At 69.2% G+C, this 86,214-nt stretch carries 72 protein-coding genes, 2 tRNA genes and 1 riboswitch (1 of these 75 cut by a window edge); of the genes, 43 read left to right on the top strand and 31 right to left on the bottom strand.

The features are described from left to right. Positions 1–264 precede the first annotated feature (264 nt). Positions 265–645 carry a hypothetical protein gene (locus AB0I83_RS13360; RefSeq protein ID WP_363304626.1) on the top strand — a complete coding sequence of 127 codons (381 nt, stop codon included), beginning with the start codon at positions 265–267 and terminating at the stop codon, positions 643–645. A gap of 128 nt (positions 646–773) precedes the next feature. Here the strand turns inward: AB0I83_RS13360 and AB0I83_RS13355 are convergent, their stop codons facing one another. The 3 genes from AB0I83_RS13355 to AB0I83_RS13345 all read right to left on the bottom strand — a co-directional run bounded on the left by AB0I83_RS13355 (position 774) and on the right by AB0I83_RS13345 (position 3,180). Continuing rightward, positions 774–1,202, bottom strand: coding sequence for a hypothetical protein (locus AB0I83_RS13355; protein ID WP_363304625.1), 429 nt, complete (start codon positions 1,200–1,202; stop codon positions 774–776). Positions 1,203–1,539: 337 nt separating this feature from the next. Beyond that, positions 1,540–1,626, bottom strand: a tRNA-Ser gene (locus AB0I83_RS13350). 60 nt (positions 1,627–1,686) lie between these two features. Continuing rightward, positions 1,687–3,180, bottom strand: a complete 1,494-nt coding sequence (locus AB0I83_RS13345; RefSeq protein ID WP_356841088.1) for a trypsin-like peptidase domain-containing protein — start codon at positions 3,178–3,180, stop codon at positions 1,687–1,689. Positions 3,181–3,377: 197 nt separating this feature from the next. Between AB0I83_RS13345 and AB0I83_RS13340 the strand changes: the two genes are divergently transcribed. The 3 genes from AB0I83_RS13340 (at position 3,378) to AB0I83_RS13330 (ending at position 6,179) form a co-directional block, all read left to right on the top strand. Continuing rightward, positions 3,378–4,205, top strand: a complete 828-nt coding sequence (locus AB0I83_RS13340; protein ID WP_356535449.1) for a glycerophosphodiester phosphodiesterase — start codon at positions 3,378–3,380, stop codon at positions 4,203–4,205. A 53-nt stretch (positions 4,206–4,258) separates the two neighbouring features. Continuing rightward, positions 4,259–4,966, top strand: a complete 708-nt coding sequence (locus AB0I83_RS13335) for an ATP-binding protein (RefSeq protein WP_363304624.1) — start codon at positions 4,259–4,261, stop codon at positions 4,964–4,966. A 247-nt stretch (positions 4,967–5,213) separates the two neighbouring features. Next, complete coding sequence (locus tag AB0I83_RS13330) at positions 5,214–6,179, top strand: DUF5926 family protein (RefSeq protein WP_363304623.1); 966 nt, start codon at positions 5,214–5,216, stop codon at positions 6,177–6,179. Between the two features lie 519 nt (positions 6,180–6,698). Here the strand turns inward: AB0I83_RS13330 and AB0I83_RS13325 are convergent. Continuing rightward, a complete protein-coding gene (locus tag AB0I83_RS13325; RefSeq protein WP_363304622.1) occupies positions 6,699–7,382 on the bottom strand; it encodes a bifunctional DNA primase/polymerase in 684 nt (227 codons plus the stop codon). A 655-nt stretch (positions 7,383–8,037) separates the two neighbouring features. Between AB0I83_RS13325 and AB0I83_RS13320 the strand changes: the two genes are divergently transcribed. After that, positions 8,038–9,405 (top strand): PP2C family protein-serine/threonine phosphatase, encoded by a 1,368-nt coding sequence (locus tag AB0I83_RS13320; RefSeq protein ID WP_363304621.1) that lies wholly within the window; start codon positions 8,038–8,040, stop codon positions 9,403–9,405. 98 nt (positions 9,406–9,503) lie between these two features. After that, on the top strand, positions 9,504–10,967 hold the full coding sequence (locus tag AB0I83_RS13315; RefSeq protein WP_363304620.1) for an aminopeptidase P family protein: 1,464 nt from the start codon (positions 9,504–9,506) through the stop codon (positions 10,965–10,967). Between the two features lie 48 nt (positions 10,968–11,015). On the opposite strand, the gene AB0I83_RS13310 is transcribed toward AB0I83_RS13315, so the two are convergent. Beyond that, positions 11,016–11,576 carry an ATP-binding protein gene (locus AB0I83_RS13310; RefSeq protein WP_363304619.1) on the bottom strand — a complete coding sequence of 187 codons (561 nt, stop codon included), beginning with the start codon at positions 11,574–11,576 and terminating at the stop codon, positions 11,016–11,018. Positions 11,577–11,836: 260 nt separating this feature from the next. Here AB0I83_RS13310 and AB0I83_RS13305 point away from each other — a divergent pair, with 260 nt between their 5' ends. From AB0I83_RS13305 to AB0I83_RS13265, 9 genes are all read left to right on the top strand, one after another. Further along, positions 11,837–12,652: a hypothetical protein gene (locus AB0I83_RS13305; protein ID WP_363304618.1), complete on the top strand. Its 816-nt coding sequence runs from the start codon at positions 11,837–11,839 to the stop codon at positions 12,650–12,652. A 102-nt stretch (positions 12,653–12,754) separates the two neighbouring features. After that, on the top strand, positions 12,755–13,492 hold the full coding sequence (locus AB0I83_RS13300) for a YcnI family protein (RefSeq protein ID WP_363304617.1): 738 nt from the start codon (positions 12,755–12,757) through the stop codon (positions 13,490–13,492). A 59-nt stretch (positions 13,493–13,551) separates the two neighbouring features. Further along, entirely contained in the window at positions 13,552–14,208 is a 657-nt protein-coding gene (locus AB0I83_RS13295) for an SCO family protein (protein ID WP_356535440.1), read from the top strand. Next, positions 14,205–14,651 (top strand): copper chaperone PCu(A)C, encoded by a 447-nt coding sequence (locus AB0I83_RS13290; RefSeq protein ID WP_356535439.1) that lies wholly within the window; start codon positions 14,205–14,207, stop codon positions 14,649–14,651. The genes AB0I83_RS13295 and AB0I83_RS13290 overlap by 4 nt, the downstream gene beginning before the upstream one ends. Positions 14,652–14,664: 13 nt before the next feature. Further along, complete coding sequence (locus tag AB0I83_RS13285; protein ID WP_363304616.1) at positions 14,665–16,644, top strand: copper resistance protein CopC; 1,980 nt, start codon at positions 14,665–14,667, stop codon at positions 16,642–16,644. 77 nt (positions 16,645–16,721) lie between these two features. Further along, positions 16,722–17,954 carry an iron uptake transporter deferrochelatase/peroxidase subunit gene (efeB, locus tag AB0I83_RS13280; protein WP_363304645.1) on the top strand — a complete coding sequence of 411 codons (1,233 nt, stop codon included), beginning with the start codon at positions 16,722–16,724 and terminating at the stop codon, positions 17,952–17,954. Positions 17,955–17,993: 39 nt separating this feature from the next. Beyond that, positions 17,994–18,929 (top strand): prephenate dehydratase, encoded by a 936-nt coding sequence (gene pheA, locus AB0I83_RS13275; RefSeq protein WP_356535437.1) that lies wholly within the window; start codon positions 17,994–17,996, stop codon positions 18,927–18,929. A gap of 704 nt (positions 18,930–19,633) precedes the next feature. Then, a complete protein-coding gene (serS, locus tag AB0I83_RS13270; RefSeq protein ID WP_356841096.1) occupies positions 19,634–20,911 on the top strand; it encodes a serine--tRNA ligase in 1,278 nt (425 codons plus the stop codon). Further along, positions 20,908–21,723: an HAD family hydrolase gene (locus AB0I83_RS13265; RefSeq protein ID WP_363304615.1), complete on the top strand. Its 816-nt coding sequence runs from the start codon at positions 20,908–20,910 to the stop codon at positions 21,721–21,723. The genes serS and AB0I83_RS13265 overlap by 4 nt, the downstream gene beginning before the upstream one ends. Positions 21,724–21,834: 111 nt before the next feature. On the opposite strand, the gene AB0I83_RS13260 is transcribed toward AB0I83_RS13265, so the two are convergent. From AB0I83_RS13260 to AB0I83_RS13240, 5 genes are all read right to left on the bottom strand, one after another. Further along, positions 21,835–21,920: transfer RNA gene (locus AB0I83_RS13260), tRNA-Ser, on the bottom strand. A gap of 348 nt (positions 21,921–22,268) precedes the next feature. After that, positions 22,269–22,988, bottom strand: a complete 720-nt coding sequence (locus AB0I83_RS13255; protein ID WP_363304614.1) for an ABC transporter permease — start codon at positions 22,986–22,988, stop codon at positions 22,269–22,271. A gap of 30 nt (positions 22,989–23,018) precedes the next feature. After that, entirely contained in the window at positions 23,019–23,930 is a 912-nt protein-coding gene (locus AB0I83_RS13250) for an ABC transporter ATP-binding protein (RefSeq protein WP_356535433.1), read from the bottom strand. Continuing rightward, entirely contained in the window at positions 23,927–24,835 is a 909-nt protein-coding gene (locus AB0I83_RS13245) for an ABC transporter permease (RefSeq protein ID WP_356535432.1), read from the bottom strand. The genes AB0I83_RS13250 and AB0I83_RS13245 overlap by 4 nt, the downstream gene beginning before the upstream one ends. Further along, positions 24,825–25,799: an ABC transporter ATP-binding protein gene (locus tag AB0I83_RS13240; RefSeq protein WP_356535476.1), complete on the bottom strand. Its 975-nt coding sequence runs from the start codon at positions 25,797–25,799 to the stop codon at positions 24,825–24,827. The genes AB0I83_RS13245 and AB0I83_RS13240 overlap by 11 nt, the downstream gene beginning before the upstream one ends. Positions 25,800–26,068: 269 nt before the next feature. Between AB0I83_RS13240 and AB0I83_RS13235 the strand changes: the two genes are divergently transcribed. The 4 genes from AB0I83_RS13235 (at position 26,069) to AB0I83_RS13220 (ending at position 30,698) form a co-directional block, all read left to right on the top strand. Next, the gene (locus AB0I83_RS13235) at positions 26,069–27,850 is read left to right on the top strand and encodes an SDR family oxidoreductase (RefSeq protein ID WP_363304613.1); all 1,782 of its coding nucleotides are present in this window, start codon (positions 26,069–26,071) and stop codon (positions 27,848–27,850) included. Between the two features lie 341 nt (positions 27,851–28,191). Continuing rightward, on the top strand, positions 28,192–28,734 hold the full coding sequence (locus AB0I83_RS13230) for an RNA 2'-phosphotransferase (RefSeq protein ID WP_363304612.1): 543 nt from the start codon (positions 28,192–28,194) through the stop codon (positions 28,732–28,734). 55 nt (positions 28,735–28,789) lie between these two features. Continuing rightward, positions 28,790–29,701: an LLM class flavin-dependent oxidoreductase gene (locus AB0I83_RS13225; RefSeq protein ID WP_363304611.1), complete on the top strand. Its 912-nt coding sequence runs from the start codon at positions 28,790–28,792 to the stop codon at positions 29,699–29,701. Positions 29,702–29,855: 154 nt separating this feature from the next. Then, the gene (locus tag AB0I83_RS13220) at positions 29,856–30,698 is read left to right on the top strand and encodes a Cof-type HAD-IIB family hydrolase (protein WP_356535428.1); all 843 of its coding nucleotides are present in this window, start codon (positions 29,856–29,858) and stop codon (positions 30,696–30,698) included. Positions 30,699–30,704: 6 nt separating this feature from the next. Here the strand turns inward: AB0I83_RS13220 and AB0I83_RS13215 are convergent, their stop codons facing one another. From AB0I83_RS13215 to hisC, 5 genes are all read right to left on the bottom strand, one after another. Next, positions 30,705–32,411 (bottom strand): GAF domain-containing protein, encoded by a 1,707-nt coding sequence (locus AB0I83_RS13215; RefSeq protein ID WP_363304610.1) that lies wholly within the window; start codon positions 32,409–32,411, stop codon positions 30,705–30,707. Between the two features lie 237 nt (positions 32,412–32,648). After that, a complete protein-coding gene (gene cydD, locus AB0I83_RS13210; protein WP_363304609.1) occupies positions 32,649–36,254 on the bottom strand; it encodes a thiol reductant ABC exporter subunit CydD in 3,606 nt (1,201 codons plus the stop codon). Between the two features lie 37 nt (positions 36,255–36,291). Continuing rightward, positions 36,292–37,293, bottom strand: coding sequence for a cytochrome d ubiquinol oxidase subunit II (gene cydB, locus AB0I83_RS13205; RefSeq protein ID WP_363304608.1), 1,002 nt, complete (start codon positions 37,291–37,293; stop codon positions 36,292–36,294). 19 nt (positions 37,294–37,312) lie between these two features. Next, the gene (locus tag AB0I83_RS13200; RefSeq protein ID WP_363304607.1) at positions 37,313–38,821 is read right to left on the bottom strand and encodes a cytochrome ubiquinol oxidase subunit I; all 1,509 of its coding nucleotides are present in this window, start codon (positions 38,819–38,821) and stop codon (positions 37,313–37,315) included. Positions 38,822–39,122: 301 nt separating this feature from the next. After that, positions 39,123–40,199, bottom strand: a complete 1,077-nt coding sequence (gene hisC, locus AB0I83_RS13195; protein ID WP_356841108.1) for a histidinol-phosphate transaminase — start codon at positions 40,197–40,199, stop codon at positions 39,123–39,125. 404 nt (positions 40,200–40,603) lie between these two features. Here hisC and AB0I83_RS13190 point away from each other — a divergent pair, with 404 nt between their 5' ends. From AB0I83_RS13190 to AB0I83_RS13180, 3 genes are all read left to right on the top strand, one after another. Next, positions 40,604–41,716, top strand: coding sequence for a LacI family DNA-binding transcriptional regulator (locus tag AB0I83_RS13190; RefSeq protein WP_363304606.1), 1,113 nt, complete (start codon positions 40,604–40,606; stop codon positions 41,714–41,716). Positions 41,717–41,890: 174 nt separating this feature from the next. Continuing rightward, positions 41,891–42,940, top strand: a complete 1,050-nt coding sequence (locus tag AB0I83_RS13185) for a metallophosphoesterase (protein ID WP_356535421.1) — start codon at positions 41,891–41,893, stop codon at positions 42,938–42,940. Between the two features lie 178 nt (positions 42,941–43,118). Then, the gene (locus AB0I83_RS13180) at positions 43,119–43,943 is read left to right on the top strand and encodes a hypothetical protein (RefSeq protein ID WP_363304605.1); all 825 of its coding nucleotides are present in this window, start codon (positions 43,119–43,121) and stop codon (positions 43,941–43,943) included. 151 nt (positions 43,944–44,094) lie between these two features. Here AB0I83_RS13180 and AB0I83_RS13175 read toward each other — a convergent pair whose 3' ends face one another. Further along, a complete protein-coding gene (locus AB0I83_RS13175) occupies positions 44,095–44,451 on the bottom strand; it encodes a DUF805 domain-containing protein (protein ID WP_356535419.1) in 357 nt (118 codons plus the stop codon). 349 nt (positions 44,452–44,800) lie between these two features. Then, complete coding sequence (gene thiC / locus AB0I83_RS13170; RefSeq protein ID WP_363304604.1) at positions 44,801–46,642, bottom strand: phosphomethylpyrimidine synthase ThiC; 1,842 nt, start codon at positions 46,640–46,642, stop codon at positions 44,801–44,803. Next, positions 46,635–46,768, bottom strand: a riboswitch (TPP riboswitch). (Overlaps the previous gene by 8 nt.) A 71-nt stretch (positions 46,769–46,839) precedes the next feature. Between thiC and AB0I83_RS13165 the strand changes: the two genes are divergently transcribed. Beyond that, entirely contained in the window at positions 46,840–48,195 is a 1,356-nt protein-coding gene (locus AB0I83_RS13165; protein WP_363304603.1) for a YibE/F family protein, read from the top strand. Between the two features lie 53 nt (positions 48,196–48,248). On the opposite strand, the gene AB0I83_RS13160 is transcribed toward AB0I83_RS13165, so the two are convergent. The 4 genes from AB0I83_RS13160 to AB0I83_RS13145 form a co-directional block, all read right to left on the bottom strand. Then, entirely contained in the window at positions 48,249–48,686 is a 438-nt protein-coding gene (locus AB0I83_RS13160) for an SsgA family sporulation/cell division regulator (protein WP_356535416.1), read from the bottom strand. Positions 48,687–48,787: 101 nt separating this feature from the next. Then, a complete protein-coding gene (locus AB0I83_RS13155; protein ID WP_356535415.1) occupies positions 48,788–49,555 on the bottom strand; it encodes a helix-turn-helix domain-containing protein in 768 nt (255 codons plus the stop codon). A gap of 328 nt (positions 49,556–49,883) precedes the next feature. Further along, complete coding sequence (locus tag AB0I83_RS13150; protein ID WP_356535475.1) at positions 49,884–50,093, bottom strand: DUF5326 family protein; 210 nt, start codon at positions 50,091–50,093, stop codon at positions 49,884–49,886. A gap of 177 nt (positions 50,094–50,270) precedes the next feature. After that, complete coding sequence (locus AB0I83_RS13145; protein ID WP_363304602.1) at positions 50,271–50,588, bottom strand: cupin domain-containing protein; 318 nt, start codon at positions 50,586–50,588, stop codon at positions 50,271–50,273. A gap of 78 nt (positions 50,589–50,666) precedes the next feature. Between AB0I83_RS13145 and AB0I83_RS13140 the strand changes: the two genes are divergently transcribed. The 4 genes from AB0I83_RS13140 (at position 50,667) to AB0I83_RS13125 (ending at position 53,919) form a co-directional block, all read left to right on the top strand. Beyond that, positions 50,667–51,044, top strand: a complete 378-nt coding sequence (locus AB0I83_RS13140) for a phage holin family protein (protein ID WP_356535413.1) — start codon at positions 50,667–50,669, stop codon at positions 51,042–51,044. 64 nt (positions 51,045–51,108) lie between these two features. Beyond that, positions 51,109–52,233: a cystathionine gamma-lyase gene (locus AB0I83_RS13135; protein WP_363304601.1), complete on the top strand. Its 1,125-nt coding sequence runs from the start codon at positions 51,109–51,111 to the stop codon at positions 52,231–52,233. A gap of 257 nt (positions 52,234–52,490) precedes the next feature. After that, a complete protein-coding gene (locus AB0I83_RS13130) occupies positions 52,491–53,387 on the top strand; it encodes a LysR family transcriptional regulator (RefSeq protein ID WP_363304600.1) in 897 nt (298 codons plus the stop codon). Positions 53,388–53,439: 52 nt separating this feature from the next. Then, positions 53,440–53,919 carry an NUDIX hydrolase gene (locus AB0I83_RS13125; protein WP_363304599.1) on the top strand — a complete coding sequence of 160 codons (480 nt, stop codon included), beginning with the start codon at positions 53,440–53,442 and terminating at the stop codon, positions 53,917–53,919. A gap of 138 nt (positions 53,920–54,057) precedes the next feature. Here AB0I83_RS13125 and AB0I83_RS13120 read toward each other — a convergent pair whose 3' ends face one another. Continuing rightward, complete coding sequence (locus AB0I83_RS13120; RefSeq protein ID WP_363304598.1) at positions 54,058–55,320, bottom strand: MFS transporter; 1,263 nt, start codon at positions 55,318–55,320, stop codon at positions 54,058–54,060. A 138-nt stretch (positions 55,321–55,458) separates the two neighbouring features. On the opposite strand from AB0I83_RS13120, the gene AB0I83_RS13115 reads away from it, so the two are divergent. The 3 genes from AB0I83_RS13115 to AB0I83_RS13105 are packed head-to-tail and all read left to right on the top strand — an operon-like array spanning position 55,459 to position 57,632. Further along, entirely contained in the window at positions 55,459–55,917 is a 459-nt protein-coding gene (locus AB0I83_RS13115; protein ID WP_356535408.1) for a MarR family transcriptional regulator, read from the top strand. Between the two features lie 56 nt (positions 55,918–55,973). Then, the gene (locus tag AB0I83_RS13110; RefSeq protein WP_363304597.1) at positions 55,974–56,426 is read left to right on the top strand and encodes a GNAT family N-acetyltransferase; all 453 of its coding nucleotides are present in this window, start codon (positions 55,974–55,976) and stop codon (positions 56,424–56,426) included. 42 nt (positions 56,427–56,468) lie between these two features. Further along, entirely contained in the window at positions 56,469–57,632 is a 1,164-nt protein-coding gene (locus tag AB0I83_RS13105) for a winged helix DNA-binding domain-containing protein (protein ID WP_363304596.1), read from the top strand. 115 nt (positions 57,633–57,747) lie between these two features. On the opposite strand, the gene AB0I83_RS13100 is transcribed toward AB0I83_RS13105, so the two are convergent. Beyond that, a complete protein-coding gene (locus AB0I83_RS13100; RefSeq protein ID WP_363304595.1) occupies positions 57,748–59,127 on the bottom strand; it encodes a serine hydrolase domain-containing protein in 1,380 nt (459 codons plus the stop codon). A 107-nt stretch (positions 59,128–59,234) separates the two neighbouring features. Continuing rightward, complete coding sequence (gene dnaB / locus AB0I83_RS13095; protein WP_356535404.1) at positions 59,235–60,710, bottom strand: replicative DNA helicase; 1,476 nt, start codon at positions 60,708–60,710, stop codon at positions 59,235–59,237. 458 nt (positions 60,711–61,168) lie between these two features. Between dnaB and AB0I83_RS13090 the strand changes: the two genes are divergently transcribed. Next, on the top strand, positions 61,169–62,506 hold the full coding sequence (locus AB0I83_RS13090; RefSeq protein ID WP_363304594.1) for an MATE family efflux transporter: 1,338 nt from the start codon (positions 61,169–61,171) through the stop codon (positions 62,504–62,506). A 120-nt stretch (positions 62,507–62,626) separates the two neighbouring features. Here AB0I83_RS13090 and rplI read toward each other — a convergent pair whose 3' ends face one another. From rplI to rpsF, 4 genes are all read right to left on the bottom strand, one after another. Then, the gene (gene rplI, locus AB0I83_RS13085; protein WP_014155197.1) at positions 62,627–63,073 is read right to left on the bottom strand and encodes a 50S ribosomal protein L9; all 447 of its coding nucleotides are present in this window, start codon (positions 63,071–63,073) and stop codon (positions 62,627–62,629) included. An 18-nt stretch (positions 63,074–63,091) separates the two neighbouring features. Continuing rightward, complete coding sequence (gene rpsR, locus AB0I83_RS13080) at positions 63,092–63,328, bottom strand: 30S ribosomal protein S18 (protein ID WP_003967857.1); 237 nt, start codon at positions 63,326–63,328, stop codon at positions 63,092–63,094. A gap of 43 nt (positions 63,329–63,371) precedes the next feature. After that, on the bottom strand, positions 63,372–64,001 hold the full coding sequence (locus AB0I83_RS13075) for a single-stranded DNA-binding protein (RefSeq protein WP_356535402.1): 630 nt from the start codon (positions 63,999–64,001) through the stop codon (positions 63,372–63,374). A 71-nt stretch (positions 64,002–64,072) separates the two neighbouring features. Continuing rightward, positions 64,073–64,363, bottom strand: coding sequence for a 30S ribosomal protein S6 (gene rpsF, locus AB0I83_RS13070; RefSeq protein WP_028441690.1), 291 nt, complete (start codon positions 64,361–64,363; stop codon positions 64,073–64,075). Positions 64,364–64,648: 285 nt separating this feature from the next. On the opposite strand from rpsF, the gene AB0I83_RS13065 reads away from it, so the two are divergent. From AB0I83_RS13065 to AB0I83_RS13055, 3 genes are all read left to right on the top strand, one after another. Further along, positions 64,649–65,005 (top strand): hypothetical protein, encoded by a 357-nt coding sequence (locus tag AB0I83_RS13065; protein WP_356535401.1) that lies wholly within the window; start codon positions 64,649–64,651, stop codon positions 65,003–65,005. A 185-nt stretch (positions 65,006–65,190) separates the two neighbouring features. Continuing rightward, a complete protein-coding gene (locus AB0I83_RS13060; protein WP_329039144.1) occupies positions 65,191–66,309 on the top strand; it encodes a peptidoglycan bridge formation glycyltransferase FemA/FemB family protein in 1,119 nt (372 codons plus the stop codon). Between the two features lie 85 nt (positions 66,310–66,394). Then, a complete protein-coding gene (locus AB0I83_RS13055) occupies positions 66,395–67,426 on the top strand; it encodes an alanine racemase (protein ID WP_356535400.1) in 1,032 nt (343 codons plus the stop codon). A 9-nt stretch (positions 67,427–67,435) separates the two neighbouring features. On the opposite strand, the gene AB0I83_RS13050 is transcribed toward AB0I83_RS13055, so the two are convergent. Both AB0I83_RS13050 and AB0I83_RS13045 read right to left on the bottom strand, forming a co-directional pair. Then, positions 67,436–68,944: a glycosyltransferase 87 family protein gene (locus AB0I83_RS13050; RefSeq protein WP_363304593.1), complete on the bottom strand. Its 1,509-nt coding sequence runs from the start codon at positions 68,942–68,944 to the stop codon at positions 67,436–67,438. A gap of 165 nt (positions 68,945–69,109) precedes the next feature. Next, positions 69,110–71,797, bottom strand: a complete 2,688-nt coding sequence (locus AB0I83_RS13045) for a transglycosylase domain-containing protein (protein WP_363304592.1) — start codon at positions 71,795–71,797, stop codon at positions 69,110–69,112. 386 nt (positions 71,798–72,183) lie between these two features. Between AB0I83_RS13045 and AB0I83_RS13040 the strand changes: the two genes are divergently transcribed. The 3 genes from AB0I83_RS13040 to AB0I83_RS13030 all read left to right on the top strand — a co-directional run bounded on the left by AB0I83_RS13040 (position 72,184) and on the right by AB0I83_RS13030 (position 75,411). Next, positions 72,184–72,891: a helix-turn-helix transcriptional regulator gene (locus tag AB0I83_RS13040; RefSeq protein ID WP_356534490.1), complete on the top strand. Its 708-nt coding sequence runs from the start codon at positions 72,184–72,186 to the stop codon at positions 72,889–72,891. Positions 72,892–72,952: 61 nt separating this feature from the next. Next, positions 72,953–74,035, top strand: a complete 1,083-nt coding sequence (locus AB0I83_RS13035) for an inositol-3-phosphate synthase (protein ID WP_356534492.1) — start codon at positions 72,953–72,955, stop codon at positions 74,033–74,035. 86 nt (positions 74,036–74,121) lie between these two features. Further along, positions 74,122–75,411 carry an MFS transporter gene (locus AB0I83_RS13030; protein WP_356534494.1) on the top strand — a complete coding sequence of 430 codons (1,290 nt, stop codon included), beginning with the start codon at positions 74,122–74,124 and terminating at the stop codon, positions 75,409–75,411. A 143-nt stretch (positions 75,412–75,554) separates the two neighbouring features. Here AB0I83_RS13030 and AB0I83_RS13025 read toward each other — a convergent pair whose 3' ends face one another. Next, the gene (locus AB0I83_RS13025; RefSeq protein ID WP_356534496.1) at positions 75,555–77,000 is read right to left on the bottom strand and encodes a CCA tRNA nucleotidyltransferase; all 1,446 of its coding nucleotides are present in this window, start codon (positions 76,998–77,000) and stop codon (positions 75,555–75,557) included. A 181-nt stretch (positions 77,001–77,181) separates the two neighbouring features. On the opposite strand from AB0I83_RS13025, the gene AB0I83_RS13020 reads away from it, so the two are divergent. The 6 genes from AB0I83_RS13020 to trxB all read left to right on the top strand — a co-directional run. Next, complete coding sequence (locus tag AB0I83_RS13020) at positions 77,182–79,479, top strand: DUF6049 family protein (protein ID WP_356534497.1); 2,298 nt, start codon at positions 77,182–77,184, stop codon at positions 79,477–79,479. A gap of 49 nt (positions 79,480–79,528) precedes the next feature. Beyond that, positions 79,529–81,688, top strand: coding sequence for a murein biosynthesis integral membrane protein MurJ (murJ, locus tag AB0I83_RS13015; RefSeq protein ID WP_363304591.1), 2,160 nt, complete (start codon positions 79,529–79,531; stop codon positions 81,686–81,688). 129 nt (positions 81,689–81,817) lie between these two features. Then, the gene (locus AB0I83_RS13010; RefSeq protein ID WP_363304590.1) at positions 81,818–83,506 is read left to right on the top strand and encodes a serine/threonine protein kinase; all 1,689 of its coding nucleotides are present in this window, start codon (positions 81,818–81,820) and stop codon (positions 83,504–83,506) included. Positions 83,507–83,531: 25 nt separating this feature from the next. Then, positions 83,532–84,236: an RNA polymerase sigma factor SigM gene (sigM, locus tag AB0I83_RS13005; protein WP_356534503.1), complete on the top strand. Its 705-nt coding sequence runs from the start codon at positions 83,532–83,534 to the stop codon at positions 84,234–84,236. Positions 84,237–84,667: 431 nt separating this feature from the next. Beyond that, positions 84,668–85,153, top strand: a complete 486-nt coding sequence (locus AB0I83_RS13000) for a hypothetical protein (RefSeq protein WP_363304589.1) — start codon at positions 84,668–84,670, stop codon at positions 85,151–85,153. Between the two features lie 126 nt (positions 85,154–85,279). Beyond that, a protein-coding gene (gene trxB / locus AB0I83_RS12995) for a thioredoxin-disulfide reductase (RefSeq protein WP_363304588.1) crosses the window boundary here: on the top strand, positions 85,280–86,214 show its 5' portion. Its footprint extends 37 nt past the window's final position; only the first 935 of its 972 coding nucleotides appear in the window; the start codon lies at positions 85,280–85,282; its stop codon lies beyond the right edge, outside the window.

The raw sequence follows: 86,214 nt of genomic DNA, 5'->3' as shown, positions 1-86,214 counted from the left end.
CGCCGGCGTCAGAGACGCCTGGCCCGATTGACCCCCGTCGAGTACGAGACCATCATGATCCCAGCCGCAGCCCTGGCTGCATAAACCCCGCTGTCACCCAACCCTGCAGCAGTCCCGACCACTGACTGCCGACTGCCCGAGACCGGCTGGGGTGAGCTGACACTGGGCGGCAGTCGTCCAGAGGTGGGTTCAGGGTGGACCGACGACGGAGCGTCGTTCGAGCAGCGCGGCCTCAAGCGCAGAGCTCGCCGCGCTACTCGACCGGTGCCGATCCCACCTGTGCTCGTGGCGCTGCTGCGCGAGCACATTGAGCAGTACGGAGCGGGGCCGGACGGCCACATCTTCCGTGCGGCGCGTGGGGGACGGGTCCGTTCCACCGAGTACTGCGCACTCTGGGAGGTCGCGCGAACCGCGGTCCTGTCCCAGCCCGAAGCGGCGTCCCCTCTCGCTGCCGTCCCGTACTCGCTCCGGCATGCCGGCGTATCGCTTTGGATCAACGCCGGAGTCGACCCCGTCGAAGTGGCGCGACGGGCAGGACACAGCATCGCAGTGCTCTTCCGGTTCTACGCGAAGATCCTGCGTGGCCAGCAGGACCGAGCCAATCAGCTCATCGACGTTGGCCTTAGTAGTGACGACGGGTACTGATGGTCGCCCAGCCTCAGCTCGGACACGCATCTGACGCAGCCTAAAAGCAGCAGGGGTGCCCCTCTCGAGAGGCACCCCTGCGAACTGTGTGGCTGCAACCCACCTTGATAGCTAGGCCGCGACGGTAATCAGGCCGCCCAACGCGTGCAGGAGTTCAGCAGCGTGTCTCCCTCAAAGCGGGCTATCTGCACGCCCTTTTCGTAGATTCCGTTGCTGCTCTGAGCTGTGGTCTCCCACACCTTCGTAACTCCGCTGCCCTCGGTGTTGGAACGCCACGGCCAGGTAAGAGTGGAACCACCGTCAGTCTTCGTGAGGTAACGCACTCGCACGTGATGCCCGTCAGCTGAGGTGTCCTTCACGCTCAGAGTGACTGCAACCTCACCGCGCGGATCCGAGCCGTTCACAGAGACTGACGAGCCAGACGCCCCCGTGGTGGAACAGCTCGCTGTCTTCGTGACGGATGCCGCAGCACTCGCCGTAGACGCAGCGCCAACCGTCAAAGCCCCCGCCGCCAGCAGCACGCCGAAGGTGCTTCCGACGCTCTTTGCGTTGAACATGCCACTCCCCTTGGATTGATCTTCGCAACCCTTAGATCAAATCAGGGATGGAGCTCAAAACAAGGCGTCTTTCGGACGCTTTGGGAGTCGTCAAGGGCGCAAAGCATCGCGACTGGGGCCCCGAAAACACGCACCGTTCGACCCGCCCGCCACAAGCGATACCCCATCGACAACTGTTTGAGCAGCGCAAATGAGGGGTCATCCTGGCCCGCACATGGCCCACACGGGCTGATCAACCGTGGGATCCAGGCGCTCGGAGTGAGACAGGGTGGAACGCGGAAGGGGTGCCTCTCAGCGAGAGACACCCCTTCTGACCAGCGCCTACGCTGACCTGCTGCGGTGGGTGTGGGATTTGAACCCACGGTGACATCGCTGCCACGACGGTTTTCAAGACCGTTCCCTTAGGCCGCTCGGGCAACCCACCCCGCATCGTGGCCGGTCCCCCTGAGCGGGGGCGGCTTGATGCGTGGCACAGCCTAGCCGGTCAGCTGTCGCCCTTGCGCTCGCCCAGGGTGACTTCGGCCGTTGCCGTCCTGCCGTCGCGCTTGTAGGTGAGCGTCACCTTGTCGCCCGCCTTGTGGGTCCAGATCTCGCCGATCAGGGTCGGGCCGCTGTCGACCGCCGTGTCGTCGAACTTGGTGATCACGTCACCGGCCTTCAGCCCCGCCTGGGCCGCCGGACCGTTCGGTGTGACGGCCGGGGTGCCGCCCGCGCCCTCCTCCGAGATGACCGCGCCGCCGGTCTTCTCGTCCATCGTGACGGTCGCGCCGATCACCGGGTAGACGGGCTGACCGGTCTCGATCAGCTGCTCCGCGACGTTCTTCGCCTGGTTGACCGGGATGGCGAAGCCGAGGCCGATGGAACCGGCCTGCGACTGACCGGCGCCGCCACCGCTGGTGGACTGGATGGCCGAGTTGATGCCGATGACAGCCCCGCCGGCGTCGAGGAGCGGTCCGCCGGAGTTGCCCGGGTTGATCGAGGCGTCGGTCTGCAGGGCGCTCATGTACGAGTTCTTGTTGCTGGAACCGTCACCGGATGCGACCGGACGGTCCTTCGCGCTGATGATGCCGGTGGTCACCGTGTTGGACAGACCGAACGGTGCGCCGATCGCGATGGTGGAGTCGCCCACCGCGACCTTGTCCGAGTCGCCCAGGGGCAGCGGGGTCAGCCCGTCCGGGGCCTTCTTCAGCTTCAGTACGGCCACGTCGTAGCCCTGGGCCCGGCCGACCACCTCGGCGTCGTACTTCTTGCCGTCGGAGAACGTGGCGGTCAGCTGGCCGCTGTCGGCCGCGGAGGCGACCACGTGGTTGTTCGTGAGGATGTGGCCCTCCTTGTCGTACACGAAGCCGGTGCCCGTGCCGCCCTCGCCGTCGCCGGACTTCGCGTCGATGGTGACCACGCTGGGCAGCGCGTTCGCAGCGACGCCGGCGACCGTGCCGGCCTCGCGCTTGAAGTCCTTCGGGCTGTTGGAGGCCGCGACCGTGGTCGAGCCGGAGGAGGAACCGGAGTCGCTGCTGTCCGCGGCCCAGTAGCCGAGGGCTCCGCCCACTCCGCCCGCGACGAGAGCCGCCACCGCGACGGCGGCGACCAGGCCGCCGGCACGGCGCTTGCGCGGGTGCCCGGGTTCCGAGTGGGTGGGAGCGCCCCAGGCCGGCGGGCTGCCGCCGTCGGCGTACGAAGGGATGGCGGGAGGGGGCGGGGGCCAGGCCGCCGAACCGGACGGGGGCTGCCCCGGCGACGGAGGCTGCTGCGGGGCCGGCGGGCCGTACGCGTACGGATCGTGCCCGGCGGCCTGGCCGGCGCCGTCCTGGTGCGCGGTCGGCACCTGTGCGGTCGGCGCGTCCGCCGGGGCGGGCGGGCCCGCCGGTGCGGACGGACCGCCCTGCGGGGTGCCCTCAGGAGCGGCGGCCGGCACAGGAGGTACGGACGGTACGGACGGAACCGTGGTGCCCTCGTTGCCCTCGTTCTCGGTGCTCACAGCTCTTTACTCCTCGGTTCCACTCGGCATTCGGCAAGAGATCCGCTGTGCACGTGTCTGCGGTCAGCTTTTCCCACAGCACGTCAGGCCACTGTAAGCAGGACCTGTGCATCCGCACACCAATCTTTACATCAGGCAAAACGGTCTTACGCAACAAGGTGTCAGCAGCCGACGCGTCTCGGTGACACGATGGCGCCGTGACCCACGCGCGCCTACCCTCCGGACAGCCTCCCATCCAGGTCATCGCCCATCGCGGCGCCTCGGACGACGCCCCGGAGCACACTCTGGCCGCGTACCGGAAGGCCGTCGAGGACGGGGCGGACGCCCTGGAGTGCGATGTACGCCTCACGGCCGACGGCCAGCTCGTCTGCGTGCACGACCGCAGGGTGAACCGCACGTCGAACGGCAGGGGGGCCGTCTCGGCCCTGGAACTGGCCGATCTCGCCGCCCTCGACTTCGGCTCCTGGAAGGACCACGAGGAGTCCCCCGACTGGGACCCGGTGCCAGGTGAGCTCACGTCCGTACTCACACTCGAACGGCTTCTCGAACTGGTCCACGACGTCCGGGCGGCGGGCCGGCCGCTCCAGCTGGCGGTCGAGACCAAGCACCCGACGCGCTGGGCCGGCCAGGTCGAGGAACGGCTGATCCACCTGCTCAAGCGGTTCGGCCTGGACGAGCCTCCGGCCGACGAACCGTCCCCCGTGCGCGTCATGAGCTTCTCCGCGCGGTCCCTGTACCGCGTGCGCGCCGCCGCGCCCGCCCTGCCGACGGTCTTCCTGATGCAGTTCGTCTCACCGCGGCTGCGCGACGGCCGGCTCCCCGCGGGGGCACGGATCGCGGGCCCCGGGATGCGGATCGTACGCAATCACCCCGGGTACATCGAGCGGTTGCACCGGGCGGGCCACCGGGTGCACGTGTGGACCGTGAACGAGCCGGAGGACGTGGAGCTCTGCGTGCGCCTCGGTGTCGAAGCGATCATCACGAACCGCCCGAAACAGGTCAGATCGCAACTTGGCCGCTCTTAGTATCAGTTACAAGGTGTGCACCGGCGCATTCGCTCCGCATTCGATCGTTACGAGTGCGTCACCGGCAGGGCTTTGGCCGGTTTCCGGCACAGTCCAGGAGGGCATCCAATCCGTGGCGTGGGGCAAAGGAGGTCTCGGGGGTGGCGTTTGTGGTGGCACAGGAAGTGCCTACGTCGTCGAGCATGGCCGTTCCCCATGGACCCTCGGGTGTGGGGCAGGCGCGGCACAGCATGCGTGAGCAGCTGCGCAGCAACGGGGTCTCGGACACCGTGGTCGACGACGCCGTACTGATCCTTTCCGAACTCCTCAGCAACGCCTGCCGGCACGGCAGACCGCTGGGGAAGCACACAGAGATGGGCGACGGCGACATCCGCGCCGCGTGGCACGTGGACGGAAGAGGGGGCCTCACCGTCGAGGTCACGGACGGCGGCGGACCCACCAGGCCCGCTCCGGCCACACCCTCGGTCACCGCGCGCGGTGGCCGTGGCCTCAACATCATCAGCGCCCTGGCCCAGGAATGGGGCGTACGGGACGACGCGGCGGGCGAGGTCACCGTCTGGGCCCTGGTCTCCTGCGGCCACGGGCACGGGCACAACGGGTTCGCCACGGCCGGCCCCGGGCGCGTGCCGGACACGCGCCGGGAACGGCCGGGCGCGGGCGGGCTCGACGGCTTGGCCCCGATCGCACGGCTGGGCGGACTCGGCTCACTGGACGGACTGGAGCTCGCCGACGCCCTCGACGCCTTCGACGACGCGGGCTGACGGCCGCACGGGCGGTCCCGGGCCGACGTGGTCCGAGAGCAGCACAGGCCGCGGGCCGGCACGAACGCCCGCGGGTGGGCGACCTGGCACAGCACGGTCAGGCACAGGGCGGTCCGAGACAACGCGACCCGGCACAACGCGTCCCGGACAGAGCGGTCCGGGACAGCTGCGTGTGTGCCCCGGCGGCGACGGGGACGACTAGGCTCGCGCCCGAGACCGCACTGTCGCAATCGGGAGAACGCCCACCATGGCCAAGAAGCGCCCTCAGTCCAAGACCGGGAAGCCGCAGCTCAAGGATGGTGAGATCCCGGTCGTCGGGGCCCGTGAGCCCTGCCCGTGCGGTTCGGGACGCCGCTACAAGGCGTGTCACGGACGCGCCGCGGCCCACGCCGTGACCGAGCTGGTCCAGCGCCCCTTCGAGGGACTCGCCGGCGAGGGCGACTGGGTCGCCCTGCGCGAGCTGGTACCCGCCGCGACCGTCGACCTGACCCTGAAGGGCGGGCTCCCCGAGGGCGTGCCCTCCGTGGCGCTCGCGACCGTGCTGCCGATGGCCTGGCCGGCACTGCGCCGTGACGACGGCTCCGTCCTGCTGGCACTGCAGAACGACACCTCGTCCGGTGACCTCAGCCGCGATCTCGCGGACACCCTCCAGCGCGCGCTGGAGGCCGAGCCCGGTTCGCCGGTCGCCGCCCGCCGGGTGCCGGCCGACGGCCCGCGGCTGCAGGACGTCCTCGACCCCGACGCGGCGTTCGAGCCCGTCGTGCACTCCGGGTTCGAGTTCTGGGTGCCCGACGCGGAGAACGCCACGGCGGAGGTGTCGGCCTCGCTGGAGCGCGCCAACGCGGCGGCGATCCCCACCACCCGGCTGACCGGGGTGGACGCGTCGTACTGGTGCGAGACGCCGGAGAAGAACCACCTGCGCTGGGTCATGCCGCACCCCGAGGACCGACTCCTCGACGCCCTCGCACGACTGCACGCGGCGGGCACCTCATCGCTGGGCGAGGGAACCCGCCTGGTGGGCTCGTTCCGTGCCCATGGACTCATGGTGCCGGTCTGGGACCTGCCGAGCGCGATGGGCGCGGAGGAGTGCGAGAAGCCCGCGGCACAGTTCGCGGAGCGGCTGGCGGAAGCCCTCGCCTCGGACGCCCCTCTCACCGCCGACGAGCGCCGGGCACGCGGTGGGCTCACCAACCGCCAGGTGACGCTCAGCTGAGAGTGACGAAGGGCGGTACGCGGCGGTGACTCCCGTCACAACTCCCCGTACCCGTCGGTAAATAGCTGACCGAATCGACGAGATCGAATTTGCTCACGGCAGATCTCTTGTTACGGTTCTGGAAGCCCGGTCGCTGGTGCATCCCCCGTCGCCAGCGGCCGGGCGTTCTCGTTTCCGGCGTCGGACGCCCGGGGCGCACGCCGGGGCGTCTCGCGGACAGCGGGCCTGCGGCAACCACCCGGCCCAGCGCCCGACTTCACCCTCCCGCATCCGTCACCACGGACCGACGTGCCGTCAGCCCCACTGTGTGCAGGGCCAGTTGCTCTCCGGTCCGGTCCGGTGCGCCCCCGGACCCCGGTCGGAGCCGGGCCGTTGCCTTTCGGACAGAGTTCGGAGGCGACCGCGACCACCGGGCGGCGGCACCGCCCCGAGGCCGGCGCCCCGGCGCGGGAGCCGGCAGAAGGCCCACGGCAGACGGCAGACGGCAGACGGCAGACGGGGCGTTGTGCCGGGCTCCGGTCAGTAGGTGAGCCGACTGCCGCCGTCCGGAGCACTGTTGCTCGCCTCGACAAGGGCGTCCAGGACGGTCTCCACGTCGGGGAGCCACGGCGCCGCGTCTCCCGCTTCCGGAGCGCGCTCCCAGCGCACCTGCCCCGTACCCACCTCGGACGGAGGCAGGATCAGGTAGCCGCCTTCTCCGTGGAACCGGAGGGAGCTCGGCACCCGGTCCTTGGCGTGCAGCAACTCCCCGAGGCGCTCGAGCGTGTAGGGGGACACCAGCAGCGACCACCTGGTGGGCGTCGCCACCACGGGGCCGAGCCGCAGCCCCATGCCGTCGAGCGCGGTGAGGGCGCGGGCTCCGGCCACGGCCGGCAGGCTCAGTGCGCAGGGCGCTCCGCCGCCTGTCGCCAGGACGAGGGGGGCTGTCGGCCGGTTGGTCCACCACCAGCGCACCATGCGCTCGTCGGTGGTGGCCGCGAGAAGGCCTGGATCGAAGGGGTGCGCGCCGGGCACGGCGCACTCGGGGTCGGGACAGGAGCAGCCGCGGCCGCGTTCGCCCGTCGCAGCTCCCGCCGCCGGTGTCGCACCGGGCAGCACAGGCCACTTCCAGACCGCGGCGCAGATCAGTGCCGCGTCGAGCTGGGCGGAACTCTTCTTGCGCCGGGGCCGGTGCCTGCGTCGCCTTCCGAGGATCTCGCGCATGAGCGCTCGTTCCTTTCCGTTGAACGCCGAGGTCCACATCGCACCACGTGCCCGTTACGCCACGCGTGCGTCTCTTCGCTTTGTGTGCTTGCTCATCGAGCCTGCGGTACGGACGATCAGTCGGTGCCGAGCGTGAGCCGAGCAGAGCAGAGTGGAACCGAACAGAATGGGGCTGAGCCGAGTCGAGCCGGGTTGAGCCGAGCCGAGTCCAGTCAAAACTTCGCGCGGTCGGCGTGCGCATCGCGCGTGCCGTCCCTTGTGCAACCCCGCCACTCGGGGGTGGGCGGGCGGCCGTCACCGGTGAGGACGCCCGGGCTCGCTGTCGGGTTCCGGGGCGGTCGCAACTGCCCCTGGCCATCCACGACTACGTACCCAGCATGTCCGGGATGACGCTCCCTCCGGCACTTCACCCCGAGGGTTCCCGCTGTCGAGCCCGCCCAGTCGATCGCAAATGGCCGCCTGGGGGTGCATTTTCTGGCCAAGTTGACAGGCAACCTGGACACCGCAAATGCCGTGAGGACAATGCTGGACATCACCTCACTTGTGCGTGTAGATGTGGGTGCGTGTACATGCGGATGCACTGATAGCGGCGCAGAACGAGATGGGGGTTTGCGATGCTATTCGACAGAACGCACAGGTCGGAAAGCCGACGTCCATGAGCGCCCCCCATCTGCCGAAAGTGGCTGGAATCGATCCTATGGTTCCCGTTTCAACGCACACTCACGCGCCCCTGAACGACGTACCTCTCGCGCCGGGGGTTTTCCTCCAGGACCGGCTGGCGGGCTGGGTGTCCGACCTGACCACCCTGCACGAGCTCACCGAGCGGCTGGCCGGAACCGGCGTACTGGACAGCGCCCTGCACGAAGTCCTGAGCGCCGGAGCCGCCCTCGTCGGAGCGGGCCGCGGACTCCTCGTACTGGAACCAGCCGGCGGAGGACCGTCCCGCACCATCGGGCTCGGCCTCGCCCACGCGGAACTCGGGCACATCGAGACCGTGCCGCGCAGCGCCACCCCCCACGGCCGCTTCCTCGAGGGGCTCCCCGACACCGACGGACCGCTCGCCAGCCCCGACATCCTCGGCGACACCGGCCTGGACCCCCGGTGCCGCGAGGTCGCCGCGCAGCTCGGTTACGCCGCCAGCTACGCGCTGCCCCTCGCCACCGATGCCGCCGGAAGACTCGGCGTGGCCGTCTGGTTGTACGACGAACCGGCCGAGCCGCTGGAACGCCAGTGCCATCTCGTCGGGGTGTACGCCCGCTACGCCGCCGAACACCTGGCCCGCCTGCTCGAACTGGAACGCGCCAGGGCGGATGTGGCCGTCATCGCCGAGGAGCTGCTCCCCACCCGGCTGCCCCTCGTTCCCGGCGTACGGCTGGCCGTACGCCACCGGGCCGCCACCGGGGGCGGCGGCAACTGGTACGACGCCCTGCCCCTCCCGGACAACGCCCTTGGCCTCGCCGTAGGCTCGGTCGGCGGTTCGGGACCGGCCGCGCTGGCCGCCATGGGCAGGCTTCGCGCGGGACTTAGGGCCTACGCGGTGATGGAGGGCGAGGACCCCGTCGCCGTACTCGCCGATCTCGAACTCCTCCTGCGGCTCACCGAGCCGCACCGCGCGGCGACCGCCCTCTACGCGTACTGCGAGCCGGTCCGGCGCACCGTCGTGGTCGCAGGGGCCGGGCACGCCCCGCCCCTGGTGACCGGCGACCGACGCACCGAGTTCGTGGAGACGCCACTGTCCGCGCCGCTGGGCATGCTCTCCTGCTGGGAGGCACCGAGCGTGGAGTTCACACCCGCTCCGGGCGAGACCGTGGTCCTCTACACGGACGGGCTGCTGCGCCGCGCCGGCGACTCCATGGACCGGGCGTTCGCGCGGCTGCACTCGGCGGCGGCCTCGGCGCCGAGGACCGTGCGCCAGGACCCCGGAGCCCTCGCCGACCACATCCTGCGGACCGTGCTGCCCGAGGGCCTGGGCCCCGACGACGGCGCCGAGGACGTGGTCGTCCTCGCAGCGCGCTTCGACTGACGGCCGCTCCGGAAACGTAAGAGGTCTTCCGGCCCTGGGCCCCCTTCCGTACGCCCGTACGATGGGCAGGGCCCAGTGTCATACAAGGAGGACAAATCGTGTCTGAGGAGCTCACCCCGGAGACCCCGGAAGCAGCAGAGGCAGAGCCGATCAAGCAGCGGAAGAACGGCCTGTACCCGGGCATTTCCGATGAGCTCGCCGAGAACATGAAGTCCGGTTGGGCCGACACCGAGCTGCACGGCCTGGAGCCGATCGCCCAGGCCCCGCACACCGCGGCCCGCCGAACCGCACTGTCCGCGCGCTTCCCCGGTGAGCGTCTGGTGATTGCCGCGGGCGGTCTGAAGACCCGCTCCAACGACACCGAGTACGCCTTCCGGCCTTCCACCGAGTACGCCTACCTCACCGGCGACCTGACCCAGGACGGCGTCCTGGTGCTCGAGCCTGCCGGTACCGGGCACCGGGCGACGGTCTACCTGCTGCCCCGATCGAACCGTGAGAACGGTGATTTCTGGCTCGACGGCCAGGGCGAGCTCTGGGTCGGCCGCCGCCACTCCCTCGCCGAGGCCGAGCAGTTGCTGGGCATCCCCGCGAAGGACGTCCGCGAGCTTCCGGCCGCGCTGGCCGAGGCCACCGGCCCGGTGCGCAACGTCCGGGGCCACGACGCGGTCATCGAGGCGGCGCTGACCGACAAGGTCACCGCGGAGCGCGACGAGGAACTGCGCGTCTTCCTCTCCGAGGCCCGCCTGGTCAAGGACGCCTTCGAGATCGCCGAACTCCAGAGGGCCTGCGACGCCACGGCCCGCGGCTTCGAGGACGTCGTGAAGGTCCTCGACAAGGCCGAGGCCACCAGCGAGCGCTACATCGAGGGCACCTTCTTCCTGCGCGCCCGCGTCGACGGCAACGACATCGGCTACGGCTCGATCTGCGCCGCCGGCCCGCACGCCACCACGCTGCACTGGGTCCGCAACGACGGCGCGGTCCGCTCCGGCGAGCTCCTGCTCCTCGACGCGGGCGTGGAGACCACCGAGCTCTACACCGCCGACGTGACGAGGACGCTGCCCATCAACGGCACGTTCTCCCCGCTGCAGCGGAAGATCTACGACGCGGTGTACGAGGCCCAGGAGGCGGGCATCGCGGCCGTGAAGCCCGGCGGCGCGTTCCGCGACTTCCACGACGCCGCCCAGCGGGTGCTCGCCGAGAAGCTGGTCGAGTGGGGCCTGCTCGGCGACCTGTCCGTGGAGAAGGTCCTGGAGCTGGGTCTGCAGCGCCGCTGGACGCTGCACGGCACCGGCCACATGCTCGGCATGGACGTCCACGACTGCGCCGCCGCGCGCACCGAGTCGTACGTCAACGGCACCCTGGAGCCGGGAGTCTGCCTCACGGTGGAGCCCGGACTGTACTTCCAGGCCGACGACCTGACCGTGCCCGAGGAGTACCGCGGGATCGGCGTCCGGATCGAGGACGACATCCTCGTCACCGAGGACGGCAACCGGAACCTGTCCGCCTCGCTGCCGCGCCGGGCCGACGAGGTCGAGGCGTGGATGGCCGGGCTCAAGGGCTGATACGCGGGGCGCGGAGGTCCGCGCCCCGCGCGCCGGTGGGCGTGCTGCTCAGGACACCATGAGCAGCGCGCCCTCCCGCCATTTCAGGATCTTGTCGAAGCTCACCACCGCGCCACGTCCCGGGCCGTTGCCGAAGTGGACGTGATCGGAGAGCTCCTCGATCAGGCAGAGTCCCCGACCGCTCTCCGCCGTCGCCGGAGGGTGCCCCGTCCTGCGCGCCTGGGACGGGCGGGACGCGGGCGGCTGCTGGTCCGCCGGCTGTCCGGCGAACGGCTGCGCGGCGGTGCGAAGCGTGCGCCTGGAGGGGAACCCCGGCCCCGAGTCGGCGACTTCGATACGGCACTTCTCGCCGTCCAGATAAGCGGTGACCCGGTACTGCCCGCAGGCCTGTCCGGACTGCCCGTCCCCGGCGTGGCCGGCCTCACCCACGTCCCTCAGCCCGCCGCCGTGTTCGACGGCGTTCGCACAGGCTTCGCTGAGCGCGACGGAGAGGTCGTAGGAGATGTCCGGATCCACCCCCGCGGTCTCCATGGTGCCGAGCAGGAAACGACGGGCGAGCGGGACGCTCGCAGCTTCGCGCCGCAAATGGAGTGACCACCACATGCTCATGCTCCAGCCTCCTGGCTGCGGCTCGACATACCGTTACGTATTGCCGGGCCGGACGCTTCGTAAGCACGAATTCGCCGTGACAGCGCTCATTCGGCGGATGCCAATGTTCCGTTCACCGGTGTATGTCCGGCCGCGAGGGAGGCCCGGGAGCAACCGTGAACAGGTGCAACACCTCACGATCACTCCCTCATGGGGACGGATGCCGACCTTCCGGACCTGCCGTACGCGGACCGGGGGCCCAGTGCGATGATGACCCGGCCATGTCTATCCCTGTCGCACGCGCCGGAGCCGGTATGCGGCTCCTGAGGACCGCGGTGTTCACCGCGGTCTGTGTCGTGCTCGCCGCGGCGGGACATGGGATCGCGGCGGGCTCGGGTGTCTCCGGGTGGCCTCTGGCGGCAGGTTTCGCCGGGGTGTTCGCCGTGGCGGCCGCGCTCGCCGGACGCGAACGGACCCTCCTGTCGATCACCGCCGCCCTCGCGGCCGGCCAGGTCGGCCTGCACGTCCTCTTCGGACTGGGACGGCACGCCCCCGCGGCCGCGGCACCGTCCGGGGACGACTCGTTGATCCACTTCGCCGCCGGGCTGGTGTGCGGTGCCGGGCCGGCGCAACTGACCGCGGGTGACGCCCACCGCATCGTGACCACCGCGGGCCTGGACCCCGCGACCGTGGCCCAGGGACACCCGCACCTGGCGTCCGGAGCGACGGCCGCGGCGGACCCCGCGGCCATGGCGTCGATGATGTCCGGACTGCCCAGCCTGCCCATGTTCCTGGGGCACCTGCTCGCCGCGCTCGCCACCGGGTGGCTGCTGCGCCGGGGCGAGATCGCACTCTTCCGGCTGGCCGGGCTCTCGGCCAGGAGCGGCCGGCAGCTCGCGGCCGGAGCGAGGCTCGGCGCGCTGCGGGCGGCCATGGCACTCGTACGCGCTCTGCGTGCGGGGCTTCCGGGGCGGCCCACGACCGGGCCGCGCCTTCCCCGTACCGCCGCGGACGCTCCCGCGCCGGTCAGCGGGGATCCTCTGCAGCACATGGTGATCAGGCGCGGGCCGCCGCCCGTATACGTACGCGCAGCCTGACGCGACCCCCTCCGCCGGAACCGGTGACGAGGTGGTCGTGACGCCGTCGCGCCTCCGCGCGCCGGACCACCTCTTCTCCTGCCCTGTGGAGTGATCCCTGCCATGAACGTTTCACGCATCGCCGTCGCGGGCGGCGTCGCCGCGTCCACCGTCCTGCTGCTCGCCGGTCCCGCCTTCGCGCACGTCGGCGTGCAGCCGGTGGGCGAGGCCGCCAAGGGCGGCTACGCCACCGTCAACTTCAAGGTGCCCAACGAGCGCGACGACGCCTCCACCGTGAAGCTCGAGGTCAGTTTCCCGACGGACCACCCGCTCGCTTCCGTCAGCCCCCAGCCGGTCGACGGCTGGAAGATCGACGTGACCAGGAGCAAGCTGGCCAAGCCGCTCGAGGTGCACGGCAAGAAGATCAACGAAGCCGTCTCCAAGGTCACCTGGACCGCGGAGGGCGACGGCATCGAGGCCGGCTTCTTCCAGCAGTTCCCGCTCTCCCTCGGCCAGCTCCCCGAGGACGCCGACCAGCTGGTCTTCAAGGCGCTCCAGACGTACAGCAACAAGGAAGTCGTCCGCTGGATCGAGGAGCCCGCCGAGGGCGGCGAGGAGCCCGCGAACCCCGCTCCCGTCCTCGCGCTGACCGCTCCGGCGGAAGGCGGCCACGGTGCTGCAGCGACCGACGACGACAAGAGTGGCGAGGCCGCCGAGGCGAAGGAGGCCACGGCGTCCGAGGAGAGCGCGTCCTCGTCGAACAGCGACAGCACCGCCCGGGTCCTCGGCATCGTCGGCATCGTCGTCGGCGTCGCGGGTGTGGCGTTCGGCGTCCTCGCCGGCCGTCGCCGCAGCGCCTGACCAGCAGGCTCCATCGCTCCCGGCTCCATCACTCGCACGACAGACCAGGAATCAGCTCCATGCACAGCAAGAAGACGGTGCTGGCCGCGGCGTTCGCCGCCGCGGCAGCACTGACCCTGTCGGCCTGCGGCAGCGGCGGGGACTCGGCGGACAAGTCCGTCGCCGACGTCTCCACCCAGCCCGCGTCCAAGCCCGGAACCGTGCTCGACCAGCCGTTCACCAAGCCCGATCTCGTCCTCACCGACACGCACGGCAAGAAGTACGACCTGCGCGAGCAGACCAAGGGCAAGCCGACACTCATCTACTTCGGCTACACCAACTGCCCCGACGTCTGCCCGCTGACCATGAGCAACATCGCGCTCGCCAAGCGCGCCCTGCCGAAGGCCGAGCAGGACGAACTCCAGGTCGTCTTCGTCACGACGGACCCCGAACGGGACACCCCCGCGTCCCTGGGCAGCTGGCTCAAGGCCCAGGACCCCGACTTCACCGGCCTCACCGGCGACTTCCCGGCCATCCAGGCCGGAGCACGGCAGATCGGCATCGGCATCGACCCGCCGAAGAAGGAGAAGGACGGCACGGTCGTCTCGATGCACGGCGCCCAGGTCATCGCGTTCTCCCCGAAGACCGACCAGGGTTACGTGCTCTACGGCGAGGACACCACGGCCGAGGACTACACGAAGGACCTGCCGAAGCTCGTCGAGGGGAAGACCCCGTGAAGCGGCGCACCGCCGTCGCCGGCGCACTGACCCTCGCCACCGGGCTGGCGCTGACGGGCTGTTCCTCGGACGGCAGCCCCCGGCTGGAGGTGACCGGGGCGTTCATGCCTCAGCCCGTCAGCGACATGGCGGCCGGTTTCCTCCTCGTGAAGAACAGCGGTGGGGCCACCGACCGGCTCACCTCGGTGACCAGTTCGCTCTCCGACCACGTCTCCATCCACGAGACGGCGAACCGGACGATGCGGATGGTCTCGTCGTTCGAGGTGCCGGCCGGCGGTGAGCTCGACCTCGAACGCGGCGGCAACCACATCATGTTCACGGACCTCAAGCAGCAGCCCAGACGCGGCGAGACGGTCTCCGTGGAACTGCACTTCGAGAAGGCCGACCCCATCAAGGTCGACATTCCCGTGAAGGAGACCACCTACAACCCGAAGAAGCAGTGAGGTACTGACACCCATGACGGCCACCGCCCCGCACTTCGGGCCCTCCCCGGTACGACGGCCGCTCGCCGCGGCATCGCTCCTCACCGCGCTGATCAGCATGCTGTTCGGCCTGGTGCTCGCAGGCGCGGGCCCCGCGTCGGCGCACGCCGCTCTCACCGGGAGCGACCCGCAGGACGGGGCGGTGGTCGCCACCGCCCCCGAGGAGGTCACCCTCACCTTCTCCGAACAGATCGCCATGGGCGACGGCTCCATCCGGGTCCTCGACCCGGACGGGAAGCGCGCCGACGACGGCGCCCCACGTGATCTGACGGCAGGTGGTGCCGTGCGGTACGGCGTCCAGCTCCACAGCGGGCTGCCCGACGGCACGTACACCGTGGCCTGGCAGGCCGTCTCCGCGGACAGCCACCCGGTCTCCGGAGCCTTCACGTTCTCCGTCGGCGCCCCCTCCGAGACCACCGTGGCGCTGCCTTCCGCCGAGGCCGGCGGCGGTCTCGTGGGTGCGCTCTACGGCATCGCGCGCTACGCCGCGTACGCCGGGTTCATCCTGCTCGCGGGCGGATCGGCCTTCGTGCTCGCCTGCTGGCAGCGCGGGGCGGGTTCCCTTCCGCTTCAGCGGCTCGTCGTGCGGGGCTGGATCACACTCACCGCCGCCACCCTGGTCATGCTGCTGCTGCGCAGTCCCTACACCGGCTCGGGCAAGCTCGCGGACGCCTTCGACCTCGGCGGGCTTCAGGCCGTGCTCGACACCAAGCCGGGGGCCGCACTGGTCTCCCGGCTGCTGCTCCTGGGCGCCTCCGCCCTCTTCATCGCGGTCCTCTTCGGGGCGTACGCCAAGCGCGAGGACGAGAAGGAGAAGCAGGACCTCACCTTCGGACTCGCGATCGGCGGAACGGTCATCGCGGCGGGCATCGCGGGTACGTGGGCGCTGGCCGAACACGCCTCCACCGGCATCCAGCCCGGTATCGCCATGCCGGTCGACGTGCTCCACCTGCTCGCGGTGGCCGGCTGGCTGGGCGGCCTCGCCGCACTCCTGGTCGCCCTGTACCGGGCGCCGGACTTCACGAGCGGCGCCGTGCGGCGGTTCTCCCGCATGGCGTTCGGCAGCGTGCTCGTCCTCGCGGCGACAGGGCTCTACCAGTCCTGGCGGCAGGTCGGTACGTGGTCGGCCCTGACCGGCACCCGCTACGGGCAGCTGCTGCTGCTCAAGGTGGCACTCGTCGCGGTGCTCGTGGGGGTCGCGTGGATCTCGCGACGGTGGACCGCGCGGCTGACAGCGGGCACCGGATCCGGCGGCTCGGTCCTGGAGCCGGCCGCGGACACCTCGTCGCTTCCGGACGGTGATTCCTGGGGTTCCGGGGGTTCGGACAGCTCGGCCCCCTCGGCCGACGCCGACGCGGCCGGGGACGGCGTGGATCCGGAGCGTGCCGCCCAGCTCTCCCGGCAGCGCGCCGCTCTGACCACGGCGAAGGAGAAGCGCGCCCGTGACGCCGACCCGGACCGCTCGGGACTGCGGCGTTCCGTGCTGGTGGAGACGGGCATCGCCGTGGTGCTGCTCGTGGTGACGACGATCCTGACGTCCACCGAACCCGGCCGCACCGAGGAGGAGGCCGCCCGTGGCAACACCGCCGCGGCGGCTGTGCCGGTGACCGGGGGCCAGGTGAACCTGAGTCTGCCCTTCGACACCGGCGGTCTGAACGGCAAGGGCACGGTACGCATGGACATATCACCCGGCGGAACCGGCTCCAACAGCGTGCACCTCTGGATCGACGGTCCGGACGGGCGCCCCATGGACGTACCCGAGGTGAAGCTCGCCTTCACCCTGGAGGCGAAGGACATCGGGCCCCTCCCGGTGGTCCCCGACCGCCTCACCGAGGGGCACTGGACGTCGAGCGGCGTACAGATCCCGATGGCCGGCGACTGGAAGGTCGCTGTGACCGTGCGCACGTCGGACATCGACCAGACAACCATCGACAAGAACGTGAAGATCGGCTGAGCAGGGTGAGCACGAAGAAGGACAGCACCGGGCCGGACCGAGCGGCCGAGGACCGTCGCGACGGCCCCGCCGACGCCGTGTCCCGGCGGCGGCTGATCGGCGGTGCGGGGGCGGCCGGTGCGGCAGGTCTCGTCCTCGGGGCGGCCGGCGGAGTCGGCGGTTACGCCGCGACCCGTGACGAGGGACCGGCCGCGCTGACCACGGTCGGCTCGACCGAGGCGATGTTTCACGGGAAACATCAAGCGGGGATCACCACTCCGCTTCAGGCCCGCGGGCACCTGATCGCCTTCGACCTCGCCCCCGGCGCCGGCCGCAAAGAGGCCGCCGCCCTGATGCGCCGCTGGTCGGTGGTGGCCGGACACCTGATGGCGGGCGAGCCGGCCGACGGCGGGACCGAGCACGACACGGGTGTGGCCCTGGACGCCGGACCGTCCTCCCTGACGGTGACGTTCGGGTTCGGGCGCACCTTCTTCGACCGCACGGGGCTGACCAACCGCAGGCCGCCGGTCCTGGACCCGCTGCCCGCCTTCTCCTCGGACCGTCTCGACGCGAAGCGGTCCGACGGCGACCTCTGGGTCCAGATCGGCGCCGACGACGCCCTGGTCGCGTTCCACGCGCTGCGCGCGCTGCAGAAGGAGGCCGGCGCCGCCGCCCGCGTGCGCTGGCAGATGAACGGCTTCAACCGCGCGCCGGGTGCCACCGACCGGCCGATGACCGCGCGCAACCTGATGGGTCAGGTCGACGGCACCAACAATCCGAAGCCCGCGGAGAGCGACTTCGACGAACGGATCTTCGTACCGTCCGGCGGACCGTCGGCGTACGCGTGGATGGCGGGTGGCTCGTACGCCGTCGTGCGGCGGATCCGGATGCTCCTCGACGACTGGGAGAAGCTCCCCGTGGAGCGGCAGGAACGGGTCATCGGGCGGCGCAAGGCCGACGGCGCTCCGCTGAGCGGTGGCACGGAGACCACGGCGATGGACCTGGACAAGGCGGGAGCGGACGGCAAACTCCTGGTTCCCGGCAACGCCCATGCGCGTATCTCCTCCCCCGAGAAGAACGGGGGCGCCGCGATGCTGCGCCGGCCGTTCTCGTACCACGACGGCATCTCGGACGACGGGACCCCGGACGCGGGGCTGCTCTTCGTCTGCTGGCAGGCCGACCCGTTCAAGGGGTTCATCCCGGTGCAGCGCAAACTCGACCGCGGTGACGCCCTCTCGCCGTTCATCCGGCACGAGGCGAGCGGTCTGTTCGCGGTGCCCGGAGGCGCCGCTTCCGGTGAGTACGTGGGGCAGCGGCTGCTTGAGGCGTGAGGCGCACGGCCCCCACCGTCGGCCCATTAGGGTGACCGTATGTCAGCCACGCGCTACGCCTACCTCGGCCCCGAAGGCACCTTCACCGAGGTCGCCCTCCGCACTCTCCCCGAAGCCGCCACCAGGGAACTCGTCCCGATGGTCTCGGTGCCGGCCGCGCTGGACGCGGTGCGCAACGGGGAGGCCGCGGCGGCGCTCGTCCCCATCGAGAACTCCGTCGAGGGCGGGATCAGCGCCACGCTCGACGAGCTGACCAGCGGTTCCCCGCTGATGATCTACCGCGAGGTGCTGCTCTCCATCACGTTCGCGCTGCTGGTGCGCCCCGGGACGAAGCTGTCGGACATCAAGACCGTCACCGCCCACCCGGCCGCGCAGCCACAGGTACGCAACTGGATGGCGGCCCATCTGCCCAGCGCGCTCTGGGAGTCGGCGGCCTCGAACGCGGACGGTGCCCGGCTGGTGCAGGAGGGGCGGTACGACGCCGCCTTCGCGGGCGAGTTCGCCGCGGCGACCTACGGGCTGGAACCCCTGGTCACGGAGATCCACGACGCGGAGAACGCCCAGACCCGGTTCGTGCTGGTGGGGCGGCCCGCCAGGCCCTCCGCGCCGACGGGGGCCGACAAGACCTCCGTGGTCATCTGGCTGGGAGACGACCATCCGGGCGCCCTGCTCGAACTGCTCCAGGAGTTCGCCGTACGCGGGGTCAACCTGATGCTGATCCAGTCGCGGCCCACCGGTGAGGGCATCGGGAACTACTGCTTCGCCGTGGACGCGGAAGGACACATCGCGGACCGCAGGGTCGGCGAGGCGCTGATGGGGCTGAAGCGGATCTGCCCGAACGTGCGGTTCCTGGGGTCCTACCCACGAGCCGGAGTGACGCCCGAAGAGGTCAGCCCGCTGCGGATCGGCACGTCGGACACGGACTTCACGGAGGCGTCCGACTGGCTGGCGCGCAGCCAGGACGGCAGGGTCTGAAGCACCCTCGGCCGCGGCCCGCAGCCCGCGGCACCGGACGGATACGGGTTCCGGCTCCGGCCGGCTCCACGCGCCTGCGCGCATCCGGATGCCGACAGGCCGTGTTCCGGTGCGGCGCCTGGAATGCCCGCAGCCCGGCGTTCGCACCGGTCCTGTCCGCAGAGCCTCGTTACGCACAAAGTTATCCACAGGGTGCCCTCTCGACCTGGGGACAAGTCGACACCACAAAGCGACATGGTCGACAAATCTCCCCAGGCCGCCCGGATCACCCGCAGGGTCACACCCCGTCCGCGACGGCCCCATTCCATTGATCAACGCATTGGAACGAGAAATACCCACCCGAATGAGTGCACGGAGCGGGTTTGAAGCGCACGCCGTTGGCCGTCATGCCGTTTTCGGAACGATCTCTTCCGATGTCCACAGAACTTCTTCACAGCCTGTGGATAACTGAATGGATCATCGGGCCCCTGTGGACAAGAAGCCCCTTCAGTGCCCCCCAACTCCCGCCACGCGCAACGGCGATGCGCCGGACCGCGAGAGCGCTTATTCCCATTTCGCGGCAATGAGGTGGGTTATCGACGATCTTCGTGCCGCGCGGGACCCACCGCCGTCCCCAGAATTGTCGATTCCGGCAATTCGGGCAAAGCGCCGCGCTCGGTGATATCGGTTCGAGCGGTGGATCCCCGCACCGGTAGCCTTGAGGGGTGATTGACCTTCGCCTGCTCCGTGAGGACCCCGACCGTGTTCGCGCCTCCCAGCGCGCCCGTGGAGAGGACGTCGCGCTCGTCGACGCCCTGCTCTCCGCCGACGAGCTGCGCAGGTCGTCCGGCGTCCGCTTCGACGAACTCCGCTCCGAGCAGAAGTCGCTCGGCAAGCTGATCCCCAAGGCGACCCCCGAGGAGCGCGCCGATCTCCTCGGGAAGGCCGATCGGCTCAAGACCGAGGTCAAGGCCGCCGACGCCGCGCAGGACGAGGCGGACGCCGAGGCCAAGCGGCTGCTCCTGCTGCTCGGCAACATCGTCCACGAGGACGTACCGGTCGGCGGCGAGGAGGACTTCGTCGTCCTGGAGACGCACGGCACGATCCGTGACTTCGGCGCGGAGGGCTTCGAGCCCAAGGACCACCTGGAGCTCGGCGAGGCGCTCGGCGCCATCGACATGGAGCGCGGCGCCAAGGTCTCCGGATCACGCTTCTACTACCTGACCGGCATCGGCGCGCTACTCGAACTCGCCCTGGTCAACGCGGCGATCGCCCAGGCCACCGAGGCCGGCTTCGTCCCCATGCTGACCCCCGCGCTGGTACGCCCGCGCGCCATGGAGGGCACGGGCTTCCTCGGCCAGGCCGCGGAGAACGTGTACCACCTGGAGAAGGACGACTACTACCTCGTCGGCACCTCCGAAGTCCCCCTCGCGGCGTACCACATGGACGAGATCATCGACGCCGGCAAGCTGCCCCTGCGCTACGCCGGCTACTCACCGTGCTTCCGCCGCGAGGCGGGTACGTACGGCAAGGACACCCGGGGCATCTTCCGCGTCCACCAGTTCGACAAGGTCGAGATGTTCTCGTACGTCGACCCGGCCGACGCCGAGGCCGAGCACCGCAGGCTCCTCGACTGGGAGAAGCAGTGGCTCACCGGCCTGGAGCTGCCGTTCCAGGTGATCGACGTGGCCACCGGCGACCTGGGCGCCTCGGCCTCGCGGAAGTTCGACTGCGAGGCGTGGATCCCGACCCAGGGCAAGTACCGCGAGCTGACCTCCGCGTCGAACTGCGACGGTTTCCAGGCGCGGCGGCTCTCCGTACGTATGCGGGACGGCAAGAAGGTGCAGCCGCTGGCGACGCTGAACGGCACCCTCTGCGCCGTACCGCGCACGATCGTGGCGATCCTGGAGAACCACCAGCTGCCCGACGGCTCGGTGCGGGTGCCCGAGCTCCTCCGTCCGTACCTGGGCGGGCGCGAGCTGCTGGAGCCGGTCTCCAAGTGACCTTCTCCTACAAGCTCGTCGCGACCGATCTCGACGGCACCCTGCTGCGTGACGACCACACGGTGTCCGAGCGCACCCGGGAGGCGCTGGCCGCGGTGACGGCCGCCGGCGCCGCCCACATCGTCGTCACCGGACGCGCGGTGCCGTGGACCCGGCACATCCTGGACGACCTGGGCTATCAGGGGCTCGCGGTGTGCGGCCAGGGTGCGCAGGTCTACCACGCGGGCGAGCACAAGCTGCTGACCTCCCTCACCCTGGACCGGCAGCTCGCGGGGCTCGCGCTGTCCAAGATCGAGGCGGAGGTCGGTCCGCTGGCACTGGCGGCGAGCCGTGACGGACTCGAGGGCGAGGTGCTGGTCGGGCCGGGCTACCGGGTGCAGGAGGGACCGCTTCCCGCCGTCCGCATGGACGACCCCGCCGAGATGTGGACCGCTCCGCTGAACAAGGTCTACATACAGCACCCCGAGCTGGACGACGACACGCTGGCCCGGACCGCGCGCCAGGCCGTCGGCAGCCTGGTGAACGTGGTCATGGCGGGCCCCGGTGTCGTGGAGATCCTGCCCCTGGGACTGAGCAAGGCGACCGGGCTCTCGCTCGCCGCCCGCCGTCTCAGGCTCAAGGCGTCGGACACGCTGGCGTTCGGTGACATGCCGAACGACATCCCCATGTTCGGCTGGGCGCGGCACGGCGTGGCCATGGCCAACGCGCACGACGAACTGAAGGCGGTGGCACACGAGATCACCGCGTCGAACGAGCACGACGGCATCGCGGTCGTGCTGGAGGAACTGCTGCGGACGGCCTCGCGCGCGTAGCGCGGCGCGCGCGGCCGGGAGGTCACGACGGCCCGTGCGGACACGGTTCCGGTCCCCACGGCCCGCGCGTTCAGGTCCGCCGGGCTGCCTGCGGGGTGTTTCCAGGTGCTGCGGAGGATGCGCGGATCGAACGCGCGCGGGGGTGCGCCCCGACGACGGCTCAGCAGGCCGCTGCCTTACCACTCGGCCGATCCTCCGGGAGGTGGCCGCGCGCGATGCGCGCGAAGGGCCGCCCGGGGGTCCTGCTCAGCGGCGCCACGGGCAGCTGATGAGGCTACCGTGGTGCCGGCCGCTGACCACCCTGCCGGGAGCGTGACGGACTCGGACTGCTGGTCATCGCCGCGCTCCTCTCCCGGTACTCGGCGGCGCCGTCCCCGCGACTGTGCCGGAGGACGCCCGCCGGGGGCCACCCGTTCCACCGGGCCGTGCCCGACGGCCGGGCACCTCCTGACGGCGGGCCGGCGACCGCGGCAGGTCGCGCCGTCAACCCGCCGCACATGGGACAACCCCCGCCCACCGGGCGGGGGTTGCGCGGGTTCCGGTTGTCACTCCTCGCCGGCGAGTTTCAGCGCGCGCAGCTTCTGGCCCGCGTACCACGTGGCCACCACCGTGACACCGGCCAGCAGGACGGCCGCGAGCGGCAGGCCGACGTCCGAGGTGATCAGTCCCTCCCCTGCGACCTTCTCCGCCACCGCGAGGGCCCACTGCTGAACGCTGAGCGTCCGCGCGCCCGGTACCAGACTGCCGAACAGGGCCTCCCACACCAGCGCGTACACCAGGCCGAGGACCACGGCGTGCCGGCTGACCGTACCGAGCAGCAGGAACAGCGCGCTGTACGCGATCGAGGCGACCAGGGCCGCGACCGTGTAGGCGACGGCGATCTGCCCGCCGTTGCCGTTGAGGATCACGCCCGCGATCAGCGTCGGCAGCGCGGAGAACAGCATCGTCACACCGACGGCCACGATGAGCTTGGTGAAGATGATGGTGGGCCGCTTCACCGGCTTGGCCAGCAGGTAGACGATGGAGCCGTCGTCGATCTCGGGACCGATGGCTCCGGTCCCCGCGATGACACCGATCAGCGGCACCATCGTGGCGATGGCGAAGCCGCCCAGCACACCGGAGGCCACGCCGTCGTCGGCTCCGGCGAACGCCCGCACCGCGACGGCGATGACCACCAGCAGGACCGGCAGGACGAACAGGATGGCGGCCCGGCGCCGGCCGAGCAGGGCCCGGTAGGTGAGCCGGGCGACTGTGGGGTCGTACATGACGCTTCACAGCTCCTTTCAGGCCACTACTCAGGCCGCTACGAGATAGGAAAAGACCGATTCGAGGGACTCGTCGGACGGGGAGACGGTCAGCAGCCGGATGCCGTGCTCACGCGCGACCCTCGGAAGCAGCGTGGTGAAGCGTCCGAAGTCGACCGCCTGGATGCGCAGGGCCCGCTCCGTCAGATCGACCTCGATGCCCGCCGTGGAGGGGTCCGCGATGAGCGCCGCGGCGAGCGCACGGTCGTCGCTGGACCGCACGAGATAGCGGTGCGGCCGGTCCGTCATCAGCCGGCGGATCTTGCGGAAGTCACCGGACGCGGCGTGCCGGCCCGCGACGACCACCTCGATGTGCGAGGCGAGCTGCTCGACCTCCTCCAGGATGTGGGAGGAGAAGAGGACCGTGCGGCCCTCCGCGCCCATCCGGCGCAGCAGCTCCATCAGCTGCATCCGCTGCCGAGGGTCCATCCCGTTGAACGGCTCGTCCAGGAGCAGCACCGAGGGGTCGTGGACGAGGGCGGACGCCATCTTCACGCGCTGGCGCATGCCCTTGCTGTACGTCGAGATCTTGCGGTCCTGGGCGTACTCCATCTGGACCGTGGCCAGTGCAGCGGCCGCGGCCGCGTCGCCCAGCCCGTGCAGCTCCGCGTTGGCGACGACGAACTCGCGGCCGGTCAGGAAGTCGTACATGCCCTCCCGCTCCGGCACGATCCCGATCGACTTGTAGACCGACTCGTTGCGCCAGATCCTCCTGCCGTCGAGCGTCACCTCGCCGGTCGACGGCGCGAGGAAACCGGCCATCATGTTGATCAGCGTGGACTTTCCGGCTCCGTTGGGGCCCAGCAGCCCGGTGACCCCGGGGCCCACGGTCATGCTGACGTCGTTGACGGCGACCACGTTGCCGAACCAGCGGGAGGTGTGGTCGATCTCGATGGTGGTCACAGCCCGACCCTCCGGTAGCGGCGCATCAGTACGGCGTACGAGCCGGCGACGAGCGCGAGAACAACGATCAGATAGACCACACCGGCGGCGGGGCCGGGCCCCTCACCGCCGGGGAAGGCGGAGACGGCGCCGAGGAAGGCGGTCTGGACCCCGTCGATCAGCGTGATGGGCGAGAAGAGCCCCAGCCAGGTGATGGCACCGGTCGAGCCCGTCTCCCAGGCGATGGCCTGGACCGTGGAGACCGCGCCGTAGCTGATGGTCAGGACCGCGATCACCGCGGCGACGCCGAAGCCCCGGCGGGGTGTCAGGGCGGCGACGACGAGCCCGAGCCCGGCGAACAGCACGGAGAGCAGCGCCACCGAGGCCAGCCCCTGCCCGAAGCCCTTGGTCTGGTCGGCGAAGTCGAACTTCGCGAGCAGTGAGCCCGCGTAGAGGATGACGAGGGGAAGACCGGTGAGGATGAGCAGTGCGGACGCCATGGCGGCGCACTTGGCGACGACGTAGTCGACCCGCTCGATCGGGCGCGAGAAGTACAGCGGAACGCTCTTGAAACGGAGGTCCCTGGACACGGACTGCGGCGCCTGGGAGGCGATGAACAGTCCGATCACGGCCTGCAGGTAGATCGCGAAGTCCGTGTACTTGATGGGGAGCTTCGTCATCGCGGGCGTGGCGATGGCGACCGCGACGAGGATCAGCGCAACCAGGCACATCACCCCGCACAGGAGCATCGGCAGCACCTTGGACTTGGCGGACCTGCCCAGCCCGAAGGAGCCCCGCAGGGACTGCGAGTAGAGCGAGCGGCGGGCGTAGGCCCGGCCCAGTCGGGCTCCGTCGTAGGAGCGGTATCCGATGTTGTGGATGCGGGAGGTTTCGCTCCCGGCAACGGTTCCGGTCTCAGAGCTCATCGTCACCGCTCCCCTTCTGCTGTACGACGCCGGCGGTACCGGCCGGGATCGTCCTGGGGGCCTCCTCGGCGCGGAAGACCTCGGCGATGCGGTGGCGCCGCTGTTCCATCCGGATGAGCCCGAGTCCGAGCCCGGCGACACTGTCGCGGACCAGGTCGTAGGTCTCCTCGCCCGTCGCCTCCACCAGGAGGATGTGTCCCGCTCCCGGCAGGCCCTCGGCGTCGAGCCCGTCGTGGCCCACGAGCTTGGTCCCTGCCCTGGTGAGGACCTCGCGCAGCGCGTCCGTGCCGTCGGGGTGTTCGTCGCTGTCGGTCACCTCGACGGCCAGCGTGGTGGTGGTCTGCGTGAAGTCGCTGGTCGAGCTCGAACGGAGCAGGGCACCGCCGTCGATGACGACCACGTGGTCGCAGGTCCGCTCGAGCTCGCCCAGAAGATGCGACGTGACCAGCACCGAGATACCGAAATCGGTGTGGACGCGGCGGATCAGGCCGAGCATCTCGTCGCGGCCGACCGGGTCCAGGCCGTTGGTGGGCTCGTCGAGAAGGACCAGCTTCGGGTCGTGGACCAGTGCCTGGGCGAGCTTCACCCGCTGCTTCATGCCGGTCGAGTAACCGCCGATGGGGCGGTACCGCTCCTCGTACAGCCCGACGTGCCGCAGGGTGTCCGCGGTGCGCTCACGTGCCGCGGTCGGCGGCAGTCCGGACATCCGCGCCATGTGGACGACGAACTCGGTGGCCGAGACGTCGGGAGGCAGGCAGTCGTGCTCGGGCATGTATCCGACCCGCTCCCGGATGGCGGCGCCTTCCGTGGCGACGTCGAGCCCGAGCACCGCGGCCCGGCCCTCGGTGGCGGGGGACAGACCCAACAGGATCTTGATCAATGTGGACTTGCCGGCCCCGTTGGAACCCACCAGGCCGGTTACGCCCGGTCCGATGTCCAGGGAGAGCCGGTCAAGCGCGGTCACCCTCGGGAACCGCTTGCTCAGGCTTTCGGTTGCGATCACAGTCACGTGTTCGAAGGTAGTGGCGCGCGCCACCGGAGTCGTCAGCCCAGACGGTTGCATCCGCGTCCGCCTCCAGGCGTACGGGCCCGTAGGGGCGACCCCACGAGGGAGGAGTCCGCGGTTTCCACAGGTAAGGGGTACCCCTTGACGCGATCACCCGTGGGTTGCCACATTCAGCGGTGTCACGTTACGGACGCGTACCGCGACGTCGACACGGAAGAGGAGGCGGCGTGGATCTGCGAGGCGCGCGCGAGCGCTGGGTGCGTACGGGCGGTATCGAGCTGTGTGTAGCCGAGTTGGGGGATGCGGCACAGCCGACGATCGTGCTGGTGCACGGCTATCCGGACAGCAAGGAGGTCTGGTCCGAGGTGGCCGGACGCCTGGCCGAGCACTGGCACGTGGTGCTGTACGACGTGCGCGGCCACGGCAGATCGACGGCGCCCAGGCCACTGCGAGGGGGCTTCACGCTGGAGAAGCTGACCGACGACTTCCTGGCTGTCGTCGACGCGGTCAGTCCGGACCGGCCGGTCCATGTCGTCGGACACGACTGGGGCTCCGTGCAGTCGTGGGAGTTCGCCACGGTGGAGCGGACCAAGGGCCGCTTGGCCTCCTTCACTTCGATCTCCGGCCCGTCACTGGACCACTTCGGGCACTGGATCAAACAGCGGACGGCCCGCCCGAGTCCCCGCCGGATCGGGCAGTTGCTGGGCCAGGGCGCGAAGTCCTGGTACGTGTACGCCCTGCACACACCGGTCCTGCCCGAGCTTGCCTGGCGCGGGCCGCTCGGCAGGCAGTGGCCGCGCATACTGCGGCGGATGGAGAAGGTGCCGGCGGACGGGTATCCGACGGCCTCACTCCCGCAGGACGCCGCGCACGGCGCCTGGCTCTACCGCGACAACATCCGGTCCCGCCTGCGCCGGCCACGTCAGGACGCGTACGCCCACGTGCCGGTCCAGCTGATCACTCCGACCGGGGACGCCTTCCTCTCACCGGTCCTCTACGACGGCCTCGACGCCTGGGTACCCGATCTGGTGCGCCGCACTCTGCCCGCGAAGCACTGGGTGCCGCGCACCAGGCCTGATCAGCTGTGCGCCTGGATCAGTGAGTTCGTGACGGCGGTGGAGGCGCCCGGCGGAGACCTGACCGGCGACGCCGCCGTGACGGACACCGTGGCCACGGGGGCCCATGCGGACCGTTTCGGAGGGCAGTTGGTCCTGGTGACCGGTGCGGCACGCGGCATCGGGCGGGCCACGGCGCTGTCGTTCGCCGAGGCGGGCGCACGAGTGGTGGCCGTGGACCGCGACGCGGAGGGCGCGGCCCGAACCGCCGAGACGGCAAGGCTGATCGGCGCACCCGGGGCCTGGAGCGAAGTCGTGGACGTGGGCGACGAACAGGCGATGGAGAAGCTCGCGGAAAGGGTCGCCGCGGAGTACGGCGTGGTGGACGTACTGGTGAACAACGCCGGTATCGGGCTGTCCGGTTCGTTCCTCGAGACCACGAGTGAGGACTGGCACAACGTCCTCGACGTCAACCTGTGGGGAGTCATCCACGGGTGCCGGTTCTTCGGCAGGCAGATGGCCGATCGAGGGCAGGGGGGACACATCGTCAACGTCGCCTCCGCGGCTGCCTACCAGCCCTCCCGCGCGCTGCCCGCGTACAGCACCTCCAAGGCGGCGGTGCTGATGCTCAGCGAGTGCCTGCGGGCCGAACTCGCCGAACGGGCGATCGGGGTCAGCGCGGTCTGTCCGGGCTTCATCAACACCGACATCACCTCCACGGCGCACTTCGCCGGAGCCGACGAGTCGGAGGAGCTCCGTCTGCGGAAGCGGACGGGCCGGCTGTACGCGATCCGTAACTACCCTGCGGAGAAGGTCGCCCACGCCATCATGAAGGCGGTCGTACACGATCGCGCGGTGGTACCGGTGACCCCCGAGGCGCGCGGTGCCCGGCTGCTCTCCAGGGTCAGCCCTCGGATACGGCGCGGGGTGGCCAGGGTGAAGCCCCCGCTCTGAGCAGAATCGGAGTTCGGCACGGTGGGTGCCATCCGGGCCTGGATGAGGTCTGGTTGGCGCCCCGTCGTACAACCCCGCTGTCACTGAGCTGTGTTCAGCAAATCGGCTCTGGCCCAACGCCTTTGAGCGGCACGAACCATCCCCCCAGTCACATCACGCCTCATTCATCAGCATAGTTGCCCAAAAGCCTTTTATCGTAGGACTCTTGTCCACAGGAAGACCAAAATGCCTGTGGATAAGGCGAGTTGGCTGTGGATCAAACCTGTCGGCAGCAGTGAATTCCACGATCGGGCAGTGAAATCCAGGTGCGCCACCCGGTCCGACGCGGGCACTCTGACCGGGTGGACGAGAGACGAACCGTCAAGGTCTCCAAATACCTGTCGAAGCACCTGCGGCATGAGCCGGACCGGATCGGAATCACCCTCGATCCCCACGGATGGGTGCCCGTGGACGAGCTGCTGCGGGCCTGCGCGGACCACGGGTTCTCGTTCACCCGGGCCGAGCTCGACCACGTCGTCGCGGTCAACGACAAGCAGCGCTTCACCATTGCCGGAGACCGCATCCGGGCCAGTCAGGGCCACACCGTCCCGGTCGACCTCGGCCTGCCGGCGGCCGAACCGCCCACTCACCTGTACCACGGCACCGTGGCGAGGACGCTCCACACCATCCGCGCGGAGGGGCTGCGTCCCATGGCCCGCCATCACGTCCACCTCTCGCCCGACCGTGCCACGGCCGTACGCGTCGGCGCCAGGCGCGGCGTTCCGGTCGTACTGGCCGTGGACGCCGGAGCCATGCACCGGGCGGGGCACCTCTTCCACGTCAGTGCCAACGGGGTGTGGCTCACCGGCCACGTACCGCCGGAGTTCCTGCGCCTGCGCGACTGAGGCACCGGGCCCGTACCCGCGCGGCGCCGCCGATCCATGACCGTAGAGTCTGCGCATGACCTCCTCCCGCCGACTGAGCACCGTGATCCTGCCCATCCACCGCTGGCACGAAGGCGGCCGGGCCCTGTGGGTACGCGCCGAGGAACTCGGTTTCCACGCCGCCTACACCTATGACCACCTGGCCTGGCGGACCTTCCGCGACGGCGCGTGGTTCGGGGCGGTCCCGACGCTGACGGCCGCCGCCGCGGCCACGGAACGGCTGCGCCTGGGCACCCTCGTCACCTCACCCAACTTCCGGCATCCGGTCACGCTGGCCAAGGACCTCATCACGCTGGACGACGTCTCCGGCGGACGGATCACTCTCGGCATCGGCGCCGGCGGCAACGGCTTCGACGCCACCACGCTGCTCGGGAGCGGCGAGGAGCCGTGGACACCGCGGGAGCGCGCAGACCACTTCGAGGAGTTCGTCCCGATGCTCGACCGGCTGCTCCGGGAGCCTTCGGTGACGCACGAGGGCCGGTTCTACGCCGCGAACGAGGCCCGGAACATCCCCGGCTGCGTCCAGCGCCCCCGGCTGCCCTTCGCGGTCGCCGCCACCGGCCCTCGGGGACTGAAGCTCGCGGCGCGGCACGGCCAGGCCTGGGTCACCACGGGAGATCCGAAGCTGTACGAGGCCGGCACCGCAGCACAGTCCGTGGCCGCCGTCGGCGGCCAGATCAGCCGCCTGGGCGCGGCGTGCGAGGAGGTCGGCCGCGACGTTGCCGAGCTGGACAAGATCCTGCTCACCGGTTTCACCCCGGGCCGCCCGCTGCGGTCCTTCGACGCGTTCGTCGACTTCGCGGGGACGCACTTCGAGCTCGGCTTCACCGAGATCGTCGTGCACTGGCCGGTGCCGGACTCCGGCTTCGACATGGACGACAAGGTGTTCGAGCGCATCGCCACCGAGGCCACGGCCCAGTTGGGCTGACCCCTTCGGCGCCGGTGCCCGGCCACGGTGAGCACCAGCGGGCACCGGTGAGCCCTGGGCATATGCCGGAGGTATGTTCGGCAGCTCAAGGGCTCAGCTCTCAGATGTGCGACCCTGCGCACGTCCGTGCGGCCCCGTACGGGAGAATGGCCGCGTGACCTCAGCTACCGAATCCCCGCTGCCTGCCGTGACCCGGCTGATCGCCACCGACCTCGACGGCACCCTGCTGCGCGACGACAAGACCCTGTCGGACCGCACGGTCGCCGCCCTGGCCGCGGCCGAAGCGGCGGGGATCGAGGTCTTCTTCGTCACCGGCCGGCCGGCCCGTTGGATGGACGTGGTCAGTGACCACGTCCAGGGCCACGGCATGGCGATCTGCGCGAACGGGGCCGCGGTCGCCGACTTGCGCGACGGCAGTCTGCTCCAGGTCCACCCGCTGGAACGCGAGGCCGCCCTCGACGTGGTCCGCGTCCTGCGCGAGACCACCCCGGGCGTCTCGTTCGCCGTCGAACTGACCACGGGCATCCACTACGAGCCGGCCTATCCGCCGTTCCACATGGACCCGGGCGCCACGGTCGCCGTCGCGGAGAAGCTGCTGCGCGAGGAGGCCCCGGGTACCGGAACGCCGGTCCTCAAGGTGCTCGCCCACCACGCCGAACTGGCCCCGGACGCCTTCCTCCTGCTGGCCCGCGAAGCCGCCGGGGACCGCGCCTCGTTCACCCGGTCCAGCCCCACCGCGCTGCTGGAGGTGAGCGGGCTCGGGGTCTCCAAGGCCGGCACGCTCGCCGCCTGCTGTGCGGAACGCGGCATCGGCGCGGACGAGGTGGTCGCGTTCGGCGACATGCCCAACGACGTGGAGATGCTGAGCTGGGCCGGCGCCTCGTTCGCCATGGGCAACGCGCACCCGGCGGCCCTGGCCGCCGCGACCGGTGTGACGCTCACCAACAACGAGGACGGTGTCGCGGCCGTCATCGAGCGGATTCTCGCCACCCGCTGACGGGGTTCAGAGCGGGACCTGCCAGATCACGGTCGTACCGCCGCCGTCCTCCCCTGCCCCGGGTTCGAACCAGCTCGCGCCGCCCAGTGTCTCCGCGCGCCTCGCGAGGTTGCGCAGGCCGCTGCGGCGTCCACCGTCCGGGATGCCCACCCCGTCGTCGGCGACCGACAGCCGGACCGCGTCCCGTCCGTCCGGCAGTACGGCGGTCGCGTCCACGGCCACATCGACGCGCGAGGCCCTCGCGTGCCGGAAGGTGTTCGACAGCGCCTCGCGCAGGGCCGCGATGAGGTTCTTGCCGACGAGTTCGCCCACGAGCAGGTCGACGGGGCCGAAGAATCGGTGCGTGGGCTTGAATCCCAGCGGCACCGCCGCCATGTTGATCTCCCGCAGCACCCGGGTCCGCAGTCCTGACGGGGCTTCGGCCGCGTCCTGCTGCAGCGCGAAGATGGCGGTGCGGATCTCCTGGATGGTCACATCGAGCTCGTCGACCGCCCGCCCCACGCCTTCCCGCACGGCGGGGACACCCGAGCGGCGCTGAGCGCCCTCCAGCATGATCCCGGTGGCGAACAGACGTTGGATGACCAGGTCATGGAGGTCCCGGGCGATCCGGTCCCGGTCCTCGTACACGGCGAGCCGCTCACGGTCCCGCTGCGCCTCGGCCAGCTTCAGCGCCAGCGCGGCCTGGGCGGCGAAGTGGACGGCCAGCGTCCTTTCCGTCTCCGTGAACGGACGGCCGCCCCGAGCCCTCGGGATCGCGAGCGCACCGAGGACCCGTCCACCGCTGCGCAGCGGGAGCAGCATGTGGGGGCCGAACTGGTCGGAAAGCCTGGTGATCATGCGTGGGTCGGTGGCCGGGTCGTCCAGGAAGACCTCCTCGCCCCTGAGGAGGGCCGCCACCACCGGGCTGTGCGGGGGAATGATCACCCCGAGGGAGGCGGACGGCTTGTTCCCGGCGACGGCCACGATCTCCAGGCCGCCCTCCTCGGCCGGAAGCAGGACGATGCCCGCTTCGGCGTCGGCGAGACGGCGCGCCTGTTCGGCGACGACGGCCAGGGCCTCGTCCGCGTCCCCGCCGGAGAGCAGGGCGGTGGTGACGGCGACCGAGCCGTCGATCCAGCGTTCGCGCTGCCGGGCGGCGTCGTACGTCCGTGCGTGGCCGATGGCGATCCCGGCCTCCGTGGCGAGCACTCTCAGCAGGTGCAGTTCGTCGTGGCCGAACGCCTCCCCGTCCTCCTTCTCCATGACGTAGAGATTGCCGAAGATCCTGCCCTGCACCCTGATCGGAACCCCGAGGAACGTCCGCATCCTCGGGTGCCCGGGCGGAAAGCCCACGAAGCGCGGGTCGGCCTCCAGGTCCTCCAGCCGGATGGACACGCCTTCCTGGATGAGTGCGCCCAGAAGACCCGTGTGCCCGTCCGGTGGGTGGCCGATCGCCCGGGCCGTCTCCTCGGGTACCCCGTGGGTGATGAAATCGCGGAGGCTCTCGCCCGGCTCGTCCACCACGCCGATGGCCGCGTAGCGGGCGTGGGCGAGTTCGGCCGCGGTCTCACAGATCCGCTCGAGGGTGGCGTGGAGTTCGAGGCCTGTCCCGACGGACCTCGTGGCCTCCAGCAGCTGCGGGACACGCGCGGTCAGCTCCGCGGAGAGCTCCCGCAGCCTGCCGGCCGTCCGCTGCACGGCTTCGGGCGAGTCCTTCGGATCCGGCTCGGGCATGGTCCGAGCCTAAGGGCTGTCCCGCAATCCCTGGTGGATCAGCGCGCGGCGTGAGATGCGGTGCATCGCAAGGCGGAGGGACGTCTGCATACTGGCTGTACTCGGGCGTTCCGACAACGCGGCGAGGTGCCGTAGCTGTCGTCGTGCGCCCGCCAGGGACTGCGAGACAGCCCTTGGTGAGTAGCGAATGGTCGGGAAAGTCGAGAATGACAGGAGACAGCGGAGGGGTCGCCGGTGTCAGCTCGGTACGGACACCGCCTCCGGCGTGAGCGATCGCCCCGCCCTCACTCCTACCGGGTCCTGTTCGCGTTCGAGCATCAGGCGCAGCGGCCCGTCCTGTGCGACCAGAGCGGCGTAAGTCCCCTGCTGCACCACGCGGCCCGCGTCCAGCACCAGGACCTCGTCCACCGACTCCAGTTGGGCCAGGCGGTGCGTGATCAGCACCGTCGTGCGCCCCTCGGTGGCAGCCAGCAGATCCGCGGTCAGCGCGTCCGCCGTCTCCAGATCCAGGTGTTCGGCGGGCTCGTCGAGGACGAGCACGGGGAAGTCGGCGAGGAGCGCACGGGCCAGCGCGAGCCGCTGCCGCTGGCCGCCGGAGAGCCGGGCGCCGTGTTCACCCACCAGCGTGTCGAGGCCGTCGGGGAGGGAACCCGCCCAGTCCAGCAGCCGGGCCCCGGCGAGCGCGTCCCGCAGCTGACCATCCGTCGCGCTCGGGCGGGCGAGCCGCAGATTCTCGCGGATGGAACTGTCGAAGACGTGGGCGTCCTGGGCACAAAGCCCGACGAAGGAGCGGACCGTGTCCCCGTCCAGAGCGGACGCCTCGACCCCGCCGAGGCTGTACGTCCCCTCCCTCGCGTCGAGGAAGCGGAGCAGGACCTGTGCGAGCGTCGTCTTTCCCGAACCGGACTGGCCCACCACGGCCACCCGCTTGCCGGGAACCAGTGTCAGACCGACCGAGTGCAGGGCGTCCCGCTCCGCGCCCTCGTACCGGGCCGACAGCCCCCGGACGTGAAGCGGGAAGGGCGAGGCGGGCGCCTCGGCCGGTACGGCGGGGTCCTCGACCGGCACGGGAGCGTCGAGCACCTCGAAGACGCGCTCCGCACTCCGCTCGACCCGCCGGCGGTACTGCACGGCGAGCGGCAGCCCCGCCACGGCCTCGAACGCCGCGAGCGGAGTGAGGACGACGACGGCGAGCTCCACACCCGCCAGCCGCCCGTCGTACACCGCGGGCAGTGCGACGATCGCCGCGCCCACCACGGTGAGCCCGCAGACCAGGGCGGACAGCCCGCCGCCGAGCGCGGTCGCGGTCGCGGCACGCGAGGAGATCCGGGTGAGAACGGTGTCGGCCGCACGCACCTGATGCCGGCGGGCGGGCAACGCACCCGCGACCGTCAGCTCCGCCGTCCCGCCGAGCAGATCGGCGACCCGGACAGCCAGCGCGGCCCGTGCGGGAGCCAGTTGGCGCTCGGCGCGCCGGGCGCAGGCACCGCTCAGCCACGGCACCGCGACTCCGGCGAGGAGCAGCCCGGCCGCGAGGACCGCGCCCGCCTCCGGGAGCAGAAGGCCTGTGAACCCGACGGCCGCGACCCCGACCGCGAGCGCGGTCCCGGCGGGCAGGAGCCAGCGCAGCCAGTAGTCCTGCAGCGCGTCCACGTCGGCGACCAGCCGGGACAGCAGGTCGCCCCGTCGCGTCGTCCGCAGCCCCGCGGGCGCGACGCGCTCCAGCCCGCGGTACACGGCGACCCTGAGCTCCGCGAGCATCCTCAGCACCGCGTCGTGGGAGACCAGCCGCTCTGCGTACCGGAAGACGGCGCGGCCGATACCGAAGGCCCGCGTCGCGGTGACGGCGACCATCAGATAGAGCACCGGGGGCTGCTCCGAGGCCCGCGAGATCAGCCATCCGGAGACCGCCATGAGCCCGACGGACGAGCCCACGGCAAGGCTGCCGAGCAGCAGCGCCAGGCCCAGTTTCCGCTGCTGTGAACCGGCTGCCTCCCGCACCCGCGCGAGCACCCGGCCACCGGTTCTGGGGGCTGTCTCCCTGAGCGGCGCGGGCTCCCCGGCGGCCGGCCCGCGCTGGTCGGCGACACGCCGACCGCCCGCGTCCGGCGGCCCGACCCGGTCGGCGGTGCCTCTCGTACGGATCGCACCGGGCTCCTCCGGGTGCGCCCGATCCGCCGCCCCGTGCCCCGCACCCGCCGGAACCAGCGCGCGCGGCTCCAGCGACACCACGCGATCCGCGACCGAGAGCAGCGCCGGCCGGTGGACCACCAGCAGCACGGTGCGGCCCGTGGCCAGTCTCCGTACGGCGTCGACGATCCCGGCCTCCGTCTCGCCGTCCAGACTCGCCGTCGGCTCGTCGAGCAGCAGCAGTGGCCGGTCCGCGAGGAACGCCCTCGCCAGGGACAGACGTTGGCGCTGCCCCGCGGACAGTCCGGCGCCGTCCTCGCCGAGCGGCGTGCTCGCGCCGTCCGGCAGCGATGCCACGAAGTCGTAGGCGCCCGCCTCACGCAGCGCCGCCATGACGGCCTCGTCGTCCGCGTCCGGGCGGGCCAGCCGCACGTTCTCGGCGATCGTCCCGGCGAAGAGGTGCGGCCGTTGCGGAACCCAGGCGATCCGCTCGCGCCAGCGCTCGGGGGCCAGGGCCCGGAGATCGGTACCCCCGACCCGTACCCGCCCCTCGTCGGGCACCTTGAAGCCGAGCACCACGTCGAGCAGCGTGGACTTGCCGACCCCGCTCGGGCCGACCAGGGCGACGGTCTCCCCCGGCTCGACGACGAGCGAAGCGCCGGCCGGCGAGGGCTCGCTGCGGCCGGGGTGCCGTACCGTCACCCCCTCCAGCTCCAGCCGCAGCGAGTCGGGCACGTCCTGGGTGCCGCCGGGGTCGGGCTCGGTCTCCAGCACCGCGAAGATCTCGTCCGCCGCAGAGAGCCCTTCCGCCGCCGCGTGGTACTGGGCGCCGACCTGGCGGATCGGGAGATAGGCCTCCGGAGCGAGGATGAGGACCACGAGCCCCGTGTAGAGATCGAGCTCTCCGTGGACGAGCCGCATCCCGATCGTCACCGCGACCAGTGCCACGGAAAGGGTCGCCAGCAGCTCCAGGGCGAAGGAGGACAGGAATGCAATCCGAAGGGTCTTCAGCGTCGCAGTGCGGTACTGGGAAGTGATCGTGCGGATCGACTCGGCCTGGGCCTTCGCCCGCCCGAAGACCTTCAGCGTCGGCAGCCCGGCGACCACGTCGAGAAAGTGTCCGGAAAGCCGGGACAGCAGCCGCCACTGACGGTCCATCCGGGACCGGGTGGCCCATCCGATGAGAATCATGAAGAGCGGAATGAGCGGCAGCGTGACGACGATGATCGCCGCCGAGACCCAGTCCTCGGTGACGATCCTGGCGAGTACCGCCACCGGCACCACGACCGCCAGCCCGAGCTGGGGGAGATAGCGCGAGAAGTAGTCGTCGAGCGCGTCGACACCCCGGGTCGCCAGCGCCACCAGCGAACCGGTCCGGTGCCCGCTCAGCCAGCCCGGCCCCAGCGCCGCCGCCCGGTCCATGAGCCGGCCCCGCAGTTCGGACTTGACCGCCGCACTCGCCCGGTACGCCGCCAGCTCGGTCAGCCAGGCCACGAGGGCCCGGCCCAGGGCGACACCGGCCAGCAGGAGCAGCGGCGTCCGGAGCCCGGCAGCGGTCAGCCCGTCCTCGAACCCGCCCACCACCACTTCGGCCAAGAGCATGGCCTGGGCGATGACCAACGCCGCTCCGACCAGTCCGAGTGCCACCACGGCCGCCAGGAAGAAGCGCGTGGCACGGGCGTACCGGAGCAGGCGAGGGTCTATCGGTTTCACGTGAAACAGCTCCCCGGTGAGCGATGGGCGGGCGGGTTCAGTGCGCGTCGGCGATGTGGTGCGTACCGATGCGCTTGCGGAACACCCAGTACGTCCAGCCCTGGTAGAGCAGCACGACAGGAGTGGCTGTACCGGCACACCAGGTCATGATCTTGAGGGTGTACGGGGTGGACGAGGCGTTGGTGACCGTCAGATTCCAGGCGTCGTCGAGCGAGGACGGCATGACGTTCGGGAAGAGCGTCAGGAAGAGCATCGCCACCGCCGCCGCGATGGTCACACCGGAGAAGGCGAAGGACCAGCCCTCCCGCCCCGCCGCGATGGCTCCGATGCCCGCGACCAGGGACACCACGGCGACGGCCATCGCCGACAGGCTCCAGCCGTTGCCGTTCTCCGCCTGGGTCCAGACGAGGAAGCACAGTGCGAGCACCGCGGTGGCAAGGCCGAGCTTCAGCGCCAGACCGCGAGCCCGCGCACGGATGTCCCCGACGGTCTTGAGCGCGGCGAACACCGCCCCGTGGAAGGTGAAGAGGAACAGCGTGACCAGCCCGCCCAGGAGGGCGTAGGGGTTGAGCAGGTCCCACAGGTTGCCGACGTACTCCATGTCGGCGTCGATCTTCACGCCACGGACGATGTTCCCGAAGGCCACGCCCCAGAGCACGGCCGGGATCAGCGAGGTCCAGAAGATCGCGTGCTCCCAGTTGGCCTGCCAGCGTTCCTCCTGCCGCTTCGCCCGGTACTCGAAGGCCACTCCGCGCACGATCAGGCAGAGCAGGATGGCCAGCAGGGGCAGGTAGAAGCCGGAGAACAGCGTCGCGTACCACTCGGGGAAGGCCGCGAAGGTCGCACCGCCCGCGCTGAGCAACCACACCTCGTTGCCGTCCCAGACCGGCCCGATCGTGTTGATCAGGACCCGGCGCTCCTTGCGGTCACGGGCCAGCAGCTTGGTGAGGACCCCGATGCCGAAGTCGAATCCCTCCAGGAAGAAGTAGCCGATCCAGAGGACGGCGATGAGTATGAACCAGACGTCGTGGAGTTCCATCTCTCAGCTCCGCTTGCTCTCAGTAGGAGAAGGCCATCGGACGGTCGGCGTCCTGGTCGTGGCCGCCGATCCGGGTGGGCGGGTCGAGGTCCGCCTCGGTGAGCTCGGGCGGTCCGGCCTTGACGTACTTCAGGAGCAGCTTGACCTCGATGACGGCGAGCACCGCGTAGAGCGCCGTGAAGACGATCATCGAGGTGAGGATCTCGCCCTGCGAGACTCCGGGGGAGACCGCGTCACGGGTCTGGAACACGCCGTAGACCACCCAGGGCTGGCGGCCCATCTCGGTGAAGATCCAGCCCCAGGAGTTGGCGATCAGCGGGAAGAGCATCGTCCACAGCGCCGTGATCCAGTACAGCCTGGCGAGCTTCGGGCTCAGGACCTTGTTCTTGAAGAGCACCAGGTTCGGCACGTCGTCCTCGCCGGTGCGCAGAGCCTCCGGCAGCAGGAACCTCTTCCGTGTCAGCCACAGGCCCAGCAGGCCGAGGCCGAAGGAGGCCATACCGAAGCCGATCATCCAGCGGAAGCTCCAGAACGCGACCGGGATGTTGGGCCGGTAGTCGCCGGGACCGTACTTCTCCTGCTCCGCCTTGTTGATGTCGTTGATGCCGGGGACGTACGAGGTGAAGCTGTCGTCCGCGAGGAAGGACAGTATCCCGGGGACGGAGACCTCGACGGTGTTGTGGCCCTCGGCGACGTCACCCACCGCGAAGAGCGAGAAGGGCGCCCCGTTCTCGCCCTCCCACAGGGCCTCGGCAGCCGCCATCTTCATGGGCTGCTGCTTGAACATCACCTTGCCGAGCACGTCACCGCTGACGGCGGTGAGCAGGCCGGCGACGACCACCGTGATCAGCCCGAGCCGCAGCGAGGTCCGCATCACAGGGATGTGCCGCTTGCGCACCAGATGGAAGGCGGCGATACCGACCATGAAGGCGCCGCCCACCAGGAAGGCCGCCGTGATCGTGTGGAAGAACTGGGCGAGCGCGGTGTTCTGCGTGAGTACGTGCCAGAAGTCCGTGAGCTCGGCGCGGCCGCGTTCCTCGTTGATGCGGTAGCCGACCGGGTGCTGCATCCAGGAGTTGGCCGCCAGGATGAAGAACGTGGAGAGGACGGTACCGATGGAGACCATCCAGATGCAGGCGAGATGGATCCTCTTCGGCAGCTTGTCCCAGCCGAAGATCCACAGCCCGATGAAGGTGGACTCGAAGAAGAAGGCGATCAGCGCCTCGAACGCCAGCGGAGCGCCGAAGACGTCGCCGACGAAGCGCGAGTAGTCGGACCAGTTCATACCGAACTGGAACTCCTGGACGATGCCGGTGACAACGCCCATCGCGATGTTGATCAGGAACAGCTTGCCCCAGAACTTGGTGGCTCTGAGGTACTTCTCGTTGTCCGTGCGCACCCAGGCGGTCTGCAGGCCGGCCGTGAGCGCGGCGAGAGAGATCGTCAGGGGGACGAACAGGAAGTGGTAGACGGTGGTGATGCCGAACTGCCATCGCGCCAGGGTCTCCGGTGCCAGTGCCAGGTCCACGCCGCTTCTCCTTACGTCGCCGTGATCACAGCCGCTGCCTGCCCCGTCAATCCGCCCGATCAAGGGAGGAAACGGGATGCGCTTGTGAACGCGTTCACATTCACAAGCAATTATGGCGCACACATCTTCGAGTCCGTCGCGCGGGGGGTCCTATCCGGCCGCAACGGCCGAGCCGTGCGAAACCGGACAGATTCACCCGCGCACCGAGCGCGGCTCGCAGGGGCGGGACGACGGTGGCCCCGGACCTCGTCGATCGAGGTCCGGGGCCACCCGGGGCTGTGCCGCCGACGGCGGGCCGTCGCTACTGCCGGTTGTAGGACTCCGCCACCTTCAGGAAGACGTCGTTCGCCTCGGACTCCCCGATCGTGACGCGCACGCCCTCACCGGCGAACGGCCGCACGACCACGCCCGCCTGCTCGCAGACCGCCGCGAAGTCGAGGGCGCGGTCGCCCAGCCGCAGCCAGACGAAGTTGGCGTGGGACTCCGGGACGGTCCAGCCCTGCCGGACGAGGCCGTCGTACACCCGGGACCGCTCGGCGACCAGCGAGCCGACCCGGCCCAGCAGCTCGTCCTCGGCGCGCAGCGAGGCGACCGCGGCGTCCTGGGCGACCTGGCTCACTCCGAAGGGGACGGCCGTCTTGCGCAGCGCCGCCGCAACCGGCTCGTGCGCCACGGCGAAGCCGACCCGGAGACCCGCGAGGCCGTACGCCTTGGAGAAGGTCCTCAGCACCGCGACATTGGGCCGGTCCCGGTAGATCTCGATGCCGTCCGGCACGTCGGCGTCCCGGATGAACTCCCTGTACGCCTCGTCGAGCACCACCAGGACGTCGCCGGGCACGCGGTCGAGGAATCGTTCCAGCTCCGCCCGGCGCACCACGGTGCCGGTCGGGTTGTTCGGGTTGCAGACGAGGATCATCCGAGTCCGCTCGGTGACGGCGTCCGCCATGGCGTCCAGGTCGTGCACCTCACCGGCGGTCAGCGGCACCTTGACCGACCTCGCACCGCTGACCTGGGTGATGATCGGGTACGCCTCGAACGAGCGCCAGGCGTAGATGACCTCGTCACCCGGGCCCGAGGTGGCCTGGAGGAGCTGCTGGGCGACCCCGACCGAGCCGGTGCCGGTGGCCAGGTGGGAGACCGGCACACCGAAGCGGTCGGAGAGCTCGTTCATCAGGCCGGTGCACGCCATGTCCGGGTACCTGTTGAAGCCGGCCGCCGCGGCGAGCACGGACTCCATCACGCCGGGCAACGGGGGATACGGGTTCTCGTTGGAGGACAGCTTGAAGGCGACCGGCCCGTCGGCGGTCGCAGGCTTCCCCGGCACATACGCGGGGACCCCGTCCAGCTCGGCACGCAGCTTGGGGCTCTTCTCGCTCACCGCAGGTCCTCCTCGACCGTCCCTACACGTCAATACCGCTCACCTTATGAGGATTGGGCAGCCGTGCGAATGGCCCGGATCCAGAATCTCCACCTCCGAGGAGAAAGACCAGTCATGCCCGCTTCCGGCAGGCTCCTGGAGGGGGGAGCGTTGGGCGAGGGTGGCGCGCGCCGGTCGCTCACTCCGTGGCGCGCATCCCTCGAACAGGTGAGTTGAGACCTCTTCGAGACATGGAGCACTTAGCAGGTTCATGCGCGTCGATGCATGACACATTGATCCACAAGCCCTCAACGCCCGTTATTTGCAAGGCATTTAAGGCTCTATGATCATGCAGAAACGTGCCTGTCAACGCGTGCATATGCGACCGGCCCAACCCGGCGTCCGACCCCTACTATCGGCTCGCCATGACAGCAGCAGGGAAGCACCAGGTGAGCCGGACAGAGACGCCCCGGCGCAGCAGCCGGCCGGGACGGGCGGGTATCCGGGATGTAGCCGCAGCGGCCGGAGTCTCCATCACGACCGTGTCCGACGCGCTCAACGGCAAGGGCAGACTTCCGGATGCCACCCGCAGCCACGTCCGCGAGGTCGCCGAACGGCTGGGCTACCGCCCGTCCGCCGCGGCCCGCACCCTCCGTACCGGGAAGTCGGGCCTGATCGGCCTGACCGTGACCACGTACGGGGATGAACCTTTCACCTTCACCGAGTTCGCGTACTTCGCGGAGATGGCCAGAGCCGCGACATCGGCGGCGCTCGCCCGCGGCTACGCCCTCGTGATCCTGCCGGCCACCTCACGCCACGACGTGTGGTCGAACGTCGCCCTCGACGGCACGGTCGTGATCGACCCCTCCGACCAGGACCCGGTGGTCACCGAACTCATGCGCCAGGGCATCCCCGTCGTCTCCGACGGACGCCCGGCCGGAACGCTCCCCGTGACGGCCTGGGTCGACAACGACCACCGGGCCGCCGTCCTCGACCTCCTGGACCACCTCGCGGCCGCCGGAGCACGCCGTATCGGCCTGCTGACCGGCACGACCACCGACACGTACACCCGTCTCTCCACCACCGCCTACCTCCACTGGTGCGAGCGGGTCGGGCAGGACCCGGTCTACGAGTCGTACCCGGCCCACGACCCCTGCGCGGGAGCGGTGGCCGCCGATCGCCTCCTGGCCCGCCCCGACCGCCCCGACGCCGTCTACGGGCTCTTCGACCCCAACGGGACCGATCTGCTCGCCGCCGCGCGCCGATACGGCCTGCGGGTCCCGGAGGACCTCCTGCTGGTCTGCTGCAGCGAGTCCACCGTCTACGCCTCGACCGAACCCCCGGTCACCACGCTCTCGCTGAAACCACGCAGAATCGGCACGGCTGTCGTCCAACTCCTCATCGACGCCATCGAAGGGGTCGAGCACGACGGCCCGGTCGAGCAGGTGATACCGACGGAACTCATCGTCCGGACGTCCTCGCAACGTCGTCCGCCGCGCACCACGGTCAGCCCTCCGCGTTCACCGGCCGGGGATTGATCGGATCAATACGGATCAAATGGTCGGCGAACCACGTGTGCGCCTGGATTCACCACCCCTGGTGCGTCACAGAGCACGATCCGCATTCCTATGATGGGCGCACGACACCGCGGACCACCTCTACCAGGCAGGGCCCGTCAGGTGTACGGCGGCGCGACGGTGGTGGAGGGGTCGATGACTCAGGGGGCCGGTCAGGAACCCGTGGTGCGGACAGCGACGTTGCGCGACTTCCGCGTACCGCCGTATGCGCAGGCGCAAGTGCCTCTGCCGCACCCCGGTGACGTCGCGGTGCGCAACGATCCGCCGGAGGGGTACACCCCCACGGAGCGCGATCTTCCCGTGATCAAGCGCGGCGGCACCGTCCAGGTGCAGGCCGTACAGGACTCCCGCCCGGCGGACGCGGAACTCGGACCCCTGTACGTCGTCGGTGACGTCCACGGCTACCTCGACGAACTCACGGCAGCTCTCGGCGAGCAGGGCCTCATCGACGCCGACGGCGGGTGGGCGGCCGGCAACGCCAGGCTGTGGTTCCTCGGCGACTTCACGGACCGCGGCCCCGACGGCATCGGGGTCATCGACCTCGTCATGCGCCTCTCCGCGGAGGCCGCAGCGGCCGGCGGGTACTGCAAGGCCCTCATGGGCAACCACGAACTCCTGCTGATCGGCGCGAAGAAGTTCGGCGACACCCCGGTGAACTCCGGCGCGGGCACCGCGACCTTCCAGGCCGCCTGGCTGCTCAACGGCGGGCAGAAATCGGACATGGAACGGCTCCAGGACGTCCACCTGCACTGGATGGCCCGGCTCGACGCGGTCGTCGAGGAGGACGGGCACCTGCTGATGCACTCCGACACGACGGCCTACCTCGACTACGGGTCCACCATCGAGGACGTCAACGACACGGTCCACGCGATTCTCACGCGGAACGACGCCGACGAGTGCTGGGACCTCTTCCGCAAGCTGACCAAGCGGTTCGCCTTCCGCGACGAGGGCGGGGCCCAGGCGGTGCGCGAACTGATGTCGACGTACGGCGGACAGCGCGTCGTCCATGGTCACAGCCCCATCCCGTACCTGCTCGGCCAGGTCGGGTCGGAGGACGGCGAGGAGGCCGCCCGCCCCGTGGTCGACGGACCGCACGTCTACGCGGATGGTCTGGCCATCGCCATGGACGGCGGAGTGACCATGGCCGGAAAGCTGCTGGTCGTCCAACTTCCCCTGCATGGCTGAGGCTCCACGGGGAAGGCGCCGCACCACCTGACACCTTCGGCGGCGGGTCTATTTCCGGAAACCCTCTGTCACCCCGAGCCCTGTGCGCTCTACCATCGGCGTATCAGTAGCAGGCTCTCCTCCGTTTCCGCCCGATCGCCCGGCCCACGGTCGATCAGGCCTTACGGAGCATCGGGGGATGCACATGAATAGCGCTCCGCACCTGCTGGCCGAGGACCGCCCCGAATACGAGCGGATCCTTGCCGACGCGCTGCGCCATGCGCACGAACGGCCGGATCTGGAGGGCGTGGGCGACCGCCTCAACACGGAACAGCTCCGGACGATGGCGCTCACCGCCACGGCTCTGATCACCGCGGCGGCCGCCACCGAGTACGACCACTACGTCAAGGTCCGGGGTGAGCTGCGCGGGCCGGACGACCCGACGGCAGGCGACTCCGTACTCGTGCCCGCGACGGACCGGGCGGACCCCGAGGGCGCGGGCACGCTCGCGGTGATCACGGTGCTGACGCCGGTTCTCGCGGGAACGGCCGCCCTGATATTCCTGCTGGTCGGCTATCTCATCAAGGCGGTCAGCCCCGCGGCGTTCGCCGGGACGATGGTCGCGGCGGGCTGGTTCTTCGCGGCGGTCGCCGCCGCGGCCGTCCTCGTCGCCGCGGTCGGGCTCCTCGTCACGGCCCTGCGCAACGGCTCCACAGCGCTGCCCGCCGTGGACGAGGAGGAGGAAGAACTGCCGGAGGACGTGGCGCGCGCCCGGGAGGCCTGGCGCCACGCTCTTCTGGAGCGCGGCATACTGCCCTTCCTGCGGGACGCGTTGGCGGACCCGACAGCGGGTCCGGCATCCCGCACGCCGCACCGCTCGGCCCATCGCATCCCGAAGGTGGGCTACAGCAGACCGGACTTCTCCGGGCCCGAGGACGGCCCGGCGGCGGGCCCACGCCCCACCTTCACCAGCCCGGACTTCACCAGCCCGGACTTCGGGGGGCCCGAGCACCGGCCGGAGTGATCCGGACGTTGCGCCCGGACGGGAGGCCTCGACCGCGTACGGGCGCGGAAACGGCGGAGGCCGGAGCGGCTGCCAGCCGCTCCGGCCTCTCTCAACCGCTGCGGGGGAGTATCCGATCAGACCGGATCGCTCCGCCGCCCCGGGGTGAAGCTCAGACGCCCTGCGGGGCGAGCTTCGGGTTGGCGCCGTACTCGTTGACCTCACGCACACCCTCGAGGCAGGTGAAGACGAGCAGGACGATGCCACCCACCAGCGGGACGAACGCGATCAGGATCCACCAGCCGGAGCGGCTCGTGTCGTGCAGCCGGCGGACGACGACGGCCAGCCCGGGGATCAGCACGGCGAGTATGTAGATGATGTACGGGATCTGCGAGTCGATGGCGACCCCAATGCCCGACAGGATGGCGGCCACGATGAAGTTGAAGAGTACGAACATCCAGTACTCCTTGCGGCGCGCCCGCCCACTGAAGCCCGCGTAGTTCTTGAGCACTGCCAGGTACCAGCTCATGGTGCTTTCCCTCCCCTGGCGCCCCCGTTCGGGACGCACACATTTTTCGGCCGAGCAAAGCGGAAGGTAAGGCACAGATAAGGAACCGGTCAAGTTGGGTCAGAACTCCGCCGAAACATACATCCACCTGCCACTATTCCGTGTCCTTACCGACTCCAAATACATAGTGAAAGGCCGTCAGTACGACACCAGATGCTGCAAGTAGGCAAAAATCAAGACACTTCGCCACCTGTGCAAACAGCCTGACGGTGCGCTCGGCGGCGCCGTCCAGGATTCACGGCGTGACCGGGACAGCACCGCCGAGCGCACACGCACCGCCCGCCGGGAGCACCGGCGGGCGGTGCGGAACTCAGTCCGCGAGGGGCAGATAGACCCTGTTGCCGGCGGCGGCGAACTCCTTGGACTTCTCCGCCATCCCGGCCTCGATCTCGGCCTGTTCGGCTCCGTGCTCGCGCCTGATGTCGTGCGAGATCTTCATCGAGCAGAACTTCGGCCCGCACATGGAGCAGAAGTGCGCCGTCTTCGCCGGCTCGGCCGGCAGGGTCTCGTCGTGGAACTCCCGTGCCGTGTCCGGGTCGAGCGCCAGGTTGAACTGGTCCTCCCAGCGGAACTCGAACCGGGCGTCCGACAGCGCGTCGTCCCACTCCTGCGCCCCGGGGTGCCCCTTGGCGAGGTCAGCCGCATGCGCCGCGATCTTGTAGGTGATGACGCCGGTCTTCACGTCGTCCCGGTTCGGAAGCCCCAGATGCTCCTTGGGCGTGACGTAGCAGAGCATCGCCGTACCCCACCAGGCGATCATCGCCGCCCCGATGCCCGAGGTGATGTGGTCGTACGCCGGCGCGACATCGGTGGTCAGCGGGCCGAGCGTGTAGAAGGGGGCCTCTTCGCAGATCTCCTGCTGGAGGTCGATGTTCTCCTTGATCTTGTGCATCGGGACGTGGCCAGGGCCCTCGATCATGGTCTGGACGCCGAACCGCTTCGCCACGGTGTTGAGTTCGCCGAGCGTCCGGAGTTCGGCGAACTGCGCCTCGTCGTTGGCGTCGGCGATGGACCCGGGGCGCAGCCCGTCACCGAGCGAGTACGTCACGTCGTAGGCCGCGAGGATCTCGCAGAGCTCCTCGAAGTGCTCGTACAGGAACGACTCCTTGTGGTGCGCCAGGCACCAGGCCGCCATGATCGATCCGCCGCGGGAGACGATGCCGGTCTTGCGACGTGCCGTCAGCGGGACGTACGGCAGGCGGACACCGGCGTGCACCGTCATGTAGTCGACGCCCTGTTCGGCCTGCTCGACGACGGTGTCCTTGTAGATCTCCCAGGTCAGCTCCTCGGCCCGGCCGTCGACCTTCTCGAGGGCCTGGTAGAGCGGCACGGTGCCGATCGGCACGGGCGAGTTGCGCAGTACCCACTCGCGGGTGGTGTGGATGTTGCGGCCGGTGGAGAGGTCCATGACCGTGTCGGCCCCCCACTTCGTGGCCCAGGTCATCTTGTCCACCTCCTCCTCGATCGACGAGGTGACCGCGGAGTTGCCGATGTTGGCGTTGACCTTCACCAGGAACCGCTTGCCGATGATCATCGGCTCGATCTCCGGGTGGTTGACGTTGACGGGCAACACGGCCCGACCGGCAGCGATCTCCTCCCGCACGACCTCGGGAGCGACGTTCTCGCGGATCGCGACGTACTCCATCTCCGGGGTGATCTCGCCTCGTCGGGCGTAGGCGAGTTGGGTGACCGGACGGCCGTCGCGGCTTCGCCGGGGCCGGCGCGGGCGGCCGGGGAAGACGGCGTCGAGGTTGCGCAGGCCCTCCCCGGGCTCTCGGCTCCGCTCGGTCAGGGGGGATCCCCCACGCGGCGAGGTGTGCTTGAGCCCGTCGTCCTCGGGGCGCACGGGGCGGCCCGCGTACTCCTCGGTGTCGCCCCGGGCGATGATCCAGTTCTCCCGGAGAGGGGCGAGCCCGCGACGGACATCGGTTTCGGTGGTGGGATCGGTGTACGGCCCGGACGTGTCGTACAGCGTCACGTCGTTGCCGTTGGTGAGGTGCACCTGACGGACCGGCACCCGGAGGTCCGGGCGAGAGCCCTGGACGTACCCCTTGTGCCAGCCGATGGACTTCCCGGCCTCGTCGTTCTCCGCATCACGCGTGTTCTGCGCGTTCTGCGTGGAGGCAGGCATGCGTGCGTCCGCTGTGGTCATGAGACCTACTCCCTACGCCGGCATTACCCGGTAACAGGTTCGGCGGTCGGCGCAGCTTGTTCCGTACGGATGTACGGAGGTCAGCGCCCTCTCAGCCCGGTGCTCCGAGCTCCCGCGTGTGCAAATGTGAGTCCACGCTAACCTCCCGTCCGGCATGCTGGCCAGAGGGCCTCCACCGTTCTTGGGATGATCGCCGGGTGACGTCCCCCGGAAGCGCCCCCGAACCCCACGGCCCCGCAGCAGGCAGCACCCAGAGTCATGCGCACGGCCACACACACAGCCACGGCCCGGCAGCGCCGGTGTCCAGGCATCTGCGCAAGGTCATCGCGGCGGTGGTGATCCCGTTCGCCACCGCCGTGCTGGTCGGTCTCGTGGCGCTCTGGCCCGGTGGGGCGCCCGCCCACGAGCGCACCGGTGTCGGCTTCGACCGGCAGACCCAGGACGGCACGGTGGTGAAGGTCGTCGCGGTCGACTGCGCGGAGGTCAACGCCTCGCAGGTGCCGCCGACCGGGGACACCTCCACGCCCTCGGGCAGGGAGGCCGTCGACGAGCAGTCGGGACAGTGCAAGAAGGCCACGGTCCAGGTGACGACCGGCGAGGACAAGGGCCGTGAGTTCGTCGAGGTCATCCAGCCAGACGCCACCCGGCAACTGGAGGAGGGCCAGGGGGTGGTCGTGGCCTACGCCCCCGACGCGCCGCGCGATCTCCAGTACTCGGTGACGGACGTGGACCGCACGCTGCCGATGGCACTGCTGGCCGGGATCTTCGCCGTCGCGGTGGTCGTGGTGGGCCGGCTGCGCGGGCTGATGGCGCTGATCGCCCTCGCCGTCTCCTTCGCCGTGCTGACGCTGTTCATCCTGCCGGCGATCCTGCAGGGCTCGAATCCGCTGGTCGTCGCCGTCATCGGGGCGAGCGCGATCATGCTGATCGCCCTCTACGCCTGCCACGGGCTGACGGCCCGTACGTCGGTCGCCGTCATCGGCACGCTCATCTCCCTCGTGCTGATCGGGCTGCTGGGCTCGCTCTTCATCGGCTGGGCCCACCTGTCCGGCAACACGGACGACAACACCGGCCTCATCCACGGCCTGTATCCGGACATCGACATGAGCGGACTCCTGCTGGCCGGTGTGATCATCGGTTCGCTCGGCGTGCTCGACGACGTGACCGTCACCCAGACGTCCGCCGTGTGGGAACTGCATCAGGCAGACCCCACGATGGGCGTGCGAGGGCTCTACCGGGCGGGCATCAGGATCGGGCGCGATCACATCGCCTCGGTCGTCAACACTCTCGTGCTCGCCTATGCGGGCGCGGCGCTTCCCCTGCTGCTGCTCTTCTCGATCGCCCAGAGCAGCGTGGGCACCGTGGCCAACAGCGAGTTGGTCGCGGAGGAGATCGTCCGGACACTGGTCGGGTCGATCGGGCTGGTCGCCTCGGTCCCGGTGACGACGGCGCTCGCGGCCCTGGTGGTCTCCGCGGACCGTACGGGGCTCGGCGCGGAAGCCGGAGCTCCAGCACCCGCACGGACCGGGAGGGGACGACGCCGCAAGAGGTGATCCGGGGCACCGGGTACATGGTTCCGGGCTGCCGGTGTTCGATGTTCAGCTGTTCAGCCGGCGTTCTGTTCCTTGGCGAGGATGCGGCCCAGAGCCTCTTCCAGATTGCCCTCGAAGTCACTCAGAGTGTGCTCCTGCCCCAATGGCACCAGCTTGTCCGTCCGGTCGAGGAACGCCACGAGAGGTGCCGTACCGGCCCGGAAGAGCGCGCGGTCCGCGCCGACCTGGAGCCGGATGTGTACGTCCGAGAGCCCTTCGGGCTCGGTCGGGCCGATGTGCACATCGCCGTCACCACTGGGGCTGTTGAGGCCGTCGAGCAGCAGCTCACGGCCGAAAGCCCAGGTGACGGGGGCGTCACCCGGGAGGTGGAAGGTCATCCGGATCGCATACGGATCGCTGACCTCGTACCGGAGCTCCACCGGAATACGGAAGGAGAGCTCCTCGGAGACGAGGAAGCTCATCATGACCTCTGCTTGAACCGACTCGCGCATCGTTCAACCCCGCAGTAGATGAAACTGGCCAGGAATGATCCCCCATGGCCCTATTGACGCCATCGTGGTGCACGCGATAGCAGATCACAAGGAGTGATTTTTCAGATACTGATAGAGAACACGAACGAGCGCAAGAGCGTAGTCACTTCACAGCGTAGTTGTTCGATTGCGGCGAGCAACCGTTCCTCTTGATGCAAGGGTAGAGATACAGCCATCGCGGCCACGGCGGATCCGACGGTGATCGGGATGGCCGCGCAGACCGTTCCGATGGCGTACTCCTGTCGTTCGACGACCGGTTCCGAATGTTTCATCGCCCTGAGCCGGTCCAGGAGCGCCTGGCGGTCCCGTACGGAGTAACGCGTCAGCTGCCGGACGGGATACCGGTCCAGATGATCCTCACGCGCGCGCTCGTCGAGCTGCCCCAGAAGGCACTGTCCGATCGCGTGGGCATGGCCGGCCTCTCGGAACGAGACCCACTCGTGCACCGCGGGGGCGGCGGGCGAATCGGCAACCGCCACCATCTCGATCTCGCCCTCCCGGTACAGGGCGCAGTACACCGGGGCGCCGACGACCTCGGCCCAGTGCGCGAGCGAGTCGACGATCACACCCGGACGCGGGGTGGCGGGGCCGCCCCCCAGTCGCTCGGCAGCGGCACCGAAGAGGAAGACGCCGTTCTCCCTCCGGAGGTAGCCCTCGTGGGTCAGGGTTCGCAACAGGTGGTAGGCGGTGGGGAGGGGAAGACCCGCCTCCCTGGCGAGCTGTTTGGCCGGCGCACCGTCCCGATGGGTGCCCACAGCCTCCATAAGTCGCAACGCCCGCTGAACAGAACCGATCAGCGTCGGGACAGCTGTACTCGGTGCCGTGGTCACAGGTCACCCCCAGGCATGGTGACGGGCTGTCAGCCCTCTCGCGGGGGCCGCCCCCACGAGCCCGCCGCGAGACTGGGGTCCGCAGACCGGACGGTCGCACAAACCACTGGGCAGGATGGTGACGATCCGTCATTTCCCAGCTGGCGGCAGCGGTACGTCACTGTATCGGCACGATGTGCCACGCGAGAGGTTTCGTCCTGGACTTAGCTCCGCTGGGCTAACGACCGAATCGGCGACCGCGGTACCGCTTCTCGACGCCGCGATATCCGCGCGCGGCCGCCCGGACGTCGTCGCCCCGTCGGCGGCGACGGGGACCCCCACCAGTCGCTTACCAGTCGCTGCGCGAGGACGACGTCGTGAACTTCCGTACGACGAAGACCAGACCGCCCACCAGGACGACGAAGACCAGCACCTTGAAGAGCAGGCCGATGACGAATCCGACCACGCTGGCGATCAGGCCTCCGAACAGCACGATCGCGATGAGAGGCACCGCGACCCACTTCACCCACCAGGGCATCCCCGCGAAAATCTCCCGCACCGCCATCACCGCTACCTCGTCTCCATGAGTTCCTGCTCCGATGCTAGAGGCGCGGGGGTGGCCGGTGGGGGGCCGGAAGCCCCTGGAGTTCCCTGAACGATCCCCTAAGGGCTGTCGGCGCGCGCCTGCCAGGGATTACGGGACAGCCCTCGGGCGTCGTCGGCACCGGCAGGACGCTCAGCCCTCCGGGGGAGAGAAGACCACCATCACCCGGAGGTCCTCCGTGATGTGGTGGAACCTGTGGGCGGCCCCCGCCGGCACGTACACCACGCTCCCCCTGCCCACCTGTGTCGTCTCCGTACCGACCGTGATCGACGCGCGGCCACTCACCACGAGGTACACCTCGTCCTGCTTGTGCGGCTGCTGCGGGTCGAGCTCGCCGGCGTCCAGGGCGTAGAGGCCGACGGACATGTTGCGTTCCCGGACGAACTGCAGGTAGGCACCGTCGTTGGCGGCACGTTCCGCCTCCAGCTCGTCGAGTCTGAATGCCTTCATCGTCCGTCCGCCCCTCGCGCCTGTGCTCGTCCGTACCACCGGTGCCCACCACCGATCGTGTCTGCCACGATCAGACACATGAAGAATTTCGTAGTCAAGACGATCGCCAACGCGGGTGCGCTGGCCGTCGCCATCTGGTTGCTCCAGGACATCACGCTGACCGGCCACGACACGGGGCGCAAGGCGCTCACGCTGGTCCTCGTCGCGTTGCTGTTCGGCCTGGTGAACTTCATCGTCAAGCCGGTGGTGCAGCTGCTCACGCTGCCCCTGTTCATCCTGACGCTCGGGCTGATCACGCTCGTGGTCAACGCCCTGATGCTGATGTTGACCTCATGGCTGGCGGGCGTCGTCGATCTGAACTTCCACGTCGACGGTTTCTGGACCGCGGTCCTGGGCGGTCTGATCATCTCGGTCGTCTCCTGGGCCCTCAACGTCGTGCTCCCCGACGAGGACTGATCCCCTTCCTGATGGCACAGTGCGGAGCGGACCGGTGGACACCGGGGAGAGACGAGGAACGAACATGAGCACCATGGGCGACGGCACACGGGCCGTACGAGCGGGCCTGCCGGAACCGGAGCAGTACGAGCCCACGCTTCCCGGTCCGGTCTTCGCCGCCCACTTCCATCTGTCCGGCGAACCCGTCGGCCCCTACACCTACGGCCGGGACACCAATCCGACCTGGACCCACCTGGAACGGGCCATCAGCGAGCTGGAGGCGCCGGGGGAGCAGGTCGAGACCACGGTCTTCGCCTCCGGGATGGCCGCGATCTCGGCCGTACTGCTGTCCCAGACGCGCACCGGCGACGTGGTGGTCCTGCCGGACGACGGCTATCAGGCGCTTCCCCTGGTACGGGAACAGCTGGAGGCATACGGAGTCGGGGTGCGGACCGCGCCGACCGGCGGCGATGCCCAGCTGGAGCACCTGGAGGGGGCCCGGCTGCTGTGGATCGAGACGCCGTCCAACCCAGGGCTCGACGTCTGCGACGTGCGCAGGCTCGTCGAGGCCGCGCATTCGGCGGGGGTGCTGGTCGCGGTCGACAACACCCTCGCCACCCCTCTCGGCCAACGCCCCCTGGATCTGGGGGCCGACTTCTCGGTGGCCAGCGACACGAAGGGCATGACCGGGCACGGGGACATCCTGCTCGGTCATGTGACCTGCCGCGATCCGCGGCTCGCCGCGGGGGTACGTCGCTGGCGCAAGGTCGTCGGCGCGATCCCCGGCCCCATGGAGGCCTGGCTCGCGCACCGATCACTGGCCACGCTCCAGCTGCGGATCGAGCGGCAGTGTGCGACCGCCCTGACCCTGGCCGAGGCCCTCGCCGGGCGCACGGATGTGACGGGGCTCCGCTACCCGGGGCTGCCGGGCGACCCCTCGTACCCGATCGCCGTCCGGCAGATGCGGCGCTTCGGCTCCGTGGTCTCCTTCGAGCTGGCGGACGAGCAGACCGCCGAGCGCTTCCTCGCCGCTCTGCGGCTGGTCGACGACGCGACGAGCTTCGGCGGTCTGCGCTCCACCGCGGAACGGCGGGCGCGTTGGGGCGGGGATGCGGTGGCGGAGGGCTTCGTCCGGTTCTCGGTCGGCGCAGAGGACCCCGCGGATCTGCTGGCTGACGTGGAGCGCGCGCTGGCGGCCGCCGCGCTCTGACCGGCCGCTCAGTGGCCCCGGCAGAACCGGTCCGGGACTGGGCGTCCCCGTCCACCGGACCGGTCCTGCTCGGGACGAGCGGTCCGAGCCTCCCCCCTCGTGGCTCGGACCGCCCCGGTTCCTGTGCGTAGAACCGTCCGACCAAGGCTAGTTGACTCTGCGTCAGTGTCCAATCACAGTAGCCGCAGCGACCTATCGCCATATTTATGGTTGTGGCGGTCGCGGGGCCGGACGGGCACTGATGGAGGGGGCGGACCGTGGACCTGGCGCTGTTGCGCACGTTCGTCACGGTGCACCGGGCCGGATCCTTCACCCGGGCCGCCGCGCTGCTCGGCCTGTCCCAGCCCGCGGTCACCTCGCAGATCCGGACTCTCGAGCGCCAGCTGGGCCGCCCCCTCTTCCTGCGCAAGGCGCGCGGAGTGACCCCGACCACCGTCGGGGACGAGCTCGCACACCGGGCCGCCCCCCATCTCGACGCGCTGGTCGACATTGTCGAGGCGGGGCTCCACGACGAGTCGGGGATACGCACACTGCACCTGGCCGGCCCCCCGGAGTTCACCGCCGCACGGGCGATGCCCGCCTTGACTCCGTTGATCTCCCAAGGGCTCGCGCTGCGCAGCACCTTCGTCGCGAACACCGAGGACGCGATGGAGGGGCTGGCGGCCGGACACCATGATCTGGCCATCACCACGGCCCGTCCGCGCGGCGGACTGCTCACCTCGACGACCCTCTGCGACGAGGAGCACGTGCTGATCGCGGCGCCTCGGTGGGCGGGACGCCTGGGTCCGGGGGCCCTACGGCACAAGGGCTCGGTGCTCCTGGAACAGCTTCCCGTGGTCGAGGTGCACGAGAGCCTGCCCCTGGTCTCACGCTACTGGGCGGCGGTGTTCGACGGCCGCCCAGCCGCTTCCGCCGCCGTGATCGTGCCCGACCTGCGTGCGGTCCTGGAGTGCGCTGCGGCAGGCGCCGGTCTGGCCGTCCTGCCCCGCTACCTCTGCGAGGGCGCGCTGGACCGGGGCGAAGTCGTGGCGCTGCTCGACCCGCCGGTACCCCCGCTCCGCACGTATTTCCTCGTCGCGCGGACCGGCACACTCGGCCTGCCACACATCGCGCGGGCGCACGAGTGGCTGGTGCGTGCCGCCGTGGACTGGTGACCGGTGTGCCGGTAGGAGTTTCAGACTGGCGTTCTCGGGCCACTCTCTCGACATGACCGAACGTCCTGTGGTCAAGCGCACCGCCCGAGCCGTCCTGCTGGACGGCGATGACCTCATCCTCATCAAGCGCACCAAGCCCGGGGTCGACCCGTACTGGCTCACCCCTGGTGGCGGCGTCGATCCGGAGGACGCCACCGTCGTCGAGGCACTCCACCGCGAGGTGGACGAGGAGCTCGGCGCCAAGGTCGTCGACATCGTCCCGTGCTTCGTCGACACCGTCGAGCACATCGCCGGAGGTGGAGTCAAAGGCGTGAAGGTGCAGCATTTCTTCGTCTGCCGACTGGCGTCGATGGACCTGTCGCTCCGGCACGGTCCGGAGATCGACGAGCCACGCGGGGAGTACGAGATCGTGCGGGTGCCCTTCAGCCGAGTCGGAATCGCAGCCGTACACCTGGTGCCGCTGTCTCTGCGGCACTATCTGGATGCCAACATCGAGGGCGTACGCGCACTGCACGCATCCGACCTGGGCTGAGGCTCCGACCGGGGCAGGGCCGCACGGTATGCCTCGGCCACGTCGTGGAGCACCGTTCGTCCCGCCGGCATGAGCTCTGCCTGACCCCGCGTTGCTCTGCCTGATCCCGCGTTTCACGTGAAACCAGCCGCCGCGACGTCACCGCGATACGGGCGTCCGAGCCGTAGGGGCCGCGGGAGCTGTGGCGTCCGGTTCGGCGGGGCCGGCTCCAGCGGAAGGCTCGGGAGAACGCTGAGCCACCAGTCGGTCTCGGGTGACCGCACGGCGCTCGATCTGGCCGGAGAGCACTGCCAGGAGCAGAGCCGAGGCCGCGAGCACGGCGCCGATCCAGTTGGGCGCGGTGTAACCGAATCCGGCTGCGATGACGATGCCGCCCAGCCACGCCGAGAGCGCGTTCCCCAGGTTGAAGGCCCCGATGTTGACGGCCGAGGCCAGGGTGGGCGCACCCGCCGCGTGATCGAGGACCCGCTTCTGCAGCGGCGGTACGGTCGCGAAGCCCAGGCCACCGATGAGGAAGATGGTGACCGCGGCGGCGATCTTGTTGTGCGCGGTGAGCGTGAACAGTGCCAGGACCACGGCAAGCGCGCCGAGCGACACGTACAGCATGGGCATCAGACGGCGGTCGGCGAACTTGCCGCCGAGCAGGTTCCCGCCGACCATTCCCAGCCCGAACAGGACCAGCAGCCAGGTGACGGACGACGTCGCGTAGCCGGCGGTCCCGGTCATCATCGGGGTGATGTAGGTGATCGCCGCGAAGACTCCACCGAAGCCGAGAACCGTCATCGCCATGGCGAGAAGCACCTGGACGTCGCGGAACGCGGCCAGCTCATGCCGGATCCGTACACCCTCGGGCTTCGGCTGCTCGGGGACGAGCCTGGCCACACCGAGGAGACCGAGAACGCCCAGTCCGGCGACGGCCAGGAACGTGAGGCGCCAGCCGAAACTCTGTCCGACGAAGGTACCCAGTGGAACACCGACGACGTTGGCGACGGTGAGCCCGGTGAACATCATGGCGATGGCTCCCGCCTTCTTCTGCGGGGCGACCAGATCTGCGGCGACGACGGACCCGATGCCGAAGAAGGCCCCGTGGGCGAGGGAGGCGATCACCCGTCCGGCGAGCATCACGCCGAAGACCGGGGCGAGCGCGGAGACAAGGTTGCCCACGACGAACAGCCCCATCAGGAGCATCAGCATGCGCTTTCGGGTCACCCGGGTGCCCACGGCGGTCATCAGCGGCGCCCCGAGGACCACGCCCAAGGCGTAGCCGGTGACGAGGAAGCCTGCCGTCGGGATCGAGACCTGGAAGTCCGCTGCGACATCAGGGAGCAAGCCCATGATCACGAACTCGGTGGTCCCGATACCGAATGCACCTATGGCGAGGGCGAGGAGCGCGAGCGGCATGAGTGCCACCTTCCATGAGATTGCGTCTGCGCTTTACAGGCGTCGACATTAATTGCAGACGCCTGTAAATTGCAAGCGCGGGCTATTGCGCATGTGCCCTATCCTGGAGGCAAGCAGCTCAGCACGAAGGGGAGATCCATGACAGCGACCGATCCCGCACTGACGGCTCTCGCCCAGAGCTGGTGCGCCCTCTCCCTGCTCCACGGGAAGATCGAGGCCCGCATCGAGCGGGCGTTGCAGTCCCGGCATGACCTCAGCGCGCGCGAGTTCTCACTGCTCGACGTCCTGAGCCGCCAGCACAGCGGCACGGGCGGCCATCTCCAGATGAAGCAGGTGGCGGACGCCGTGGTGCTGAGCCAGAGCGCGACCACCCGGCTGGTCACCCGGCTCGAGGATCGCGGACTACTCACCCGGTACCTCTGCGACACGGACCGGCGGGGGATCTACACCGACGTCACCGAACCGGGTCTGAAGCTCCTGAGCGAGGCGAGGCCCACCAACGACACCGCGCTGCGCACCGCTCTGGACGAGGCTGCCGAGAACCCGGAGCTCGCGCCACTCGTCCGGACGGTCGAGGCACTCAAGGTGTCTGCCTGAAAGGTCCAGACACTCAGGACCCCGCCCGGTCCGCTGAGTTGCGTAGTGTGCCGATCATGAGCGATCTCGACATACGCCCCGCCGTACTCACCGACCTCCCCGCCGTCGTGGCCATGCTCGCCGACGACCCGCTCGGTGCACAGCGGGAGTCCCCGGACGACCTGTCCCCGTACCACGCAGCCTTCCGGCGACTTGCCGACGACCCGAACCAGCACTTGGTCGTGGCCGTGCGCGAAGGCCGTGTCGTGGGAACGCTCCAGCTGACCATCGTGCCCGGACTGTCCAGACGCGGAGCCACCCGCTCGGTCATCGAGGGTGTCCGCGTCCACGCCGACGCCCGAGGCAGTGGGCTCGGCACACAGCTGATCCAGTGGGCGGTCGACGAGTCCCGGCGCCAGGACTGCCAACTGGTGCAGCTGACGTCGGATGCCACCCGTCCGGACGCCCACCGCTTCTACGAGCGCCTAGGCTTCGCCGCGAGTCACGTGGGATTCAAGCTCGCACTCTGACCTGTGGAGCCGCACGAGGCTCCTTGCCCCGAGAGGCCACCCGTGTACCGCATCGATGACGAACAGCGCAGGATCAGACTGGGCCGACGACATCTCCTGGTTCCCTCGGCGCGGGCCGAGTCAGTCGTTGCGGTGGCGGATGCCCTGGTGGCCTTGCATGCGACCGACGCCGCGACGCTCCATCTCTCCACGTGCGCGCGCCTGTCGGACCCCGGGGTCGCCGTGGTCGAGCAGGCGCTCTACGAGGACGTCTCTCTGGTCCGCCTGCTGTCCATGCGTAACACCCTGTTCGCCGTGTCCACGGATGTCGCACCCGAAGTGGACGCGTCGACCGCACGGACGGTGGCGGCGAAGGAACGGCACAAGCTGCTCAAGCACCTGCGGGAGGACGGCAACGGTCTGGACGAGCGTTGGCTCGCCGAGACGGAGCGCGAGACGCTCACCGCTCTGACCGCCCACGGACAGGCGACGGGGAGCCAGCTCTCCGCCGCGGTACCGGGTCTGCGTACGAAGATCACCGTCTTCCCCGGCACGAGGCAGGAGACGGTGCAGGGAGTCGCCTCCCGGGTCATCCGGGTGCTGGCCGCCGATGGGCGTATCAGACGCGGCCGGCCTCGCGGTTCATGGACCTCCAGCCAGTTCAGCTGGACGGTCGCCGAACCGTGGCCCCCGTCGGATCCCGCCGCGGCACGAGCGGAGCTCACCGGCCGCTGGCTGCGCGCGTACGGGCCGGCGACCGAGGCGGACCTGAAGTGGTGGACAGGATGGGGGGTGCGTGAGGTGCGTACGGCACTGGCCGCCGCCGGCGCGGAGGAGGCGCTGCTCGACAGCGGAGCCGTCGGCCTGGTCGCCGCGGGGGATCTCGCCCCCGAGCCGCCTCCGGAGCCCTGGGCAGCCCTGCTGCCCGGCCTGGACCCCAGCGCGATGGGTTGGGCGGACCGAGGGTTCCACCTGCCCGCAGATCACCGTGCCGCACTCTTCGACCGGGCCGGCAACATCGGTCCGACCGTGTGGTGGAACGGCGGGATCGTCGGTGGTTGGGCACAGACCACGGGTGGTGAGCTGGTGTGGCGGCTGCTGTCAGATGTGGGCAGGGAGGCGTCCTTGCTCATCGAGGCGGAGGCGGCCCGACTGTCTTCATGGGTGGGCGAAGCCCGGATCACTCCTCGCTTCCGTACCCCTCTGGAACGCGAACTGACGGCCTGAGCCAGCCTGCGGTCCAAGGCCCCGGAGCGCCCGATCACTGGAACGACGGGCCGGCGTTTCACGTGAAACGCATCGCGCGGAACCTCGCGTACAACGCCGACCCGACCCCCCGCTCTCAGGTGGCGAGCCCCCGCCAGCCGCCCTTGTCCACACCTCCGGGAATGTCCACGCCAGGATCGTAGGGCTCACGGCTGAAGGCGAACGATCCCAGGTCGAGATGGTCGACCGTGCCGTCGGCTGCGCGCACGACCCTGAGCGTCTCCCCCGCGTAGTAGCCGTTCAGGCCCCTCCAGGTCCCGTCAGCGCATGCCTGGAACCGGGCCGAACGGCCGGGCCCCCGCAGTGGCCGGAGTTCGAGACCGCGGTCCACGAGCAGCTGCAAGCCGTACACGTGAGTACCCCAGTACCACGGCCCTGTCAGGGCGAGCAGTTCTTCGTCAACCTCGGGCAACGGGCGCCACGGCTCCGGGATTCTGGGCTCCGCGTCCGCGACGATCTGCAGAAGGTCAGCGGCTACCGCACCGGTCAGCGGGCCGGACGTGGCATTGGACAGCACGACGGCGGCCACATCGTCCTCGACGCAGAACCACAGGGTGGCCAGGAACCCCGGCAGCGAGCCCGAGTGACCGAGGAGCGTGCGGTTCTTCCGACGTACCACCTGGAGGCCGAGTCCGTAGGTGCCGTCCCAGTCACCGGCCTCGGGCGGGGCGGCCGGGGCACGCATCTCCTCGACCGAAGAGGCGCTCAGCACCCGTTCGTCTCCACGGGCGAGGAAGAACGCGAACCGCAGAAGATCGGTGGTGGTCGACCAGAGCTGGCCGGCGGGCGCCATGAGCCCGAGGTCTTCCGCCGGTTCGGGCAGCAGGACGTCCGCCCACGGGTGGACCGCCCAGCCACCGGCATGCGGAGCCTGCGGCTGTGGAGTCGTACGGCCCATGCCCAGGGGGTGCAGGATCTCGCGGCGCAGCACCTCTCCCCAGGGCTCTCCGCACAGCCTCTCGACGAGTGCGCCGAGCAGCGTGTAACCGGGGTTGGAGTAGTGGTGACCGTGACCGGCCGGGTGCATCAGCGGCCGCTCCCCGAGTACGTCGGCGAGTTCCGGGCGGGTCGCTCCCGGCGTCCGCTCCCACCAGGGAGCGGGCGTCTCGGCCCCCAGCCCCGCGCTGTGGCCGAGCAGTTGGAACACGGTCACCTGACCGGCGCCCGTACCGGGCAGATGCTTCTCCAGGGGATCGTCCAGATCGAGCAGGCCCTCGTCGCGCAGTCGCATCACCAGCACTGCGGTGAACGTCTTGGTGATGGAGCCGATCCTGAACTGCGTATCGCCGTCCGGCTCATGGCCGTCCACACAGCTGCGGGCGCCACTCCAGGCGATCCGGCCGTCCCGCTGCACCGCGGCCACGAGCGAGGGAGCTCTTCCTTCGGACTGCGCGGTGGCCACACGATGCAGCAGAGCACGCCGGGTGCCGGGAAGCAGGGGTTCGGATGAGGTCATCCCCAAGGATGGCCCGACCGGCCGCCGGCTGACGAACCATTTCGCGGCCTTCGGCTGCCGACCGCTTCAAGGACGCCGGACACGCCGGGGCCGGATACAGGGAGGCTCTAGGTCTGCGCCATGTCCACGAAGCGGGAGTAGTGGCCCTGGAAGGCCACAGTGATCGTCGCTGTAGGGCCGTTACGGTGCTTGGCCACGATCAGGTCCGCCTCGCCCGCACGTGGTGACTCCTTCTCGTACGCGTCCTCACGGTGCAGCAGGATCACCATGTCGGCGTCCTGCTCGATGGAACCGGACTCACGCAGGTCGGAGACCATCGGCTTCTTGTCCGTGCGCTGTTCGGGACCACGGTTCAACTGGGAGAGCGCGATGACCGGCAGCTCCAGTTCCTTGGCGAGGAGCTTGAGGTTTCGGGACATGTCCGAGACCTCCTGCTGACGGCTCTCGGCACGCTTGGCCCCACCGGACTGCATCAGCTGCAGGTAGTCGATGACGACGAGCTTGAGTTCGTTCCGCTGCTTGAGTCGACGGCATTTCGCCCGGATCTCCATCATGGACAGGTTCGGCGAGTCGTCGATGTAGAGCGGAGCGGCCGACACGTCCGGCATCCGCCGGGCCAGCCTCGTCCAGTCCTCGTCGGTCATCGTGCCCGACCGCATGTGGTGCAGCGCCACGCGTGCCTCGGCGGACAGCAGGCGCATCGCGATCTCGTTGCGTCCCATCTCAAGGGAGAAGATCACGCTCGGAAGATTGCTCTTGATCGAGCAGGCGCGGGCGAAGTCCAGGGCCAAGGTCGACTTACCCATCGCGGGACGGGCAGCGATGACGATCATCTGCCCTGGGTGCAGGCCGTTCGTCAGGGCGTCGAGGTCGGTGAACCCGGTGGGCACACCGGTCATCTCGCCACTACGGGAGCCGATGGCCTCGATCTCGTCGAGAGCGCCCTCCATGATGTCGCCGAGCGGGAGGTAGTCCTCGCTGGTGCGCTGCTCCGTTACCGCGTAGATCTCGGCCTGCGCCGAGTTCACGATCTCGTCGACGTCCCCGTCGGCCGCGTATCCCATCTGTGTGATCTTCGTACCGGCCTCGACCAGGCGACGGAGTACGGCCCGCTCATGGACGATCTCCGCGTAGTACGAAGCGTTGGCCGCGGTCGGCACCAGCTGGACCAGGGTGTGCAGATACGGCGCTCCGCCGACCTTGGTGATCTCGCCGCGCTTGACGAGTTCTGCCGCCACCGTGATGGGGTCGGCCGGCTCCCCCTTGGCGTAGAGGTCCAGAATCGCCGTGTACACGGTCTCGTGGGCCGGCCGGTAGAAGTCGTGGCCCTTGATGATCTCCACGACGTCGGCGATGGCGTCCTTGGAGAGCAGCATGCCGCCCAGGACGGACTGCTCGGCATCGAGATCCTGCGGAGGCACCCGCTCGAAGCCGGACGACCCGCCGTCCCATCCGCTATCGCGACCCCGCTCGTGCTGCTCCTCGCGCCCCTTGCCCTCTCCCCGGCGCTGACGCGAAACGGGCAGACGGTCACTGGGACCGACGTCGGCCCAGGGATCGTCCAAAGGCTCGGGAATGCTCACCGGGCCACCTCCTCCCGTCCGCGTCGCGGACCTAACCGTGCCACTCTTTCTTACGGCACAGCACCGACAAACAAGACGCCCGACTCCGGTTCCGGCGCGTCAAGTTCTGCGGGTTATCAAGCCGGAACGGAGTGCGGGCGCCGCCCCACGGTAGGCCCGTCCGCACCGTCAGCCAATCTGGTTATCCACAGGGCATGTGGACGACGGACCAGATGCTGTGGAGAACCTGTCGGATCCTGTGCACGGACCGGGGGACAGCACTGTGGACAAAGTCATACCGCAACACCCTTGAGGCCCCTGACCAGGCTTTTTCCCATCCACTGGCTGTGGGGGAGAAAAACTTTTCCCCTCGACTCAAGATCATCGAGGACACCCCCCGAGCAAGCCCGGACCCGAGTGCCAAGTAAGGACCCTAGGCGCATTGCATCTCTTACCTGTGGAAGATTAGATTGGCCTCCATGACCCAGGCCCCCACGGACCAGCCCAAGTCCCGACGCAGGCACGACCGCGAGATCGTCTCCCTCGCCGTCCCGGCTTTCGGCGCACTCGTTGCCGAGCCGCTTTTCGTGATGGTGGACAGCGCCATCATCGGCCATCTCGGCACTCCTCAACTGGCCGGCCTGGCCGTCGCTGCGGCACTGCTGACCACCGCAGTGAGCATCTTCGTCTTTCTCGCCTATGCCACCACTGCCGCGGTAGCCCGCCGGGTCGGCGCAGGAGATCTTGCTTCCGCGATCCGTCAGGGCATGGACGGAATCTGGCTGGCCCTCCTGATCGGTGCCGCGGTGGTGGCAGTCGCCCTCCCACTGGCCCCCTGGCTTGTCGCAGCCTTCGGGGCGTCGGAGACAGCGGCACCGTACGCCACCACCTATCTGCGGATCTCCAGCCTCGGCATCCCTGCGATGCTCGTGGTCCTCGCAGCGACAGGTGTGCTGCGAGGACTACAGAACACCCGTACGCCGCTCTACGTCGCGATCGGCGGATTCACGGTCAACGGAGCGCTCAACATCGCGCTTGTCTACGGCGCCGGCCTCGGGATCGCGGGATCAGCGTGGGGAACGGTCATCGCCCAGGTAGGGATGGCGCTCGTCTACCTGATCGTCGTGGTGCGCGGAGCGCGTCGGCACGGGGCCTCGCTACGCCCCGACGTGGCGGGCATCCGAGCCAGCGCCCAGGCAGGCATCCCTCTGCTGGTCCGCACGCTTTCGCTGCGGGGCGTCCTGCTGATCGCCACCGCCGTTGCCGCGCGACTCGGCGACACGGATATTGCCGCACACCAGATCATCCTGTCGCTCTGGAGTCTCACAGCCTTCGCGCTCGACGCGATCGCCATCGCGGGCCAGGCAATCATCGGCCGCTACCTGGGAGCGAGCGACACCGAGGGCGCCCGCGAGGCCTGCCGCCGCATGATCCAGTGGGGGATTGCATGCGGCGTGGCACTGGGGCTACTGATCGTGCTGGCCAGGCCCCTGTTCATCCCGTTGTTCACCAGCGATGCCTCCGTACAGGAGACCTTGTTGCCGGCGCTTCTGGTCGTAGCGCTCTCCCAGCCGATCTGCGGAGTTGTCTTCGTGCTGGACGGGGTACTGATGGGGGCGGGCGACGGCCGCTATCTCGCCTGGGCAATGATCCCCACCCTGGCCGTCTTCGCTCCTGTCGCGCTTCTCGTCCCCCGTCTCGGAGGCGGCCTCACCGCTCTCTGGTGGGCGATGGTGCTGATGATGGGGGTCCGGCTGGTGACCCTCTGGCTACGCACGCGTTCCGGCCGCTGGATGGTCACTGGAGCCACGCGCTGAGGACGTACGACGGACCATCTCAGGGTGGTCGGCGGGCCGCCCTCTGTCGTTTCACGTGAAACGACAGAGGGCCGCACCCTGTGGGTGCGGCCCCCTACCTAGCTCTGATGAGCTGTGCCCTTAGGCAGCAACGACCTCGATGCCGAGCTTCGCGGCAACCTCGGGGTGCAGCCGGACGGACACCTGGTGCCCGCCGAGCGTCTTGATCGGCGAACCGAGCTCGACGCGACGCTTGTCGACGTCCGGACCACCGGCGGACTTGATCGCCGAAGCGATGTCGGCCGGGGTGACGGAACCGAAGAGGCGGCCGGCGTCGCCGGAGCGAACAGCCAGACGGACCTTCACGGCCTCGAGCTTGGCCTTGATCTCGTTGGCCTGCTCGATCGTCGCGATCTCGTGGATCTTGCGGGCGCGGCGGATCTGCGCCACGTCCTTCTCGCCGCCCTTGGTCCAGCGAATGGCGAAGCCACGCGGAACCAGGTAGTTACGGGCGTACCCGTCCTTGACGTCCACGACGTCACCGGCAGCACCGAGGCCAGTGACCTCGTGGGTGAGGATGATCTTCATGATTCGGTCACCCTTCCCTTATCGCGCGGTGGACGTGTAGGGCAGCAGCGCCATCTCACGGCTGTTCTTGACTGCCGTGGCGACATCACGCTGGTGCTGCGTGCAGTTGCCGGTGACGCGGCGGGCACGGATCTTGCCACGGTCGGAAATGAACTTCCGCAGCATGTTCGTGTCCTTGTAGTCCACGTACTGGGTCTTGTCCTTGCAGAACGCGCAGACCTTCTTCTTAGGCTTGCGCACAGGCGGCTTCGCCATTGTGTTTCTCCTGTGTGATCAAGAAGTGGGGTAACGAGCTGCCCTAGAAGGGAGGCTCGTCCGAGTAGCCGCCGCCGGAACCGCCGGAGGAGCCGGAACCGCCGGAGCTTCCGCCCCAGCCGCCTCCGCCGCCTTGCTGGCCCCCGCCTTGCTGGCCGCCGGCCGGTGCGTTGGTCGCCCACGGGTCGTCGGCGGGAGCACCGCCGCCACCCTGCTGGCCACCGCCACCGGAGCCGCCGCCCCAGTTGCCGCCGCCCTGCTGGCCACCGCCGTATCCACCCTGGCCACCGCCGCCCTGGCCACCGCGACCCGTGGTCTTGGTGACCTTGGCCGTGGCGCTCTTCAGGCTGGGGCCGACTTCCTCGACGTCCAGCTCGTAGACCGTGCGCTTGACGCCCTCACGGTCCTCGTAGGACCGCTGCTTCAGCCGGCCCTGCACGACGACGCGCATGCCTCGCTGAAGCGACTCCGCGACGTTCTCCGCCGCCTGACGCCAGACCGAGCAGGTGAGGAACAGGCCTTCGCCGTCCTTCCACTCATTGGTCTGCCGGTCGAAGATGCGGGGGGTGGACGCGACACGGAACTTCGCGACCGCCGCACCGGACGGGGTGAAGCGCAGCTCGGGGTCGTCGACGAGATTGCCGACAACCGTGATGACGGTCTCGCCTGCCATGGGTGAACCTCTCGACGGGGATTGCTTCTGGCTGCTTGCTACTCGAACCCGATGACCGCTGAGCTAGATGCTCAGTGGATCTCGGGACGGAGGACCTTGGTCCGGAGGACCGACTCGTTCAGGTTCATCTGTCGGTCGAGCTCCTTGACGACCGCAGGCTCGGCCTGCAGGTCGATGACCGAGTAGATGCCCTCAGGCTTCTTCTTGATCTCGTAAGAGAGACGACGACGGCCCCAGGTGTCGACCTTCTCGACCTTTCCGTCGCCCTCACGGACGACGGAGAGGAAGTTCTCGATCAGCGGGGAGACTGCTCGCTCCTCGAGATCGGGGTCGAGGATGACCATCACCTCGTAGTGACGCATGTGGAACCCACCTCCTTTGGACTCAGCGGCCACGGTCGTTCCGTGGCAGGAGGGTCGTGATGCGTGAGCATCAGTGTCTCCGAGTAAAACAGCCGCCACTGACAACGCCCGTATCGATGATCGAGGGGAGCTGCAGTGCTGGCTCAGGGCAGACACCGGTGCAGACCGTACAGACTACCCGCAGACAGGCTTCCGGTTGAAATCCGGTGTTCAGGGCGCACAATCGAGACAGTCGCGGTGTGAGAGGCACTACATCGCACCGCTCTTCCGGCCAGGAGGTACTCCATGGCACAGACACTGCGCTCCCCCGGCAGCCGACCAGCTCCCAGCAGTGTGGTCGACCCCCGTCCCGCCACCGGCTCCCTATTCGCCACGGACGGCAGGCCCCACCCGCTCCAGGAAGTGCTGATGGCGGTGACAGGGGTGCTGGGGGTCCTCGCCTTCGTGACGGCGATGTTCCACAGTCTGCACCTGATCAGCTCGTGGGCCGGGCTGATCGGCGTCCTGGTGGGCGCCTACGGGCAGTACATCTCCAGGACCACCTGGCAGCGGTTCGGCTTCATCATGGGGATGGGCTCGTCCGCTGTCGGCTTCCTGCTCGGTATGGCGCACGGGGGGCTCTTCGGCGGTGTGATCACCTGACCGGCAGTACCGCGGCGGGCCCCCGTCGGCCACCGCCCGCAGTGCTCAGGCAGGCGATGCGGCGAGGCAGCGGTCCGGTTCGGCCCGACGGGGCCGGGCCGGGCCCCCGTCGGCCACAGTAGGCTTCGGCGCGAGAGCCGGAGCCCCTGACCGATGGGGACACACCTGCCGAGGAGCGCCCCAGCATGAGCCTGACCCTGCGGACCATCAGCCGAGAACAGCATCTGGCATACATCCAGAGCCTCCCCTCGGCCAGTCACTGCCAGGTCCCGGCGTGGGCTGACGTGAAAACCGAATGGCGCTCGGAGAACCTCGGATGGTTCGACAAGAGCGGCGAGATGGTCGGTGCCGGGCTGGTCCTGTACCGCCAGCTCCCCAAGATCAAGCGCTACCTCGCCTACCTTCCCGAGGGCCCGGTCATCAACTGGTACGCCCCGAATCTGGACGAGTGGCTCCAGCCGATGCTGGCCCACCTGAAGCAGCAGGGCGCGTTCTCGGTGAAGATGGGGCCGCCCGTGGTCATCCGCCGCTGGGACTCGGCCGCCATCAAGTCCGGCATCCAGGATCCCGACGTGAAGCGGCTGCGCGACGTCGAGGCCAGCCACATCGAGCCCCGGGCGTTCGAGGTCTCCGACCGGCTGCGGAAGATGGGCTGGCAGCAGGGCGAGGACGGCGGCGCCGGCTTCGGCGACGTGCAGCCCCGCTACGTCTTCCAGGTGCCGCTGGCCAACCGCTCCCTCGAAGACGTGCTGAAGGGCTTCAACCAGCTCTGGCGCCGCAACATCAAGAAGGCCGACAAGGCCGGCGTCGAAGTGGTCCAGGGCGGCTACGAGGACCTCGCCGAATGGCAGCGGCTGTACGAGATCACCGCCGTGCGCGACCACTTCCGGCCGCGCCCCCTCTCGTACTTCCAGCGGATGTGGACGGTGCTCAACTCCGAGGACCCCAACCGCATGCGGCTGTACTTCGCCCGGCACAACGGCGTGAACCTCTCGGCCGCCACGATGCTGGTCGTCGGCGGGCACGTCTGGTACTCCTACGGCGCCTCGGACAACATCGGGCGCGAGGTGCGCCCCTCCAACGCCATGCAGTGGCGGATGCTCCGCGACTCGTACGCCATGGGCGCGACCGTCTACGACCTGCGCGGGATCAGTGACTCGCTGGACGAGACCGACCACCTCTTCGGCCTGATCCAGTTCAAGGTCGGCACCGGCGGGGAAGCCGTGGAGTACGTCGGCGAGTGGGACTTCCCCCTCAACAAGCTGCTGCACAAGGCCCTCGATATGTACATGTCGCGCCGCTAGGCGCGTCCCGAACACGGTCACCACCCACCAGCTCCTCTCCTCATCTCACTTACACCGCAGCCACCAGAAAGGTTCCGGGCCGGCCATGGCGCTCTCCCTCTACGTCGACACCGCGCGCTGGCGGGCGCACCAGAAGTCCGTGCTCGACCAGTTCCCGGGGCTCGTCCCCGTCTGCAAGGGCAACGGATACGGCTTCGGCCACGAGCGTCTGGCCGACGAGGCGATCCGCTTCGGGTCCGACACGCTGGCTGTGGGCACCACGTACGAGGCGGCTCGTATCAAGGACTGGTTCAGCGGCGATCTGCTGGTGCTCACCCCCTTCCGGCGGGGCGAGGAGCCGGTGCCGCTGCCCGACCGCGTCATCCGTTCCGTCTCCTCGGTGGACGGCGTGCACGCCCTGGTGGGCGCGCGGGTGGTCATCGAGTGCATGAGCTCGATGAAGCGCCACGGGGTGAGGGAGGAGGAGCTCGGCCAGCTGCACGCGGCCATCGAGGACGTACGCCTCGAAGGTTTCGCCCTGCACCTCCCGCTCGACCGCACGGACGGCTCGGACGCGGTCGAGGAGGTCATCACGTGGATGGACCGCCTCCGCGCGGCCCGGCTGCCCCTGCACACGATGTTCGTCAGCCACCTGCGCTCCGAGGAGCTGGCGCGGCTGCGGCAGCAGTTCCCGCAGACCCTCTTCCGCGCGCGCATCGGCACGCGCCTCTGGCTCGGTGACCACGAGGCGACCGAGTACCGCGGCGCCGTGCTCGACGTCACGCGCGTCGTCAAGGGTGACCGGTTCGGCTACCGCCAGCAGAAGGCCGCGTCGGACGGCTGGCTCGTGGTGGTGGCGGGCGGCACCTCGCACGGGGTCGGTCTGGAGGCTCCGAAGGCCCTGCACGGCGTGATGCCGCGCGCCAAGGGCGTCGCACGCGCGGGCCTGGCCACCGTCAACCGCAACCTGTCGCCGTTCGTCTGGGCGGGCAAGCAGCGCTGGTTCGCGGAGCCGCCGCACATGCAGGTGTCGATCCTCTTCGTGCCCTCGGACGCCCAGGAACCGAAGGTCGGCGACGAACTGGTGGCCCATCTGCGGCACACCACCACCCAGTTCGACCGCCTCGTGGACCGGTAGAGCCGCCCCTCAGTCGGAGGCCGCTCCACCCGCTGTGCCCCACTCCACCCGCGGTCCCCGGACCGCGGGTGCGGCGTGTGCGTCCGGGCGCCTCTCCACGAGGCCCGCCAGGGCGACCTTGTCCGGTGCTCCGTCGAGCACCCCGCCCGAAGGGTCGTCGGACCCGTCGCGCCGTACGGGGTCCCCTTCCGGCCTCAGGATGTCCCTGACGACGAGCGCGCACAGGTAGAGCGTGCCCACCAGGTGCAGGACGATCGCGACCTGGTAGCCCTCTTGCGGCAGCCCCTGGTGCTTGTCCCCGCTCGTCGTGTACGCGAGGTAGAACCAGATGCCCAGGAAGTACATGACCTCGCAGGCCTGCCAGACGAGGAAGTCCCGCCAGCGAGGCCTCGCCAGCGCGGCCAGCGGGATCAGCCAGAGCACGTACTGCGGTGAGTAGACCTTGTTCGTCAGGATGAAGGCGGCCACCACCAGGAACGCCAGCTGGGCGAATCGCGGCCGGTGCCGGGCCGACATCGCCAGCCCCGCGATCCCCGCGCACAGGACGATCATCAGTGCGACCGAGGCGGTGTTGACCGTACCCACGTCGATGGGCCGGCCGGTGCGCTGGGTGATGAGCAGCCAGAACGAGCCGTAGTCGATCTGCCGTTCCTGGCTGAACGTGTAGAACTTCTTCCAGCCCTCGGGGGCGTACAGCATGACCGGCAGGTTGACCACCAGCCAGGCCGCCGCCGCGCCGAAGAACGCCGATCCGTACTCCCGCCACTTCCCGGCCCGCCAGCACAGGACAAGCAGTGGGCCGAGCAGCAGCACGGGATACAGCTTGGCGGCCGTTGCCAGGCCGATGAGGACCCCGAAGGCGAAGGTCCGACCGCGGGACCACATGAGCATCGCCGCGGCCGTCAGAGCGACGGCGAGCAGATCCCAGTTGATCGTGGCGGTGAGTGCGAGAGCCGGAGCGAGTGCGACCAGCAGCCCGTCCCACGGGCGGCGCCGGTGCGTACGGGCGGCGCACACCGCGATGATCACCGCGCAGACCATCAGCATCCCGGCGTTGACCATCCAGTACATCTGCTCACGCTGCTGGATCGGGTCGGTGGAGGGTGTCAGCGTCAGCCAGGACGCGATCTGCATGAACAGCCCGGTCAGGACCGGGTACTCGAGGTACGTCATGTCACCGCTGAGCCGGTCGACGTACGGCACGAGGCCGTCGGCGAAGCCGCGCCCGAGGTAGAGGTGCGGGATGTCCGAGTAGCACGCGTGCGTGTACTGGGAACTGGTGCCGCGGAACCACGCCCAGTCGTAGCAGGGGATCTTCTGCACCATGCCGAGTGCGAACATCCCGATCGCCACGAGGGCGATGACGCGCACCGGTGTGAGCGGCCCCGAACCGAACCGCGCCCAGCGGCCCGCCGGCCCGCCGATCAGCTCGCTGCCCGCTGCGGCGATCTCGTCCTGTCGCGTGGGCGGTACGACGGACGGCTCCCGGTCCACGCTCGTGTCTTCTGCGCTTGGCATGCCGCACATCCTGCCGTACGGCGCTGTGTGCGGGCGTGGGCCGCTCCCCGGACGGACGAGGGCCGCCGACACCCCGCGGGTGTCGGCGGCCCTCGTCGTGCGTGCCCGGCGGCCCTCAAGGGCCTCCTGACGGACGGTGGCACTTGGGCACCGCCCGCCGCGGCGCTAGCCGTTGCCTCCGAAGAGCCCGCCGCCGTTGCTGTTGGAGTTGCCGTTCGTCGTGCCTTGCGTCGTCCCGCCGTCCGTGGTGCCGGTGTCGGTCCCGCCGTCCGTGGTCCCGGTGTCGGTCCCGCCGTCCGTGGCACCGTCCGTGGTGCCGCCGTTGTCCTGGCCCTCGGTCGCCCCGCCGTTGTTCTTGCACTCCCAGTCGAGCGGCGCGCACGTCTCGCTCGGTGAGGGGGACGGGGACGATGGGCTGGGCGACGGGGTCACGGGCGCCTCGCTGGACTTCGAGGGCGAAGGCGTCGGGCTCGGCGTCGGACTGGGGCTCACCGCGCCGCCACCGAACACCGTCTCGCCGTAGGGCTCCGGCTTCGGGAAGTTCACGACCTTCGTGCCCTTCACCGCATCAGCCATGTAGTCGTGCCAGATCTGCGCGGGGAACGAGGCACCGTGGATCGACTTCTCGCCGCCGGTGCCGTACATCTCCAGGAACTCGCGGTTCTTGTTCGTCTCGTCGTCGTCCATCCGGAACATGCTCACGGCCGTCGACAGCTGCGGGGTGTAGCCGACGAACCAGGCCGACTTGTTGCCGTCGGTGGTGCCGGTCTTCCCGGCCACGTCACGGCCCGGGAGCTGGGCGGGTGTGCCCGTTCCGTTCTCGACGACGTTCTTCAGCACATCGGTCACGTTGTCGGCGACGACGCTCGGGAACGCGTTCTTCGTCACCGTGTCGTGCTGATAGATGACCTTGCCCTCGTGCTTGACCTCGGTGACCGAGAAGGGGTCCCGCTGCTTTCCGCTGGTGGCGAAGGTGGCGTACGAACCCGCCATCCGGATGGCACTCGGCGAGGAGGTACCGATGGAGAACGAGGGGACGTTCGAGTCCGCCATGTAGTCGTCGTCACGCAGCCCCGCCTCGACTGCGGCGTCCTTCACCTTGTCGGTGCCGACGTCCATGCCGAGCTGGACGTACGGGGAGTTGGCGGACTCCTGCATGGCCTCCCGGAGAGTCATGTTGCCGTAGCTCTGGTCGCCGTCGTTGGTCTGGAGCCATTCCTTGCCTTCCTTGTTCTGCCAGACCTCGCCGTTGTAGTAGTTGATCTTCAGCTTGTTGTCGCCGTTGTAGATGCTCTTCGGGGACACGGGCGTGCGCTCCGAGTCGCTCTGTTCGGCGGGAAGCTCCGGGTTGCGCTTTCCCGTCTCCATGGCTGCTGCCAGCACGAACGGCTTGAACGTCGAACCGACCTGCGCGCCGGTCGCATCCGCGTTGTTGGTGTAGTGCTTAGTCGCGTCCTCACCGCCGTAGGTGGCGACGATGGCTCCCGTCTTGGTGTCGACGGACGCGCCGCCGAACTGGACGTGGGTGTCCTTGTCCGGACGCTTCTTGGGGTCGATCTTGGCCTTCAGCACCTTGGTGATCGAAATCTCGAGATCCTCGACCTTCTTCTTGTCGAAGGTCGTGTGGATCTCGTAGCCGCCCTGGGCGAGCTCCTTCTCGGTTACGCCACCCTTGTTGTTGGCGAGGAAGTACTTCGTGGCGAGGTCGACGAGATAACCGGTCTGGCCGCCCAGCTTGGCGTCCTTCTGCGGCTTGTCCGGCATCGGGAACTTCGTGTACTTGGCGCGCTCGGCCGCACTCATCCGGCCGTCCTTGACCTGCTCGTCGAGGATCCAGCTCCAGCGCTCCTTGGCCCGCTCGGTGTTCGCCACGGCCGAGGCCTTCACGTCGTCGGCCCCCGGAGCACCCGCGGGGTCGTAGTAGCTCGCTCCCTTGAGCAGCGTCGCCAGGAAGGCGCACTCGCTCGGATTCAGTTCCTCGGCGTCCTTGTCGTAGTACGTACGAGCTGCCGCCTGGAGACCCGAGGCGCCCCGGCCGTAGTAGGAGACGTTGAGGTAGCCCTTCATGACGTCCTTCTTGGGCACCGTCTTACCGACCTTGAGCGTGATGAAGAGCTCCTTGAACTTCCGGCTCAGGGTCTGGTCCTGGGAGAGCATGGAGTTCTTCACGTACTGCTGGGTGATCGTCGAACCGCCCTGGGTCTCGCCTCCCTTCGCCATGTTGTAGAAGGCGCGGGCGATGCCCACCGGGTCGATGCCCCTGTCGCTGTTGAACGACTTGTTCTCGGCGGAGATGACGGCGTTGCGCATCGCTTCCGGGATGTGGGCGTAGTCGATCTCCTGGCGGTTGACCGACCCGCCCGTGGCGACCATCGGCTTACCGTTGCCCCAGAAGTAGACGTTGTTCTGGGCGGTGGCGAGGTCCTTGGGTTCCGGTGGCACCACGAGTGCGTAGGCGATGCCGGCCACGCCCATCATGAGACCGAGGAAGCCCAGGCACAGCCCTGAGACCAGCTTCCACGACGGCATCCAACGGCGTGCGCCGTCCTTGCCGGCCCGTGGGTAGTCGATCAGGCGCTTCTTGCCGGAGCCGGCACGGCCCCGGCCACGTCCTTCCGGACCGCTGCCGTCGCCACCTCCCCGACGTCTGCCCCCGCCACGCTGCGCGGCGCGGCGCGCCTCGGCGCGGCCACCGTACGACGGCTGCTCCTCGCCGTACTCGTCGGAGGGTGATGCTGACGTTGCGCTGTGTGACGCATCGTTGCGGCGTCCAGCAGGCTGTTGCGCGGCTCGCCTGGCGGCTGCACGCCCGCCACCCTGCGGTTGCGGCGCTTTGCGACGGTGCTCGCTCATCGAACGACTACTCCTCGGGCAGGCGAGAGCGCCTGGAAGCGGCAGTTGAGATCCGGTCCCCCCGAATTACGGACGAGCCCTGCGGAAGGCTCATCCGCGTACATCCGGCAGTCCGCGATAACTGACGCGCGGCGCCGTCTCACGGTTCCCGGTGGTCTGCATGCCGCACAGACTACGCACGGTCAAAAACCTCCGAGGACCGAACTTCACCCCAAATTACGCAAGTCACTCCCTATGAATCGATGATGTGACGCCGCTCACGAACCGTCCCCTTGTCGAACATCACGTGTCGATCTATCGTGCTGATGTATCGACTCGATACATCAGCACGGCATAAGGTGGGCTCGACAGCCCCGCGGAAGCACAGAGCGAAGGAAGAGGCGAAGGTGAGCAGACGCTCAGGCATCCTCGAATTCGCCGTGCTCGGCCTGCTCCGCGAGTCCCCGATGCACGGGTACGAGCTGCGCAAGCGCCTCAACACGTCGCTGGGGATCTTCCGCGCCTTCAGCTACGGCACCCTCTACCCCTGTCTCAAGACGCTGGTCGCCAGCGGCTGGTTGACCGAGGAGCCGGTGAACGTTCCGGCGCTGCCGCCCGCCACCACAGGCCGCGGGGTCGCTCCCGCGTCTTCCCTGGCCGGACGTCGCGCCAAGATCGTCTACCGGTTGACGGCAGAAGGTAAGGAGCACTTCGAGGAGCTGCTTTCGCACACCGGTCCGGACGCCTGGGAAGACGAGCACTTCGCCGCTCGTTTCGCCTTCTTCGGGCAGACGGAGCGCGAGGTGCGGATGCGCGTGCTCGAAGGCCGGCGCAGCAGGCTGGAGGAGCGCCTCGAGAAGATGCGCGCCTCCCTGGCCCGTACCCGCGAACGACTCGACGACTACACGCTTGAGCTGCAGCGTCACGGCATGGAGTCCGTGGAGCGCGAGGTGCGCTGGCTGAACGAGCTCATCGAGAGCGAGCGTTCGGGAAAGGACCGGCGACGGTCCTCACCCGAGAGCTCCACTCAGCACGAAACATCAGGAGAGACGGGCGGCCTGCCCCGGCACCGGGAGAACGACACCCGGCCGGATCCGTCCGACGACACCAAGTGAAATCCCCGCAGATCCGCTTGCGGCACCGGGGAACACCGAGAACACACAGGGAGCAATCGGCATGGGTTCGGTTCGCGTAGCCATCGTCGGCGTGGGCAACTGCGCCGCGTCACTGGTGCAGGGCGTCGAGTTCTACAAGGACGCCGATCCGGCCGGCAAGGTGCCCGGTCTGATGCACGTCCAGTTCGGCGAATACCACGTGAGCGACGTCGAGTTCGTCGCAGCGTTCGACGTCGACGCGAAGAAGGTCGGCCTCGACCTCGCGGACGCCATCGGCGCCAGCGAGAACAACACCATCAAGATCGCCGACGTGCCGAACACCGGCGTGACCGTTCAGCGCGGCCACACCCATGACGGCCTGGGCAAGTACTACCGCGAGACGATCGAGGAGTCCGCCGAGGCCCCCGTCGACATCATCCAGATCCTCAAGGACAAGCAGGTCGACGTCCTCGTCTGCTACCTGCCCGTCGGTTCCGAGGTCGCTGCGAAGTTCTACGCGCAGTGCGCCATCGACGCCAAGGTCGCGTTCGTCAACGCCCTCCCGGTGTTCATCGCCGGCACCAAGGAGTGGGCCGACAAGTTCACCGAGGCCGGTGTCCCGATCGTCGGCGACGACATCAAGTCGCAGGTCGGCGCCACCATCACGCACCGCGTGATGGCGAAGCTCTTCGAGGACCGGGGTGTCATCCTGGACCGCACGATGCAGCTGAACGTCGGTGGCAACATGGACTTCAAGAACATGCTCGAGCGTGAGCGTCTGGAGTCCAAGAAGATCTCGAAGACGCAGGCCGTCACCTCGCAGATCCGTGACCGCGAGTTGGGCGCCGACAACGTCCACATCGGCCCCTCGGACTACGTGGCCTGGCTGGACGACCGCAAGTGGGCGTACGTGCGCCTCGAGGGCCGTGCGTTCGGTGACGTTCCGCTGAACCTGGAGTACAAGCTCGAGGTCTGGGACTCCCCGAACTCCGCCGGTGTCATCATCGACGCCGTGCGCGCCGCGAAGATCGCCAAGGACCGCGGCATCGGTGGCCCGATCCTGTCGGCCTCCTCGTACTTCATGAAGTCCCCGCCGGTCCAGTACTTCGACGACGAGGCCCGCGAGAACGTCGAGAAGTTCATCAAGGGTGACGTCGAGCGCTGATCCAGCCGGTCAACGCTTGATCGCTTCTGTGAGGGGTCCCCGGGCAATCCGCCCGGGGACCCCTCACATGTGTGACCCTTGCGCACATGCCTGTCGTGCGTGATCTGGGCGTACTGCTGCGCCTGAGGAACTTCCGTCGCCTGCTCGCCGTACGACTTCTCTCCCAGTCGGCCGACGGTGTCTACCAAGTCGCGCTCGCCACCTATGTCGTCTTCTCACCGGAGAACCAGACGACGCCGGGGGCCATCGCCTCGGCCATGGCCGTACTGCTGCTCCCGTACTCACTGATCGGCCCTTTCGCCGGAGTACTTCTCGACCGCTGGCCTCGCCGTCAGGTCTTCCTCTACGGAAACCTCCTCAGGGCCGGCCTGGCCTGCTGTACCGCTCTGCTGCTCCTGAGTGCGGTGCCGGACTGGCTCTTCTACGCCTCCGCGCTCTGCGTCACCGCCGTCAATCGCTTCGTGCTGGCCGGGCTCTCCGCGGCCCTGCCTCGCGTCGTCGACACCGGCAGGCTCGTGCTCGCCAACTCCCTCTCCCCGACGGCCGGAACGCTGGCAGCCACGGCGGGTGGGGGCCTGGCGCTGGCGATCCGACTTCTGACGGACGGGTCCGATGCCACAGTGGTGCTGCTGGGGGCGGTCCTCTACCTCCTGTCGGCCCTGGCCTCCCTGACGCTTCCCCGGACACTCCTCGGGCCGGACCCGGACCTGCACCATGTACGGCTGCGTGAGGCACTGACCACCACGGCGCTCGGCCTCCTGGCGGGGCTGCGCCATCTGGCGGAACGCAGGGACGCGGCGCGCGCCCTGGGCGCGATGACAGTGATCCGCTTCTGCTACGGGGCGCTGACCGTGATGGTGCTGATGCTGTGCCGGTACGCCTGGGCCGACAGCGAGTCCGACGGCCTGGCTCTGCTCGGCCTGGCTCTCGGCGCGTCCGCCGCAGGGTTCTTCGCCGCCGCCTTGATCACTCCCTGGGCCGTGGGCCGCTTCGGGCGGTACGGCTGGATGGGAGGGTGCGCCGGAGCGGCCGCCCTCCTGGAACCGGCGCTGGGTCTGCCGTTCACTCCGGCGCCGATGCTGGCGGCCGCCTTCGTCCTCGGGCTGGTGACTCAGGCGACGAAGATCACGACGGACACCGAGGTGCAGACATCCGTGGACGACGCCTACCGCGGCCGGATCTTCTCCCTCTACGACGTGCTGTTCAACATCGCCTTCGTGGCCGCTGCGGCCATGGCCGCGCTCGCTCTTCCAGCTGACGGGCGGTCCGTGGTCGTCGTAGTCGCCGTGGCAGTGCTCTATGCCCTCGTCTCGACGGTGATACTTCGACGGCGACGTATGGAGCTGACGGATGCGCGCACCCGGAGCGACGAGTGAGGGCGTCTGTTTCACGTGAAACAGACGCCCTCCCAAATTCAGTGATCCTGTCTTCAGCGATCCGGTCGCGGGCTCACTGGTTGTGTTTCACGTGAAACACGACGTGCCTCCGGTCCGGGCTCCCGCCTCGCATCAGGACTGCCTCAAGCGGCCTGATCGGCCCACCACTCCTTGAGCGCGGCGATCGCGACGTCACGCTCCATCGGGCCGTTCTCCAGCCGGAGCTCCAGCAGGAAGGCGTAGGCGTTACCGATGACGGGACCGGGCCCCACTTCCAGGATCTGCATGATCTCGTTGCCGTCCAGGTCCGGCCGGATCGCATCCAGCTGCTCCTGGTCCTGCAACTGCGCGATGCGCTCCTCCAGCCCGTCGTAGGTGCGCGACAGTGCGTTCGCCTTGCGCTTGTTCCGCGTCGTGCAGTCGGAGCGCGTCAGCTTGTGCAGGCGGCCCAGCAGCGGTCCCGCGTCCCGTACGTACCTCCGCACCGCAGAGTCGGTCCACTCACCGTCGCCGTACCCGTGGAAGCGCAGATGCAGCTCCACCAACTTGGAGACGTCCTTGATGATGTCGTTGGAGTACTTGAGCTCGGTCATCCGCTTCTTGGCCATCTTGGCTCCCACCACTTCATGGTGGTGGAACGAGACGCGGCCGTCCTTCTCGAAGCGCCGCGTCCGCGGCTTCCCGATGTCGTGCAGCAGAGCGGCAAGGCGCAGCACGAGGTCCGGCCCGTCCTCCTCGAGGTCGATGGCCTGCTCCAGGACCGTCAGTGAATGCTCATAGACATCCTTGTGACGGTGATGCTCATCACTTTCCAGGCGCAGTGAGGGAAGCTCCGGCAGCACATGGTCGGCCAGGCCGGTGTCGACCAGCAGTCCCAGCCCCTTGCGTGGATGCGCGGAGAGAAGCAGTTTGTTGAGTTCCTCACGAACCCTCTCCGCCGAGACGATCTCGATGCGGCCCGCCATGTCCGTCATCGCCTTGACGACCTCAGAGGCAACCTCGAAGTCCAGCTGTGCGGCGAAGCGAGCCGCGCGCAACATGCGCAGCGGATCGTCGGAGAACGACGCCTCGGGTGTACCCGGGGTACGCAGAACGCGCTGCGCCAGGTCGTCGAGTCCGCCGTGCGGATCGATGAACTCCTTCCGCGGCAGCGCGACAGCCATGGCATTGACCGTGAAATCGCGGCGTACGAGGTCTTCCTCGATCGAGTCTCCGTAGGAGACCTCCGGCTTACGCGAGGCCCTGTCGTACGCCTCCGAGCGGTAGGTCGTGACCTCGATCTGATAGCCGTCCTTCTGCGAACCGACGGTGCCGAAGGCGATTCCGACCTCCCAGACCGAGTCGGCCCAGGGACGGACGATTCTGAGGACATCCTCCGGGCGGGCGTCGGTCGTGAAGTCCAGGTCGTTTCCGAGCCTGCCGAGCAACGCGTCACGGACCGACCCCCCGACCAGAGCGAGACCGAATCCAGCCTCCTGGAATCGGCGGGCGAGATCGTCGGCTACAGGGGACACCCGCAGCAGTTCGCTGACTGCGCGGTGCTGCACCTGAGTCAGGGCACGGGGGCTGTCTTCGTTGGCGTTCGGCACAACAGAAAAGGGTACGTGCCCGGACCGGCCCGGGCGCCATCGATTCTTGCGGCCCTGCGAGACTCTCCCGATCATGTGGCATGGTCCCCGGCACTCAGCTCTCGGGCGCATCGTTACCATGCGTGGACGCAGGGACCGGCAGGACCGACATCCAACCGACGACGACAAGGGACGGGTACGCGTGGCCGAGGCGGCAGACTTTCAGGGGATGAATCCCTCCCCTGCCCGCCGGTGGCTCCGGCGCACAGCCTCCTTGATCATCGGGGCACCGCTGATCGCCGGCCTCCTGGCCGGCCCTGCGGCGCCTCCAGCTCAGGCCGAGGAGTCGGCCAAGGCCCCCACCGGCTCACGCACCGTCGACGTGTCACTGGACACGCTCTCGCCCAGCGCGCCGGTCGAAGGCGACACACTCAGCATCTCCGGCACCCTGACCAACAAGGGCCGGAAGGCGGTCACCGACGCCGAGGTCGACCTTCGCGTCGGGCCGAGGCTGTCCGGCAGGGGCGCGATCGACGAGGCCGCGAAGCGCACCGGCTACCTGCCCGGGAGCGACCCGGCGAAGCTCGGCGGTTCGTACTCGCTGAAGATCCCAAAGCTCGATTCCGGGGTCAGCCGGGACTTCACCCTCGCGGTTCCGGTGGACAAGCTGGACCTGGACGCCGAAGGCGTCTACCAGCTGGGGGTCTCTGTCACCGGTCAGACATCCGACTACGCCTACGCCCAGGTGCTCGGCATCCAGCGGACCTTCCTCCCGTGGCAGCCCGAGGACAGCGACGGCAAGACGAAGCTGACCTTCCTCTGGCCTCTGATCGCGCCGGCGCACGTCACGGCGGAGACCGGCTCGGACGAACAGCAGACCCCCGTCTTCGCGAATGACGACCTGGCCCTCGAACTCGCTCCGGGTGGTCGGCTGGAACAACTGGTCTCACTGGGCAGCCAGCTCCCCGTGACCTGGGTGATCGATCCGGACCTGCTGGCCTCGGTCGACGCGATGACGAAGAACTACCGCGTCAGAGTCGGTGACAAGACCGTCGCGGGGACGAACCAGGCCATCGCCAAGAAGTGGCTCACAGCTCTGGAAGCGGCCGTGAAGGACGGGAAGGTGGTGGCCCTGCCGTTCGCCGACCCCGACCTCGCGTCCATCGCCCACCGCGGTAAGAACGTCTCGGGCACCCTCAGCCATCTGCAGACGGCGACCGAGGTGGCCGGCACGACGGTGGAGACGGTCCTGCACGTGAAACCGTCCACCGACTTCGCCTGGCCCGTGGACGGTGCGATCGATCCCTCGGTCGTCGATGTCGCCACATCAGCCGGCGCGCACAAGGTGATCGCCCGCAGTGACAGTCTCGAGGAAACCGGCGGGCTGCCCTACACACCGACGTCGGCCCGGCCGATCGGTGGTGGCACCACGGCCGTGGTCGCCGACCACCGGCTGTCCACCGCGTTCACCGGAGACATGGCCAAGGCAGGAGCGTCGACGCTCGCCGTCCAGAAGTTCCTCGCCCACACACAGGCGCTGACGGAGCAGGCACCCGACGAGGACCGCAGCATCGTCGTCGCACCGCAGCGTGCTCCCACCGCCGCACAGGCGCAGACCATGGCCCGTGCGCTGCAGGCCCTCACAGCCGAGCACTGGACAGAGCCCCTCGACCTGACGGCGGCCTCCGAACAGAAGCCGGACGCGCAGGCGACCACCAAGGTGCCCGGCGCCTCCAAGTACCCGAAGAAGCTCCGCAGTCAGGAGCTGCCCACGCAGGCGTTCCAGGACATCAGGACGACGCAGGACTCCCTGAACAGCTTCCAGGTGATCCTCACCCAGCCCGACCGCGTGGTGACCCCCTTCGGGAACGCCGTCAACCGCTCCGTCTCGACATCGTGGCGGGGCAAGGCCCTGGAAGCCCAGCGGTATCGCGATTCGGTCCGCACCTACCTCCAGGGCCTCAGCAACGAGGTGCAGCTGATCACGAAGTCGGACGTGACCCTGTCAGGGCGGAGCGCCACGATCCCGGTGACGGTGCAGAACAAGCTGGTGCAGGGCGTCGATCACCTAGTACTGCGTCTGACCTCCGGTAATGCCACACGGCTCAAGCTCAACGACGGCGGAGCCGTGGCCGAACAGCCGATCAAGATCGCGGGTGGGCACAGCCAGTCGGTGAAGTTCGACGCCGCGGCCAACGCCAACGGACAGGCTCAGGTCACGGCGCGGCTCTTCACCGCGGACGGAGCGCCGTACGGGGAACCGATGACCTTCACCGTGAAGGTCTCGGAGGTCACGCCGACGGTGCTCCTCGTCATCGCCGGCGGGCTCCTGCTGCTGGTCCTGGCGGGTATCAGGATGTACACCCACCGCAAGCGCACCGTCGCGGGCGGCGCGGCGGAGAACGGCGGCGGTGAACCCGAGCAGCCGAGTGACCCGGCACCGGACACCGGTCCGGAAAGCGGGAACCAGTCCGGCCCGGGTGAGAAAGTGGACCGTTGAGCGATGTCTGTCGGGGCCGGTCGGCCGGGGACAATGATGTGGGGTTTCGATGAACGCGCCGTACGACGGTGACCGCGGCCAAGGCGCGGGCGGAGCTGGTTCTTCCGGCGATCCGCAGGTGTCGCCGGGCTCCGGCCAGGACGGGGAGACACCCGACCCGTACCTGCAGCACGCGTACGACCACGATCCGTACCGTTCCCAGGACCTCGCGGCCCAGGACCCGGTGGCCGAGGCCCTCTACGACCGCGCCTCTCACCCCCCGCCGCCCCCAGGGACGTACCAGGAGCCGCAGGCGCTCTACCAGCAGCCTCCCGCGGCCCAGTACGCACCTGACCCCCGGATCTGGGCCCAGACGCCGCCACCGGAGCCTGCAGGCCCCTCCCGGCACCTTCCTTACGGGGACAACGCCGCTACCACGCAGTACGTGGGGGTGGACGACCTGGTGACACAGGCATCCGGTGACCGTGAGGAGCAGGACGCCTTCGCTCACCTCTTCCGCGACCAGGAGGGCTCCGGCCGTCCCCCGGGGCCGCCTGCCGAGCCCGAAGCGGCTCCCGCGCCCGTACCGCCGAAGTCGGGCGGCCGGGCCGGCGGAATACTGAAGTCGAGTGCGTTGATGGCAGCGGGCACCATGGTGTCCCGGCTCACCGGCTTCGTACGCAGCCTCGTGATCACCGCCGCGCTGGGTGCGGCCATGCTCGGTGACAGCTTCACCATCGCGTACACCCTGCCGACCATGATCTACATCCTGACCGTGGGCGGTGGGCTGAACTCGGTCTTCGTCCCACAGCTCGTACGGTCCATGAAGGACGACGCGGACGGTGGCGAGGCCTACGCGAACCGCCTGCTGACGCTGGTGATGGTCGCGCTCGGCGCCATCGTCGCGATCGCGGTCTTCGTGGCTCCGTGGCTGATCCACCTCATGTCGAGCACCATCGCGAACGACCCCGCGGCGGACAGCGTCGCCGTCACCTTCGCCCGATACTGCCTGCCGACCATCTTCTTCATGGGCGTGCACGTGGTGATGGGGCAGATCCTGAACGCCCGGGGGAAGTTCGGCGCGATGATGTGGACCCCGGTCCTCAACAACATCGTCATGATCTGTACGTTCGGCCTCTTCATCTGGGTCTACGGCAGCGCCGCCGAGTCCCGGATGGGTGTCGAGACGATCCCGCCGGACGGCGTCCGCCTCCTCGGCATCGGAACACTGCTCGGCCTGGTCGTCCAGGCGCTGGCGATGATTCCGTACCTGCGCGAAGCAGGGTTCCGCTTCCGCCCTCGCTTCGACTGGAAGGGCCACGGGCTCGGCAAGACGGTCAAGCTCGCCAAGTGGACGGTCCTGTTCGTACTGGCCAACCAGGCAGGCGTCCTGGTCGTCACCCAGCTGGCGACGGCGGCGGGCGATCTCTCGGGCAAGGACGGGACGGGCTTCCTCGCCTACTCCAACGCCCAGCTGATCTGGGGCATGCCTCAGGCCATCATCACGGTGTCCGTCATGGCGGCCCTGCTGCCGCGCATCTCCCGCGCCGCCCACGACAACGACCCGGGGGCCGTCCGGGACGACATCTCGCAGGGGCTGCGCAATTCGGCCGTGGCCATCGTGCCGGTCGCCTTCACGTTCCTCGCGCTCGGTCTGCCGATGTGCACCCTGCTCTACGCCTCCAGCGGCACCGAGGCCGCACGGTCCATGGGCTTCATCCTGATGGCCTTCGGCCTCGGTCTCATCCCGTACTCCGTGCAGTACGTCGTGCTGCGTGGCTTCTACGCGTACGAGGACACCCGCACCCCCTTCTACAACACGGTCATCGTCGCGGCGGTCAACGCCGCGGCATCCGCACTCTGCTACGTGGTTCTTCCGGCGCAGTGGGCAGTCGTGGGTATGGCGGCGTCGTACGGGCTGGCCTACGCGGTCGGTGTCGGCATCGCCTGGCGACGGCTGAGCAACCGGCTCGGCGGCGACCTGGACGGCGCTCGGGTGGTGCGCACGTACGCCCGGCTCTGCATGGCGGCGGTTCCCGCGGCAGTGGTCGGCGGGGGCGTGGGCTTCGCACTTCTGAAGATGCTCGGTGAAGGTGCCGGCGGCTCGGTGGTTGCCCTGGTCTGCGGCAGCGTCGTCCTTCTGGGCACATTCTTCGTCGCCGCGAAGAAGATGCGCATCGAAGAGCTCAACGGCATGGTCGGCATGGTCCGCGGACGACTCGGACGCTGAACAAAGGCCGAGCCGCACAACCATCGCCGGACACCGCGTGTCGTGCATAGCGCTGGAGTGTGGGCACAATTGGCGTGACTGTGCAGAGCTGGCTGGCATCGCGCAACGGATGGGGAGGCAGGAACGACGGTGGCGGAACGTAGCACGGCCGCTGTCGACGTGGCCGACAGCAGCGGCGACGAGCCGCTGACCGCCAAGGCGGACGCGGCCACGACCGACGGGACGGCAGAAACCCAGGACTCAGAGGGCACGGGCTCGAAGGACGGCGGGCCGGAGGGTTCGGACGCCGTTTCGGCGCCTCTCGACCTGCACAGCGGCCACAAGCTGGCCGGACGCTACAGGCTCGAGGAGTGCGTCACCCGGCTGGACGGATTCAGCAGCTGGCGCGCCGTGGACGAGAAGCTCCGACGCGCGGTCGGTGTCCATCTGCTGCCGGCCGACCATCCTCGCTCCCGCTCGGTTCTGGCCGCCGCCCGTTCCTCCGCGCTGCTCGGCGACCCCCGCTTCGTCCAGGTTCTGGACGCCGTGGAGGAGGGCGACCTCGTCTACGTCGTCCACGAATGGCTCCCGGACGCCACCGAGCTCACCGCCCTGCTGGCCGCGGGCCCGCTGGACGCCCACGACGCGTACCAGCTGGTGAGCCAGATCTCCCAGGCCATGGCAGCCGCCCACCGGGAGGGCCTGGCCCATCTGCGCCTGACGCCCGGAGCCGTGCTGCGCAGCTCGACCGGCCAGTACCGGATCCGTGGCCTGGCCGTGAACGCAGCCCTTCGCGGCATCACCGCAGACAAGCCCCTGCGCACGGACACCGAGGCCATCGGCGCGCTCCTCTACGCCGCCCTGACCCGCCGCTGGCCCTACGAGAGCGATGCCTACGGTCTCTCAGGGCTTCCCAAGGACCTGGGCCTGATCCCTCCGGACCAGGTTCGTGCCGGAGTCCACCGGGGGCTCTCCGAACTCGCCATGCGCGCGCTCGCCAACGACGGCGCCACCGCGTCGCGCCAGGAGCCGCCGTGCACCACCCCGGACGAGCTGGCCAAGGCAATCGCCGCCATGCCGCGGATCCTCCCGCCCGAGCCGACTTTCACGGCGCCGCCCGAGTACCAGCGCACGACCTACCAGCAGGGGACGTACGGGCGCCCGTCCGCCCGCCCCACGTCCGCCACGCAGCCGGTCATCGCGACCCCGCCGCCTCCTCTCCAGAGCCGCGCCGGCAAAGCTCTCAAGTGGGCTGTGTCCGCCCTCCTCATCGCTGCCCTCGGCCTCGGCAGCTGGCAGCTGGCGGAGACCGTTCTCGACCGGGACAAGGACTCCGGTGAGCCCACACCCACGCAGAGCACCGACAGCTCGGGCGATGACAACAACGCCGAACCGAGCAAGCCGGTCACCATCGCGGGGGCCCAGGACTACGACCCCCTGGGCGACGGCTCCGAGAAGCCGGCGTCGACAGGGAACACCTACGACGGGGACGCGAACTCCTACTGGAACACCGACGGCTACTACAGCGCCGACTTCGGCAAGCTCAAGAAGGGCGTCGGCGTCGTCCTGGACCTCGGAGAGGTCAAGGAGGTGGGCAACGTGGATGTGTCCTTCCTCGGCGGTAACACGTCGGCCGAGTTGAGGGCCACCGAGGCCTCGTCCGTTCCTCAGATGCCGGATGGCTTCACCGAGGTCGCGAAGGGATCCGGAACAAAGGTGTCCCTCAAGCCCGACAAGCCGGTGAAGGCGCGGTACCTTCTGGTCTGGTTGACCCAGTTGCCTCCGAGCGGCGACGGGAACTACCGCGGCAAGATCTCGGACATCAAGGTCACCAGCTGACAGCACCAGGGGAGGGGGCTCACCGTTGGACGACGCCAGATTCGCCGACACCAGCGACCAGGATCTCCTGGCTCGACACGTCGCAGGCGAACCGGACGCCTTCGGTGAGCTGGTTCGCCGACATCGCGACCGCCTCTGGGCCGTGGCCCTTCGCACGCTGGGCGACCGCGAGGAGGCTGCCGACGCGGTACAGGATGCACTCGTGTCCGCGTTCCGCGCCGCGCACACCTTCCGGGGCCAGGCCGCGGTCACCACATGGCTGCACCGGATCACCGTCAACGCCTGCCTCGACCGTGCTCGCAAAGCGGCTTCGCGCAAGACAGCCCCCGTGAACGACACCGAACGACTCGATCAGCTCATGGAGCCGCACGAGTCCGCCGAGGTCCCAGCCGAACGGCGGGACCTGAACCGGGAGCTTCTGGCGGCCCTGGCCACCCTTCCGGCGGAGCAGCGCTCAGCACTCATCTTGGTGGACATGCAGGCCTATCCGGTCGCCGAGGCCGCGCGCATTCTCGACGTCCCGACCGGAACGGTGAAGAGCCGCTGTGCGCGGGGCCGGGCCAGACTGCTACCCCTCCTCACCCACCTACGCAGCAACAGAGAGGGCAGCGAGGGCGGCACCATGAAAAGGAACCGGACGCAGGGTGCATCCGTCCCATCGGCGTCAGGACCAAGAGACGCAGGCAACGATGATCCTGCGGCTGTGAAGGGTGGAGGTGGGCTCGCGTGACATACACAGCGGACGCTGCTCAGCACCCGGACGACTCGGAGATCTCGGACCTTGGCGAGGGACTCCTTCTGCCGGCTCGCGAGGCGGCCCTCCGCGACCACTTGGACAGCTGTGAGCAGTGCGGCGACCTTCACGCTTCGCTCGAAGAAATCCGCTCGCTGCTCGGAAGCCTGCCCCTCCGCGAGCCCATGCCCGACGATGTCGCCGAACGAATCGATGCCGCGCTGGCTGCAGAAGCTTCTGCAGCCGCCGAAACAAAGACCGCAGGGCCTTCTGTTTCACGTGAAACATCCGAGCAGCCGGGAGAGAGCACCTCAGCGGCGCGTCCAGCAGGTCGCCCTCGCGGCGCCACAGGCCCCGGCCGACGGCCCTCATCACGCAGGCGCCGCAGAGTGATCCTCGGCACGGCCTTCGGTGCGGCAGCTGTCGGTATGAGCATCTTCCTTCTGCAGTCCCTCCAGCAGTCCGATTCCGCAGGCTCTGCGGCCGATCAAGGAGTCGGCGCCGCGCAGAAGAGTCAGGATGATCTCTCGAAGGCCTCGCTGGAAGGCCGTGTGCAGGCGCTCCTGAGCAAGGCAAGCCCGTCCGAGGCTCCGGGCTACGACCCGGACAGGCCGACCTTCGACACCAAGTCGTCCCCGGAGAACGCGTCCCCTCGAAGCACGTCTCCCCAGACTCCGCTACGGGCACCGACCGTGAATGTGCCGTCCTGCGTCCAGGAGGGAACCGGCCGGGACACCCCTGCCCTCGCTCTGACGAAGGGAAACTACGGAGGCACTGCCGCCTTCCTCGTAGTCCTGCCCCACGTGAGCGACTCGACCCTCGTCCAGGCCTATGTCGTCGACGCCTCATGCGTGGGTTCCTCCCCGACCACCGAGGGCCGGCTGCTGCTCACGCACTCCTACGCGCGCCCCTGAGGGCGCACCGGGTATCCGGTCGGGGACTTCGGGAATGCGGGCCCCGTAGGATCCGTTGGGTGGGGTGAGAGTCGAGGAACCGACCCCAGTAGGCAGTAGGCAGTCCGTAGAGACGAGGAAGAACCCGTGAGCGACGTCCGTAATGTGATCATCATCGGCTCCGGTCCGGCTGGATACACCGCCGCCCTGTACACCGCTCGCGCGTCCCTCAAGCCGCTGGTGTTCGAGGGTGCCGTCACCGCCGGCGGTGCGCTGATGAACACCACCGACGTGGAGAACTTCCCGGGCTTCCAGGACGGAATCATGGGACCGGAGCTCATGGACAACATGCGCGCCCAGGCCGAGCGCTTCGGTGCTGAGCTCCTCCCCGACGACGTGGTCTCCGTCGACCTGTCCGGCGATGTGAAGACGGTGACGGACACTGCCGGCACGGTGCACCGGGCCAAGGCGGTCATCGTCACCACGGGGTCCCAGCACCGCAAGCTCGGCCTTCCCAACGAGGACGCACTCTCCGGACGCGGCGTCTCCTGGTGTGCCACCTGCGACGGCTTCTTCTTCAAGGACCAGGACATCGCCGTGATCGGCGGCGGCGACACCGCCATGGAGGAGGCGACCTTCCTCTCCCGGTTCGCCAAGTCCGTCACGATCGTCCACCGCCGCGACTCCCTGCGTGCTTCCAAGGCCATGCAGGAGCGCGCCTTCGCCGACCCGAAGATCAAGTTCGCGTGGGACAGCGAGGTTGCCACGATCCACGGGGACCAGAAGCTCTCAAGCCTCACCCTGCGCAACACCAAGACGGGCGAGACGTCCGAGCTTCCGGTGACGGGCTTGTTCATCGCCGTCGGCCACGACCCTCGCACGGAGCTCTTCAAGGGCCAGCTCGACCTCGACGACGAGGGATACCTCAAGGTCGCGGCCCCGTCGACGCGGACCAACCTGAAGGGTGTGTTCGGCGCAGGTGACGTGGTGGACCACACCTACCGACAGGCCATCACCGCTGCCGGCACCGGTTGCTCCGCCGCACTCGACGCCGAGCGGTTCCTGGCTGCGCTCTCCGACGA

The sequence above is a fragment of the Streptomyces sp. NPDC049970 genome (assembly GCF_040660235.1).
GTDB lineage: Bacteria > Actinomycetota > Actinomycetes > Streptomycetales > Streptomycetaceae > Streptomyces.
This window is presented reverse-complemented; position numbering and strand designations above follow the sequence as displayed.

Excerpts from the sequence above, each read along its gene's own strand:
- AB0I83_RS13355 (WP_363304625.1), bottom strand. The coding sequence starts at position 1,202 with ATGTTCAACGCAAAGAGCGTCGGAAGCACCTTCGGCGTGCTGCTGGCG.
- AB0I83_RS13330 (WP_363304623.1), top strand. The coding sequence starts at position 5,214 with ATGGCCAAGAAGCGCCCTCAGTCCAAGACCGGGAAGCCGCAGCTCAAG.
- AB0I83_RS13325 (WP_363304622.1), bottom strand. The coding sequence starts at position 7,382 with ATGCGCGAGATCCTCGGAAGGCGACGCAGGCACCGGCCCCGGCGCAAG.
- AB0I83_RS13320 (WP_363304621.1), top strand. The coding sequence starts at position 8,038 with ATGAGCGCCCCCCATCTGCCGAAAGTGGCTGGAATCGATCCTATGGTT.
- AB0I83_RS13310 (WP_363304619.1), bottom strand. The coding sequence starts at position 11,576 with ATGAGCATGTGGTGGTCACTCCATTTGCGGCGCGAAGCTGCGAGCGTC.
- AB0I83_RS13305 (WP_363304618.1), top strand. The coding sequence starts at position 11,837 with ATGTCTATCCCTGTCGCACGCGCCGGAGCCGGTATGCGGCTCCTGAGG.
- AB0I83_RS13300 (WP_363304617.1), top strand. The coding sequence starts at position 12,755 with ATGAACGTTTCACGCATCGCCGTCGCGGGCGGCGTCGCCGCGTCCACC.
- AB0I83_RS13295 (WP_356535440.1), top strand. The coding sequence starts at position 13,552 with ATGCACAGCAAGAAGACGGTGCTGGCCGCGGCGTTCGCCGCCGCGGCA.
- AB0I83_RS13285 (WP_363304616.1), top strand. The coding sequence starts at position 14,665 with ATGACGGCCACCGCCCCGCACTTCGGGCCCTCCCCGGTACGACGGCCG.
- pheA (WP_356535437.1), top strand. The coding sequence starts at position 17,994 with ATGTCAGCCACGCGCTACGCCTACCTCGGCCCCGAAGGCACCTTCACC.
- AB0I83_RS13255 (WP_363304614.1), bottom strand. The coding sequence starts at position 22,988 with ATGTACGACCCCACAGTCGCCCGGCTCACCTACCGGGCCCTGCTCGGC.
- AB0I83_RS13245 (WP_356535432.1), bottom strand. The coding sequence starts at position 24,835 with ATGAGCTCTGAGACCGGAACCGTTGCCGGGAGCGAAACCTCCCGCATC.
- AB0I83_RS13225 (WP_363304611.1), top strand. The coding sequence starts at position 28,790 with ATGACCTCCTCCCGCCGACTGAGCACCGTGATCCTGCCCATCCACCGC.
- AB0I83_RS13215 (WP_363304610.1), bottom strand. The coding sequence starts at position 32,411 with ATGCCCGAGCCGGATCCGAAGGACTCGCCCGAAGCCGTGCAGCGGACG.
- cydB (WP_363304608.1), bottom strand. The coding sequence starts at position 37,293 with ATGGAACTCCACGACGTCTGGTTCATACTCATCGCCGTCCTCTGGATC.
- AB0I83_RS13190 (WP_363304606.1), top strand. The coding sequence starts at position 40,604 with ATGACAGCAGCAGGGAAGCACCAGGTGAGCCGGACAGAGACGCCCCGG.
- AB0I83_RS13185 (WP_356535421.1), top strand. The coding sequence starts at position 41,891 with ATGACTCAGGGGGCCGGTCAGGAACCCGTGGTGCGGACAGCGACGTTG.
- AB0I83_RS13180 (WP_363304605.1), top strand. The coding sequence starts at position 43,119 with ATGCACATGAATAGCGCTCCGCACCTGCTGGCCGAGGACCGCCCCGAA.
- AB0I83_RS13175 (WP_356535419.1), bottom strand. The coding sequence starts at position 44,451 with ATGAGCTGGTACCTGGCAGTGCTCAAGAACTACGCGGGCTTCAGTGGG.
- thiC (WP_363304604.1), bottom strand. The coding sequence starts at position 46,642 with ATGACCACAGCGGACGCACGCATGCCTGCCTCCACGCAGAACGCGCAG.
- AB0I83_RS13160 (WP_356535416.1), bottom strand. The coding sequence starts at position 48,686 with ATGCGCGAGTCGGTTCAAGCAGAGGTCATGATGAGCTTCCTCGTCTCC.
- AB0I83_RS13145 (WP_363304602.1), bottom strand. The coding sequence starts at position 50,588 with ATGAAGGCATTCAGACTCGACGAGCTGGAGGCGGAACGTGCCGCCAAC.
- AB0I83_RS13140 (WP_356535413.1), top strand. The coding sequence starts at position 50,667 with ATGAAGAATTTCGTAGTCAAGACGATCGCCAACGCGGGTGCGCTGGCC.
- AB0I83_RS13135 (WP_363304601.1), top strand. The coding sequence starts at position 51,109 with ATGAGCACCATGGGCGACGGCACACGGGCCGTACGAGCGGGCCTGCCG.
- AB0I83_RS13125 (WP_363304599.1), top strand. The coding sequence starts at position 53,440 with ATGACCGAACGTCCTGTGGTCAAGCGCACCGCCCGAGCCGTCCTGCTG.
- AB0I83_RS13120 (WP_363304598.1), bottom strand. The coding sequence starts at position 55,320 with ATGCCGCTCGCGCTCCTCGCCCTCGCCATAGGTGCATTCGGTATCGGG.
- AB0I83_RS13115 (WP_356535408.1), top strand. The coding sequence starts at position 55,459 with ATGACAGCGACCGATCCCGCACTGACGGCTCTCGCCCAGAGCTGGTGC.
- AB0I83_RS13110 (WP_363304597.1), top strand. The coding sequence starts at position 55,974 with ATGAGCGATCTCGACATACGCCCCGCCGTACTCACCGACCTCCCCGCC.
- AB0I83_RS13100 (WP_363304595.1), bottom strand. The coding sequence starts at position 59,127 with ATGACCTCATCCGAACCCCTGCTTCCCGGCACCCGGCGTGCTCTGCTG.
- AB0I83_RS13090 (WP_363304594.1), top strand. The coding sequence starts at position 61,169 with ATGACCCAGGCCCCCACGGACCAGCCCAAGTCCCGACGCAGGCACGAC.
- rplI (WP_014155197.1), bottom strand. The coding sequence starts at position 63,073 with ATGAAGATCATCCTCACCCACGAGGTCACTGGCCTCGGTGCTGCCGGT.
- rpsR (WP_003967857.1), bottom strand. The coding sequence starts at position 63,328 with ATGGCGAAGCCGCCTGTGCGCAAGCCTAAGAAGAAGGTCTGCGCGTTC.
- AB0I83_RS13075 (WP_356535402.1), bottom strand. The coding sequence starts at position 64,001 with ATGGCAGGCGAGACCGTCATCACGGTTGTCGGCAATCTCGTCGACGAC.
- rpsF (WP_028441690.1), bottom strand. The coding sequence starts at position 64,363 with ATGCGTCACTACGAGGTGATGGTCATCCTCGACCCCGATCTCGAGGAG.
- AB0I83_RS13065 (WP_356535401.1), top strand. The coding sequence starts at position 64,649 with ATGGCACAGACACTGCGCTCCCCCGGCAGCCGACCAGCTCCCAGCAGT.
- AB0I83_RS13060 (WP_329039144.1), top strand. The coding sequence starts at position 65,191 with ATGAGCCTGACCCTGCGGACCATCAGCCGAGAACAGCATCTGGCATAC.
- AB0I83_RS13055 (WP_356535400.1), top strand. The coding sequence starts at position 66,395 with ATGGCGCTCTCCCTCTACGTCGACACCGCGCGCTGGCGGGCGCACCAG.
- AB0I83_RS13050 (WP_363304593.1), bottom strand. The coding sequence starts at position 68,944 with ATGCCAAGCGCAGAAGACACGAGCGTGGACCGGGAGCCGTCCGTCGTA.
- AB0I83_RS13045 (WP_363304592.1), bottom strand. The coding sequence starts at position 71,797 with ATGAGCGAGCACCGTCGCAAAGCGCCGCAACCGCAGGGTGGCGGGCGT.
- AB0I83_RS13035 (WP_356534492.1), top strand. The coding sequence starts at position 72,953 with ATGGGTTCGGTTCGCGTAGCCATCGTCGGCGTGGGCAACTGCGCCGCG.
- AB0I83_RS13030 (WP_356534494.1), top strand. The coding sequence starts at position 74,122 with ATGCCTGTCGTGCGTGATCTGGGCGTACTGCTGCGCCTGAGGAACTTC.
- murJ (WP_363304591.1), top strand. The coding sequence starts at position 79,529 with ATGAACGCGCCGTACGACGGTGACCGCGGCCAAGGCGCGGGCGGAGCT.
- AB0I83_RS13000 (WP_363304589.1), top strand. The coding sequence starts at position 84,668 with ATGAGCATCTTCCTTCTGCAGTCCCTCCAGCAGTCCGATTCCGCAGGC.